This window comes from Estrella lausannensis, from assembly GCF_900000175.1.
Classification (GTDB): domain Bacteria; phylum Chlamydiota; class Chlamydiia; order Chlamydiales; family Criblamydiaceae; genus Estrella; species Estrella lausannensis.
In genome coordinates this window covers 1-115,343 of record NZ_CWGJ01000026.1, presented here as the reverse complement: position 1 = coordinate 115,343, position 115,343 = coordinate 1, and the positions used below count along the sequence as shown (strand labels likewise).

The 115,343-nt window shown below is 48.2% G+C and carries 84 protein-coding genes and 1 other RNA gene (1 of these 85 running past the window's edge); 31 read left to right on the top strand and 54 right to left on the bottom strand.

The window, feature by feature from the left end; all coding sequences use genetic code 11:
* From asd to ELAC_RS09680, 5 genes are all read right to left on the bottom strand, one after another.
* Nucleotides 1-705 carry the 5' portion of an aspartate-semialdehyde dehydrogenase gene (gene asd, locus ELAC_RS09705; RefSeq protein ID WP_098039091.1) on the bottom strand. 336 nt of this gene lie to the left of the window's left edge, so 705 of the gene's 1,041 nt are visible here — the first part of the coding sequence; the start codon lies at nucleotides 703-705; the stop codon falls past the left edge of the window.
* A 149-nt stretch (nucleotides 706-854) separates the two neighbouring features.
* Nucleotides 855-2,351, bottom strand: a complete 1,497-nt coding sequence (locus ELAC_RS09700; RefSeq protein ID WP_098039090.1) for a leucyl aminopeptidase — start codon at nucleotides 2,349-2,351, stop codon at nucleotides 855-857.
* A 12-nt stretch (nucleotides 2,352-2,363) separates the two neighbouring features.
* Nucleotides 2,364-2,837, bottom strand: coding sequence for a single-stranded DNA-binding protein (ssb, locus tag ELAC_RS09695; protein WP_098039089.1), 474 nt, complete (start codon nucleotides 2,835-2,837; stop codon nucleotides 2,364-2,366).
* Nucleotides 2,838-3,558: 721 nt separating this feature from the next.
* On the bottom strand, nucleotides 3,559-4,083 hold the full coding sequence (locus ELAC_RS09685) for a CesT family type III secretion system chaperone (RefSeq protein WP_098039087.1): 525 nt from the start codon (nucleotides 4,081-4,083) through the stop codon (nucleotides 3,559-3,561).
* Between the two features lie 660 nt (nucleotides 4,084-4,743).
* Complete coding sequence (locus ELAC_RS09680; RefSeq protein WP_098039086.1) at nucleotides 4,744-5,448, bottom strand: hypothetical protein; 705 nt, start codon at nucleotides 5,446-5,448, stop codon at nucleotides 4,744-4,746.
* 379 nt (nucleotides 5,449-5,827) lie between these two features.
* Here ELAC_RS09680 and ELAC_RS09675 point away from each other — a divergent pair, with 379 nt between their 5' ends.
* Nucleotides 5,828-7,123, top strand: a complete 1,296-nt coding sequence (locus tag ELAC_RS09675; RefSeq protein ID WP_098039085.1) for a PhoH family protein — start codon at nucleotides 5,828-5,830, stop codon at nucleotides 7,121-7,123.
* 66 nt (nucleotides 7,124-7,189) lie between these two features.
* On the opposite strand, the gene ELAC_RS09670 is transcribed toward ELAC_RS09675, so the two are convergent.
* Entirely contained in the window at nucleotides 7,190-7,846 is a 657-nt protein-coding gene (locus tag ELAC_RS09670) for an F-box protein (protein WP_098039084.1), read from the bottom strand.
* A gap of 112 nt (nucleotides 7,847-7,958) precedes the next feature.
* On the opposite strand from ELAC_RS09670, the gene ELAC_RS09665 reads away from it, so the two are divergent.
* From ELAC_RS09665 to ELAC_RS09650, 4 genes are all read left to right on the top strand, one after another.
* Nucleotides 7,959-8,843: a LysR family transcriptional regulator gene (locus ELAC_RS09665; protein WP_098039083.1), complete on the top strand. Its 885-nt coding sequence runs from the start codon at nucleotides 7,959-7,961 to the stop codon at nucleotides 8,841-8,843.
* Nucleotides 8,844-8,914: 71 nt separating this feature from the next.
* Nucleotides 8,915-10,042 (top strand): HD domain-containing protein, encoded by a 1,128-nt coding sequence (locus tag ELAC_RS09660; RefSeq protein ID WP_098039082.1) that lies wholly within the window; start codon nucleotides 8,915-8,917, stop codon nucleotides 10,040-10,042.
* Between the two features lie 108 nt (nucleotides 10,043-10,150).
* Nucleotides 10,151-10,543: an SET domain-containing protein-lysine N-methyltransferase gene (locus ELAC_RS09655; protein WP_098039081.1), complete on the top strand. Its 393-nt coding sequence runs from the start codon at nucleotides 10,151-10,153 to the stop codon at nucleotides 10,541-10,543.
* Between the two features lie 4 nt (nucleotides 10,544-10,547).
* The gene (locus ELAC_RS09650) at nucleotides 10,548-10,931 is read left to right on the top strand and encodes an ACT domain-containing protein (RefSeq protein ID WP_098039080.1); all 384 of its coding nucleotides are present in this window, start codon (nucleotides 10,548-10,550) and stop codon (nucleotides 10,929-10,931) included.
* Between the two features lie 5 nt (nucleotides 10,932-10,936).
* Here ELAC_RS09650 and ELAC_RS09645 read toward each other — a convergent pair whose 3' ends face one another.
* On the bottom strand, nucleotides 10,937-12,352 hold the full coding sequence (locus tag ELAC_RS09645) for an FAD-binding oxidoreductase (RefSeq protein WP_098039079.1): 1,416 nt from the start codon (nucleotides 12,350-12,352) through the stop codon (nucleotides 10,937-10,939).
* A gap of 766 nt (nucleotides 12,353-13,118) precedes the next feature.
* Here ELAC_RS09645 and ELAC_RS09640 point away from each other — a divergent pair.
* Nucleotides 13,119-14,150, top strand: a complete 1,032-nt coding sequence (locus ELAC_RS09640; RefSeq protein ID WP_098039078.1) for a cupin domain-containing protein — start codon at nucleotides 13,119-13,121, stop codon at nucleotides 14,148-14,150.
* Nucleotides 14,151-14,157: 7 nt separating this feature from the next.
* Here the strand turns inward: ELAC_RS09640 and ELAC_RS09635 are convergent, their stop codons facing one another.
* The 4 genes from ELAC_RS09635 to ELAC_RS09620 all read right to left on the bottom strand — a co-directional run bounded on the left by ELAC_RS09635 (nucleotide 14,158) and on the right by ELAC_RS09620 (nucleotide 16,135).
* Nucleotides 14,158-14,550: a DUF488 domain-containing protein gene (locus ELAC_RS09635; protein ID WP_239414497.1), complete on the bottom strand. Its 393-nt coding sequence runs from the start codon at nucleotides 14,548-14,550 to the stop codon at nucleotides 14,158-14,160.
* A 250-nt stretch (nucleotides 14,551-14,800) separates the two neighbouring features.
* A complete protein-coding gene (locus tag ELAC_RS09630; protein WP_158227866.1) occupies nucleotides 14,801-15,184 on the bottom strand; it encodes a hypothetical protein in 384 nt (127 codons plus the stop codon).
* A 46-nt stretch (nucleotides 15,185-15,230) separates the two neighbouring features.
* Nucleotides 15,231-15,752 carry a hypothetical protein gene (locus ELAC_RS09625; RefSeq protein ID WP_098039076.1) on the bottom strand — a complete coding sequence of 174 codons (522 nt, stop codon included), beginning with the start codon at nucleotides 15,750-15,752 and terminating at the stop codon, nucleotides 15,231-15,233.
* A gap of 2 nt (nucleotides 15,753-15,754) precedes the next feature.
* Complete coding sequence (locus ELAC_RS09620; RefSeq protein ID WP_098039075.1) at nucleotides 15,755-16,135, bottom strand: hypothetical protein; 381 nt, start codon at nucleotides 16,133-16,135, stop codon at nucleotides 15,755-15,757.
* A gap of 532 nt (nucleotides 16,136-16,667) precedes the next feature.
* On the opposite strand from ELAC_RS09620, the gene ELAC_RS09615 reads away from it, so the two are divergent.
* The 3 genes from ELAC_RS09615 to ELAC_RS09605 all read left to right on the top strand — a co-directional run bounded on the left by ELAC_RS09615 (nucleotide 16,668) and on the right by ELAC_RS09605 (nucleotide 18,430).
* Nucleotides 16,668-17,543: a hypothetical protein gene (locus tag ELAC_RS09615; protein WP_098039074.1), complete on the top strand. Its 876-nt coding sequence runs from the start codon at nucleotides 16,668-16,670 to the stop codon at nucleotides 17,541-17,543.
* Between the two features lie 15 nt (nucleotides 17,544-17,558).
* Entirely contained in the window at nucleotides 17,559-17,981 is a 423-nt protein-coding gene (locus ELAC_RS09610) for a DUF7709 family protein (RefSeq protein WP_098039073.1), read from the top strand.
* A gap of 98 nt (nucleotides 17,982-18,079) precedes the next feature.
* Complete coding sequence (locus tag ELAC_RS09605; RefSeq protein WP_098039072.1) at nucleotides 18,080-18,430, top strand: zinc ribbon domain-containing protein YjdM; 351 nt, start codon at nucleotides 18,080-18,082, stop codon at nucleotides 18,428-18,430.
* A 372-nt stretch (nucleotides 18,431-18,802) separates the two neighbouring features.
* Here ELAC_RS09605 and ELAC_RS09595 read toward each other — a convergent pair whose 3' ends face one another.
* The 7 genes from ELAC_RS09595 to ELAC_RS09545 form a co-directional block, all read right to left on the bottom strand.
* A complete protein-coding gene (locus ELAC_RS09595; RefSeq protein WP_098039070.1) occupies nucleotides 18,803-19,465 on the bottom strand; it encodes a hypothetical protein in 663 nt (220 codons plus the stop codon).
* Nucleotides 19,466-19,480: 15 nt separating this feature from the next.
* Nucleotides 19,481-21,994, bottom strand: a complete 2,514-nt coding sequence (locus ELAC_RS11785; RefSeq protein WP_158227865.1) for a hypothetical protein — start codon at nucleotides 21,992-21,994, stop codon at nucleotides 19,481-19,483.
* A 47-nt stretch (nucleotides 21,995-22,041) separates the two neighbouring features.
* Nucleotides 22,042-22,917, bottom strand: a complete 876-nt coding sequence (locus ELAC_RS09570) for a hypothetical protein (RefSeq protein ID WP_098039066.1) — start codon at nucleotides 22,915-22,917, stop codon at nucleotides 22,042-22,044.
* Between the two features lie 304 nt (nucleotides 22,918-23,221).
* Complete coding sequence (locus ELAC_RS09560; protein WP_239414492.1) at nucleotides 23,222-24,208, bottom strand: class I SAM-dependent methyltransferase; 987 nt, start codon at nucleotides 24,206-24,208, stop codon at nucleotides 23,222-23,224.
* Between the two features lie 91 nt (nucleotides 24,209-24,299).
* On the bottom strand, nucleotides 24,300-24,566 hold the full coding sequence (locus tag ELAC_RS09555) for a TM2 domain-containing protein (protein WP_239414489.1): 267 nt from the start codon (nucleotides 24,564-24,566) through the stop codon (nucleotides 24,300-24,302).
* Between the two features lie 160 nt (nucleotides 24,567-24,726).
* Nucleotides 24,727-25,928, bottom strand: a protein-coding gene (locus ELAC_RS09550; RefSeq protein ID WP_420810333.1) for an IS3 family transposase whose coding sequence is annotated in 2 segments (ribosomal slippage) — nucleotides 24,727-25,604 and nucleotides 25,604-25,928 — 1,203 coding nt in all. Because the reading frame shifts where the segments join, the coding sequence is not laid out codon by codon here.
* A gap of 126 nt (nucleotides 25,929-26,054) precedes the next feature.
* Nucleotides 26,055-26,924, bottom strand: a complete 870-nt coding sequence (locus tag ELAC_RS09545; protein WP_098039063.1) for a hypothetical protein — start codon at nucleotides 26,922-26,924, stop codon at nucleotides 26,055-26,057.
* Nucleotides 26,925-27,174: 250 nt separating this feature from the next.
* On the opposite strand from ELAC_RS09545, the gene ELAC_RS09540 reads away from it, so the two are divergent.
* A complete protein-coding gene (locus ELAC_RS09540; RefSeq protein WP_158227864.1) occupies nucleotides 27,175-27,903 on the top strand; it encodes a DUF5677 domain-containing protein in 729 nt (242 codons plus the stop codon).
* Between the two features lie 74 nt (nucleotides 27,904-27,977).
* Here the strand turns inward: ELAC_RS09540 and ELAC_RS09535 are convergent, their stop codons facing one another.
* Nucleotides 27,978-28,787: a hypothetical protein gene (locus ELAC_RS09535; protein WP_098039061.1), complete on the bottom strand. Its 810-nt coding sequence runs from the start codon at nucleotides 28,785-28,787 to the stop codon at nucleotides 27,978-27,980.
* A 384-nt stretch (nucleotides 28,788-29,171) separates the two neighbouring features.
* On the opposite strand from ELAC_RS09535, the gene ELAC_RS09530 reads away from it, so the two are divergent.
* Nucleotides 29,172-30,395: an IS256 family transposase gene (locus ELAC_RS09530; RefSeq protein ID WP_098039060.1), complete on the top strand. Its 1,224-nt coding sequence runs from the start codon at nucleotides 29,172-29,174 to the stop codon at nucleotides 30,393-30,395.
* Nucleotides 30,396-30,430: 35 nt separating this feature from the next.
* Here ELAC_RS09530 and ELAC_RS09525 read toward each other — a convergent pair whose 3' ends face one another.
* The 8 genes from ELAC_RS09525 to ssrA form a co-directional block, all read right to left on the bottom strand.
* Nucleotides 30,431-31,249, bottom strand: a complete 819-nt coding sequence (locus ELAC_RS09525; protein WP_098039059.1) for an abortive infection family protein — start codon at nucleotides 31,247-31,249, stop codon at nucleotides 30,431-30,433.
* Nucleotides 31,250-31,458: 209 nt separating this feature from the next.
* Complete coding sequence (locus tag ELAC_RS09520; protein WP_098039058.1) at nucleotides 31,459-31,920, bottom strand: hypothetical protein; 462 nt, start codon at nucleotides 31,918-31,920, stop codon at nucleotides 31,459-31,461.
* 4 nt (nucleotides 31,921-31,924) lie between these two features.
* Nucleotides 31,925-32,245: a DUF4258 domain-containing protein gene (locus tag ELAC_RS09515; RefSeq protein WP_098039057.1), complete on the bottom strand. Its 321-nt coding sequence runs from the start codon at nucleotides 32,243-32,245 to the stop codon at nucleotides 31,925-31,927.
* Nucleotides 32,246-32,427: 182 nt separating this feature from the next.
* Nucleotides 32,428-33,360, bottom strand: coding sequence for a restriction endonuclease (locus ELAC_RS09510; RefSeq protein WP_098039056.1), 933 nt, complete (start codon nucleotides 33,358-33,360; stop codon nucleotides 32,428-32,430).
* Nucleotides 33,360-35,747, bottom strand: a complete 2,388-nt coding sequence (gene hsdR, locus ELAC_RS09505) for an EcoAI/FtnUII family type I restriction enzme subunit R (protein ID WP_098039155.1) — start codon at nucleotides 35,745-35,747, stop codon at nucleotides 33,360-33,362. Before hsdR ends, ELAC_RS09510 begins: the two co-directional genes overlap by 1 nt.
* An 8-nt stretch (nucleotides 35,748-35,755) precedes the next feature.
* Nucleotides 35,756-36,913, bottom strand: a complete 1,158-nt coding sequence (locus ELAC_RS09500; protein ID WP_098039055.1) for a restriction endonuclease subunit S — start codon at nucleotides 36,911-36,913, stop codon at nucleotides 35,756-35,758.
* The gene (locus ELAC_RS09495; RefSeq protein ID WP_098039054.1) at nucleotides 36,910-38,364 is read right to left on the bottom strand and encodes a class I SAM-dependent DNA methyltransferase; all 1,455 of its coding nucleotides are present in this window, start codon (nucleotides 38,362-38,364) and stop codon (nucleotides 36,910-36,912) included. The genes ELAC_RS09500 and ELAC_RS09495 overlap by 4 nt, the downstream gene beginning before the upstream one ends.
* 604 nt (nucleotides 38,365-38,968) lie before the next feature.
* Nucleotides 38,969-39,370, bottom strand: a transfer-messenger RNA (tmRNA) gene (gene ssrA, locus ELAC_RS09490).
* A 176-nt stretch (nucleotides 39,371-39,546) separates the two neighbouring features.
* Between ssrA and ELAC_RS09485 the strand changes: the two genes are divergently transcribed.
* Both ELAC_RS09485 and ileS read left to right on the top strand, forming a co-directional pair.
* Entirely contained in the window at nucleotides 39,547-40,407 is an 861-nt protein-coding gene (locus ELAC_RS09485) for an OTU domain-containing protein (protein WP_098039053.1), read from the top strand.
* A 302-nt stretch (nucleotides 40,408-40,709) separates the two neighbouring features.
* On the top strand, nucleotides 40,710-43,832 hold the full coding sequence (gene ileS / locus ELAC_RS09480) for an isoleucine--tRNA ligase (protein WP_098039052.1): 3,123 nt from the start codon (nucleotides 40,710-40,712) through the stop codon (nucleotides 43,830-43,832).
* Between the two features lie 51 nt (nucleotides 43,833-43,883).
* On the opposite strand, the gene ELAC_RS09475 is transcribed toward ileS, so the two are convergent.
* The 4 genes from ELAC_RS09475 to ELAC_RS09460 are packed head-to-tail and all read right to left on the bottom strand — an operon-like array spanning nucleotide 43,884 to nucleotide 57,839.
* Nucleotides 43,884-48,497 (bottom strand): hypothetical protein, encoded by a 4,614-nt coding sequence (locus tag ELAC_RS09475; RefSeq protein WP_098039051.1) that lies wholly within the window; start codon nucleotides 48,495-48,497, stop codon nucleotides 43,884-43,886.
* Between the two features lie 49 nt (nucleotides 48,498-48,546).
* Entirely contained in the window at nucleotides 48,547-52,914 is a 4,368-nt protein-coding gene (locus tag ELAC_RS09470) for a hypothetical protein (RefSeq protein WP_098039050.1), read from the bottom strand.
* A gap of 31 nt (nucleotides 52,915-52,945) precedes the next feature.
* On the bottom strand, nucleotides 52,946-53,692 hold the full coding sequence (locus tag ELAC_RS09465; RefSeq protein ID WP_098039049.1) for a hypothetical protein: 747 nt from the start codon (nucleotides 53,690-53,692) through the stop codon (nucleotides 52,946-52,948).
* On the bottom strand, nucleotides 53,679-57,839 hold the full coding sequence (locus ELAC_RS09460) for a hypothetical protein (protein WP_098039048.1): 4,161 nt from the start codon (nucleotides 57,837-57,839) through the stop codon (nucleotides 53,679-53,681). Before ELAC_RS09460 ends, ELAC_RS09465 begins: the two co-directional genes overlap by 14 nt.
* 770 nt (nucleotides 57,840-58,609) lie before the next feature.
* Between ELAC_RS09460 and typA the strand changes: the two genes are divergently transcribed.
* A complete protein-coding gene (gene typA / locus ELAC_RS09455) occupies nucleotides 58,610-60,436 on the top strand; it encodes a translational GTPase TypA (protein WP_098039047.1) in 1,827 nt (608 codons plus the stop codon).
* 106 nt (nucleotides 60,437-60,542) lie between these two features.
* Here the strand turns inward: typA and ELAC_RS09450 are convergent, their stop codons facing one another.
* Nucleotides 60,543-62,627, bottom strand: coding sequence for a tetratricopeptide repeat protein (locus ELAC_RS09450; RefSeq protein WP_098039046.1), 2,085 nt, complete (start codon nucleotides 62,625-62,627; stop codon nucleotides 60,543-60,545).
* 1,238 nt (nucleotides 62,628-63,865) lie between these two features.
* Here ELAC_RS09450 and ELAC_RS09440 point away from each other — a divergent pair.
* Nucleotides 63,866-65,128, top strand: coding sequence for an SH3 domain-containing protein (locus ELAC_RS09440; RefSeq protein WP_098039044.1), 1,263 nt, complete (start codon nucleotides 63,866-63,868; stop codon nucleotides 65,126-65,128).
* 79 nt (nucleotides 65,129-65,207) lie between these two features.
* Here ELAC_RS09440 and ELAC_RS09435 read toward each other — a convergent pair whose 3' ends face one another.
* Nucleotides 65,208-65,474 (bottom strand): hypothetical protein, encoded by a 267-nt coding sequence (locus tag ELAC_RS09435; protein WP_098039043.1) that lies wholly within the window; start codon nucleotides 65,472-65,474, stop codon nucleotides 65,208-65,210.
* A 332-nt stretch (nucleotides 65,475-65,806) separates the two neighbouring features.
* Nucleotides 65,807-67,675 carry a SulP family inorganic anion transporter gene (locus ELAC_RS09430; RefSeq protein ID WP_098039042.1) on the bottom strand — a complete coding sequence of 623 codons (1,869 nt, stop codon included), beginning with the start codon at nucleotides 67,673-67,675 and terminating at the stop codon, nucleotides 65,807-65,809.
* A gap of 643 nt (nucleotides 67,676-68,318) precedes the next feature.
* On the opposite strand from ELAC_RS09430, the gene ELAC_RS09425 reads away from it, so the two are divergent.
* The 4 genes from ELAC_RS09425 (at nucleotide 68,319) to ELAC_RS09410 (ending at nucleotide 72,970) form a co-directional block, all read left to right on the top strand.
* Nucleotides 68,319-69,512 carry an F-box protein gene (locus tag ELAC_RS09425; protein ID WP_098039041.1) on the top strand — a complete coding sequence of 398 codons (1,194 nt, stop codon included), beginning with the start codon at nucleotides 68,319-68,321 and terminating at the stop codon, nucleotides 69,510-69,512.
* A gap of 191 nt (nucleotides 69,513-69,703) precedes the next feature.
* Nucleotides 69,704-69,907: a GTPase gene (locus tag ELAC_RS11940; RefSeq protein WP_239414487.1), complete on the top strand. Its 204-nt coding sequence runs from the start codon at nucleotides 69,704-69,706 to the stop codon at nucleotides 69,905-69,907.
* Nucleotides 69,885-71,174, top strand: coding sequence for a ribosome biogenesis GTPase Der (der, locus tag ELAC_RS09420; RefSeq protein ID WP_239414485.1), 1,290 nt, complete (start codon nucleotides 69,885-69,887; stop codon nucleotides 71,172-71,174). Before ELAC_RS11940 ends, der begins: the two co-directional genes overlap by 23 nt.
* 398 nt (nucleotides 71,175-71,572) lie before the next feature.
* Nucleotides 71,573-72,970, top strand: a complete 1,398-nt coding sequence (locus tag ELAC_RS09410) for an MATE family efflux transporter (RefSeq protein ID WP_098039039.1) — start codon at nucleotides 71,573-71,575, stop codon at nucleotides 72,968-72,970.
* A gap of 184 nt (nucleotides 72,971-73,154) precedes the next feature.
* Here ELAC_RS09410 and ELAC_RS09400 read toward each other — a convergent pair whose 3' ends face one another.
* From ELAC_RS09400 to ELAC_RS09390, 3 genes are all read right to left on the bottom strand, one after another.
* Entirely contained in the window at nucleotides 73,155-73,571 is a 417-nt protein-coding gene (locus ELAC_RS09400) for a hypothetical protein (protein ID WP_098039037.1), read from the bottom strand.
* 70 nt (nucleotides 73,572-73,641) lie between these two features.
* Complete coding sequence (locus ELAC_RS09395; RefSeq protein ID WP_158227863.1) at nucleotides 73,642-77,340, bottom strand: DEAD/DEAH box helicase; 3,699 nt, start codon at nucleotides 77,338-77,340, stop codon at nucleotides 73,642-73,644.
* A complete protein-coding gene (locus ELAC_RS09390; RefSeq protein WP_143406491.1) occupies nucleotides 77,340-78,569 on the bottom strand; it encodes an Ig domain-containing protein in 1,230 nt (409 codons plus the stop codon). The genes ELAC_RS09395 and ELAC_RS09390 overlap by 1 nt, the downstream gene beginning before the upstream one ends.
* Nucleotides 78,570-78,875: 306 nt before the next feature.
* Here ELAC_RS09390 and ELAC_RS09385 point away from each other — a divergent pair, with 306 nt between their 5' ends.
* From ELAC_RS09385 to ELAC_RS09375, 3 genes are all read left to right on the top strand, one after another.
* Complete coding sequence (locus ELAC_RS09385; protein ID WP_098039034.1) at nucleotides 78,876-79,799, top strand: class I SAM-dependent methyltransferase; 924 nt, start codon at nucleotides 78,876-78,878, stop codon at nucleotides 79,797-79,799.
* Nucleotides 79,800-80,078: 279 nt separating this feature from the next.
* Entirely contained in the window at nucleotides 80,079-80,978 is a 900-nt protein-coding gene (locus tag ELAC_RS09380) for a class I SAM-dependent methyltransferase (RefSeq protein ID WP_098039033.1), read from the top strand.
* Nucleotides 80,979-81,176: 198 nt separating this feature from the next.
* Complete coding sequence (locus tag ELAC_RS09375; RefSeq protein ID WP_098039032.1) at nucleotides 81,177-81,488, top strand: hypothetical protein; 312 nt, start codon at nucleotides 81,177-81,179, stop codon at nucleotides 81,486-81,488.
* 190 nt (nucleotides 81,489-81,678) lie between these two features.
* Here ELAC_RS09375 and ELAC_RS09370 read toward each other — a convergent pair whose 3' ends face one another.
* The 5 genes from ELAC_RS09370 to ELAC_RS09350 form a co-directional block, all read right to left on the bottom strand.
* Nucleotides 81,679-84,369: a hsp70 family protein gene (locus ELAC_RS09370; RefSeq protein WP_098039031.1), complete on the bottom strand. Its 2,691-nt coding sequence runs from the start codon at nucleotides 84,367-84,369 to the stop codon at nucleotides 81,679-81,681.
* Nucleotides 84,366-85,487: an alanine dehydrogenase gene (gene ald, locus ELAC_RS09365; RefSeq protein WP_098039030.1), complete on the bottom strand. Its 1,122-nt coding sequence runs from the start codon at nucleotides 85,485-85,487 to the stop codon at nucleotides 84,366-84,368. Before ald ends, ELAC_RS09370 begins: the two co-directional genes overlap by 4 nt.
* Before the next feature lie 259 nt (nucleotides 85,488-85,746).
* Nucleotides 85,747-87,249, bottom strand: coding sequence for a shikimate dehydrogenase (aroE, locus tag ELAC_RS09360; protein ID WP_098039029.1), 1,503 nt, complete (start codon nucleotides 87,247-87,249; stop codon nucleotides 85,747-85,749).
* Nucleotides 87,250-87,433: 184 nt separating this feature from the next.
* Nucleotides 87,434-88,558, bottom strand: a complete 1,125-nt coding sequence (mnmA, locus tag ELAC_RS09355) for a tRNA 2-thiouridine(34) synthase MnmA (RefSeq protein WP_098039028.1) — start codon at nucleotides 88,556-88,558, stop codon at nucleotides 87,434-87,436.
* On the bottom strand, nucleotides 88,542-89,765 hold the full coding sequence (locus tag ELAC_RS09350; RefSeq protein WP_239414482.1) for a dicarboxylate/amino acid:cation symporter: 1,224 nt from the start codon (nucleotides 89,763-89,765) through the stop codon (nucleotides 88,542-88,544). The genes mnmA and ELAC_RS09350 overlap by 17 nt, the downstream gene beginning before the upstream one ends.
* Before the next feature lie 278 nt (nucleotides 89,766-90,043).
* On the opposite strand from ELAC_RS09350, the gene ELAC_RS09345 reads away from it, so the two are divergent.
* Entirely contained in the window at nucleotides 90,044-90,727 is a 684-nt protein-coding gene (locus ELAC_RS09345; RefSeq protein ID WP_098039026.1) for a CPBP family intramembrane glutamic endopeptidase, read from the top strand.
* A gap of 7 nt (nucleotides 90,728-90,734) precedes the next feature.
* Here ELAC_RS09345 and ELAC_RS09340 read toward each other — a convergent pair whose 3' ends face one another.
* Both ELAC_RS09340 and ELAC_RS09335 read right to left on the bottom strand, forming a co-directional pair.
* The gene (locus ELAC_RS09340; protein WP_098039025.1) at nucleotides 90,735-92,186 is read right to left on the bottom strand and encodes an FAD-binding oxidoreductase; all 1,452 of its coding nucleotides are present in this window, start codon (nucleotides 92,184-92,186) and stop codon (nucleotides 90,735-90,737) included.
* A complete protein-coding gene (locus ELAC_RS09335; RefSeq protein ID WP_158227861.1) occupies nucleotides 92,173-93,183 on the bottom strand; it encodes a dipeptidase in 1,011 nt (336 codons plus the stop codon). The genes ELAC_RS09340 and ELAC_RS09335 overlap by 14 nt, the downstream gene beginning before the upstream one ends.
* A 223-nt stretch (nucleotides 93,184-93,406) precedes the next feature.
* On the opposite strand from ELAC_RS09335, the gene ELAC_RS09330 reads away from it, so the two are divergent.
* From ELAC_RS09330 to ELAC_RS09320, 3 genes are read left to right on the top strand one after another with little or no spacing between them, the layout of a single operon-like run.
* Complete coding sequence (locus ELAC_RS09330; RefSeq protein WP_098039023.1) at nucleotides 93,407-94,684, top strand: M48 family metallopeptidase; 1,278 nt, start codon at nucleotides 93,407-93,409, stop codon at nucleotides 94,682-94,684.
* A gap of 26 nt (nucleotides 94,685-94,710) precedes the next feature.
* On the top strand, nucleotides 94,711-96,093 hold the full coding sequence (locus ELAC_RS09325) for a dipeptidase (protein ID WP_098039022.1): 1,383 nt from the start codon (nucleotides 94,711-94,713) through the stop codon (nucleotides 96,091-96,093).
* A gap of 22 nt (nucleotides 96,094-96,115) precedes the next feature.
* Nucleotides 96,116-97,522, top strand: coding sequence for a Do family serine endopeptidase (locus tag ELAC_RS09320; protein WP_098039021.1), 1,407 nt, complete (start codon nucleotides 96,116-96,118; stop codon nucleotides 97,520-97,522).
* A 79-nt stretch (nucleotides 97,523-97,601) separates the two neighbouring features.
* On the opposite strand, the gene ELAC_RS09315 is transcribed toward ELAC_RS09320, so the two are convergent.
* The 3 genes from ELAC_RS09315 to sucC are packed head-to-tail and all read right to left on the bottom strand — an operon-like array spanning nucleotide 97,602 to nucleotide 100,812.
* Nucleotides 97,602-98,750 (bottom strand): M50 family metallopeptidase, encoded by a 1,149-nt coding sequence (locus ELAC_RS09315; protein ID WP_098039020.1) that lies wholly within the window; start codon nucleotides 98,748-98,750, stop codon nucleotides 97,602-97,604.
* A 5-nt stretch (nucleotides 98,751-98,755) separates the two neighbouring features.
* Complete coding sequence (gene sucD / locus ELAC_RS09310; RefSeq protein WP_098039019.1) at nucleotides 98,756-99,640, bottom strand: succinate--CoA ligase subunit alpha; 885 nt, start codon at nucleotides 99,638-99,640, stop codon at nucleotides 98,756-98,758.
* A 2-nt stretch (nucleotides 99,641-99,642) separates the two neighbouring features.
* Nucleotides 99,643-100,812, bottom strand: a complete 1,170-nt coding sequence (gene sucC / locus ELAC_RS09305; RefSeq protein ID WP_098039018.1) for an ADP-forming succinate--CoA ligase subunit beta — start codon at nucleotides 100,810-100,812, stop codon at nucleotides 99,643-99,645.
* Between the two features lie 273 nt (nucleotides 100,813-101,085).
* Between sucC and ftsY the strand changes: the two genes are divergently transcribed.
* Nucleotides 101,086-102,018 carry a signal recognition particle-docking protein FtsY gene (ftsY, locus tag ELAC_RS09300; RefSeq protein WP_098039017.1) on the top strand — a complete coding sequence of 311 codons (933 nt, stop codon included), beginning with the start codon at nucleotides 101,086-101,088 and terminating at the stop codon, nucleotides 102,016-102,018.
* Between the two features lie 79 nt (nucleotides 102,019-102,097).
* The gene (locus tag ELAC_RS09295) at nucleotides 102,098-102,373 is read left to right on the top strand and encodes a hypothetical protein (protein ID WP_098039016.1); all 276 of its coding nucleotides are present in this window, start codon (nucleotides 102,098-102,100) and stop codon (nucleotides 102,371-102,373) included.
* 862 nt (nucleotides 102,374-103,235) lie between these two features.
* Here ELAC_RS09295 and ELAC_RS09285 read toward each other — a convergent pair.
* The 4 genes from ELAC_RS09285 to glmM all read right to left on the bottom strand — a co-directional run bounded on the left by ELAC_RS09285 (nucleotide 103,236) and on the right by glmM (nucleotide 108,552).
* Nucleotides 103,236-103,736 carry a CAP domain-containing protein gene (locus tag ELAC_RS09285; RefSeq protein ID WP_098039014.1) on the bottom strand — a complete coding sequence of 167 codons (501 nt, stop codon included), beginning with the start codon at nucleotides 103,734-103,736 and terminating at the stop codon, nucleotides 103,236-103,238.
* 213 nt (nucleotides 103,737-103,949) lie between these two features.
* The gene (locus ELAC_RS09280; RefSeq protein WP_098039013.1) at nucleotides 103,950-105,170 is read right to left on the bottom strand and encodes an amino acid permease; all 1,221 of its coding nucleotides are present in this window, start codon (nucleotides 105,168-105,170) and stop codon (nucleotides 103,950-103,952) included.
* Nucleotides 105,171-105,340: 170 nt separating this feature from the next.
* A complete protein-coding gene (glmS, locus tag ELAC_RS09275; RefSeq protein WP_098039012.1) occupies nucleotides 105,341-107,170 on the bottom strand; it encodes a glutamine--fructose-6-phosphate transaminase (isomerizing) in 1,830 nt (609 codons plus the stop codon).
* An 11-nt stretch (nucleotides 107,171-107,181) separates the two neighbouring features.
* Complete coding sequence (gene glmM, locus ELAC_RS09270) at nucleotides 107,182-108,552, bottom strand: phosphoglucosamine mutase (protein WP_098039011.1); 1,371 nt, start codon at nucleotides 108,550-108,552, stop codon at nucleotides 107,182-107,184.
* 608 nt (nucleotides 108,553-109,160) lie between these two features.
* Between glmM and pcnB the strand changes: the two genes are divergently transcribed.
* Both pcnB and ELAC_RS09260 read left to right on the top strand, forming a co-directional pair.
* Nucleotides 109,161-110,441 carry a polynucleotide adenylyltransferase PcnB gene (gene pcnB / locus ELAC_RS09265; RefSeq protein ID WP_098039010.1) on the top strand — a complete coding sequence of 427 codons (1,281 nt, stop codon included), beginning with the start codon at nucleotides 109,161-109,163 and terminating at the stop codon, nucleotides 110,439-110,441.
* Entirely contained in the window at nucleotides 110,401-111,165 is a 765-nt protein-coding gene (locus ELAC_RS09260) for an alpha/beta hydrolase (RefSeq protein ID WP_098039009.1), read from the top strand. The genes pcnB and ELAC_RS09260 overlap by 41 nt, the downstream gene beginning before the upstream one ends.
* 145 nt (nucleotides 111,166-111,310) lie before the next feature.
* On the opposite strand, the gene ELAC_RS09255 is transcribed toward ELAC_RS09260, so the two are convergent.
* The 3 genes from ELAC_RS09255 to ELAC_RS09245 all read right to left on the bottom strand — a co-directional run bounded on the left by ELAC_RS09255 (nucleotide 111,311) and on the right by ELAC_RS09245 (nucleotide 114,670).
* Nucleotides 111,311-112,366, bottom strand: a complete 1,056-nt coding sequence (locus tag ELAC_RS09255) for an AAA family ATPase (protein WP_098039008.1) — start codon at nucleotides 112,364-112,366, stop codon at nucleotides 111,311-111,313.
* A gap of 146 nt (nucleotides 112,367-112,512) precedes the next feature.
* Nucleotides 112,513-113,124, bottom strand: a complete 612-nt coding sequence (locus ELAC_RS09250; RefSeq protein WP_098039007.1) for a hypothetical protein — start codon at nucleotides 113,122-113,124, stop codon at nucleotides 112,513-112,515.
* A gap of 253 nt (nucleotides 113,125-113,377) precedes the next feature.
* Entirely contained in the window at nucleotides 113,378-114,670 is a 1,293-nt protein-coding gene (locus ELAC_RS09245) for a hypothetical protein (RefSeq protein WP_098039006.1), read from the bottom strand.
* Nucleotides 114,671-114,967: 297 nt separating this feature from the next.
* Between ELAC_RS09245 and ELAC_RS09240 the strand changes: the two genes are divergently transcribed.
* A partial coding sequence (locus tag ELAC_RS09240; protein WP_143406490.1) for a hypothetical protein occupies nucleotides 114,968-115,343 on the top strand: 376 nt, incomplete at its 3' end.

The window sequence follows — 115,343 nt, the reverse complement described above, 5'->3', positions numbered from 1 at the left end:
TACTGCAACCCGGTTGGCTTGAGCGGCAATTTTGACCTCCAGTGGGATAATTTTTCCACTCTGAAGCGTTCCCAAGATTTTTTTAGGTTCTGTCTCAATCTTTTCCTCTTCACCAGAGATAAAGGGGATCAGGTTATCATCGATATTCATCGTTTTTTTTGCCTGAATGCCTGCGCCGGATATTGCCTGCATGGTGACAACATGCACTTCTTCCAAGAAAAACAGGTCGTGAATAGGTTTTAGGGCAAGGGCCAATCCCGCCACCACACAGTTGGGGTTCGTGACGATGGAACCGCCTTCTTTTCTCCCTTTCAGCAAGGAGAGATGGTCGCTGTTCACTTCAGGGATTAAGAGCGGCACATCGGCATCGAACCTATGCGTCCTGGCATTGGAGATGACATGATAGCCCTTATCCCGAAACTTACTTTCACACGAGGCGGCAGCCTCCGCATCCAAAGCAGAGAAAAGGACTCGGCATGGGAGATCGAAACGAACCGGATCGATCACTTTCCCGGCAAGGTTTTCAGGCATCGGCTTTCTTTCGCACCACTCGGCCGCTTCTGAATATTTCTTTCCCTGGGATCGATCCGATGCCACTAGAGAAACCACTTCAAACTGAGGATGGTTTGCAAGCATCAGCGCAAGCCGCTGACCGACTCCGCCGGTTGCACCGAGGATGCCAACCTGAATCTTACCTTTCTGCATAAAATACCTTTGAATCCAGAGTGATTGGGGCTTGTAATAGGAGACTGTCCACAAACTACAGTACACCGAAAGTGTCTCAAAATTTCGGATTTTAAGACACTTTCGATGCAAGCCTCGGGAGCTTTTCGGTTAAAAACCGAAAACCATCGCTACCTGGAACCGGAGTCCGCCTCATCTTGAAAAAAGCGGGTCAAGAGTCTCACCATCACTCCTGTTCCCTGTTTGGGAAGGTATTTCTGCTTTGAAGGCAGATAGGCCGTTCCGGCAATATCCAGATGTGCCCAGGGTGTGTCACCGATAAACTCTTGAAGGAAGAGAGCCGCTTTGATCGATCCTCCAGGCCTTCCTCCCGAATTTGCGATATCGGCGATATCGGAATCGAGACTTGAGCGATACTCTTTTGGGAGCGGCATCCGCCACACCCTCTCATAGGTCTTCTCGCCGGCATTGGTCAAAGCTGCCGCAAGAGCGTCATCGTTGGAAAAAAGTCCTGAGAGCTCATGACCGAGTGCTACGATGATCGCTCCCGTCAAGGTAGCGAGATCGATGATCTGCGCCGGCTTAAACTTCTCGATGGCATAGGAAATGGCGTCCGCCAAGATGAGCCTGCCTTCGGCGTCCGTGTTGGCGATCTCGACTGTTTTCCCGCTGTGGCTCCGGTAAACATCTCCCGGCTTGTAACTGGCGCTGTCGATGCCGTTTTCCGCCGATGGAATGACCACTGTGACATTGGTTTTGATCTTAAGCGACGCCAATGCCCGGATGAGGGCCAAAGCGGCAGCGGCGCCGGCCATATCACCTCTCTGGGTTTCTATGGATCCGGTCGGTTTAAGATTCAGCCCGCCGGTATCGAAAGTGATTCCTTTGCCGATGACAGCCGTCCGATGAGTACTTTTTTGATTACCCCGGTACTCCAAGACGATGAGTTTAGGCTCAAGCTTTGACCCTCTAGACACCGCCAAAAGAAGGTCCATCTTCTCGCGCTTGAGGGCACTCCTGCCTAAGACCTTCGCTGTAACGGACGCGAATTCGCGGGCGGTCTCGCGGGCTTTGGCTGCCAAGTAAGATGGAGTGACATCGTCGGCATTGCCGATCACAAGATCGCGGGCATAAAAAACCGCGCCCGTCAGCTTCTGGAGAGCATCGATCTCCTGCTTTGCAAGAACGCTCCTGATCAGGGCTATCTCACTTAGTTGATCGGCATCGCCGCGCGACCGGCCCGTTTTATGGGACTTTAAAGGATATGCGGCAAGCAGCATCCCTTCTAAAAAGGCCTCTTCGACTTGATTGTGGGGAATCTTATGATGTACGGGAGGCAAAAGAGAGAGGCTTTGGATTTTTAGCCCTTTTACCTTTTCATAGGCGGAAGCTGCAGCCCTCCTGAAAGTTTCAGCAGTGGCATCCTGCTCTTTACCCAGGCCGACCAGCAGCAGGCGTTTTTCTTTGAAGCCATGGTCATAGTAGAGGACAGCCTCTCCCTCTTTAGCCTTGAAATCCCGGAGTACTCCCCAGTCGTTCCACCGAACCCCTTTGACATCGCGGAAAGCCGCTTGAGCCTCGCTGCCCTTATTCCAAAAGGGAACAAGCAGGAGATCCCTGGCTTTTCTTTTAGCGAAAGAAGGTTCAGAGGTAACGTGCCTGATCATCTGCTTTATCCTTTAGAATGGGATGGGATCTTCGTCATGGATTTCCATTTCTTCACTTCGACCCTGATGCGGCTTTGCCTGATAGGCAGGCGCTTCCTGACCGTATGAGGAGGATGAACCATAGCGTCCGGACTGCTGTTGCGTCCCCTGAGCCTGTTGTTCATTGTCATTACGATCGTTAAAGGGTGGGAAGTGAAGGCTTCTTGCAGTAGCCTCATAGGAGATCTGGGGCTGACCGGATTTGTCCTGATAGATCTCAAGCTTGTTCATTTCGGCGACGATGTAGATCGCTTTTCCTTTTTTGAAATAGGTCAGCATCTTGTCGAACTGATCACCCCATACAGTCACTCGCCACCAGATAGTCTCTTCCTGGCCGCCTTTGCGCACTTTGGTCGCAACACGCAGGGTCGTTACCTTTTGTCCGCCAGGAGTATAGCGCATCTCAGGATCGGCTCCGAGGTAGCCCATGATATGCAACAGATTCATATGTCAAACTCCACGTTTGTTTTTTGTACTACCGTCATTTTTACCATACAACGGCTAAAAAAGACAGCATCAAAGAATCCTTGAAGCAAGGGCTAACAAATCAGATATAAAGCAAACTAAATGAAACTATGGCGAAAGCGTCTCAAAATTTGGATTTTGGCTTTGAGAAAGCCTCGGGATTGAATGATCGCAAGCCACCTCATATTTCTAATATTAGGTGGCTTGCGATCATTCAATCGCGAGAGCTTTCTCTTTGCCAAAATCCAAATTTTGAGACAATTTCGGTATACTTAAGAATTTTCGTTCTCACTCGCGCCTTGCCTCTCGGCAATGGTCGCTCGCTCCGGACAAAAATTCTTAAGGCCCTTCTGGCCAAATTTCCAACTCTCCAAGCTGTTTCGGTATAGGTCACCTAAGACTAGAAACATGAAGCAACTTACAACTTTTCAATCTCGAGGTTTTCGCTAAATTAAAATCCCCCATTTCAAAGCCTTTCAGTATTAATTTTTCTGCATAACAACGCTTGATATGGCCCCATCACGCTTAAAAATTTCGAGCAAACCTTCGCTACGGGCACACCCGTTCAAAACAATATTTTGAAATTTGTTTTAGCTAGGATGTCTCTCTGGAGTAAATCAAAAGGGAGTGAATGTTGGGTGAGTTGAAAGTAAAGATAGTGCTGGCGCTCCTGAGAACGCCAACACGCCATGAAAGGAGAAATTTAGATCTTGATAAAACCTTCACCGGGTTTTCCGCTGCCTGGTCTAAGCGAGGGGCCAGCACCACCGGCTGCTCCTGCTGTCGCAGGCTTCGTGTCGCCGGGTTCACGGCCTTCAGAAACGTCTTGGCAGATCTTGCGCCATTTTTCAACAGTCTCAACATAGAGAGGGGCAAAAGCTCTCAAGGCAGAAGAAACAGCATGCTCCATATCGATAGTGCAATGCATCAAGATCAGTTCTTCCTTGGTCGCTACGCCGCATCCGCCGCCAGCCATCTGACCGCCCAGCATGGAGCCTTCCAGAAGCTTCTCGTACAATTTGAGCTTGGTTTTGTCATCTCTGGGAAGCCCGTCGAGGAGAGGAGAATAAAGATACATCCTCTTTGAGTTTGGTTCATATGTAATATGAAGCGAAAACTCATCGTCAATACCAAGGATACAGGTATTGTTTTCATCGAACTCAAGCCCTTCGAGGCCCAGTTCTTTGCCGAATTCTTTTAAATTTTGCTTGGCATTTTCAAAGGACATACTAAAGCCTCCCCTAAATTGATATCGCTCGCGTACGGCCTAAAAGGCGCGAGCATTTATTGAGTTTGTTATTACTTTAATTATACAGAATGCCTAATTTAAAGCACTATCCAGATTTCGGCCCTGATTGAAAGTCCCCTCTCTAGACCTCCTGTAAACGCTTTAACGGTTTAAAGGTCAACACTATACCAAAACAACTTAATAAGCAGTGCCTACATTAAATAGGACAATCTTTGGAGAGCTGCTTCAAAAACGTTTAACGAAATGAGAAGCAAAGACAATGCCAAATCGATTAAATCGGCCTCTATACCGAAAGTTTCTCATAAATTGGTTTTTGGCAAAGAGAAAGCTCTCGCGATTGAAAGATTACAAGTTACCTAATATTAGAAATATGAGGTAACTTGTAATCTTTCAATCCCGAGGCTTTCTCAAAGCCAAAATCCCAACTTTTGAGATACTTTCGGTATACACCGAAAGCATCTCAAAATTTAAGATGTGGCTTTTGGACCTTTTCGGTGAGAGGCTGCTGAGAAACCCAAGTCAGCAGGCTTTGCCGCCGATTGCCGCTAGCGGAAAAAAATTCATGTGTCTTTCCACCAGGCAAAACGAGGAGCTGTGCCGATGGCTCCTCAAAATTGGGTATTGAGCGCTTTCGATGCGTTAGCTTCTCAGCACCGCAAGTACATGTTCGCAACCCGACTTGCCGCAAGTGCAGCCGACAGGGTCTCCGAGATACACGCTATAGCGTTCATTGCCATCGATCCTGTTGATCACGGAGTAGAGCTGTTCTCCGGTTTGTTCAATGCGCCACTCCTGGAAGACAAGCTCTTCCGCGGCCACTTCCTCTTCTTCAACTTGATGCGGAGTGACATCGGGCTGCGCTCCAAGCCCTCTTTGAATGGCTCTCGCAATCTGGCAATGCGGACAATTGCAATGCGGCTCCGCCTTAGGCAGATCCACCTTCATCTCCGGGGCGATGGCTTTCGAGACAGCCTCGACTTTACTGAGAATCTCAGGCGGGAGAAGGGGCGAGTTTCTCATTGCAAAGTTGTGCTGCATCGCATTGCCTAAAGACTCCATTCCCATCATGCCAAAGCGAATAGCCTGTTCCGCTTCCTTGGCGAACCCTTCCGGAAAAGGGGCGGAAGACGCCTTCTCTTTTGTTTGCTCTTTTGCATCGAGCGCTTTTTGATGAAAGGAGAAAATCATCTCGATCTGCTCTCTGGAAAGGCCGGGCACCTTGGCCTGAAAGCCATCGGAAAGAGAGACGATCAAGAGATCACCGTCCATGCGGAGCATCCTGACGTGCGCCCAGGTTGTGGAAAGATAAGGGGGGATGCTTAAAATTGTTTCATTAATTTTCATCGCGAGACCTCCGGGAGGTTGTATGCAAGACAGCTAAAGACATGATAGTCAACCTGGCCTTTAGCTAACCGCTAGCTTGACTGATATCCCTATTATACTAAAAAAGGGAATAGCCTTCAACTGATTTAGCACTCGAATCACTAGACTGCTACTTCCACATCTATTTTTCCCCCTTGCCCAAATACCTTATTATCCCGTTTATTGAGTATGCCGAAAGTGTCTCAAAATTTGAGTTCGTGGACAGCCTCTTACAGCCCCGCTACCCAATTTTAAGACTCTGTCGGTATACCCAGCGGAAAAGAAAAATTAGGGCGGGATGCCGGGATTTCACATTCCTACTAGCAAACATACTCAACCATATTAAAATCAGAGACCTAACGTGAGCAAAACATTCATTCTCGACACCAACGTTCTGTTACATGATCCCGAATCAATTCTCAAGTTCCCCAAATCGCACATTGCCATCCCAATCACTGTGATCGAAGAGCTTGACAAGATGAAGAGGCTCCAAAATGAGCTCGGCCGAAACTCAAGAGCCGTCTTCCGGCTGCTCGTCTCTTTAAGTCAAACAGGGCAAGGCACTTTTCACTCCGGGATCAAGCTGGATAATCATTCCCAACTGCGCATCGAGCTGGAAGACTCCTCCGATCTGGTAAGTAAACTTCCCGGTTCATCAAGCGACAACCGCATCATCGCTTCAGCTCTCCGGCTTCACTATAATGGAGTCAAGGTGGTGTTTGTATCCAAAGACTTCGCCGCAAGAATCAAAGCCGAGGCGCTAGGGATCGAAACGGAAGATTACGAAAATCTGAAATTTTCCTATGACACACTCTATAAAGGAATCAGGGATCTGCCCACGACCAAAACCAATATAGACCACTTTTTTAAAGACGGACATGTAACAATAGAGGGATTGGAAGCCAGACCCAACGAATATTTCATCCTTACCTCGCCGGAAAACTCCTCGGCAGTGGCAAAATATGACCTGAGAGAGGATCGCCTTCGCCATCTCATCCGGTCACAAAACATTTGGGGAATCCACCCACGCAACGTCGAACAGCGCTGCGCTATCGATCTGCTTTTACGCGACGACATCAAACTTGTTACCATGCTCGGTCCGGCCGGTACAGGAAAGACCCTTCTAGCTCTTGCCTGCGGCCTCCGCAAAGTATTTGACGAGGGAACCTACAGTAAAATTCTGATCAGCCGCCCGATCATTCCCCTCGGTCGGGATATCGGATACCTTCCCGGAACCAAGGAAGAGAAGCTCTTCCACTGGATGCAACCGATTTATGACAACCTGGAAATTCTCTGCACCTCCTCAGGTAACGAGCCGCGCGAAACGCTCGAATGGGTGCTCCAGAGCAAAAAAATCGAGATGGAAGCGGTTACCTACATCCGGGGAAGATCGCTGCCGAAAATGTATATCATTGTCGACGAAGCACAGAACTTGACGCCCCATGAAGTCAAAACCATCGTCTCCCGCGCCGGCGAAGGGACCAAAGTGATCTTGACCGGGGATCCAACCCAGATTGACAACCCCTATCTGGACAAGGATTCCAACGCTTTGACCTACGTCATCGGCCGCTTCGCCGATCAACCCATCTACGGCAACATCTTCATGAACAAGACCGAAAGATCAGAGCTTGCGGCCATCGCAACGGAAGTTCTTTAGGAAAACTTGAATTTGAGACTGTTCTCAAACTTAAAATCGTATGATTTTAAGTTTGTGAACTGTCTATTAAGCGCCAAAAGCAGAGGGTTGTTGATAGATTTGCACGTCCAGATCTTCACCGCCCTCGCGCAAAATTCCCCTTGAATTGCCCTGAATTAGGGATCTCACATAGCCGGCCACGAAATTCTTCGCTGGAAATGTGGAGTGCTTGCCCACTTTTGTCTTTCCTAGCCGATCCAAAATCGGGTTCAGGCGCGCATAGCATATATCGACCTCTTCGTGGTTTTTGGACGCCAGTACCTTCAGTGTAAACGCTTGCTGATAAACTGCGTCGACGCACTGAATCGTAAGCGCCTGGTTGCGGTAGAATTTGGCAGAACTCTCTTCTCCTTGCAGTATGGCAAGAGTGTGCCCGGCACCTAAAAGCTTGGCCACGCTCAAGACAAAGGGGGCTTGATGGCTTAGAAGAGTGATTTGCCGTATCCTCATCAACTCCCCTTGAGGATCAAGCCCCTCTTCGATCCAAACCCCCTTCTTCTCGGCGATGGTTCGCCACACCCTCCTATCAGTTGAAAGTGTGTAAAACTCTTTGGAGACTGATTTCAACTGCAGCAAATCCTCAATATCGAGGTTTTCGCAGATGTTTAACAGAAGCTCGCGGGGAAGAGATAGTAAAAAACTATTATCAACATAAGTATTATTTAAACAAATTTCAAAAGACATATGGTCCACCAATTTAATTAATGATGCACCAATAATAACAAGGCGCAAAGCTTTTGACAATAACACCAAAAGTTAACTATTATTAACTTTTTGTTATCAATCAGGAATTCTTATGCACTCGCTCCAGCAACTGACGACATTCATTACGGTTGTGGAAGAAAACGGCTTTACCCAGGCAGGAAGGAAACTGGGTCTGACCAACGCCGCTGTCAGCAAGCAGATCGCCAAACTGGAGAGCACCCTGAAGGCGGAGTTATTGAAAAGAACGACAAGGCATATTTCCCTGACGGAGAGCGGCCTGATTTTTCTCGAGCACGCCAAAAAGATCGCACAAGAGTTGCGTGAGCTTGAAAATGCTTTTTCCGGAATGAGAAAGGCCCCTTCAGGGCACTTGCGGGTAGGTAGCTCGACTTACTTTTCAAACTACTTCCTAATTCCCCATCTTCCCGAATTTTTCCGCCTCTACCCTAATGTCACTGTGGACATATTAACGATCGAGCGCATCCTGGACCTCTTCAAAGAAGGCGTCGATATCAACATGGGACACTCCTATGTCGGCGGCCCCGATGATATCCACCGCAAGTTGGGTGAAACAAGGTACGCCTACCTGGCTTCTCCTGCCTACCTGAAACAATTCGGAACGCCTGAAAAGCCCTCTGACCTCCTCAAGCATCGTTACATTACCCATTCCGCAAGACGGCAAGAAAAAATACTCACTTTTAAAAACAATGTGAAAATCACTTTAGATCCCTTCATGCGTATCAATGACAGCAAAGTGATGATCGAATGCGCCCTGCAAGGCCTGGGCATCGTCAAGCTGCACCGCTATATTGTCAAAGATGATCTAGATAATGGTAAACTGGTGGAGGTGTTGAAAGGGTATGACGAGTCTGTTCAGCCGATCTACCTGTGCTATCAACCGCACAGAATACTCCCGCCAAAAATCCGCTGTTTTGTCGACTTCATCTGTTCAAAGATCAACAAAGAGGTTTTTTGACACGGCTCCTTGAAGAGAATGCTCCACTGCAAATCACATTTTACAACAAATCATTTTACTGAAATTTTTATATGACACATTTGAAAGCCAAACTAGCTCAGATAACTCTCTCTTTTTTACTATTCCATCACACCTTAAGTTCTGAGATTGTCAACACCTTTTACGGTGCCCTGGACGTGCAGGAACCGGTCCTTTTAGAGCTGATCGAAAGTCCAAGTTTTACAAGGCTGAAATCAGTCCGCCAATATGGTGTCGTCTACTACACCGAATTTCCCGAAGAGTACACCCGCTATGATCACTCGTTGGGTGTGTTTCACATTCTGCGCGTCAAAGGAGCGTCCCTAAAAGAGCAGATCGCCGGGCTTCTCCACGATGCATCCCACACTGCCTTTTCACATGTCGGCGACTGGATCTTTGATAAGATTGGCGCAGAGAAGGACTATCAAAATTCGATCCACGTAGAATATCTGGAACGATCCGGGCTGGCGACAATCTTGGGTAAATACGGATACACCGCTGAGGAAATGCAGCCTGTCTCTGAGCTCTATCCAATGCTGGAGCAAAAGGGCCCTGCTCTCTGCGCCGACCGCATTGAGTACAACATCCAGGGAGCCTATCATCAGGGGTTCATCACCCGCGAAGAAGCGGCGGAAATCCTTGACGATTTCCGCTACATCGACGGCGACTGGATCGCGACAGATCTTAAGCGCATGAAAAAACTAGTCTCCTTCTCCCTTTACATGACCGAACACTGCTGGGGCGGCGTCAACAACTACCTGGCCTCCCGATGGCTTGCCGAGTCCATCCTACGAGCTGTCGAACTCGGGATTCTGACATGGGACGCTATTCATTTTGGAGTCGATGAGGCGATCTGGCTAACTCTCTTCGAAAGCCCCGATCCTGAAATTCAGGCAAGAATGCGCAAAATCCTGGATGTGCCAAGCTACTTCATCCTAACCGATGAGGCGGATGCCGACTTGAAGTTCAACTCCAAATTCAGGGGGATCAACCCCTGGGTACTCGTAAATGGGAAAAAGGTGCGTCTGCTTGAAACGGATTTTCTTCTGCACAAAGCCTGGACGGAGGTACAAGAGCGGGTGCAGAAGGGATGGTCGGTGAAACTGATCGATCCGCTAGCGGAGAAAACGCCAAACACGACAGCTCTTCAGGAAACTTCTTCTTTTGGAGAGCAGAGATGAGATCCTCTCTCCTTTCAATTCAGACTACTTTCCCTTGGGAAATAAATAATCTGCTAACCTATAATATTGACTCCGTGTTACTTCAAACACCTGACCCGCTGAGGCGCAATGAACAAAAGTTCTGAATTCTCTTTTATGCTGAAGCCCTCTTCCATTGGAGGAGTCGGAGTCTTCGCAACCCATGACCTGAGCGAAGGAGCCGAGGTTTTTACCGGCACTTTTTCTCCCAAAAAAATGAAGCTAGAGGATGTCCCCGGCCCCCTTCGGCAATATTGCATCTATATTAACGACGAGGAGTGCCTTTGCCCCGAGAAGTTCGACCGAATGGAGATCGACTGGTTTGTCAACCACTCCAATACCCCCAATGTCGCCAAAACTCCCGAAGGGAAGGTCTTTACCCTAAGGAAAATCAAGGCTGGGGAAGAAATTGTGTGCGATTACAACTTGCTCAATGAGCCCGACCACTTAAAAGAAGAGTACTACCGACCATCCAAGAGGTAATAACATGCCGAAGCTGACTCTTTCTTGTATGCCCGATCTGTTTGCCATAGCGCGCCTCAACCCGTTAGACAATATCCCTGCCTGGTCCTTACAAGGCAGTTTTTTTGCGATCACGAAAACTGAGGATGAGCTCTCTATTGTATGTCAGGACAAATTTGTTCCTAACGGTGTGAAGGTGGAAAGAGGATGGCGGGGATTTAAGGTGGAAGGCCCGCTCGACTTTGGACTGACAGGGATTCTATCCTCTCTTACAAAGCCTCTGGCTGAAGCAAAAATTAGCATTTTCGCCCTATCGACGTTTGATACGGATTATCTCCTTGTCAAACAGGAAAATCTCGAAAAAGCCGCCACTACCCTCGCTACCTTCTGCACGATCATTCGCGGCTGAACTTGCTACCTGGGAACGATATTGAGGTTAAACCTCAAAATGTTTTCCGGGTCATAAGCCAATTTCAGCTCGCGAAGCCTCCTGGCGTTCTGGAGATAGGCTCCCTGCACGTTATCATCTCCCTCGCTGACAAAATTGACATAGACCCCGCCTGACGAGAAGGGTTTGGCTTCCTCATACAAAAGACGCGCCCATTGGATGCAAGGCTCGTCGTCAACCTTATCAATCCACCTTGTATGGACGTTCATGATAAAATTCACATCACGATGAGGATAGGCGGTAGAGTCTTTTTCAACCGCATTCGTTTTGCCGCCCATCTGGCCAATGAAGATTTCCGAAGCTTTAGAAGGAAGTGTTGCCGCGTATTGCAGAAGGGTATCGATCAAGTCATCGGATAACTCAATGAAATTGTGTGATTTCCAATAATTGCGAGCCCCGGGTGTCAGCATGGGGTCGAACGCTTTTTGAAAAAATTCAAAAGGAGCAGGCCCGAGACCATCTCCAAGAGCAGTTCCGAAACTTTTTAAGCGGACAAGGCACTCCTCTCCCTGATCCACAGGACCATTGTAGACTCCCACCAAGATAATGACGGGATTTCCGTGGTTTTTTGCATCGATGAAAGGAAAGGGAGGTGCATGCCTCAGTACTGCCCACACAGTCAATTCTTCAGGACACTCTTTGCAAAAATCGCGATATTTTTGAAGGACCTCTTTTCCCTCCTTCATGCTAAAGACGACGGGTCCACAAAAAAGCATAGGCCCGACAGAGTGCAGCCTGAACTTGAACGAGGTGACGATACCGAAGTTGCCTCCTCCTCCAGAAAGCCCCCAGAAAAGATCCGGATGATTCTCGCTATCGCACACGATGCGTTCACCCTCGACAGTGACAACCTCGGCCGACAAAAGATTATCAGATGTCAAACCAAGAGAGCGGCTGAGCCACCCAAAGCCCCCGCCGAGAGCCAGTCCTGAAATACCGGTCGTCGAATTAATTCCTAAAGGGAGAGCCAGGCCGTACACTTGTGTTTCATGGTCGATGTCGGCCAGCGTCGCGCCCGGGGAAGCGATGAGCGTTTTGGAAACCGGATCGACGAAAACCGCCCGCATTTCGCTCAAGTCAATGAGCAGCGCGTCATCATGCAGCGCCCTGCCTGCGATGTTGTGCCCTGCACCCCGGACGGATATCAACAGATTAAATTTTTTGGCAAACCGCACAGCGTAGATCACATCGGCAACTCCCGCCGAGCGGATGATCAAGGCCGGCTTTTGATCGATCATGCCATTCCAGACTTTACGCACTTCATCATAGTCTAGATCGACCGGCAGAATCACCTTTCCCTTGAGCTGCATGCGCAGTTCATTGAGAGCCGCATCCGAAATTTCTGCGAGCTCACCGTGGACATTGATCGCCCTAGCACCCATAAAGCCCCTCCTTCCTCTTTGTCGAAATGAGTTCAAAACCGACAACAGAGGATACTGATTTGAGTTTGCGGACAGTCTCTAGGATCTCTCACTTTCCATTATATACCCCTTTCAGTTCCTGTGCATCTTTTGGATTAAGGCACGTTATATCGAGAGCATCTCAAAACTGGTGATCTGAAACACTTTCGATATAATAGACTTAAATTCAAGGACTTTCCCAAAGAATCCCGCCGTTGATTCTATGCAAACATGTCAGATAAGTCCTGTGCCCTCCCCGATCCTTCGAGAAAACTAAAATGACATCCGGCTACACACTGATGGAATGGATCTTAGCTGAAAATCGAACCTCCCAAAGCCTTTGACCATTAAAGTTATATACACTTACCCCGTCCCGACTTTCAAATGCGGAGACCAGATAGACCTCGCCGCAGTCGACGATCATCTTCTCTTGGTTATACCGACAGTATCTCAAAATTTGGCATGAGAGCTTTAAGAAAGCCTCGGGATTGAATAATCGCAAAGAAAACAAGCGACTGGGCTGCCAACGCATTTTTCATTACTTTCACTCCCGGCATAGTTTTTAAACCGTTAAAAGTAAGAAGACAATGAATTACCACCTTCTATTATTTCAACAACAAGCCGCCCCAAGATAATTAAAAATGGTTTACAAATGGGACGATTTTAAGCAAATGTAAAGAGACACACCGAAACTGTCTCAAAATCTCAAATTTGAGACAGTTTGGTATAGCGTGAAAGAAGGATCGTCATGAGTTCAGAACACCTCTTGAAATTCAGTAAAATTCCACCCGATGAGCATACGGAAGGCGGCATGCGTATCAAGGCCAGCAAGAGTAATTTTCCAATACTCCGCGGGATGTCTCTCTACAAGCTAATTCTGGAGGTGAACGGGATTCGTGAACCCCACTGGCATGCCAATGCCGATGAGCTGGGATATTGCTTAAAAGGCAAAGTTTTAATCACGCTCTATCACACGGGCGATGCTAAAGCGACCTTTCTGGTGCAGCCAGGAGAGGTATTTTTAATCCCCTCCGGGGCTTTGCATCATATCGAAAACGTCGGCGATGAGAGAGCTGAACTGATTTTAAACTTTTCAAGCGAAGACACAGAGGATTTTCCTCTCTCCAGCTCTCTCGGAATGTTTACGGATGCTGTCTTAGGCAATACATGGAATGTCGATAAACAGGTCTTTCAGCCCCTGAAACGATCCCTGAACAGCGTGTTTGCCACGCTGCGCAAAAACCCCGTATCGGTTCCGGAGGACGCGCGCTACTCAACGCCTTATCGCTACGCTGTCGAAGCGTCAAAGCCCCTTGTTATCAATGAAGGAGGCACAGCCCGCATGGCTCGGCAAAATACCTGGCCGATCGCAAAAAACCAAGCCCTCTATTCCCTCACCCTGACAGGACAGGGAATGCGCGAGCCGCATTGGCACCCCGAAACTGCCGAGCTGGGATATGTGGCAGAGGGCAGAGGCCGCATGTCCATTCAAAGCCCCTCCGGCCAAGTAGACACCTATGTGATGGAAAAGGGGGATATCTACTTTATTCCCAAAGCGTATCCGCACCATATTGAAAATCTCGAATCGACGCCCCTGCACCTGTTGATCTTTTTCGACCAGGGAATGCCGCGGGATATCGGGTTTACAGCGAGTGTCCGTGCCTATTCCGATGAAGTTTTAGCTTCCGTTTTAGACACTAGCCCCGATCTTTTTGAAAAGCTGCCCAAATACTATGCCGATTTGTTTATCGTCGAGAAAGTCAATCCACTCGACACATGATAGGATTTTAATTGGATTTCAGGTGATAGTACCTCTCCAGAAATTGCTTCAGGCAAAGGGCGTTGTTGTGCTCTTGATCCCGCGCGCCATAGACAAGAGTCACCGCTCCCATCTTCAGGGCATCGACGATGGGATTTAGCTCCTCTCGATTAGCCTCTAATTCGCTTAAATACTTCCGCTGGAACTCAGCCCACTTCTCCGGGTCATGAGAAAACCATTTCCTTAGATCTAGGCTGGGGGCGACGCTTTTAAGCCATAAATCGAGCTGCATCTCTTCCTTGGTTTTTCCTCTCGGCCACAACCCATCCACTAAAATGCGAACGCCGTCATCCACAGACGGAGGATCATAAGCTCTTTTTATCTTCAATTTCCCCATCTTAGCTGACGATTTGCTTTTCATAGCCCCCCACTTAAGCACCCTAGCGCTCTGCTTACTGAATTGGGATTTATCGCGAATGTCTCAAAATTCGGATTTGGCAGATAGAGAGAGCTCCCATGCCGAATCTTGAAACCCTTTCGGTATGCTTGAGCCCACCATAAGAAGATTGGTTGAAAAATGTAAATTATTTATTCAACCCATAACTGTATCGGAAATTTTAGCTTGAGAGACGCGTCATCGGAAAAGGGATTACTCTAATCTAGCGAAAATCTCAATCCACTTGGTTTTTCACTAGAAATAGCGACTTATCCAGCAAGGCGAAAAAGTCCTGATAGACAACAGGATCATCAACAGTTCTTTCTCCATACGTTGTGTTCGCTCTGACAGTGACTAGATTGGGCGCTTTTTCCCTAATAGTCACAGTCACTTTGACACTGATGCCCGTACTGAATTTTGATGCCGATATCGCACCCAAGTCCGCATCCACCTTATCAAGAATGAAATTGAGATCCTGAAGCGTTGCAATGGATGCTCTCATCGCCTGCTTTTTCGAGACCTGTTCATACTCGCGGGTTTGAGCCTGGCGAATCATGAGTTGCGACTCTGTGGATGTGATGGCGGCAGTTGGCGCCGGGCGGCAGTTGGCGCCGCCCAACCGGTCAAAACCAACGGAATTAAAATGAGGGCGAATTGAACGCTCTTCATAAGTTATTGACCTCTAAAAATAGAGCTTTATCCAGTTTTTCATAAAATTCTCTGTAGACATTGGCGTCTGTCAGCATCTCAGCATATTGCGTGTTGTCCGTCCTGACGATGACTCGTTGAAAAGTCGTCCGTGCGGTAGCCTGACCGTTTTCGCTTTTATCTAAAATAACCATCGTAACAGTAATAAACTGCGTTTTGTCGATGGGTGTAGCTGTACCGCACAGTATTGCAACGGCGATAGCGCCCGCAACTTGTCCTGCCGACACGGCATTTGCCTCTTTCACTGCCGTAAGCACACCATATTCATATGAGGATTCCCTGATGGTGTACCCCATGTCTTGCAAAACCGACACAGACGCTTGAAGCAGCTGTTTGTCGGACGTGACATTGAATGCATGCGACTGCTGAGTCCGAATCTTGAAAGTTTCAGCGCACGGCTTCATCAGGTCGTTCGGCGGTTTGGCGCAGCTCGTGAGAATAAACGCAGTCGCGATGAGGATTAATAAAGTTTTTTTCATGTTTAGAAACTGGACGAGTGATAAGTGAAATCTTTGACTTGCTTGTCTTTATTGAATTTGACGATGATCGTCAATGTGCGCTGACTTTTACGCTGATAGCCTGACTCTGATCCACCTCCAGCGATCAACAGCCACACTCCCCCGCGCTGGGCACTGTACTCCACTTGGCTTGAGATTTTATCATAAACCCACACCTCATCTCTCATTTCATCAAGCGATACGATATTTGGAGCGCCAAGGGCAGCTGCCACGTCGGAAGCGGGCATCCCCAGATAAATTTCTCGTTGAACAGTGCCGGTCGTCAGCTTGTCGGCAGGTTCACAGTGGTGCACGGTGGCACAGGCAGTGAAACAACCTAAAAGGGCGAGTAATAGATATTTCATGGTAAGGGTCTCCTAAATAAAAGTGCGACAATTATAGTAAAAAACCAATTTCAAGCAACAAATTATTCTAGCATAACTAAAAACCCAGACTAACTAAAAAACAAACTACTTGCTTTTACATTACCACTCCGCGATGCCCAGGAACCTTCCACTAACGCCCCTTCCTAAGAACAAAGAAAGAGTTTCGTTTCCTGTCGTGATACACCCCTTCACCCAAGATCATGCCCTGATTGTTACTTTTGATGGCATTAACCAGTCTGTTCGACTGGAGTTTTTGGAAAAATTGATCTAAAGGGCTCACTCAGGAAGCGCTATTCAACTTGGCAAGACGAAATGTTATAGATGTAGCTGTTGACCTGATAAGTTTCCGTGCCCCAGCAATCGAGCAGCAATTGAAATGAAGTAATATTACGCATAAAAACCTTAATTTAATAATTCATCATCACATTACACTATTTAACCGAGAGAATGTCACCATAGCACACTAGAGAACAAAGCACGTTTCTGTTATTGTCTTTCGAAAAAGTGTCTTATGAAAATAATTTTATTTTTGTTCACAGTTTGCTGCTCGCTCCTTCTTTCTTGCGCAGAACCCGCTGCGGAAGCGCAAACAGTCTTTGAATACCTCCTGTTTGAAATCGAGCAAGATGCCGTTTTATCCACTGAAGAGCGACTTGAGAAAATTAAAGAATTCAAGCTGCGTATCGGCAGCCTCCCTAAAAACGAAGCCTCGTGGCTCACCAGGCTTCTTTTACAAGAGACCAGGTCGCGAATAACGGATATCTTAAAGCACGCCTCTCTTGAGGAGGCAGAAATTGAGACACACCTTGCCGAATACGAGCAAACAACCCAAAATGTGCATTTCATGACCCCAGAACTGGCAAGGCAAAGGCTCTTCTTTGTTGCCGACCTAAAAATTCACCGGCAGTATGTTTATGAATTTGGCATCGCCCTCGGCTGTGAGGAGAGACAGCTTCTCCGCCACGACTTGTGTAAACTCAGTGCAAAGCATTTCGAAGGCGGGTGGGAAGATGAGGAGCGTTTAACCTATCTTGCTGCCCGAGGGGAACATCAGAACGAAGAGGCCTATCACGACTCCTTCGGTCTTAACTGTGACGATTTTGATAGCTTTTCAGAGGAGAGCCTTCGCACTACTGCACTCGAGTCTGTCGCCGATTGGCTTGCCGTCACAAAACAACGGGGAGGAAGTACAATATCCTGCTCACTGATCAGTAACTTTACCAAAAACAATCCTCACCCTCGCTTGATTCCATTTCTGAAAGAGGCGCTGATCAAAGCACATGTCCACTATCTCGATAGCAAGCAAAATCCGGACACTGCTAATATTTTTGCCAACCTCCCTTGCTGGAGTAAAGAAGTAGAAGAATTTTTTGAGAGTCTGAAATGACATTGTGTGTAGGTAATGAATAAGGTTTCGACCCCTGAAGACATTTTACCGGATGGCGACGATCACACGGTAGCCACTAACCCTTTCACCGGCTTTCAAGGTAAAGCCCGTAAAGGCACAGTCGCGGCGACCTTAAACAATATCGCCTTGCTGGACGGGCTCCTTCAAGAGGATGCGGGGCAGGATCAAATTGCGGAAATCAAAAGAGCGATTACCGAACTACTCCCCTCGCTCAAAGCGACCGGCATTTTTGACCTATTCACACCGGGTGAGTGGATCTGCAGTCAAAACCATCCGGGCAGGGTCTATGTTGCTCTCCTCTATCTTCAACACTATCCCGAAGAGATCAGCGAAGAAATTGCGCATCAGCTCCGGGAGCTGCAAAGAAAAGTGCAAAACCCCTATTTCCAAACCGAACTGCAGGGCCTTTGCAAGTAGAGGCCAAAGATCCTTGGTGGCTGCATTGAAACTTTTCATTAGACTGCTGTGCCGATCATAACGTACAGTGATAATTTATACAGAAAGGCGATTGAATTATGACAAATTTACCTAAATGCCCCCAGTGCAGTTCCGATTACACCTACGAAGATGGGGCCCTTTATATCTGCCCGGAATGTGGCCATGAATGGGCGATCGAGGCCAAGGAAGAGAGTGAACCCACACCAACGGTTGTGAAAGATGCGCATGGAAATATCCTCCAAGATGGCGACAGTGTGACAATTGTCAAAGACATCAAGGTCAAAGGCTCTTCAACCGCTTTGAAAGCAGGTGTAAAAGTGAAGAACATACGCCTCGTCGACGAGGTCAACGGCCACAACATAGAAGCGAAGGTTCCCGGCTTTGGCTCGATGATGCTCAAATCCGAGATTGTGAAGAAAAGCAATTAAACAGCCTCCCTGTAGACTGCCCTAAAACTCTTGGAGATATCTCTCTGTCGTCAACAGGACCTAGGATATGCCTTCAATGAATGAATGGCTTAATTGGAAGGAATTTTCTCTCAAGGAAGAAGTGTCGGTTGAAACTAAACAGAGCAGGCACAAAACCTGAAAGGTTTTTACTAACCTGTTCCCGGCCTCCGCTACTTCTTCTATAGAGAAGATCAAAAAAGTGGAACCCTCTCCCATTGGGGCGCATTCGCTAACTTTTCCCTTTCCTATGAGCATTTCCAAATTGCAAAGTTGGGAGGACTGCCCCTTCCATGAAAACAACCGATGTTATGGCTGAACGATTTTCTCGAATGTCTGGCGAAGATCCTTCCTTTAAAATGAGTACCCAAGTCCTCCCCCGAAAGTAAAACCGCCCATTTGGACATTACTTGTGTAGACTTGAGAACTTCCCCCATGAAACCGCACTTTACCATAGGAGTACTCACCGAAAACATCGATCACAAAGTGCTCCCCCACTAAATAATTGAAACCCGTGTTCACAAAGAGGCCAAGACAGTTTCTTGAATTATTTCGAGGGACATAAGAAGAGCTGTTGTGCTGGTGAACATAGAAATAGCGAGGTCCGGCAGCGCAATAATAATACATGTTCGGACCTATCCTATAGGCGGGTTTAAGGCCGACACTGACAGGAACCGACCATAAAGCCGTTTTTTGATTTTCATTCATCGATTTGCCTGATCGATAAAAATATTCTACGGCACCGTATGCGCTGAGGGTCCATCTTCTCGTCAGGTTCCATAAGGGATAAGAAGCACAAAACTGAACATCCAACCCTCCCTTGTCATAGACCTTGCGTAGTTTGGAATCCAAAAAAAAGAAATAACCCGCTTTGAGCTCCACTGAGGGTTGCGGAGTGCAAAACGATGCGCCCTTTTGCGTCAGTTCGCCGCCAGATTGTTGGGTGGCCGATAGTGCTGATGAGATGACGACCAGAGACAAAAATAGCGTTTTGAACTTGCAGAGTGTATTCATCATGATTTGCAACTTAAGTTATGGTTTGATGACGATATGAATAGGAGAGCTTTCACTACCTTCTAAGTTAAATGCCGTGACCGCATAGAGGATGGAAACCCCCTTTTTCCTATTATGATCTTTGTAGCTGTGTGTGGAAGCATCAACCGTAGCGATTTTCTTTCCGTCCCGATAAATGCAATAACCGACGGTCTCGATTGACGGGCTCGGCTTCCATTTTATTTGATTAAACAGCTCATACTGGAATCCAAAGTTATTTTTCATTTGCTTGCCTTGAAGATTTGATGGTGGTTCCAAAGCGATTGGATATCCTAAGAAATTCAATTGCACATACGTAGGATCGTACGTGAGCGAATAATCCGGCGTGGATCCGGTGAATGTAACTAAATCAAAGGTTCCAGAAACGGCAGACGAAGTGAGAATTTTGTATGTCCCCGGCTGTGCGTTGGGATCGAGGTCAATCTCCAGCGTGCCCGCTAAGGATGCCGGTCCCGCAACATGAACCACAGAAGGGATGCTGCCCGAATCAATTTCAATATGCACCAAACTGCCGGCAACACCGCTAACTGGAACCGCTGGATTCAAAGACAAACTGCCAAGGGTGAGCGTTTTTCCCGCGTCCGGGGAGATCGTTCCGGAATTGGCAAAGACCGATCCTGACAGCACCCCGCATCCGCTTAGGGTACCTCGTTGCAAGCTAAAACTTTTATTTCTACAGACAAAAATTTGCGCTTCATCAATGCGTCCATTCACTTTAAAATTCGCATTAAAGATCATGACGGTTCCCTGATAATCTGTCGTTCCGTCGTAAACGACAGTTCCATCTCCTCGAACATACACATTAGTCCCTCCCACTCCGAAGGACGTATCATCAATAAACGCTACCTGCTCACCGAGAGTCAGGAGATCATTTGCATCGTGGGCCATGAAAGTGAGAGAGGAGCCGGTGCGCAGGAAGATGCTATTTCCCAGTGCATACCCGTCGTTGCCATCAGACCCTCCGGGGGCTCCGATTCCGTGGATTCCGGCTTGTACGCTATTGTTCGATGTGTTGAAAGTGGTAGGTATTCCCTGAAACGCTCTTATCGTGAAATTCAAATTGCTATCCACAAAGATAGCACCCCCAAGGCCGCTGCCGCCTCCTCCTCCGCCGCCTCCAGAGCCTTGTCCAACGGTGCTCGCTCCGAATCCTCCGGCCCCTCCACCGAGATTGCCAACATCTACCCCACCGGGGGCATTGAGGCCCTCGGAAGGACCTCCACCAGCGCCGCCACCCCCGCCAAGGGAATTGCCGCCATCAGCAAGGGTCAGACCGGATTGGTTGACCCCTCCGCCTCCTCCGCCGCCGCCGACTCCGCCTGAGCCCCCCTTGACAGTATAAGCGCTGTCATGGGCGCCAATGCCGGACCCGCCACCTCCGCCGCCGCCGTAGCCGCCGCTTCCTGCCTGTCCGTCAACTGCATTGGGAATAGAAGTGATGACGACCCCGCCACCGCCTCCTCCCCCGCCGTCTCCTCCATTACCTCCAGACGGTACAGTGCTGCCTCCTGGAGGTATCGCGCCCTGAGGCTGCGTGCCCTGAAAGCCTGAGCTTCCTCCACCGCCACCTCCTGAAATTACGGTCTCCCCGTCACCGCCGCCGCCACCTCCACCTCCGGCATTGGCTCCCCCACTCTTGCCGCCACCGCCATACCCAGCGGTGATCGTGAGACCATAGCCATTTCCATCCTGGCCAAGATCCTGATCGGAGCCGCCATTTCCAAGATTTGTGAGCAACCCGATCGTGGCGCGGGATCCCAAGCCGCCTCCACCGCCTCCGCCGCCGCCTGAGCTATCGGTTGAAAGGGTGACATTCCCGCCATCTCCTCCAAATCCACCACCACCACCTCCTCCGGTACTGCCAGTGGTTGTAATTGAACCTCCATTTCCGCTAAACCCGCCGCCGCCGCCGCCACCCTCGTTGCCTGTAGACGAAAGACCTAAATAACTTCCCCCATTTCCACCTATAGCGGAACAGTTATTGACCAGCACATTGATCAAGGTGATGGAAGGATTGGAACCGTTTAAAAAGAATTGAGGGGCATAAATGGCTCCGCCGGCACCCATGCCTCCGCCACCGCCCGAGATTCCATCCCCGCCATCGCCTCCTTTGGCAGCCAGGTTTTGAAAGATCATATTTTGGATCGTCACGTTCCCGATGGGGATGAAAAATCCGCTGTAAGCGCCGCTGTTGCCATCAATGGTGACTGTGGGGGTTGACCCTGGGTTACCAATGGTGATATTCACCGGATTTGAGGGATTGTTAATAATCGGCAAAATTCCATTGAGTTGAATGGTCATCGGATAGTCGAAGACAATCGCATAATCATCCGGTGTCGTGTTCAAATCTTGATTCATGGAATTCAAGCAGTATCTCAGGTCGCCAATCTCTCCTATGCCCCCGGGATTGTTATCTGAGCTGAGGGTGACGCTGAGAGTCGTCAGAGCGGATAAGGAATGCGCGGAGAACAAAAAAATCAAATATCTAAACATGAAAATACCAATATTTTTTTGAATCGTAACTCTTAAGAAAGAATTATTCAATCGATGTCAAAGCGCGGAAGGGAGGAAAATTCGCATTTCTGAGGAGTGTAGTTGGGCCTCATCGCGAACGCGACTGCAGCATAGCGACTTTTTTCACTTTGCAAGACAATATGAGGGGTCGGGTAGATGAAGAAGTCTGTTAAAAGGGCTCCCGGAATAAGTAGGATCGAGTTTTGATCCTCTTGCCGAGAAAACTCTCGCGGTGGGGAGGCAAAATCTTCGACTGTGAATGAGGATTGATAAGGAGCAAGCAGGAGCGATTGACTATCGGTGCTATCGAGAAAAAGGGAAAATGCGCTGCCATCGTAGTGAGGCTTTGTGGCGATGTAAGAGGATAGATATTTAACGACCTTGAAAAGGAGCGGAGGAGAGCCATATTTCGAGGCAAAAATCGTTTCAACCCCCAGCTCAGCCGCCGCCTCTTCAAACACATCTCCATAGGGTTGTTGTATCGTACGACAAGCTTCCAGAAAGCGGACGATTTCCGGAACCTGGCTGAACTCCGGATAGTAAGAATCTATAAACTCGTGAAAGTGGATTGAGTAATAAAAGGAGATTTGTCTTCTTCCTTCTCTTTTTGACTCATCGTAAAAGCCAAAAAAATCGGTGGAGTAGTAATTTCTTGCTTTAGAGCGAATAAAACGCTCTTTAACGCTTTGTAATTTTTGCGCCCACACGGGATTTGACTGAAGAAAGGCGATAAGCTCATCGAATTGAGCATAGAGGGAGTTAAACGCTGCCGCTCCCTGCCTTTTATCGCAAAACTCTGCATACCCCGCGTGCTTAAATTGCTCTATGAGGGGTGCTGAAAAAAGCGATTGGAATGCAATACTTAAAAAGAAACAAAGAGACAGCGTCTTTTGAAACCCCATGAATTGATCGTATATCCCCCGTTTTGGATTTGGAAAATGATTTAGGCCCCTTCCCTCCTGCTGCCTCCGCAGCCCGACGAAGATGGCACCGACCGTATGACGAAAGTGTCTTAAAATTTGTTTTTTGGGAAAAGAAAAAGCTCCCGCAGCTTGAGAAACTGAAGCGCGCTTTATTTCATGATATAAGCAGGTTGGGCGGGCTTACCCTGCAGCATTTAATGCGAAACCGGTGCAAAAACAAGATGAGCTGGAAATTCCTTCCGGGAACATGCGAACTTTTCTCACAAGCACCGCCGGCCTCTTGCTAACGGGCTGTCAACTTCCAGCAGCGATGAATTTTTTTCTGGTGAAAATCAAGCGGAATCGTCTTTTGCGATATCTCCTGGATCGAACAATCAGGAAAATACGAGGAGTCAAAGACAAACCTGCGCGAATTGGTGCTAAATAATATAACCCCTCCCGGTAAAAGGAGCTTCAATGCACATTCGATAAGATAAGCATAGTCGCGCTGGACATCAAACATCTGCTCCATTTTTTTTGAACGGGAGATCGTTGGGGGATCAATGACAATGACGTCGTAACGATTGTTGGAGCACACCTCGTCCTCCAAAAACCTTAGGCAGTCGGCGCGCACGATATGGTGGTTTTTCGTGCTGATGGAATTCAAAGCGAAATTATTTTGAGTCCATTGTGTGTAGGTATTGGAGAGGTCTACACTCTTGGTGAAAGCCGCTCCGGCAAGAGCCGCGTGAACGCTAAAGGAACCGGTGTAGGCAAACAGATTCAACAGACGCTTGCCTTTGGCAAGAGCGGCCGCCATCTGTCTTGTTTCACGATGGTCAAGAAATAGTCCGGTATCCAGATAATCCTGAAGATTCACACTGAATTTCACCCCATACTCGAGGACGGTGAAAAAGTCCTGTTCCTCAGCCTGCTTTTCGTACTGTTCCAGCTTTTTGCGCCTGATTCGCGATCGCCAGTAGATGATAGCGGGGGTTGCACCAAAAATGGAGGCAAGCACACCGTTAATTTCCCCTACCAGCTCCTCAGGAGCTTCATCCTCATCGCGGTTGAAGGAGAAATATTGGACGCAAAAACGGCCGTCATAGTAGTCGATTGCCAGCGGATACTCTTTGATATCGCGGTCATAAATCCGAAAACAGTTCGTCTTTGTCCGGTTGGCCCATTTGCGCACATGGCGGTAATTTTTGCGAATCCGATTTTTGAGGGCGGAGCTTTTGTCCTCGTGGTCGGCAATCAGGGGAAGGGATATAAAATCGTGACTCATCATGGTGTGGCTAAAATTTAAAGAGGGATGATACATCTGCTTGGCAATTTCTAGGAAGCCTCAATCGGTGAAGGGGGTGCCCTCACTTCAGAAATTAGCAAAAAGAGTGACGCTCAAACCAATAAAAAACCGCACGTCCCTGCTTATCCCGAAAAGATCCTACAAGGATCAAAATCAAATCGATAAAGCTCCAGACGCCCAGCCCGCCAAGCGTTAAAATCATAAGTATCGCCGTACCCACCTTTCCTACGTAAAAGCGATGTGCGCCGAGCCATCCTAAAAACCAACAAAGCAGCAGTGCAACAAAGCGCGCTTTAGGTGAGATATGTGCCCCACAAAAATCATTATGTGCAGTTTTCAATTGCCAATATCCTATTTTAGTAAGATTGAAGTGTAGAACTTTACCATAAAAAAACTTCCCTACTCAATCCTAATAAATTTATTAACAACTAAAAAACAAAAAGACAGAACCTGTAAGGTCTGTCTTTGAGGCTTGGAGTTGCCCCTATAAAACCGGACCACTAACTTGCAAGTTTTCGTTCCTTTAAAAACTCTCGTGGTGAGAGCATATTTAGCGCCTTATGGGGTGCTTTCTCATTATAATCATGGATCCAGCTTGGGAGCTGATCCATTACGGCCTTGGCATCCGATAGATTGCCAAACCAAACGCAATCCCTCTTAAAGGTCTTAACGAATGCTTCCGCCATTCCATTGCTTTCAGGACTATATGTCGGAGTTGTTCTGATATCCAGCCCCAAACTTCTTCCAAAAGAAACAGTTTCTTTAGCCGTGTAACAGCTTCCATTATCTGTAAGCCATTGCACCGGTCTTGAAACCCTAGCTATGTCAAACCTGTATTCGACGGTCTCCAGCATCAAATCCCTTATCGCTTGCCCATCGATTCCTATGGTAGATGCAATATAGCGCATCACTTCTCGGTCGCAAGTATCAAGCGAGAAAGCCACATGGACTTGATCCCCATTTTTGCATTGAATGGAGAAGCTGTCAGAGCACCATCGAGTATTGCTGTGAAGAGTTTCTACTTTTCCGGTATGAGCTCTTTTCGGTCTTCTGGGAGCTCTCTGCAGAAGAAGACCATTTTGCTTCATCAAGCGGTAAACTCGCTTATGATTGACAAATGCCTTGTTTTGCTTTGAGAGCTCCTTGTTCATTAATGCCAAAACCCTACGATAACCATAGGTCGGTCTTTCCTTGATGATCTTTTGAATCAAAGGAATCAACTCTTCGTCCTGAGCAATTTTGTATTTCCTTGGTCTCTTGTTCTGACCATTCAAATTTTGAATCAAATTAGAGCGGGACACTTGCATAACCTCCGCTATCTGTCTGATTCTAAATCTTCCAGTCCTGGCAATGGCTGCCGCGAGATCAGTTTTTTTTCCCGACCTATTCTTACGGCTTCCTTCAAAATTTCATTTTCAAGGGTCTTACGACCTAAAATCCTTTCTAATTCCCTGATTCTTTTTTCTAACTCTTTGACCTGAGCTTTAGGTAAAAGCTCGTCTTGGCAACTGATTCCTTTTAAAGCTCCGTCTTCCATCCGGGTCCTCCACTGAAATAGCTGACTGGGAGTTATACCATATTTCCTAGCGACTTGGGAAACAGAGTTACCGGATTGGTAGGTTTCCTGGATGATTTGGCGCTTCTCTTCGAGAGTCCATCGCCTTCTTCTTTCTACCGAGGTAATAAGTTTAAATTCAGTCATACGCCTAGTCTTACTCCTATGTCTTAAGAGCAAGTTAGGTGGTCCGGTCTAAATGGGGAGCACTCCAAGGCTGGGGGAGCTGAAGAGAAACTTTCAAAATGTTTGATCTAATTTTTACTTCGTCTCTTATTTTTTTGAGTCGTAAACGATATTAATTTCAGGCTTCTTTTTAGCTAACTGAACTAACATCTCAGGAACAACTCCATCCTTAAATTCACTGATATCGTGCTTTTTCATCTTTGTATAAGGATTATCCTCTTGTGAATCATACTTTTCGCAAACTCCTGTACGCACGTCAAGTTTGATGCTTCCGCTCACCACAGGCAACCCCACGCCCGGTTTGATAGGCTCTTGCAAAGTATCCTCAGAGGCTATAATGCTATGCAAATCTTCGGCTGCAATCCAGCTTTTGACCGCGGATAATGTAGATTCGGACCACCCTCTGACTCCTCCTCGTAGGTGAATTAGCAGCGGAGCCGCCGTATTCTCCCTGTATGCACGTATGCGCCCCAGCAACGTTTCCCCGCTGGCTTTGACTTCATCCTCGCCAGTGAAGTGAATGACGAATCCAAAATTATTTACAGGATCATAGCCTGCAAGACCAATGCAAGTAGCCAGGGATTCAGTAGCCAGAATCGGATGATAGTCCTCTTTATGACTAAATACGGCTTCGGATAACCCTGCTTCGCGAATAAGATCGGGTTCTTGGTTACTCATTGTCTCGGCAATCGACTCAATGACACCGAGAAGTTTTTGTTTGATCATTGATTTTACTTTTTCATCCACCAACGACAATTCGTCCAAATTTCCAAAGGTGAGTTCGGCTTCTTCTGCTATTTTTTTAAGAGTTTTGGGAATGGAATCGGCCTGCTCAGCGGTTAATCCTCCTTGCTTGAGCACCTCGATTACCTTTGGATCTATTGTTTCGATAATTTCTTTAGAAATCTGCTCACTGTAATTCCTCACTACAGAGTCTGCGCCTACTGGAAAAAACATAAAACACCATTAAAAATACATTATAAACAAAACAGCAGCTAATTATAGTGCGTTAGAGTATTAGCGAACAAGAACAACCTTTTTTAATGCAAAATCCGTCTTAAGGCGCTAGATTCCTATTATTGAAAAAGATGTGGTTTTTTACAAAAACCTAGTTCACACTTGTTTATTTATACCAATTGAAAATAATAATCATTTCATGACAGATCTATCTTCTTTAGGCTCTCTTTTAGATTTTGGGGTAAAATGCATGGAGCAGCAAAAAATCAAAATCACTAAATTAAGGGGGGTAAAAAAGGTGTTTTTCCCAATGCTTGTAGCTGCACATAGCTATACAGAAGGAATTTTCCGATTATGCGAGGAAAACCGATCTCCTCCCGCCAATGCTCTATTACGACCACTTTGCGAGAACCTCATAAATGCAAGATTCTTGTTTTGTAACAGGAGAAAACATGTGCACGTCTTCTACCTGGATAGTCTATTGGAAAGGAAAAAACAGCTTGAGCATGCACTAAGATTTATAAGGCACAATCCTCAACGTGCATCCGAAACCAATGTGTCCATAAAAGACGTAGAAAAAACTCTGAAAAAGATAGCCACCCAAGAGAAGAAAGTAAGAAAAAAAATCGAAAAATTTCCTGGGGCTTTGATCTTGGATACACAAGGACGGGCGCATCATGTAGACAAACACAATACCGATAACCAGATCGAATCGATTTCACTAGAATGGCTCTACATTCTTATATTCAGAAATTTAAGCGCATCCACACACATAAAATTCCTCGACTTTAGACGATATTTCAAGAAAGAGGGATCTGAAATTGTGGTGTTTTTAAGTGGAAATTCTGAAGAGACTGAAGGAGTGGTGGCACTCGCCGGTTATTTCTATAAAGAACTTCTTGGGACATTTCTGAAACTGTTCAAAAGTTCTTTGCTTGCAAAATTTGAGAAATCGTACCACCAAACCCCTGTTTCTTAGCAGTTGTTTTAATTCGGGTCGCACGAATTGGCATATTAGGAATAAGGGGGTATATTTGGAAATTTTGATTGGATTTATCGCGTCGCCACTACTTCTTTTAGGGGAATAATCCCATCCCAAATTTCCAAGTCAAGATTTGAATCACAAAGTTTATTTGCCGAGATCTCTAAATATCCATGCGCAGCTAGAAATAATTGTGCTCCAAGCAAAGATGGAGCTGCGATTATGCCACCATCGCCCGCAGTTTTGAATCGCTTCGCAAGAAATTCTTTCCCACCATACGCATAAGCTTGGTTTATTAGATCGCGAGTTCCCAAGCCTGGAAGAGCGTGTTCGAGGATAGTATTTATGTCTTCCCCCGGTTCAAGGGCAAACGAATCAATAAATTGGCTAATTGGAACAAATAATTCACAGTTGATTGATTTATTTATATCTGTAACATTAAATTTACCGGAACTTAAAAAGGCTTCACGAAAAGCGCTATAGAGAATATAATGTAATCGTATTTCATAGTTTGACATGCTAGATAAGAGTTTTAAGATGGTCAAAGCACGATCATCGCGTGATCGGTCAGATTTTGAGGCCGCCAGTGCTCCAGAAAAATATTCAGCAGCAAGTTCATTGTCGACATAGCTCCCTTCATCCAAGATGTTCTTGAGAATCCTCGGAGGCACTGATCCCGTCAAGATACCTCGTTTATCGATTTTTTCTGAGGTTCGCTTGAAAATTCTATTTAAGTTTTGAACTCGTTTTTCAGTAAATGCTTTTATACCATCTCCAATATAATCAGCAGTAGGACCTAGAACTTTAATAACTAAAGGGTTATTCGAACAGATAGTAAAAGTTAAAGCTGTAATTACATCCATTATTTCATTAATCTCCATAGAAAATCTCTTTAAAAGATAGATCTAAAGCGAAATTTCCTCAATTCTATTCACAGAAAAATATCCTGTTTTAAGCGAGAACAGATGTACAGACTTTTGGACGGTTATTGTTGAGATAGAGATTCACAACAAAACACTCTATGAGATGAGATCGGTGTCATTTTTAAAATTTTAGAACAAACCTAATCAGCCGAAAATCATATTACCGTCTCTTCTCAAAAAGTACATTATACAGTGGTTTTGGAACAACTAGGGTCTGTCAAAAAAAATGTGTAAATAACTTTGACTAGGTAGAGTGTTTTACTCTCCCTCTTCAAGAGAAAATTGCCACAGCGAAACGAAGTGTAGCTATGGTTTAATGTACTTACACTAGGAGACAGACAAATGAATCTACCTGCTAACTTTGACCTTCAAGCCGAATTGTCAAAATGTAAAACCGCCGACGATCTTACCGGCAAAAACGGCCTTATTCAGCGTCTTATAGGTAAAATGTTGGAGCAAATGCTCCAAAAAGAAATGGATGAACACCTCGGGTATGAAAAGCATTCCCATGAGGGGCACCTATCGGGAAACACCCGTAACGGACGATCCAAAAAAACAGTCAAAAGCAATTACGGCCAAATTGATCTGGAAATACCCAGAGATCGCAATGCTGAATTCGAGCCTATCGCTGTAAAAAAACATCAAAGAAGCATCAGCTCTTTTGATGATAAGATCATTTCAATGTACGCCAAAGGAATGACTACGCGGGATATACAATCGCATATCCAAGAGCTTTATGGATTTGAGATATCTCCTGCGATGATCTCGAACATCACCGAAAAAGTTGTCGAGGTTGCAACTGATTGGCAAGGAAGGCCGCTTCAGCCTGTGTATCCCATTGTTTACTTCGATGCTATCCACTACAAAGTAAAAGAAGGCGGAAAGGTCGTTTCTAAAGCTGCCTATACTTGCCTTGGGATTGATACTGAAGGGAAAAAGGATGTTCTGGGCCTTTGGATCGGGGAATCGGAGGGGGCTAAATTCTGGTTGAAGGTCTGCACTGATTTACAGAACCGCGGAGTCAAAGATATTCTGATAGCGTGCATTGACGGGCTGAAAGCCTTGCCTGACGCTATAAGGGCGATTTTCCCTGATGTGAAAATCCAGCTATGCGTGATTCATATGATCAGAAATTCTATAAAATTTATTCCTACAAAGCACTCGAAACCATTTATGACGGGGCTTAAAGAGGTATATGGAGCAAGTACCCTTGAACTTGCGGAGCAGAATCTTGAAAAGCTGCGGATGCGCTGGGAGGCGGATTATCCACTAGCAGTCAAGCCATGGATTACGCACTGGGAAAACGTGAAGACATTTTTCGAGTTTTCTGCCCCTATTCGGCGTATGATTTATACCACAAATTGCGTAGAATCGCTGCATAGGCAATTCCGGAAGGTGACAAAAAGCAAGGCTGTTTTCCCAACTGATGAGGCGTTGTTCAAAGCTCTGTATTTGGCGATCCGTGATGTAGCCAAAAAATGGACTATGCCGATACGTGAATGGAAAACAGTGATTTCCTATTTGGCGATTGCCTACGGTGACCGTCTTGGTTTGACAAACCAATGAAATGATTTACACAAAAAAATTGACAGACTCAACAACTATGGTATAAGACGATATTTTTTTCTTTCGAGTGAATCTAACAAGAAATCGCATAGAGTGAAGGACGCGTTAATTGCTAATTTTGCATGAAATAACAAGGGTTTATATTTTCTTGCATGTCGATCAGATAATTGATTGCTCAGCCCAGCTACACCAGCAACAATACTTGACAATCCAGTTGCAACCTGTTTTAAAGTATCTTCCATGTCTTTATGATAATCGAGATTCAGTTGTCTTTTCACTGCTTTATATAAAGAAATTAAATCTCCTTTACAATCGGGAACATCTACATCTAATTCTTTCAAAATGAATTCCATAATACTTTCTGCAAGTGATCTAGCATTTGTTATAGCTCCATCTATGTCAGGCTGTGGAAGAGTAAGCTTTTCTCGGCATTTATTAATTTGCTCATTTATAAATTCGTGTGAAATTGGAGCATTTTTTATATCTATTAATCCGCTGTCTGTGTGTTTGACTTTTCCACCTATACCTCGATCGGTTTCGACGATTTGAAGGATATAGCCATCTTTTACGAGAAACACGTTAAAATTTTGTGTAACTTCTTTTAATGAAGCCAAAAATGAATCAAAATGGCTGAGGTGAAATATTTCTTCAATTAGCATTCTTAGCTTTTCAGATCCATTCAATTCATCAATTTTACATTTGACATAGTCTTTACGTGAAGAAAATCCATGCCCATAAACGTCTTTATCTTCTCTAAAGTCATTAAACAAATCGACTAATTCTTTTCCTGTCCTGTAAGGGTTTTCTAGAATTATATCGGCTAATTTTTTTTTCGAAGCAGCTGAAATTTTCATGATTTTTTCAATGGATAATGCAATGATTTTGCAGGGATTTTTTAAAAAAAACACGCTTATATTTATCAATAAAAAAGGCTAGGATTTTACCTAGCTGTTTTGGTAATGGAGGTGGAAAGACGGATTCAGAACGTTTGATTGGACATCGTTTCACATTAAAGCCTTGTTTGAAACCTCAAAAAAGATTTATTTTTAACGGGTTAACATCTTTAAATAGCTACAAGGTCTTTAGGAACATCGAATTCAAGAGGTTCTATCGATTGAGAATAGTCAGTCATATGTATGATTTTAAAAGCTCTTCGAAAATCGTCGTCCTTGGATAGTAATTGATCAAGAAGCCAAAGTCTCAAATCTCTTTGCGTTGTCAGATTCATCTTGGAACTTTTATTTCCCGTCTTTTCCCATTTCACGACAGCAGGGTGGGTCACTCCAAAAAGTTTGCCAAACTCAGTCTGAGTTAGCTCAAGCCAATTGCGGACAAATCGTATTTGATTTCCAGTCATGTCGGATGGGTGATGGGCAAGAGCTAATAGAACAACCTTTTGTAAGATGTTGAGATTAACGTCTAGAGTCCAGACACCACGCAGTTCTACCATCGGAACGTTGCGTAAAATAATTGGAAACCCTAGTCCTTCATAAATAACTTCTTTTTCAACTTTCTGTTTTTTCATCTTTCTAGCGCCTCTGTTCAATATAAAAGGCTGTTATAATCAAAAGGTCTCTTTCGTCATCAAACGATATGATAACCCTTAAATCGAGACCGTCTACGGTTTCCCCCCTTAATGCATAGTTCCATGCTTTGAAAACCTCATCAAATTGGTCTTTGCTTTTTTCATGCCTTCCCGTTTTTAAAACATGGATGATTTCAGGCAGGGAGATGTTTCTCTCGTTCTTTCTCAGAGCAGCATGGAAAGTATCCCGATATGCACCCGAGGCAATACAGCTTTTGATACGTTCGGTGAGGTATTCAATTTTTTTCGGTCGTTTCGGTGGCAATGGGCGGAACCTGTCTTTTCTTTAAAAGTAACTAAGTTACATTTAATTTGTCAAGGGTAAATCTTTTGCAGTTTAAGACAAAAACAACCACAAGTGCGGTTTGCTTAGCCCTGAGTAGCTTTACCCATTTGATTTGCAAATCCTGAATAGTGGAATGAGCTGCCCTTAACGGCTGTTTACGACTAATTTTCACTTAAGTAGTCGAGATCAAGCTTTTTCAAGGAATAACTTTCTGTTGTGTATAGACCAAGGTCAACCTCCCACATCAAATCCAGGAGTTCCTTCCCGTCTATGAGAATAATTTTAGATGAAAGAGACGAAGCATAATCTCTTGCCTCTTTTGAGAAGGATGAAGTTGTAATAAATATGCCCTTCGGGGCATTTTTCCCTAAAAGAGCTCCTGCAAATTTCTGGATTTCAGGACGTCCAACAACAGAATCACTTTTCCATCGTTTTGCTTGAAGATAAATGACACTAAGGCCTAGGCGGTCTTCATTAATCACTCCGTCAAGGCCTTCATCACCAGATTTTCCTAAAGCCATCCCTGCATCTTCACGACTTCCACCATAGCCCAGCTTCAAAAGTAGATCTATAACCAATTGTTCAAAGAACGAGAATGAGCAAGAAAGAATTTTAGTGAGTAATTCGTCTAGAGTTGCGGCCTTACAAGTTCTGTAAATTTTGGCGAGAGATTCATCAGGGGTTTCAAACTCTTCATTACAAGGCGTAGCTTTCGAATCGCTTTGTGGACTTAGGTATTCTTTGGCGTTGGATCGCTTTTTAAATTGCTGAAATGAAGGGTATTGGCTCAGTAGCTCCAAGTTTAATTTCTCGGGTTGCTTAGCTAGTATCCTGAGTCCCTCTTCTGTTGGAGTGATAACACCTCGTTTAGGAGAGGTAAGAAGTCCTGCTTTCAGCAAATAAGTTTTCGCCCAGCCGATGCGATTTGCTATTACCCTTTGAGATCCTGAGGGGAGAAGTTGCTTTTTTTGTTCTTCAGATAATTTGAACTGGTCAGAAATGATATCGACAGCCTCACCCATCGACAACTCTTTCTTTTGAGCCGATAGCCTAAGAAGGGGTAGCATGCAAGTTTGATAATCTGGAATGCTCATTATCCTACCTCCGATTCCCTATAGAGATACTTCTGGAAACCTTCAAATACTTGGCTAATTTGACTAGGATCGCCGAGATCTGCTATGGCGTCATTATAGGCGTTGTACTTTAAAAGAAGGATTGGTCCTAGCTTTTCCCTATCCAGCTCATCCACTCCACTTCTCACATAGTGAGAGAGAACGAAACTGAGGAACATTTGCTGTTTGGTATTAAAATGTTCTGAAATGATAATTTTAGCTTTTAAGGCCCTCTGTTCCCTCGTCAAGGTTGGTGCTGCATAGGCAACATGTGCCAAAACATCAAAAAGATCGCATTTTTCGGCGTCAATGATGCGCTGCATTTCTAAAAGTTGCTCGCGGCCAAACCCTTTTTCTGCTAGGCCTTCTAGGAGCTTCCTTCTCGTACTTGGAACACTCCAAATCTCCCGCAGCTGCTCTTCATTTTTGAAAAAATCGGGAAGTTCGCCAAAGAGTAGTTCCATAAACTGCTGAGCAGACATGGGGGTCCCATTGGAGTGCCAAAAGGTCGTAGACATCATGTGCTGAATGTTGCGCGCTTTACCATCCGCTAATTTGACCTTAGTTTTGGTCTTTTTCTTACAAATGCAATTAATCCGCCCACAGTTCTCGCAAGGGTCTTTAGGACATTCACAAGGTCGTTTTCCACATTCAAAGCAAGGTTTTGGCTCAACTCTTTCACAAATACAGGGGCGTAACGCGCATTCTGGGCATGGGTCTTCTTCTTTAGGGGGACCGTCCCACTCTTCATCTTGAAAGTGCTGATGCGCCTTCACGAAGTCATAAATCGTGAAGTAATCTTTGCCGTCATATAGGCGCGTTCCCCTTCCAATGATTTGCTTAAACTCAACCATTGATTTGATAGGGCGCATTAGAACAATGTTGCGCACGTTTCGAGCATCAACACCAGTTGACAGCTTTTTCGAAGTAGTCAAAATGGTAGGAATTGTTTTTTCGTTGTCCTGGAAGTCTCGAAGAAACTGGTCACCTAACGTGCCATCGTGCGCCGTCACTCGCTGGCAGTAGCTGGGATGCTTACTTGATTTCTTCTGATTGATGAGGTCGCGAACAGCAAGAGCATGCTCCTGAGTGGCGCAGAAAACCAATGTCTTCTCATCCTGATTAATCTGTTCCATGAAGAGCTGAACGCGTTTGGCTTCTCTTTCCTTAATTTCGATATTTCTGTTGAAGTCCGACTCAACGTAGCGCTTCCCCTTTTCGATTTCCCCCTCTACCAGTTCGTCATCATCTGTATAGACATACTCATCGAGCGTTGTAGCAAATTGCTTTACCTTAAAGGGAGTAAGAAATCCATCATTGATACCCTCTTTCAATGAGTAGATAAAGACAGGTTCGCCAAAATACTCATAGGTGTCGACGTTGTCTTTTCGTCTAGGCGTCGCGGTCAAGCCAAGCTGAACTGCTGGTGAGAAATATTCCAAAATATCCCGCCAAGAGCTCTCATCATTTGCACCGCCTCGGTGACACTCATCGATGATGATAAAATCAAAAAAGTCGGAAGGATATTCTCCAAAGTAAGGAGAGGATTGCCCATTCTTTGGAGGTCCACTCATAAAGGTCTGAAAGATTGTGAAAAAGAGACTACCATTCTTAGGGACAATTCCTTTCTTCTTGATATCTTTGGGGTCTATTCTAACAAGTACATCTTCAGGAAAAGCAGAAAAGGCATTATAAGCTTGATCAGCTAGGATATTTCGATCGGCTAGAAAGAGAATGCGAGGACGTCTTGTCGGTTGGCGACTTAAATTCCATCGGCTCTGAAAGAGTTTCCATGCGATTTGGAAGGCGATAAAGGTCTTTCCTGTTCCTGTAGCAAGAGTTAGAAGGATTCTTTGCTTGTCGTGAGATACCGCTTCTATTACGCGATTAACAGCGATATCCTGGTAGTAGCGTGCCTGATGTGAACCGCCCTTATCCTCAAAGGGAATTTGAGAGAATCGCTCCCGCCATTCATTCACATCGGAAAATGTTTTGTTCCAGAGCTCTCCAGGAGAAGGGAAACAAACAAGCTCGCCCTCATCCCCTGTTTCCATATCAATTCCGTATATACCCTGACCATTTGTGGAGTAAGTGAAACGAATAGTCAGTTTGGCCGCGTAGTCTTTTGCTTGTCCCACACCCGCTGTAAGCTCTTCGTCCCAAGCCTTTGCTTCTACAACGGCTAGTTTCGTGTTCTTGTAGATGAGGACATAATCGGCTTTTAGACCTTTTCCGCGACGACCATACCCCTCCAACTTCCCTTGTGTAATGTGATACTCTCGCTGAATGGCGCTGCCAGCAACCACGCCCCATCCAGCCGCCTTGAGTGCAGGGTCGATATGCTCAGCTCTCGTATCTGCTTCATTCAATGGCCCTTTCATAACTCTCCATTGAATGCTTGATGTAAGAGCGACTTCTTGATTTCTTCTAGGGCAGAGAGTTTCTTTTGATAGATTGCCTCAAGTTTCAGAGTTTCTTGTGACATTTTTTCAAGATTTTTGACAATTTGGCGCTGATTATGAAGTTGAGAAGGAAGGCTAACTCGTAAATTACTCCACTTGGACTTGTTGATTATCGGTAAAGTAGTTTGCCCAGATTTAAGCCATACTTGATGTTGGAATTTTCTCGTTAATAACTGGAAGTAAATAAATTTATAATCGATTCCATCGTCAGGAGTAAATGAATTTATTTGCTGATTTGTAGTAACATCACGATCACAATACCCACACTTGCCTATAGTACCGATGCAAACCATAAGTACAGACCCTGCCTTAATTAGTCTAGCTAAAGCAAGACCGTCCATAGACAAGCCATAATCTGCATAGTTTAAAGTGCCATCTTTGTTAAAGTTTGCTGGTTTGATAAAAGGAATATAGTTCCCATAGTTATTTTTATCGGATGTTTTTGGCGTAGAGCCTGTCTGAATCACCCCAATTTTCCCTAGAGTAGTCTCATGCCATCCTTCTCCTTTTTGAGAAAAAATATCATTCAAGTAGCTCTCAAAGAGTGCGCGGGCATTTTGAAGATTCCTTTCAGTATTTGCTTTGGCGATGTCGATGGCTTCGAAGGACTCGTCGAGAATACTGACGATGCGTTTTTGTTCTTCAAAAGAAGGAAATGAGAACTGTATACCATGAATTTGTCTTGATGAGAGGTGCTTAACAGTTGTGTACCCTGTTCTCTCTTCAATTTTCTTAAGATAACTGTTAAGACCATAGAGCAAAAAGTTTGGATAGATTTCTCTTGAAAAACTATGAAGCTTACACACTCGCTGATTTAAGAGAGCGTCATCTCCTAGCCACTTATAGCAGCCAAATTCTCCGTCCATTCCTATTAGTAAATCATCTTTTTTCACCAAGTATTTTCTATCGTATTCTCCTATGTATTGAGTTTCTGTGTGGTAGCCATTTTTGAGGTCTCGTATTCTAATCAGCGGAATACCTTTTAATATATTGAAATTTTTGGAACTAAATGCATATCCGTTTTGTACCTCAAGAAGTTCATGGAGATTTTTGGTAATCCATTTTTCATTCATAGAATCTCCTCTATCTTGGCAAGAACTTCAGCGCTGCCAGCATCTAGCGAACGAATTTCTTCGATTATTTCGATGGGCGTTCTGTGAATAGTTTCTTCTTTCGCATTGGGGTTTTTGACTGAAAGGTCAAATGTGCTCTGGTCGATATCCTTGATATTGAGTGACCAGCTTTTCGCAGATTCTGCGAAAGTTTTTTGTAACTCGACAAACTCCACAAGGTCGGTATCATTCAGTGGATTTGTTTTTCCAAGGTTGCGACCTAGGTCAAGTTGATAGTACCAGGTCTTTTTAGTTGGTGCGCCCTTTTCAAAAAAGAGCACAACAGTTTTTACTCCAGCACCAAGAAAGGTACCACCAGGGCAATCCAGAATTGTGTGCAGGTTGCTGCTCTCAAGAAGAAGCTTACGCAGGCTAATGGAGGCATTGTCTGTATTGGAAAGGAAGGTGTTTTTAATGACGACCCCAGCTCGCCCCCCAGCTTTGAGCATTTTGATAAAGTGCTGCAAGAATAGAAATGCAGTCTCACTTGTGCGGATGGGGAAGTTCTGCTGCACTTCTTTTCGCTCTTTTCCTCCAAAAGGCGGATTAGCCAAGATGACATCGAATCTGTCTTTTTCCTGAACGTCGGCGAGGTTTTCGGAAAGGGTGTTCGTGTGGGTGATATTGGGAGCTTCAATGCCATGCAAAATCATGTTCATGATGGCAATGATGTAAGCAAGAGACTTTTTTTCTTTACCGTAGAAGGTACTCCTTTGGAGCGTTTGAAGGTCCCTAGTGGTAAGATTGCCCTTTGACTTTAGATAATCAAACGCTTCACATAAGAAGCCAGCAGAGCCTACGGCACCATCGTAGATTTTATCTCCGATTTTAGGCTGAACTACCTGGATAATGGCACGGATGAGCGCTCGCGGGGTATAGTACTCGCCCCCGTTACGCCCTGCGTTACCCATGTTTTTAATTTTAGTCTCGTAAAGATGGGATAACTCGTGTTTTTCGTCCTGAGAGCGAAATCGTAGCTTATCGATATGGTCTATGATTTCCCTTAGGCTGTAACCACTGGCGATTTTGTTTTTGATCTCCGAAAAGATTTCGCCGATTTTGTATTCGATGGTGTTGGGATCTGTAGCATTAGTCTTAAACCTCTGCAAATAAGGTAAAAGCTCTTTGTTGACGAAATTTAGGAGGTCATCTCCTGTCAATGCAACATTACGGTCCAGCAAGCCATTTTTATCTTTTGGAGCTGCCCAGCTTTCCCATCGATACGGTTTCTCTAAGATGTGGGAATAAGTTTTACCATGCAGCGTAGCTTCAAGAGCTTTATCTTGCTCAAGAGCATCAAGATACTTCAGGAAGAGAAGCCAAGATGTTTGCTCAGTGTAATCAAGTTCGCTGGTGCAGCCCGCATCCTTCCAAAGCACGTCATCGATATTTTTAAAGGTTTGTTCAAACATGCTGTTTCCCTTTTGTTGTCAACTTCGCGTTGTTCATTCGCTAGATAAATCGATCTTTGGTGGATTTATAAACGCTCAAATTAACGTACCCTGCCATTTTTGAAGTGCACTTTGTTTCCATATTAAAACTCATTGAGCACAACTTTGGACATGGTTGGCTTGATGCTTCGTAGGTAGGCACCCTTCTTACAAGTGATCCTTCTCAAAGCTCCTGTGATACTTTAACGATTGAGCAAATGTGGTGTTGAATAACATCCGTTACAAAACCACTTAAAATTCAAACTTTTTTAATTACCGAATGGCAATATCTACCAAGCTATCTCATGAAGCCCGATTACACTCCAAAATAGCAAAAAGCACTGCTATTTAAAACTCACTAAATAAATTTAACATTACCAAGGGACGTATACTACATTTTTTCATGTTTGATGTCCAGGGAGTTAACTATGAAAAAACTAATTTAATAATAGTTTTGATTTGGATGCGGCAGGAACATAAGTAGGTACTAACCCATGAACCATAGCGCTTCTTTGAAAATTAAATGATGATACATCTTCAAAAAGACGGCCGGGCCAAAAAGCCGGCCGGGCTTTTTGCCCGGCCTTAATGGAGGTGGAGAGAATCGAACTCTCGTCCTAAGCAAACTACGCACTGACCACTACATGCTTAGTGTCCTGAGATATGTGCCGTCTCCGATGCAAGACACCCCACTAGAGACGGACAGCTTCCTTTTATCTTAGAAGTGGAGCCCGGGAAACGTTAGGTCTCCAAATCAGTACCGAGGTCAATGACGGCGCATCCAGAACTCTCGGTCCGGTGCTGGTGAGCCGCGTTACGAAAGAGGGTTAGTCTTAAGCAACTTTTTGTTCGACTGCAGCAAAGTTCACTGCAATCACTTCTGCTTTCTTAGTAGCATTTATTCGTTTGCCGGTTTTTTAAAGAGGCCAACCGACTCCCTCTGCATGCAATCAATGTTTCACTTCCTAGTCGAAACCAAGTCACCCCCGATTTCGCCTTCATTATACCATGAATGAAGGATTTGCGACAATCCTCCCGAGAGAAAACTACATTGAAACAAAGTCCGGTGTTTCAAAAACAAGAGTAGACATTTTTGACAAAAAACAATATAAATGACAGAGATTAATAATTTTATAGTTTATTACCACCAAAACTTGGATCCTCATGAAAGTTTCATTATTTAACCCATTCTCTGCCGAATACACCGCTTTGAAAGAATTCCCCAAACTGACGCTTTCGCAAAAAATCGTCACATTAGCCCTTTCGGTGCTGGCCGGGTTGGCCACTTTCTTCATGCTGGGGCTCGGCGGAGTGGCCGTATTCCGCACCTTGGTAAGCAGATTTTCTGTAACTCCACCCGAACGATTCACCGCCCCGCCACTCCTTGAATCAAGTGAATTCAAAACCAACTGGGTGGGAAAATCGCGCGGCGAATTTTTCAAATACCACCTCAACAAAAGATTGGCTCCCCTGGGTAAAGGGATTGCTTACGCAGTGGACAATGGCGACTGCTTTTTTGACAGCGTGGCGCAAACACTGACCCTGGCAACTCAAAAAAGAGTCACCGTCCGGGATGTACGCGCCAAAGTAGCCGAGTTTGTCGAAAAACTGCATCAAGAGAGTCCGGACAACTGGGTGAAAGAAGGGGCAAGAGGCAGCCATGACGATGCCTACGACATTTTCTTAGAAAGAGTTGGGCTCACGGTGGATGAGTGCAAAGAACGAAACGTAGTTCCGGTCTGGGGTAATGCGTTGATCGCGAAAATTGTTGCCGAAGCCTACGGCATCCAAATCCGCGTTCACGGCCTGGGAACCTATGATGTCGATTTCGATACCTTGCTTGAGTTAAGAACTCAGCATCGGGATGATGAGATCTACATGGTTATTGAACGGGACATGGTCGCCGAAGTGCTCTTCGAGGATGATGAAAACAGTATGTTCGGAAAGGAGGGCGCCCCCCTGATCGAAATTGCCTGCTACACTGCCGGACCGACAGGACATTTCTACCCTGTATTCAACAGGTAACTCAATTCAAGATCTTGCGCAGCCGGTAAGTAGTTTTTAAGCTGCGCAAGACTCACTTCATCCGGTAACAGTCTCTTAAGGTGGACTTATTGCTCCATTTGGAGTAAACTTGCGTCCATAAAGTTCTTTTTGCCCCAAGTGCTCAACAGTCTCTGAGATTTTGCAGGATACCGCTTTCCTGAATTCGAAAATGCGCCCGCATCTTCAAGACGACATATACCGAAAGTGTCTCGATTTGGAGTGGGCGAGCGGCAGTGAAGAACAGCAAAACCCCAAAAAAAACAAGCCAAGAGTTTTAAGCCATGCTCGATGAAGTAGTTCACGACTCCTTTGATGAAAGAGAAAAAAAAGTCCTTGAATTTTGGAAGAAGAACCGCATTTTTGAGCGGTCGGTAGAACAAAACAAAGACAAACCTCCCTTTACGTTCTACGACGGCCCTCCCTTCGCCACCGGTCTTCCGCACTATGGCCATCTACTTGCCGGGACAATCAAAGACGTCGTTCCCCGCTATAAAACCATGAAAGGCTACCACGTCCCCAGAAGATTCGGTTGGGATTGCCATGGCTTGCCCATCGAAAACGAAATCGAGAAGAACTTCAACTTAAGCGGCAGCGCCTCCATCGAAGAATTCGGCATCGCCGAGTTCAACGAAGAGTGCCGTAAAATTGTACTCCGCTACACCGAGGAGTGGAAAAGCGTCGTTAGCCGCATGGGCCGTTTTGTCGACTTTGAAAACACCTATAAAACGATGGACTTGACGTTCATGGAGAGCGTTCTTTCGGTTTTCAAAAGTCTCTATGAAAAAGGGCTTGTGTATGAGGGCTATAAGGTAATGCCCTTCTCCGCAAAACTGGGAACCCCCCTTTCCAATTTTGAAGCGGGTGAAAACTACAAGGATGTCGACGATCCTTCGATCACCATCGCATTTCCTTTGGAAAAAGAGCCGGGCACCAGCCTCCTCATCTGGACGACGACCCCCTGGACTTTAATCTCCAACCTCGCCGTAATGGCAGGGCCCGAAATCGACTACGTCAAAATCGAAGTAAAAGGGAGCGGTGAACGCTACATCCTCGCAAAGTCACGTCTTGGAGAGTACTTCAAAGAAGAGGAAAGCTACACCATACTTTCCACCATGAAAGGAAAGGAGCTCGCAGGACTTACATACGAGCCTCTCTTCAACTATTTCCTAGGCAAAAAAGAAGAGGGGGCCTTCCGCGTCATCTTAGAACCCTCCGTCTCCACTGAAGATGGTACGGGCCTTGTGCACTCCGCCCCGGCCTTCGGAGAAGCGGACTTTTTTGCCTGTCAGAGAGAGAAAATCCCCCTCGTGTGCCCTGTCGACATCAACGGTAAATTCACGCAGGAAATTCCGGAGCACGCAGGCCTTTTTGTCAAAGACGCCGACAAGGCGATTATCCGCAGGGTCAAAGAGAGCGGCCGGCTCTTCCGCCAAGCCACCATTCACCACCGCTACCCCTTCTGCTGGAGATCGGACACTCCCCTCATCTACAAAGTGGTGGAAACCTGGTTTGTCGCCGTCGAAAAGATCAAAGATAAACTGCTCGAAGCCAACAGGCAGATCCACTGGATGCCGGAGCATATCAAAGAGGGCCGCTTTGGCAAGTGGCTGGAGGGTGCAAGGGATTGGGCGATCAGCCGCAACCGCTACTTTGGAACTCCCATCCCCATCTGGCGCGCCGAAGATGGCGAAATCCACGTCATCGGAAGCATCAAAGAGCTCGAGGAGTTGACAGAGACTAAAGTCACCGACCTTCACCGCCACTTCATCGACCACCTAACTTTTGAAAAGGGCGGTAAGGTATTCCGCAGAATCCCTGAGGTGTTTGACTGCTGGTTCGAGTCCGGATCGATGCCCTACGCGCAAAATCACTACCCCTTCGAAAACAAGGAAAACTTTGAGCGCACCTTCCCCGCAGATTTCATCGCCGAAGGTCTAGACCAGACAAGAGGCTGGTTCTACACGCTGACAATTCTGGCGGCAGCCCTCTATGACAAGCCCGCGTTCAAAAACGTGATCGTCAACGGCATCATCTTAGCCGAAGACGGCGCCAAGATGAGCAAACGCTTAAGGAACTACCCCGATCCGATGGAAGTAGTTAAACGCTATGGGGCCGATGCCGTCCGCCTTTACATGCTCCACAGCCCTGCCGTGCGTGCGGAAGACCTCTGCTTTAAAGAGAGCGGTGTCGAGCTGGTGCTAAGACAGATTCTGATCCCGCTCTGGAACGCCTACTCCTTCTTTGTCACCTATGCCCGCATCTCGGGATGGAGACCGGAAAAGCATCTGGAAGAGGGCGACTTCCCAAGGGAAGAGGTGCTAGACAGATGGATCCTCTCCAGGCTTAACCATCTGATCAAGGATGTGGAAGAGGGAATGGACCGCTATGATCTCTCAAGCGCCGTCGAGCCGTTTGTCGGGTTCGTCGATGACTTGACAAACTGGTACATCAGAAGGTCGAGGAGACGTTTTTGGTCCGACGAAAAGAGCGCCGGAAGAGACCAGGCTTTTGCCACTCTCTACTATGTGCTTTTAGAGCTGAGTAAAATCGCGGCACCCTTTGTCCCCTTTATCTCCGAGGCCATCTACGGAAACCTCAAAGGCGATCATTCCCCGGAATCGGTGCACCTCGCTGCATTTCCGGCCTATAAAGAGAATATGCGCGACTTACACCTGGAAGAGTCGATGGAAATGGTCAAAAGAGCTGTGAGCCTAGGGCACGCCCTCCGCAAGGAGAAGAAGCTGAAAGTGAGGCAGCCGCTCCCCCTCGCGACTTTAATCTCGGCAGAAGAAAAAGCGCTCTCATTCCTTGAAGAGCACAAGTTCCTGATCGAAGATGAGCTCAACGTCAAGGGAATCCATTTTGCCCGCGACGAAAGGGAGTTTGTGACCATATCGACAAAGCCCAACTTCAAAACGTTGGGGCGCCGTCTCGGCAAAAAAATGAAGGCCGGACAGGAAGTGATCGAGAAGCTAACGAATCAAGAACTCAGCACTCTCCTGGAAGGCAAATCGCTTCAGCTGACCCTTGAAGGAGAGCCCTTCGAACTCCTTCCCGAGGATATCGAGATCCGTCGCACTGTAAAAGAGGGCGTTGTCGCCGAGCACTCAGCCGGGCTCACTATCGCGTTAGAGACAACTCTAACCGATGAGCTGATCCGCGAAGGGCTCGCTCGAGAGATCGTCAATAAAATCAACACCATGCGCAGAGACTTAGGTTTCCACGTGACAGACAGAATCCATGTGACAGTGGAAACGACGGAAAAAGTCAAAGAAAGCTATCTCGGGCATGCCGAATGGATTAATGGCGAGGTGCTGGCTCTGACCTTTGAGTTTAAGAAAAGCGAGGGCACGTCCTGGGACTTAAACGGCGAGATGGCCACGATCGCCATCCGCAAAGGGTAGCCCTCTCACAGGGTGCGGAAGAAAGAGCCGCACCCTTAAAATTCTGTATCATTAGACGTGGATATCGATATCCCTCTTGTAGTTGGAGGGCTGATCTTGCGCGTACATGATCCCCGACCAGACAGAGTAGATAAGAGAGTTGCCCGGATCACGCAGTTTTTCCATAAAGGCGAATATTTCCCTTGTCGGCTTCGTCAGCTCCCTGATCTCAGTGACGAGGCTGCGGATCAGCTCTTCATTCTGTGTCTCTACCACTAAGGAAGCGCTCCTGTCGATAATGTGTCGCAGCGAATTATCATCCGTCAGCACAATACCCTTCAGACGATCGATTAACTCTTCCGTCTTTTCAACACTCAATCTGCCTCCAAGCAAAGCAACGATACGAGTCTCAAGAGCAATCAATATCTCGTTGACGGTCATGCTGCCCACACCGGGGTTGAATAGAGAGACCGGTTCTGCCGGGGGGATACCCAAATCCACTCCTGCAGCGATGAGCCCTGCCTGCTGCCGGTCAACACCAAACTTCTCAACCAGAATATCCCGGATGGCTGCCCTGACGTTGCTCCTCGCAGCAAAATTATCTCTGTCGCTTTGGAGGTTATCCATCACGATTTCCGCTCTCCTGATCGCCTCATCTTCCTGGATACCTCGCTGAATGAAAGACTGCTGGATGGAGTTTTTCAGAACTTCCTGATCCACGTAGGCCTGCTCCATGCGCAAGCTCAGCCTGTAGTCTTCCCTTAGCTGGTCAATGGTGTTCTGAGCGAGATCAAAGGCTCTCTTGATATCGTAATTCCTGTTGATCAATTCCTGGACCAGGGCATTGCGGATATCGCGCAAAACAAGATCGTTGCGGATCACGTTTTGAGTGATGATATCGCGAACGATAGAATCGCGAAGCACACCCTCTCCCAAGAGATTGGCTCTTAAAAGCCCCCGGGTCAGCTCGTCGCTGAAGCGGAAATCTTCCAAGATAGTGGAGACCAGGACCGATTTTTCAATCAGGTTTCTTTCATTCAAGGTCTTAAAGACAGCGGCAGCGATCTCTCCCGCATTGACAAACTCTCGTAAGAGCGCATCTTCGAGCATTTTCTGATCGATGACACCCGGCATGAGTGTCCTGTCCAGTTCACCCTGGGTAAAATTAGCCTGAGGAGATTGCTGGAGGACGAGAAGAGTGGCGTCCAGGGCCAATGATATCGCCTCAGAAGGTGCCACCCCGGCAGCTGCCAGGGCTTTTTGCAGCGCATTGAAGAAAGAGTTGGGATCGCTCGGGCCTGATGCCAGAGCGGCTCTCAATGCCTCCCCCGCGGCCGATTGGTCAAGACCTGATCCTATCAGCAGACTGCCGACTAAGGAGTTGGTAAATCCGTTGCCGACAAAATCCTGGAATATAGGAGGCGACAGAGAGTTAACGCCAAGCGCCTGGATGCCGGGCAGCAAGCTGAGCAACTGAGCTGCAAGGCCTGGGGTTCCCAGTGCGATGGAGATTTGGACTAGCGAGACAAGTCCAAGGGAAGTGGCAAGAGAGGCCGAGATCGATCCTACGATATTGGCGATCTGCTCCGGAGTTAAGTTGGCAAACGCAGGATCGCTAGCTAATAGGGCCTGTATCGTCTGCTGCGGAACATCGCTCAGCAAGACATTGCGCACCTGCCTTGCGTATTCCACGGCGAAAACGACGGAGACGGCCGCCTCGTCAATTCCCAGGTAGGGTAGGAGCGAAATACTGGGCAGAGCTCCCGCCAAGAAGGCTACGGAAGGCGCACCGGCAACTAATGAAACATCTTGCAAAAGCTGCAGCGTCGCTATTTTCATAGCCTCTATCGCCTCCGGTGAGTCGGGGAGTCCTTCAGCTTTATAGGCCGCTTCCAATAGGGCCGTCGAAAGAACCGCCTCGACGAAGACGTTGGATAAATCCAGCGCCGTTGATCCATATCCCATGCCGGCAACCCCGCCGCCAGACTCACTCTTTCCACCAAGGTCTGGGTCGAGAGCAAGCGGGTTCATCAGGTTGCCGCCCTGGTAAACAAACAGGGCATAGTCGATATCCACTTGGGATAAACTTAGCTGCTGCGACATCGTTCCTATAAAAAGAAGCGCTTCATCAAACTCTGCGTTAAAGGCATCCATTAATGAAGTATCGTTTTCTGTCGGCTCGGTGATCAGCGGAACCCGGGGGTACAAATCCCTTCCCGGCAGTAGTTGGCTGCCATCATAAATTGTAGGCGCCAGCGGCAGCAGATCCCTGTAATCGACCGGTTGCTGCTTGGTCAGGTTTTTCAGTTTCAACTTTCCTCTGGTGCCGTTGATCTCGTCAACCATTTCGTTGTTGGCAGCGATCGCGGCATTATACTGATCGATATAGTCGTTCAACAGTTCAATGTCCGCGTTGCGGTTTAATTCGTTCGGAGGATTGGTGTTGAGATAGGCCAGATAAGCCTGGATATCTGCCTCCAGGGCATCAATGTCGGCAGCCGGAGGATCGGTTTGATCCGGCAGATCGGGTTCTTCAATCCTGTCCGGCAAGGTAGAGCCGGCGAGAGGAGGAAAGCCCGAAGGCGGAGGAGGCAAGAGGACCCTTGGTGTGAAAGTAATCCAGTCTTTGATCGGCTGCTCTCCAATCAGAAGGTTATAGTAATTATACCACTCAGGCATTTCTGCGTTGAATTCAGTGATGGCGGCATTTCTGTTCAAATAGTTGGTTGGGCTGGCGCTAATCTGCGTTTGGTAGGTGGCAAGAGCTGAAGAGAGCTGCGAAAAGTTGATTGCGGTTTGCGCGGAATAGAGTAGAGGGTTGAGCGGCGCCGTGGTAGTTCCGGGAAGCGGTGCTCCGGCGTTAGTTCCGGCCGGAGGAAAAGGAGGAGGGATCGGCAAAGGACTTCTAACATAATTGAAAGGCTCTACCTGCGGCAAATGCTGCACATCATTGTTATAGGCGGTGATGCTGGTGTTTAAAGCAGCCGCTTCGGCATCCCTTGTCGCCTTGTAGGCATTGTATGTGTCATAAGCTGCCTGCAGATAAGCCTGGTTGTGGTAGTTGGGATTGGGGGCGGTCGGGATGATTCCAGGGTCATTGTAGCTCGCGATCGCATTGTTTAAAGCGGTAATCTGTGAGTTCTCGGTGGTGACTCCGGAGTTAAAGGTAGAAATCTGGCTTCGCATCTGCTGTGACAGAAACTTGTAATAGCCATAGACACTATTCAAAATATTGCTGGTGCCCGTTATGAAGGGATGGTATGCCCTGAGTATCGGATCGAGCGCCTGCACATCCTGGTAGCTTGGGCTGCCGCTGGTAAAAAAGGCCGATAGCGCTGTAGAGACATCAGCCAAAGTACCCTGTCTGTAGGCGTTATATTTGTTGATTGCCTCCTGAAGGGCATCTTCATCTGAATAATAGGGCGAAAGGGTGTTGTAGTATGCGGCAATCGAAGCTTCAAGGCTGTCTGTAACCGTCTGTTCCGCGAAAGTGCCGCCTGTCAGCGGGACAAGGGCGTTGTGGTTATCTATCATCGCCTGAATCTGCAAAGAAAGATCGTGGTCGTAGGCGTCAAGGCTTGCGATGATGTCGGGGGCTCCTTCAATATACCTGTGATAGGCTCGCAGAATCTCGTCTAAATTATCCAAGTCTTCCGGCGTTCTGTTGGTAATTGAGAAATAGGCGTTGATGGCGTTCTTGACATCATCCAAGGTGCCTTCACGATAGGCGCTGTACTGGGAATAAATCAGGGCGAGATAATCGGTGTCTTGGTAGTAGACACTCATCGGATCGTTGAAGTCCGCGATCGCCTGATTGACTCGTTCGGTCTCGGCCTGTTCGTTGATCTCTTTCGGGTCAGGCTCTACGATCAGGGTATAGCTGGGGTCGAGGAATGGCGCATACGCTTTGATGGCCGAATCGAGCGCGCCGAGATTACCGTAGAGAGCGCTATCAGGATTAAAGAAAGCCGCCCAAGTGTCGACGGCAGTTTGCTCATTGGCAGGCACAACGTAGTTGTCATATTGGAAGAAGTATTGCTGAAGAACGCCTCCCAAACGGATGAAATCATTATAGTAAGGGCTTTTCGGATCGTAAAACTCCGTCACCGCGGTCTTCAGGGTTTCCATCGGAGACCCCGTGAGAGAACCGTAGAGGTCGACCTGCTGATTCATATAGGTTTTGTTGAGATAGTTGGAGCTGCTCGGATCGATGAAGCTTAAGGTGGCGGCATAAAGATTGCGGAGAGCGTTCAGGTCTTCCCAGCTGCCCAGATACTGCGAAGTGACTCCTTCGTTGTAGAGATCGATCTGATCGTTGATCAATTTGATCTGCTCATTTCTTTCCTTGATCAACTGCTCTTGCAAGCTCGCCGCTTTCTTCACTTCGTAATAGAGCTGCTGCAAAAGCGTAGCCCTTTGAATGAGCGCACCAAAAAACTTCTTACTGACTTCCTGATCCTGTACAGCGCTTGCCCCCAGTTGTTCCTTCAGCTGGTCAATCGCTTCATTGATAGCTCTGGCGTACGCAATAATTGGAATGGAAGAGGAGGACTCCTCTAAGCTGTCTTGCGTAATCAAAAGCCCTGGTAATAAGACGGGATATGAAGGCCTTGCGTCGATGGCGGTAAAGCCCGACACCGGCGGCAGAGAAGAGCCTCCGCTGCCCCCACTAATTGGTATTGTCATACTCTTCCCTCTTTTATTTGCATCAGGCCTCTAAAGGGCCTGAAATAGATTAAACTACATTACCTAATGTCTTTTTTATCTCCGCTTCCTTCTCTTCCCTGGAATTTAAGGTAAGATGGGTCGAGGAGATGATCGCCTCGGCCGGTTTTGTCGCCTTGGTCAGCAAGATGAAATACTCGATGGTCGGGTGGGCGACAGAACGGGCAAATTCCGCTAAAACTTTTTTTAAACCGCTCTTAAGTTTATTCTCTTTTCGCGCTGAAATGATCAAGGACAAATTATCTTTGACAAGCTTCAGCAGCGAAGGATCCGAAGAGGTGTGTCTAATCTGCTCTCCCGCGGCCGCTGTCCCAAAAACGAGCAAAAGCAGCTCACGGACAAGCTCTTGAGATCCCCATTTTAAAAAACTATTCTCCTCGGCCGCCTGGGTTAAAAAACAGCCAATCAGCTCAGGAAGCGGAAGGTGTCCTGACTGTTCCAGCGTTCTAAGCGGCGAGCCATGGACGATCAGGCCAAAATCAATGGCTTTGACGGCTAAATCCGCTGCCGCCTCATCAATAAGTCCCCACGCAACCAGTGCATCCCTCACAGCTCCAGCAAAAACTTCTTCATTTTCAAAGAGTTGCGGAGATCTAAAGAGCGAGTCAGACAGATCCGCGGCAGTAAAAAAGGCCTTATCCGGTAGATAGAGCGCCCCCTCTAAAATCCTTTTCAGGTCTTCCTGCAATATCTCCCGGCGCATCAGTTCAGTCACCGCCAACTCCCTGACTATGCCAGCTGCGGCATCTGGTTTTTCAAAGAACGGGTCGCTGTCAACCGCTCTTCGAAACAGCGCCTGCAGGCTCAAAAACAGCACTTCCTTAAACACTCTTTCGTCCGAAAATTTCTCGGCTTGCTGCAGGGTTTCCCGGGCTGCCAATTGAGCGATTTTAGAGGCTATGCCGCCCTCCACCCCTTTTGCAATAAGCATGCCCTCGAGTCTTTTCTCCAAAACGCCGATCCTGGTGCGGATCACCTTATCGGTAGACAGAGCGATTTCACTCATCCCGAAAGCTTGCTGGAGGGGCATCTGCATTGCAAAAAGGTTAATCATCGCTTTGGAGGCAAGCAGATCCGCCTCCATCTCCCCCGCACCCTTTTTCCTGATCTGCTCTTCCATCATAGCCTTGAGCGCACCGCCTTTGACAACAGCATTAAGGCGAAGTCCCGCTAATACAGCCTCTTTCGAGGAGAGAACAATTCCCGTCAAAAAGAGGGCGATTTCCTCGACTTTGCGGATAAATTCCCTTTCATCGACAAAGGCGTCCATCGTCTCTAAGAGAAGTGAAGCTGCGGACTGGGCGACAGGTTCGGCGGCCTCCGAAGGAATCGACTTGGTAAAAAACGATCCAAAACCTTCCTTTAGGGCTTCTTGGGCGACCTTATCATCGAGGCTTGCCGCTACTATCTTTAGCGCCTGTTGCGGTGTGAAAAGGCCTGTGCCGAAAAGCAGCTTTGCAATCCCTGCCTTCCAGGGTTTAATTCCCTCTTTGCTTTCAATAAAGGGAATGAGCGCTATCAAGATGCCGGCAGCGGGCTTTGCGAAATCATAGGGAAATTTACTCCTGGCCAACGCGGCGGCGACTTCCTCTTTTAAGTTATCCTCAGGCACGCGAAGGTCTTTCATGGCGAAGTTAAGACTTGCGCCTTTAGCGACATCTCGTCCTTCACCCAGCAAAATCAGCGACAGATAAACAGCTTTCCTCAAATCGAACTCGCTCTTCCATGCATAAGGAAGCGCAACAGTAGTGGCGGCAACTTGGGATGCCCTGCTGTAATCAACACCCTGATTATTGAGGGTATCCGTAAGCCTTATCGTCGCCCTTGCCAATTTGTCTGAAAAGAGAGGCGGCAGCAAGTCGGCAGCTTCCTCTGCAACGGTCTCACTCGATGAGAACACAGTCTTAAGGAGGGTTTTAGATATCGAATGAAGAGTCTGTTCGGCCGATTTGTGATCTTCCTCCTCTGCCTCCCGGACTGCCTTTACCCACTCAAAAGGAATTTTAAGCTCCATGCTGATGAAAGCATGGGATGCGTCATCCCCTGAAGGGAGCGCCTTGGCAAGACGCAGACGGTCGACGATCTCCTGCGGATGCATAACGGATAGTTTGTCAGAGAGCAGGTAAGCAATCGGCAACTGAATCAAATCATCGTAGGTGTATCCCTCGAAGAGAGGGACTATCATACCGAAGAGAACTCCCACCTCTGCCGCCGACACTCCAAGGGAACCTCTTGCCTCAAGGTTCAATACCACCATTTCACCGACAGACTCCGCCATCTTCTTGGCAAGCTCCTTCTCGACTCCCTCCTTTTGAATTCTCTCCGTCAACCGCAATATTAGCTCGTTGAACAGGATTGTCTCACCCTCCTGATGAAGAGTCCTCAGCAATCCCCTGACTGCTTCCTTAACATTTTGTTTTGTCTCTTTGTCCACATCGGGATTGAATGTACCCCACGCTAAAAGACCGTCGTTGATAAGCCAGGCACTAATCGGCGCGCTATCCTCGCCCGAATCCATGTTCTCAGAAGGGATCACACCTAGAAGATCGCTATAAACCTGAAAGGCGATCGCTTTGGCAGCAGAGGCGTTGGTGAATCCGGCCCGCTCCATATTCAGTGCGATCAGGGGAATTAGGGCGTCCTTATCATGCTTCCAGAAAGCTTCTTTGGAAAGGTGTGTGAAAAGACTGGAGACCAAAGCATCCGCTTCAGCGCTTTCCCATTGATAATGCTGAACTAGCTTCTCCTTGATCGCTTTTGCGATCGCGATGTCAAAAGCCCCGTTCGAAAGCACTTCTTTTAATGTAAGGCGGGGATGGAAACCTTTGATGCCGGCATACTGCAGGGCCTCAGACAGCACTCTGGCAGCCAGACCGGGTAGTTTTAATGCGCTGGCGATCCGGTTGATCGCGGCAAAGGCAATCGTCAAATTGCAGACGGCGACCAGCTTAAGGTTGATCAGCTCCTTGTCGGGCGCCGCGCTGGGCTTGATTCCATTTTCGCTTAGGATGCGATCGACGCTCTCTTCGATCAGCGAAGAGGAGATGATTGACCGGATTGATTTAGAAAAAGCGGTGGCCACGATAAGATCCAGTTCGCCATGATCCAGCTCCTCCGGCGAGCGCTCGAGAGCCATCAAAAGCGCCGGGGTAGACGACATCACCCCTGCCTGCGCAATCAAATCAATAATCAGCAAACGCATATTCTCAGCGACAGGCCGGCATAAGTCCGGCAGCTTCAGCCTGAGCACATAATCGATCAAACCCGTTCCCAGATAAGGCATCATGGAAGAGTCGATAAGGTTCAGATAGGAGGGAAGCCCTCCTTCCTTTCTTAAAGTTTTAAGCACGTTCAAAGAGAGGTCGGGATAATAGGCCCGATCCCAGGGAAGGTGAAGCCAATTCATATAGGATGAAAAGTGGACTTCGATCTCGTCTTTTCCTTCTCGCGCAGAGAGAAACATTAAATCGCTCTTTAAATTGGGGATCCAATTTTGCAAGAGATCGTCTTTCAACTTACCTGTCTGATCGATGGCGTGAAGAGAAATCTCCCTTCGCGGAGGAAGGGCCACTTTGGCAAAATTGGATTCAACGGCGGAAAACACCTGCATCGGCTGTGGCAACTCGAGTTTAGGCAGAAGCGGCATCGAGCCAACGCCGATTTTTGACCTGGCTTCATTAAGCTCCTCGATGGCTAAATTTTTAGACGTCACCTCGATGTTGAAGCGATCGATATCTGCCGCCAACTGGGTTATCTGCCGGTTGCGCTCTTGCGCAAAAGCATTGTAAGTTTGAAGCGCCGAAAAGAACTCGCTTTGGCTAGCTGCCCCCTTTTGATAGTTTTTGAACGCTCGAATGAAGGAGCGCTGAGCTTTCGTCTCGGTAGCGTCCGCTCCGCTCTTCGATCCGACCTTACGGTTGAATTCCTGTATTCTGGGCAGAAGTGTCTTAGCCCCTTCTAAAAAAGACGAGCAGAGAGCATCGTATGCATCGCTGCCGTTTTTGAGCAGCAAAGCAAAGGCTCTCAGATAAACAGCTCTTTTCAGAAACGACTCTTTAAAGGCTTCGAATTGTGAGGCAGCATCTTCTTCTTTGCCGCCACCCTCTTTTAAGCTTTCAAGGGCATCCTTTATAAGATGCATCACATCGCTGGCAGTCGGAGCTTCTATCGCTCTCTCCAATTTCCATTGTCCATCCGTTTGGACTCGATCTGTCTCAATAGCTCCGCTTACGATCTCATCTACAGGTGTCTTTTCCCTTTGGACAGCCCCCGTCTCTACATCCGCTGGCGCAGTTTCGCTCGAAATTTGCGCACCATACTCTTCGGAAGCTTCCGCCCTATTAAAAGAGGGGTCGTTGCCTACTTTCCGATCACTCATGGCATCGATCTCCCTTAGGGTAAATTATTCGCTATATCTGCAGCGGCATACTGAATCCTTTTTCTCCTCCTCCCGCCGCTTTGGCAATCATCGCGTCATGCATCGTGGTCAACAGCTTTTTGCCGGGTGCGTTCAGAGCTTCGTTGAGAATAAAGGCGTCGAGGTCGCACTGGGCTCCTTCGCTGACCGACTTGATGATTGTATTTTTGATCAGATCCTGGGCTAGATCAGGATTCATCTTACCTTTAGTGACAACCATCAGTGCCTGGATCTGATCCGTTATTTGCTCAAGCAGCGACTTCCTCTTATCCTTGCCCTTCTTAAATCCGGGCTCTCCCAAAAGGAGAACGACGAACTCCCGGGCTTTGTCACGTGCTTTCTTTTCGCCGAATATCGGGTAGAATGACTCGATCGCCACCTCCATCAATTTTTCGCGCAGCACGTCAAGCTCCATGACCAGACCCTGCATCGGCTGCTTCAGAGGGTCTTTTGCTCCCCAAAGGGCAAGCCCTACTTCCACCTTATCGGCAAATTCTCGGCACTTATCTTTCGGAACCTTTCCCGTATCTTCCAAAGCCTTGGCCAAAGCTTCCCGGAACGCATCCTTGGAGACAAAAGCTTCCTTATTCCTGAAGACTTTGCTGGCAGCTTTCTTCGCTACTTCCGCAGCTAAAACTTCCTTCCCGGAGCGCTTGGCATGTGGATCTACGATCCCTTTCAAACCGGTTGGCTGTGGCCTTTCGCCGCTCTCCTTCGCGCCTTCTTTAGAAGAAACCATATGTAGCTCCCGCGTTAATGATGGCTTGCTGTAAAACATCCATTCTGAGGGCATCGGTGATCGCCAGTTGCGAGGCAATCGATGTAGCCGTCTGGATGTCCAGGGTCCCGATCGCTGATAGCAGCGCATCCCTCACGACATCCTGGAAGGCCCCAACACCTGAAAAGGCAGCGCTGTTGACCAGCACCTGTGCTGCGATCTGCTCTGACAGGTTCTGCCTCAGTGTCGGATCGGCAACAAGACCTCTGTCTAGAAGGGAGTTGGCAATCGAGTTGGCCATTTCCTGGAATCCGAAAGCGGATGACAAGGCAATTGCCTGGGCAACTCCCGCCAGTGTCGGCAGGTCGAGCGCCGGCGTATTGATCAAGAAGAATGTCTCGGCCGTTTTGATCGCGAGGATCTCCGCCTGAATGGGGCTGTATCCTGCAAGCACCAAACTTGCATACACCTCATTTTTGATCGCTTCACGATTAAATATTCCTTCCAAAGCAAGGCCTGAAGCGATCTGCGAAGACGTTCCAATATCGAGTCCCATATTGATGAAAAGGGTGTCTGCCACCACATCACGGAAGCTGACATCACTTTCGAAAGCGGAGGGATACGCAAGAACCAAGGTAATCAACTGCTCGGCAAGAGCGGCTGCCTGCGCATCGTTATAAAGCTTGGTGTTGACAAGAGCTGAAGAGATATCGCTTTGCAAAGCTCCCAAAACAAGCAGATTGCTGAGCTCGAAGTTCCTCGACAGTTCTACCGCCACACTCAAAGGAACGCCAATGGTCGACATGATGTGATTGCCGAAGGCATTCTGGAAGGCAGTCTGCGGAGTGTAGCCAAAAGAGTTTTGGATAATACCCTGAGCCGCCGCTGTCGCCATGAGGGTGGCGACTGCCAGATCCGGATAGCCATTGTTTTGGAATGCGACGGTCAGCTGCGCTATCAGAGCATCCCTTATCACGACATCGGCCGCGCCGAGTTGAGCAATGACATTTCTTGCCACGTCGAGATCGGTGTTCAAAGTAAGGGCGGTGGCGTTGATCAGAGCCATTTTGAACGCGATGTCATTGGAAAGGACATCGGGCACTCTCAGCGCGCTGCCCAAGACAACCGAGGCGATGGCGCTGGCTTCAAAGAGATTGCGGCCGAACCCTGCCGTAAGCAGCCCTTGTGCGAGGGTCGATTCCATCAAACCTAAATTCAGCACGTCATTCATCACGAGCGACTGGGCGATCACATTGGCAACGGCCGGGTCGATCCCTTGGTTAATGACGAGGGAGCTTGCAACTGCGCTTTTAAAGGCAGCGTCGAAAGTGGCATAGGCAAGCGCCCTTTCGGCAACACTCGCAGCAGCCGCACCCGCGATCGCGCCTGCAATGGCGGGATCAATTCCCTGACTGATCAAAGACTCTGTCAGGAGCGCTTTGGTAAACTCTTGCGCGAACAAGGCCGCTCCTACGGATCCGTTTGCAAATCCTGAGAAGACCGCGAGAGCTGCCAGGTCGTTGTTTAAGATGCTCGAATTGAGAATCAACACAGCAAGATCTTGCGCCTGCCCCGGGTTTAGTCCTAAGTTTTGCAAGAGCAGCGCATCGCGCAAGGACGCTGTCAGCGTCAGCGGATCAAGCAGCGGGTTGCTGAAGACGCTCGATGCGACGGCACTGGCGGCAAGGGCTGCCTGTGCTGGCGGCACACCTTGAGCGATCAGCTGGGAAGTAATGCCGTACTGCAGCAATCCCAGCCGCGCTCCTCCGGCCAGATCGAGAGCTCTGGCCAAATCGAGGGAGAAGTTTCCTGAGCTGAAGACCGAAGGGGCTCCAAAGGAAGCGACAACCATCGCGTTTGCAAGGGATGCTGCTTCGACGGGCGAAAAGCCGCGGTTCACGAGGGAAGCGGTCAGCTGCGACTGTAAAAAGCCGATCGCCAAAGGATTGATCTGGAACGCAAGAGCAAAGGGCTCGCCATTTCTCAGCACATCCACAAAATTGCTTGCGATCTGCCACGCAGATCCCGCATCCACACCCTGCGAGAGCAAGTTGGTGAACATCGAATCCCTGACTTGACCGAGAGTCGAGGGGGGCAAGTTATCTAAGATAGCCGCTGCACCGAGGCTGTTGTTGAAAGCGGCGGCAACCAAGGAAGGATCCGAGGCTGTCAAAAGTGCGAGTACCGCGGCCTGGTAGGAAGGTCCGAGGGCCGGATCCAGTCCCGACAAAACAGCGTTCATGACCGCGGCCGATAAAAAGACGTCCTGGCTGATCAAACCCAGCATAACGGCAGTGTCCAAGAAGTTGCCGGAGAGGAGCGCAGTCGGATTGGAGGCCATCATCGAGGCGGTGTAGTCGATTGCAAGGGAACGAGCAGTGCCAAAGTCAAGTCCCTGCCCTTGCAGCTGCCATGTTAAGCTGTTCATGAAGTCCGAAGTATTGGCATAAGGCCCAAACGCCAGAGCGTTCGCCACGGAATTACCCGCAACCTGTGCAGCAAACTCGGGCGAGAACCCTCTTGAAACTAAGGAATTGGCCATGAGTCCTTGGGCGAGGAGAGAGGCGGATCTGTTGCTCATGGCCGATGTTAAACTGAGAGAGGCGCTAACATCGCTAAATCCCGCGTTCCTCAGGGCATTGAACATCACTTGGTTGACAAGCCCGGGCGCTCCCAGGGAGATCGCCATGTTGACGACGGCAGTGTTCAAAAGTCCCAGCTGCAAACCGGCGCACACTTGTCTTGCCAGCGCCAGCTTATCGCCGAAAGGCAAGCCGGCAAGCTGAGGGTTTTGGTTGATAGCGTCTAAAACGTTTCTCCTCATCACCGCCCCTTCAACGGAGGAGCCGATCCTTCCGGCAAATCCGTACGACATGGCGAGCGCATAGGCTGAAGCCGAGAGGCTGAGCCTTGAGAACTGATCTCCCAAGAAGAGCATCGCCGGAGAGGAGGCGGCAAAGAGCGCCGCTTTCGACAGCGTCGCCATCATTGCATACTGCACTTGCATTCTCAAGGTCGGTGGAAGCTGGACGCCCATCTGAAGCGCTATCGAAGCCAGCACCGCTCTCTGTGCCATCCGGTTGATAAATGTGGAGGGGAACGGCAGGCCAAGAGGTAAGGACCGGCTGTTCATGTCTCCTGTCAGGATCGATGTCATCAACTGCAGCATCAGCGTGGACTGCGGCTTAAATCCGTTAAGGTTTCCCGCAAGCGCCGCATACGCTTCCAAGTTCGTGTGGAAGTCCAGTGCGCGAATCAAATCAATCATTTGCCCCAAGACAAATCCTTGTGCCGGCCCCCAGAACTGATCCATGAAATCATTCACATTAATGTTCGGAACATGGTTTAGGTAGGTGGGAGATCCTAGGGTGCCGCATGTGACCGGGTTATTACCACTGATGGGCTGTGGAGCTGTACCTTGATAATGAGAAAGAGGAGCTGGCTGATCAGGAAGCCTGGGGCCTTTTTCTGCCCATGCGTTCTGATTTAGATTGGAATTGAAATCTTCGATGGCACCGTTGTTTAGCTCCGCGTTCGCATTATAGGCGTCCACCATTGCGTTGTAGTTGTCGATCTCCGTCTGCCGGGTCGCGGCATAGGTATTATAATCATTTTTCGCCTGATTCAAGACAGTGTCGTTATGATAATCGGCATGATGGGGATCGTTGTAGTTGGCAAGTGCTGTATTGTAGGCGCTGACCGCCTGCTGGTCTGCTGTCTGACCCTGATAGACCGAATAGGTGCCATAGTTCATGGCATCAATTTCGGCATTCATGTTGCTGTAGAGCCCTTGAGCTTCCAGCCCCATGGCAAAGATATTATTCTGCAGAAGATTTAAGACGATAAACTCCTGCACAATCAGTTTGCTGAAATTGCGGTTGACCTCAGCGTCTTTGCTTGCCGCTTCACCCTCTGTCTGCTTGGCATCATTGAGGGCTACCTGGACAAGCTGAGAAAATTCGGCTATTGAGATGCGCCCGTCAGTGATCGCTGAAGAGAACGTCTGCGCAAACGCTTGGGAAGTACCTCCGCTTTCAATGCTGTCACTTGGTGCCTGCTGATTTGTCGAAGGTGTCTGACCTAGTGGAGCTGTCCCGCTTCCTTCGCCTCCGATCGGATACCCGCCTCCTAGTCCGGTATAGCTCCCAAAACTTAATTCGTCACCCATTAGAACACTCCTTGTTCGTAATAGAGGGAAATAACAATCCATGCTTTAAGTTATTTAAGGATCGTCATTCTTGTTTTTGTGGTAAGTCACTCCTTGTTGTTCTTAAGCACGGACGGATGGCCTTCTCTTTTCGGGACCATTCTATAAATATCCTCCGCTTTTCATTCTCCCGAGAGGAAAAGGCACAGAATTTCTTTAAACAGGGAGCAGAAAAGGCTCTCCCACTATTATTATTATACAAGATTTCTCCATATATCTCATTAAAAAATTTACTTACCTTAAGTCAAACAGTACTAAGCGCAGTCTCCCCTAACAAACCCATAGAGCTCGTGATAAGACGGAAATTAGATCCCTTGTTTGCTGGATTGAGTTTTAGCAGAAGCTCACAGGGGATGGAGCATTCTTCCGATTAGTGGGGTGGGAAGTTGGAAATTTAATAGATATCTATGTTTTGATTAGAAGGCCCTATTTTTCGGAATGGGCGGCAAACAAAAAAATCTCGACCAGAGCGGCGAAGGCAATTCATCTTGATAAAAAATAAAAAAATTTATAAAATATTTACAAAGTTTTCAAATTTTTAAATACACAAACACAATCTAAAGAAGTTCCGCTCATCGCCACGAGAGTGTTTACAAAACAGGATCAAGCAGCGAAGTCGCCTGATCCTGTCTTGTAAACACTCTCTAAGGCCCCGGGCCACCGAAGGGCCTTATAAGAGCTAAACCCCCTAAAACACTCCCTCTAACGAGGGTTGGGAAGAAAAGGATCATATGAAATACTCCGATAAAATCCGCAATATCGCCATCATCGCTCACATCGACCATGGCAAAACAACGCTTCTCGACAGTCTTCTAAGACAGTCAAAGCTATTCCGTGACAACCAAGATATCCCTGAGCGCGTCATGGACTCTTTCGATCAGGAAAAGGAACGCGGAATCACAATTTTTGCCAAGCACACGACAATCCCCTACGAAGACTACAAAATCAACGTCATCGACACGCCAGGCCACGCTGACTTTTCCGGAGAAGTGGAAAGAATCCTGGGGATGGTCGGTTCCGTTCTGTTGCTCGTCGATGCACAAGACGGCCCCATGCCGCAGACGCGATTCGTTCTCTCGAAATCTTTAGCCCTCGGCTTAAAGCCGATCGTTGTCATCAACAAAATCGACAGACCATCGGCCGATCCCGACAGAGTCCTCAACGAAACCTTCGACCTCTTTACCGAACTCGGAGCGACAGATGAACAGCTCGACTTCCGCTACATCTACGCCTCAGGCCTCTCCGGCTTTGCCAAGAAAACACTGGAAGATCCATCAACAGACATGACCCCTCTCTTCGACCTGATTCTGGAGGCAACTCCGGCACCCGGCGGCGAAGTCGAAGAACCATTCCTGATGCAGGCTGCAACGGTGTCTTACGATGACTTCTTAGGAAGGCAGGTGACCGGCAGGATTGTGCGCGGTGTTGTCAAAAAAGGACAAACGCTGATCCACATCAACGGCGATGGAAAAGCGACCAATTTCACCGTCTCCAAGCTCCAAGGGTACCTCGGCCTTAAAAAAGTCGATATTGATGAAGCACTGTCAGGCGATATCGTGATCATTTCCGGCCTTCCTGAGGAAGCAACCATCGGCGACACCATCACCGATCCGAGAAAACCGGAAGCTCTTCCTGCAATCAAGATCGGCGAACCCACCCTTTCGGTCGACATTTCCGTCAACTCGAGCCCTTTTGTCGGCAAGAGCGGCAAGCATGTCACCATGAATAAGATTAAAGATAGACTGCTGAGAGAAAAGAAAGCCAATATCTCGCTGCGCATTGAAATGAAAGACGAAGTCGATAAGGTAACAGTAGCCGGCCGCGGCGAGTTGCACCTGTCGGTTCTGATCGAGAGCATGCGCCGTGAAGGGTTTGAGTTTTCCGTCTCGAAACCGCGCGTTATCATCAAAGAAGAAGACGGCGTTAAGTGCGAACCGGTGGAAAGAGTCTACATCGAAACTCCGGAAGAGTACTCCGGCAAAATCATCGAAGAGATCTCGCTGCGCAAAGGAGAGATGCAACACCTTTCGACTAGCGAGCATGGCATCACCAAACTGGAATTCCTCGTTCCGACAAGAGGACTCATGGGACTCAGGGGAGACTTCCTCACCATGACGCGCGGCCTTGGCATTCTCACCGCGATCTTGGAAGGCTACACCCCTTGGAAAGGAAATATCGCAGGGCGTACAAAAGGGGTGATGATCTCCGGTTGCCCAGGAAAAACCAACGGTTTTGCCTGCTTCAACCTCCAAGACAGAGGCGTATTGTTTGTGAAGCCGGGCGACGAAGTGTATGAAGGGATGATCGTAGGCGAAAACAGCCGCGACAACGACCTCATCGTCAACGTGACAAAGGCAAAGCAGCTGACAAACGTAAGAGCTTCGGGAGCTGATGAAAACATCATCTTGATCCCTCCAAGGCAACTCTCGCTCGAACAGGCAATCAACTATATAGAAGATGATGAACTGGTAGAAATCACGCCCGCTCAAATCCGTCTGCGTAAGACGTTTCTGACCGAGAACGAAAGAAAACGCAAAGAGCGCGAAGTTAAAAACTAAATTAGTCTAGGCGCCCCTTGAGAGGGGCGCCCTCATTATGACAGCACACCGAAAGAATCTCAAAATTTAGGATTCTGAGATCCAGACGGTATCAATGGAGTGGCAACTACTCTTCGCCATCCCTGTGCAGTAAGCGGATAAAAGAACGGAATTCGTCGCTGGCACGCGTCTTTGTCAGCCATTCATCATGCATCATGTCATCGAGCGGAGGCAATGAGCCCTGCTGGCGCGCCTTCTCCAGGTAATACATGGAAGCGTGCAAATTCTCAGAGATAGAAAACAGACAAGCCAGACTATAGTAAGACTCAAGGCAACCTAGGGAAGCTGCCGCTAAGAGCTTCGTTTCTGCCAAATGCCGCATCGCCTCCACCTCGTCTTGATGCATGGGATCGTCGACCATTTCGGAGAGAGAGATCAGTGAAACACCCAGTCCGTTCCACGCCATATCATCTTCCGGATCCTCCTTGATCGCTTCCTCATACTGGTGAATCGACTCGCGCAAAATATCGGCATCAGCCACCATTTCCCCCAAGTGCTGCAGCGCCAGGGCGTAATGGAATCGCACAGATTCAAAGCTTTTGTCTTCCTGCAGAATCTGGTTGAAAATCTTAGCTGCCGCCTCGACATGTTGAGGATCGTCCGTGAGATCCCCGTACGCTGTCTTTGCCATGGCGTAGTGGCACAAGATATCGAGCAAAAGCGGAGTTGGCTTCCGTCCTTCAAACGGCTCAAGCGCTTTTTCGATTGCTAAGAGCGACTCGCGGACCTCATCGACATCTTTTGTCACTTCGCCGAGCCTCAAGTGCGCCACACCCATATCCAGCCAAAACTGCGGGGGCAAAGCCGCCGGAGTTGCCGCCACCTCTTTAAGATGCTCTAACGCATCCTCAAGAGGCTCGACCTCTGCTGTTGCCTCAAAAAGCTCTAAGGACACCAAGCCAAGACCATAGTGAAATGCGGTAAAATGGGGGTCGAGCTTCAGCCCTGCCAGGTATTTCTCCTTGGCTTCGGTCAAGATCCTTTCATCCTGAAAATAGCGGCCTAATTCCGCCAGTATTCTGCCGTGGAAATACCACGCTTCAGTTCTTTCAGGATCTTTCTGGATGCATTTCTTGATTTTTTCAAGGCCCTCTTTCAAGTGTTCGCAACTCTCGACGAGCCCCCCGAGGCACATTAAAGCCTCTCCCCATCTCAGGAGAATCGCAGGATGGTTCGGATCGCAGAGGTCGGCCACCTCAAATTTCTTCATGGCGCTTAAGAACATCTCTTCTTTTTCATCGACCGGACCCTGTTTTCTCTTGGCCAGCATCAGCTCCAACATACCCCAGAAAAGCCACAAAACTCCCTGATGCGGATCAATATCGGAAGAGGCTCTGAAAGCCTGGTCGCCTCTTGTGTAGTACTCCAGCTCGCCCGTGGCTTCAAAAAGCCTCATGTTAGCGCAGCCCAAGTTCAGATAGGCCGAAGTGTGCTTAGGATTTTTCAGGATACACTCTTCATATTCGGCTGCAGCTTTCATGAACAATTCAATCGAGCCCGTCAGGCTAGCCTGTTCGGCCACTAAGTTGCCGAAATCGTTTAAAAAATCGGGCTCGTCGATACCTGCTTCTTTGGCAAGGGTAAATTTTTTGATCGCTTCGTGATAATCGGATGGCTCGCCGCTGATCCTGGCAATGCGGTACCAAAGGCCACCCCAGCGCCAGCAAAGCGAGGAAGGATTGACCTGATCATTTTTCAGCAAGAGGTCATAAGCTGTCTGATATTTACGATCTGCCTGCATAAGTCCCTCGACATCCCGGGAAAGCTCTCCACAAAGCGTCTCGGTCAGAGCGTAGGCGGCCCATGCTTCATAATATTCAGGGTTGAGGTTGACAGCTTTGGCAAAAGACCGGCAAGCCGCCTTCAAAATTTTGGGGTTTTGCCCCATGCCGACGTACGCTTCACCGATTTTGAAAAAAACGTGTGCCGATGTGGGGGCGGCCTTGGCAGCAAGGCGCAGGCAGCGTATAGCGTCCTGACTTCCTTTCAGCGCCAGTTCGCTCCCATGCATGATGAAGAGATTGCCAAGTAACTCCCTCTCGGGCTTTGACATCTCTTTCCATTTCTCCGGGTCGGAGAAAGTGGATAGCTCACCATAGCTTTTTAAGGACAATATCTCTTCCAGCCGATTGTGGATTTCAGTCTTTTTCATACCGTCATGAGCCAATCTTAAAGTTTTTAACCAAACCTTCACTCTTGTGTACACATGGCCAATGAGTGATAACTTGATACCGAAAGGCCTAAATAAATGGGTTCTGCTCAGTGTTTTGCTCTCTTTAGTTTAATTACCTCTACTCTCATCGGCACCGCCTCGGAGGCAGTCTATGGGTGAGGTTTCTCTCTTTTCCGAAACTTGGGTGAACCCGTTTCCGATTTCATCTCCCGAACCACTGTCAGCTTCCGCCTCCGACCCGGCAAAAGAATCAAAAAGAGGTAATATCTATCCCCAAAGTCCGAATCCGTCAACAGGCTTTTAGAGCCTGCCTTAAAGCTGAAATCGCAGGAGCTATCTGCTCCATAGGGCTTTAAGCGTCCGAAAAAAAATTTCAGCATATTAATCCAATATTCTGAATTTTTTTTCGAGGCTTAAACCCCTTTGGAGCAGCACAGCTTACCGATTTGAGTTTTAAGGCAGGCTCCCAAACCCAAAAGAGCTATCCCATCAGCCTATACCGAAAGTATCTCATAATTTGGTTTTTGGCAAAGAGAAAGCTCTCCAAAATTGAAAGAATGTAAGTCACCTACTACTAGAAGCATGAGTCAACTTACAACCTTTCGGTCCCGAGCCTTTCGCAAAGACCCTGCCAAATATTGAGATACTCTCAGTAAAGCTGCATAGTACAAAGATCTTACCACAGTTTACCGTTTAATTAAATTATAACAATCCTTCCCGGCAAAAAGTTTCAGTCAAACACTTAGGAACTGTTAACGAATTCGAATTTCGTCGATCTGAGGATTATTTTGACCACTTTTTGACCGTTTTTCGGGGGACGCTATGCAAAAGTTGACAGTGATCCGCCAAAATACACCGACAGCCTATCAAAATTTGTTCAAATGAACTCTAAAATCGACAGCGACCAAACCTGCCAGCCATCTCTTACACCCCTTCAAAGATCAGCGTAAATTTTAATATTTAGTCACATATCACAGCTAAATACAAATTAACCGGTAATTATATAGCTAAAATTAATAATTAACCACAGGACATTGAAAAAACATTTTACTCACAACAAACCTGTTTACTTTGCAAAAGATTCTCTGCTGACCTTGAATTTTTTATAGTCAAACCCTAATATTATCGCTTTACGTTGACCACCATCTCGAACAGAAGGACAGTCTCACTCTCTGCCTTCATGATGAACTGTCCCCCATACATCCAAGGAGTCTCTCATGCTGAAATGGAACCACCTACTGCCCATCGCTGGATGCTTTGTGGCAAGCTGCCTGCAAGGCGCTCCCTCTGCATCAACCCCGTTGCCAAAAGAGTCGAGCACTCACCTCAAGGACATCAATACAACGCCCTCTACCGAAAAATCCGAAGCAAAAAAACCCCCTTTCACAGCGTTCACAGGGAAGATTTCTAAAAACAAGGTGAGAATGCGGGTTCTTCCCGGAACGGACAGCCCCATTGTAAAAGAGCTAACACAGGGCGATTTCCTGGTCATTGAAGGCGAAGAAGATGATTTCTACGCTGTCAAACCCCCTGAAGAGGTAAAAGGATATGTGTTCCGCACCTTTGTGCTGGAAGGGGTGATCGAAGGCAGCAAGGTCAACGTGCGGATGGAACCGAATACCGACAGCCCGGTGCTTACCCAGCTGAACTCCGGTGATAAGGTCAATGGACAGATCGCCGCATCCAACAGCAAGTGGATTGAAATTTCCCTGCCGCAGACCGTTCGCTTCTTTGTCAGCAAAGACTTTGTCAAGCGAGTCGGTGACAAAAATTACCTGACAATGCTGCAGAGAAAGAAAGCCGAAGTCAAAGACCTCATGGACGCTGCTGCAAGGGCATCCGAGAATCTGAACGACTTTCCGCAAATCAACTATGAATTCATCGTCAAGCATTATGAGAAGGTCCTCTCAGACTATCCAGAACTCGAAGAGGAAAAAGCAAAAGCCGAAACCCTCCTGAAGAGCTTTAAAGACGACTATATCAAGCGTAAAATGGCCTATCTCGAGGCGCAATCCGGAAAGATCATCCACGCCGAAAAACTCGAAGTGGAAAAACAAACTCTTGAGCAGAAGATGAAAGAACAGCAAAAGAGGCTGGCCCAGCTTGAGCAGCAGATCCATACCGAGCAGATGCCTGCCGCCCTGGCCAACTCTGCTGCACCCTACTGGATGAATCAGGAAAGAGAGCTCTATCTCAGCTGGATGGAGAAAGAAGGAACAAGACCGATTGAATCCTTCTACGATGAGCAGAGACTCGAAGGTGTGACTTTGAGAGGGACGATCGAACCCTATACGAAGAATGTCAAAAACAAACCCGGCGACTTTCTCCTTGTCAATCCTCAGGGAAGGCCGATCGCGTTCCTTTACAGCACGGTTGTCAACCTGCATGAACTCATCGGCAAAGATATGGTGCTGATCGGATCAACAAGGCCCAACAATAACTTTGCTTTCCCTGCCTACTTTGTCATCTCGGCAGAGTAATTCGACGAGTCTAGAATTTCCAAGATGCCCGCTCCTGGCGGGCATCTTCTTATCATGAGAGCCCTTTTACAGCAGCCCCTCACTCCTCGATTTGAAACTTGATGCCTCCAAAACGTTTGGCAACCCAATTATAAAGAAAGAACATCACGGCCCAGAGCAGGTACGTTAAGATGCCATAAAAGACAGGGATGACAAGCACCGATAAAAACTTAAACTGCACAGCGTCCCCCTCAAGCAACATGAGATACAGAAGCATCGGAATCACAAAAATGGCAGATGCCAGGGTCGCAATAAGGGCCAGAGTCTTTGCCGACTGACCGATTGCAAAATGCTTAATCTCTTTCATAGCGTCTCTCCTCATTAGAAGTTACATAATTTTCATACCGAACCGATCGCGGAACTTAAGGTTTAGCAACGTGAAAAGCTCCAGGCCAATTTCCGAGATATTTCGGTATAACTGATTATCCAATTTCAGTAACCATATCCCGAAATTGACTCGAAATGCGGTTTTGACAGAGAGACAGCACTCCAAAACCGACAGAATGCAAGTCTCCTAATATTAGAAATATGGGGTGGATCACAAGCGTTCAATACCTCGAAGTTCTCAAAGCCAAAAGCCAAATTTTGAGACACTTTCAGTTTATAACCAAACCCGGCATTGCAATTTTTGGAAAATCTCTATGAAGCCCCTTTGACTTTAGCTTCTTGTAAAACAACCGGGTTTTCTTCAGGAGTGATTTCCTCTTCAAGGCTTAAAGTGCCTTCGACAAATGCGTTTGCCCGCTCCCAGGCGAGCTGCATATGCCGGTTGGGATTGGCGGGATCGAACGGAAATAGATTGCCTCTGCCCATCTCGTCGGCGATGGCGGAGTCTAAAAACACCTGCCACACCTCAGCGGTCATCCCGCAAGCGAACAGGGCGTGCCCTTTTGACTTAAGGTGGCTGGCGAGCTGACGGAGCGCCAGGCAGGAGGTAGCATCCATATCCCGGGCGTTTTTCAGCTGCAAGATGATAGCCTTCCGCTCTCCTCCTTGCGCCAACCCTTTGAGTGTCGTGTGAAATAGCTCGGCGGCTCCAAAAAACAGCTCTCCCTCGACCTTGACGATCCGGATTCGGTTCTCTTTACGCTCCCTTTGCTGGATCTGCCTTAAGCTTCCCTTTTCATCGATGGTAAACTCGAGCAGTTCGGGAATCGCCGCCTTTTTAAGGTAGAGGGTGATGGAGAGCGCGATGCCGATATAAAAGGCGACGTTTAAGTCAAAGAAAAGGCAGGAGATGAATGTGATCCAAAGGACTGCGGCATCCGATCGCGTGGCGCGGAGGCACAACCTGAGCTGTGCCGGATCGACGATCCTGGGGGTTGAGACAATCAAAAGAGCTGCCAGAGCCGCAAGAGGAATATAACCGATGAGGCCGACAAAGAGCAGCATGATGGAGGCCACGATCAACGAGCACAGTATGGCCGCAAAGCGGCTTTTCGCCCCTGAGGAGTAATTCAGCGCGCTGCGTGTCGGACTGCCCGATATCGGCATCGCCCCGAACAGAGAGGAAACCAAGTTTCCCACAGAGAGCCCCAAAGTCTCCTGATTGATCGAGAGCCTTTGCCCCGACGATGCAGCGATCGATTTTGCAATTGAGGATGACTCTAAAATACCAATCAGCGCGATCGCGAACGCGAACGGCAGCAGCTGGTTTAACACCTTCAGGTTAAAATCCGGTAGGAACAGGTGGGGCGTCAGCTGCGTCAACATCGCAGTATCGGAGACGACAGCGATTTGAAAAAGGTCATCATCCATCCACTCCATATCCTCAGCGCTTAAAACAACGATCGTCTTTTCAAGAAACAGGAAGAGGCTGACAAACGCAATCATAATAGCGCCGGCAGGTAGTTTAGAATCCCATTTTTTAATCCCGACCAAGGTAAACAGGGACAGGCAGCCGATGAGCAGCGTTGAAAAATGGGTGTCTTTGAGACCCGAAACTAGCGCCCTTGCCTTCTCATAAACGGTTGCACCCCCCTCAGGAGAGGGTATTCCAAGCAGTACGTAGCCTTGCGTCACGATAACGGCAAAGGCCACTCCGAGCAGATAGCCGACAACGACGGAATGGCTCACAAAATTGGTCAGCCTGCCCAGCTTGAAAAATGCAAATCCCCCCTGCAAGAGAGCTACTAAAAAGGCAAGTTGCGCCAAAAGCTCCACTTGCAGCATTTCCCTTTCCCAGCCCGATGTGGCTCGCATATCTCCTTGCATCACATCGGCAAGACCTGCCTGGAGCATGATCGCGATCGCGTTGCTTGGGCCCACGACCAGATGCCTGGAGCACCCGAAAAAGGAGGCGATGGCTGCAGAAAAAATCGCCGAATAGATGGCGGTGGAAAGGGGAAGTCCAGCGACAAGGGCATAGGCCAGCGTTTGAGGGATAGTGAGGAGGGCAACAGTGAATGCCGCCATCAGATCGCTCCTCAATGACCCCTTAGAAACACCTTCAAGGTCTTCTCGTAAGGAAGTGAATGCAATGTCATCAAAATAGTGTCTGCTTGCCATGGCCTTCTTCAAATAGCCCTGTCATTGAAATCCATCTATTCATTTCGGGAATCAATCTTCCCTCGTCTTCAACAAATGCTTAAAAAATGCACCAAAAACTCTTTTACACCAAAAGTGTCTCAAAATTTGGTTTTTGGCAAAGAGAAAGCTCGCCAAGATTGAAAGATGACAAGTCACCTAATATTAGAAATATGAGGTGACTTGTCATCTTTCAATCCCGAGGTTTTCTCAAAGCTAAAATCCTAAATTTTGAAATACTTTCGATATATACCGAAAGTGTCTCACAAATTGGCTTTCTCAAAGCCAAAATCCCAATTTTTGAGATACTTTCGGTATAAGCTACTTCAAACCTTAATACGGAGTGGAGACGTTGAAACGACCGAAATGAGCAGGACTCTCTCTTGTCTCTAGATTTCAACAAAAGGAGCCCACTATTCTACCATGCCTGTCGATTTCTTTAAATCCTAGTAAATTAACCTGCACTGAATTCTATATACCGAAAGTGTCTCAAAATTTGGCATTGAGCCTTGAAAATGTCAATTGCGCGACACTTGCACATAAGCCGGCAGAAATTGATTTACATATATTAAATATCTTACAGTATATTGATATACTTTACAGTATTTGATAAGAAAGGAATCTCATGACAACAACTGCTATTCCGCCCGCTTTGCTGCATCCTGCTAGACCAGTATTCACCACTCCCATGAATTCCTTGCCGGGCTGCACACAAGATGAGCTGCAAGAGAAGATTGCCGCAATTGCCGCGCACATTCACGCTGGCAAAGAGTTTGTCGCAGAAATTCCCCCTGCGTCTCCCGAGCCACAACTCACCGCCCTCAATCGTCAAAGCAAGGCCCTCACTCTCCCGGTGCTCAGCGCTTTAACTCAGATCTTCAAGAGAGCACTCGCGAGCGGCATCTGCTCCGAGGAAAGGGACATGGCGGCCATCTCATCGCTCTGCGACAAGATCATCGAAGCGCACCCCCTATCCCAAGACCCCATGAAGCTACTGCCTACGGATATAGTCGTCCTTATTTTTGAGAGGATTCCCTTCCCAGACCTTGCCCTCCTCCGATGCGTCACAACTCTCTGGAACGAAACTGCCGCCAAAGCACAAATCAACGCAATCAACACTCAGTCGAGAATGCTGGGCAGGGCGAAGCCGAGCCACAATCGCAAAGCGGCGCAAGCAGTCGACTGGCTCAGCAACCATCCCCACCGATCCGATCTCCGCTATGCCAACTTCACCGGCTTCCCGGATTTTGACAACGACTGCTTGGAACGAGTGACGAAAAACTGCCCCCATCTCCTTGAATTAGTGATTGCAAGTCAAAAAATCCAAGGCGATGCACTGAAGAATCTTGCCCACATCCCGTATCTTCAGAAGCTAAGCATAACCAGCTTCTTTTCAATCGAAAAAGACGCCCTTAAAAACCTCGCGCACATAACAGCTCTTCAGCACCTGAGCATTAGCCACTGTTTCTCGCTTGAGGGAGATGCGTTGAAAAATCTCGCACATGTGACAGGTCTTAAGAGCTTAACTCTTGACCGCTGCGCCAGAATCGGAGAGGACTCGCTGAGACACCTTGTGCATGTACCAAAGCTCGAAATCCTGGCCATTGCCAAAACCTCACTGGAAAAGGATGCCCTGAAACACCTTGTGTACACACCGCGTCTTGTGAAGCTAACCCTCGAGGAGTGTAATTCGCTTGAGAGAGATGAGTTAAAAAACTTAGCGCATGTGCCAGCTCTTCAAATCCTGGATATCCCCCTGTCCTATCTAGATGTGACAAAAATCCCCCTTTCGCTTCAGGGAATCACAATCTTGCGTTAATGCCGCATCGATAGGTGCCGAAAGTGTCTCGGAGCTTGGCATTTGGCAAAGAGGAAGCCCAAATTTTTAGATACTTTCGGTATAACCGCGGCTATAAATTTATAGCACCACAGAAATACATTTATAAAAAACAGGTGTTTTGCTAAACTAAAAAAAATATTAACAAATTTTCACCTAAAACATCAATTCTCATGCGCAAAATCCCCAAAATTGCCGTAGTCGGCAGACCTAACGTTGGTAAATCCAGACTATTCAACGCCATCTTAAAAAAACGTAAATCGATCGTCGATGAACAAGAGGGCGTAACCCGGGATCTGATCTATGCGGACACGGACTGCTTTGGAAGCGTATTTACTCTGATCGATACCGGCGGTGTCGAAAGCTCCCTTCAATGAAGAAGTGAAAAGACAAGCCAAGGCCGCCATCGTAGAAGCCGATAGCCTGATCATGGTTGTCGACGGAAAAATCGGCGCGACGGAACTCGATTTGGAACTGGCAGACCTTCTTTTGCAAACAGGAAAACCTGTTTGCCTCGCTGTCAACAAAGTTGACGACCCTTCGCAGACGTTCATGCTCGGCGACTTCTACAAGCTGGGTATCAGCAAAGTAGTGGCAGTGTCCGCAGCTCAAAACTGGCAGATTGCCGAACTACTCGAAGCCGCCCTTGCAGAACTACCAGAAGAAAAAGCGGAAGAGTGCGCTGAGGTAAACAAACCAACGCTGCCCGTCGAGATTGCCATCGTGGGAAGGCCCAACGTCGGCAAATCCTCGCTGATCAATAAGATCATCAAAGAAGACCGCATGATCGTGAGCCCGATCCCGGGAACGACAAGAGACAGCATCGATATACCGGTTGTCCGGAACGGCCGCGAATATCTCTTCATCGACACCGCAGGTATCCGCAAAAAGAATAAAGAACATGAAGTTGTGGATAAGTTTGCCTTTATCCGCACCAAAGAATCCATCGACCGCTGCTCACTGGCTCTGCTTTTAATCGATGCAACCGAAGGAATGACATTTCAGGAAAAACGCATCGCCAACATGATAGAAGAGGCAGGCAAGGGTTGCATCATTCTGATCAATAAGTGGGACCTCGTCAAAGAAGTGCGCATGGAGCACTTCCGCCGAAATTTGGAAGAGCTGGTGCCCTTTTTAAGGCACTGCCCGATGCTCTTCATTTCAGCGAAAAGCGGAAGAAACCTGGAGCAAATTTTCCCTCTGATCGAGCAAGTTGCCACCCAGTTAAACGAGCGCATCTCGACCCACCGTCTGAACACATTCCTCCAAAAGGCGATGCAGCTTAACCACCCCCCTCTCATCACAGGCAAGAGGCTGCGTATCTACTACCTGACTCAGGTGGAGACAGCTCCGCCCCGTTTCGTCCTTTTTGTAAACTATGCCGACCTTTTGACCCAATCCTATAAAAAATACATTTTCAACCAATTCCGCAAGGAGTTTGGATTCCAGGGAGTACCGCTGATTATCCACATTAAAGACCGGTTGAAGCAAAAGGGAGCGCAAAGACTCCAAAACGAAGTGCAGGCATCCCACCCGCAACACTCCGTCCAGGACGACTCATCCGGGCTTGAATTGGATGATGATTTTGAGGCGGAAGATTATGATCTCGACGAGGAGCTTGAGCAAGAAGACAGCAATCGATAGAATTGACTTAATATTGTATCTTTTGCAATCTCAAGTCGTTGAAAATTGAAGGAGTCATGCGATTACGCTGAAAACACAGCCTATTGCAGCCTCTTGAATTCAAAAATCCATTTAGAATTCCTACGAGACTTTCCACGCACTGAAATCGTATCCTTTGAGGTGGTGGCAGCCTCTAGTAATGGAGTTCCATACCGAAAGTGTCTCAAAATTTGGTTTTTAGCAAAGAGAACGCCCTCCGGGATTGAAAGATTGATAACCACCCCATAATGAAGTATGGATGACTTACCGGCTTTCAATCCCGAGGCTTTCTCAAGGCCAAAACCCCAAATTTTGATAGGCTTTCGGTATAATGCCAGTCCAATCAATCAGACAGGATCCTCTTAACGAGCAGACAAAGCATGAGCCGACCTCATTATCAGCTGACACGCCATCCGGTAGGTTCCATCAGCGAAATATGGAACGTCTCGTGGCCGCTCATCGTAGGTCTCATGTCGGCCAGCGTGATGCTGTTTGTCGACCGGCTGCTTCTCTCACGCTATTCCGTTGACTCACTCAATGCTGCGACCAGTTCAGGCACCGCCGCCTATGCGGTTATTCTGCTCTTTATGGCCATTGCCGCGATCTCTGAAGTGTTTGTCGGCAGGTTTCACGGTGAAAGCAGGTTGACGGAGCTTGGCAAGCCCGTCTGGCAAATGATCTGGTTTTCAATATTGACTACCCCCTTTTTCCTCGCAGCAGGATTTTTTCTCCCCCCTTTAATTTTCCAGGGATCGCCGCTTTATCATGAGGAATCTTCCTATTTTTGGATGCTGATGGTCTATTCGCCCCTGTTCTGCCTCAACGTTGCTTTAGCCGGATTCTTTGTCGGATCGGGAAAGATGAAAGTGGTTACCCTCTTTTGCCTCATCGCCAATGTGCTGAATGTCTTGTTGGATTTTATTTTGATATTCGGCGCAGGCCCCATCCCCCCTCTTGGAATCAAAGGCGCAGCCATCGCCACCGGAACTGCCGAAGCGGTCAATATTTTAGGACTCTCCCTTCTTTTTTTCCGGCGTGATATGCGGGAAAAGTATGGGACAGCGCCTCAGCCAGTCGATCTTCCGCTGATGCTGCAGTGCATCAATGTGGGACTTCCATCGGCTATCCTGCTCACGGTGGAAGTAGCGGCCCATTTTAGTTTTTTTAAAATTCTCTCGTTTTCAGGCGCTCTCGAATGGACTGTGGCCTCCATGGTACAGAGTTTCTACTTCCTGATCATGTTCTTAATTGACGGACTCTCAAGGGGCGTTTCCACCGTCTCAGCCAACTTGCTTGGAGCTAAAGAGCCCAATTATATCCCGAAAGTGCTAAGAGCGGCAGTCACTCTGCAGGTGCTATTTTCCGCCCTGTTGCTCCTCTTCGTCTGTCTTTTCTCGGACACGATCGTCGATCTATTTTTCAATGAACGAGACGAAACCCTCCTCAGCAACACTCATTTTCTTACCATGGCAGGAAATTGCTTTTTACTGATGAGTCTCTTTTTTCTGTTTTTTGGGATTTCACGTATTCTGACCGGGCATCTAACCGCGGCGCTCGACACCAGGTTTTTGATGAAGGCCGGTGTTGGACTTATCGCCGGAGCGTATATTCTGCCTGTGTTCGGCATTGTGGTCTTCATGCAGGGAGGCGTTGAACAGGCCTACCTGGCGCTACTGCTGTACAGCATCATCTGCCTTATCACCTACTCCATCCGCTACAAATCAAAGTTCGGGGTCGCCCTGCAGCGCCGGCATGAAGTGCATAGACAGGCTCCTTAGACCGAAAGCGCCTCAAAATTTGTTTTTTTGGCTATGAGAAAGTCTCGGGATTGAGACATTGCAAGCCGGCTCATATACCGAAAGTGTGTCAAAATTTGTTTTTTGGCTTTGAGATACTTTCGGTATAGTGTACTAAAACTGAAATCACATGATTTGTTTGCTGAATTGAGTTTTATTACAACCATTACATGGTCTTTAGATTTTCCACTTTGAAATTCTTATAGTACATAACAGGGCGGTTATACCTGTCGACATGGGCCGGACGGTAGGGGTTTAAGTGCTTTGCGATCACCGGATCCAGCCTGAGATAAACGTCCAGCGACTGCTTGAATGACTCAACATCCCCTGTCAGGAAAGTGGAGTTAGGCCCGCTTCCTCCGATCTGATAGGACACTATTTTCCCCTTAGGCGTGTCCATGAGAAAATGATTTGTCTGGATGCACTTTTTAATCCTTTTCATCGTCAACTCAACTATCTTTCGGTCCGTGGTATCGAGGTTGGCCAGAGTCAAATGGTGCGGTTTTTGGCCCCCGCTGCAACAATGTTTTGATGAACAGACAGGGATATAAATCGCTGTGCCGGTAGTGGAATGAATACTCATAGTTAACCCCTTTGTTTAAATTAATTATAAACAAATGGTATTAACTATATTTAAAGAGTAGTTTAAGCTTTTATAGAGTACTGGAATAATCGAGCAGAGCGCGCAGCTCGCTTCGTGAGAAAAGCCGGAGCACACCCTCTTCACTGGCGACTATTTCGTCAGCCAGGCGCCCCTTTTTGCTGATGATCTCATCGATCCGCTCTTCGAACGTGTTTTTCGTCACCAGCTTGAAAACCTGAACGCCGCGTGTTTGACCTATCCGGTGCACCCTGTCGGTAGCCTGGTTCTCCCGGGCGGCATTCCACCATCTGTCGTAGTGAATGACGACGGAGGCTGCCGTCAAATCAATCCCCAAGCCGCCGGCCAGAAGGGAGCTCAAGAAAACGCGGCACCCCTCGTCTTCGTTGAACCTGCGGATCTCCTCGCCCCGGTTTTTGGTCGTTCCCTTGATCATGGCAAAGCCGATATTGCTTGCAGTCAGATAGTTTTTCATAATGTCCAGCATCCCGAGATACTGCGAGAAGACAACAACTTTTTGGCCGCTTTCAAAAGCTTCGGTCATCAGCTCAACGAAAAGATCCCACTTACCCGAAGAGTGCTTTTCGTAGTCATCCATAGATTTTAAGAAAAGGGCAGGGTGGTCGCAAATTCTCTTCAACTGAGTCAGCAGCGCAAAAATATGGAAATAGGGGATATCGGAAGAGTCGTCGGACAGCGATTTCAAAAGAACTTCTCTGGAACCGGCCATCACCCCGTTATAGAGCTCAACTTGTTCGTTCGACAGATCGCAATGAGAGACCTCCTCGGTTTTCTCAGGCAGCTCCAGCAGCACTTCATTCTTTTTCCTTCGTAAGACAAAGGGTCTGATCAGCCTCTTCAAGGCGGTCTTGGCTTCCGTTTTATTCTCTTTGCTGATCGGTTTGATGTAACGCTCCCGAAAGTCGGACTCTCCTGGCATATACCCTGGAAGCACAATATCGAAAAGAGCCTTCAATTCGTTGAGATTGTTTTCGACCGGCGTGCCCGTCAAACCTACTTTCATTCCCGCATCAATTTTCTTCAGCGTGGAATTGATACGGCTCTCTTTATTTTTTGCGATTTGAATCTCATCGAAGATGGCTATTAAAAAGGGCGTTTCCGAAAGCAATGCGATATCTTTTCTGACGACACCATACGTTGTGATGATGAGGTCTGCAGAACCGATTACCGCTTCATAAGAGCGCTCGATCCCATGGTAGATGGCCGCATTCAGAGCGGGCATGAAAGCTTTGAGCTTATCTTCCCAGTGGTGAATCACTGAGGCCGGGCATATGATCAGCACTTTGGGAGGTGCTGAACCGGCTTCGTTTTTCGTTAAGGAAATGGCGGAAGAGATCAGTGCCATCGCCTGATGCGTTTTACCGAGTCCCATATCATCGCAGAGCAGGCCCGAAAGGCCATATATATAAAGGAACCAGAGCCACTCCACTCCCGTCTGCTGGTAGGGCCTAAGCTCGGATGAGAGATAGGAAAGATCCAGTTTCTCGGTCACCTTGAACTGCCTCAGCTGGTTGATCGCTTCTTCGGAGCTTTTCGTATCCTCGCTATCCAAAAGGCTGCACTCAATTTCCTCCAACGCATCGAGCCGGTAGAAGTCGAGAGCCGACAAGATGATGGCGCCGCTTTTCTTTTCAAAGTGGGATGCTTTAAATGCGTTGAGAAACCGAAATCTGGAATCTTCCAAATCGATCATCCCAGCCTTGGTGAAAAGAAACCTGTCCCCAGTTTTTTTGGCCTTCCAGAGCAAATATAGCGGCACTTTTCCGTACTCGGAACCAAAGATAATCTGCAGCAGGTACCAGCCTCTACCCCTCTTTTCATCAATTTGCGCTTTGGTAATGAACAATTTCAGCAGGCTCGGCTTCTTTAGGGAAGCATCCAGTATAGGAATGAAACGTCGCAGCTTTTCGAAATCATCGTTGAAGAGGGAGGCTATCTCTTGTTTATTTAAGATCTTCTCTGTTCGATACTCATCAGGTAACCTTAGATGCGGAGGCAATTCAAAAAATCCCTCATCTTCCACATAGACGGCATCCTCAAAAAAGCGGACACGCTTCCCGGAGAAGGACGCGCCAAAAACAAATTGGGGGCGGACCATCAGTCTGTCATTGCCCTCCGGCTTTAACTCCAAAGTAACTTCTTCGATGGGACAGTCCGCTAAAAAAAATCCCCTGATCATCTTCAGTTCGTCTCTCTTCTCCCGGATAAAAAGAGGAATATGTTCTTTAGTCACCATCGAATCGGGCCTGATCGAAAACGTTTGGACTCCCGGCTCCTTGGAAAAAAATCCCAAACCCTCCACATAAACCCAGGGGCCGAATTCCTTGATCCTCCTTCCTTTCTCCGCCTTGGTTCGTGGGCGGAACATCAAATTACCCTCATCCGTGAGAGAATAATCCAGCTCGCTCTCAAAGGCTCCAGGATGTAACTCAAACCCTTTAATCTGACTTAGCCAACTGCGCCTTTCATGAATGAATGAGATCACATGGTCTTGAGAAATCTGAAAACGGGCTTTGGTGAATACCCTTTCTTTTGTAAAAACGAACCCCATTCCCTGGATATATGCCAAGTCATTGAGCAGCCACGATGCCGGAAGCTGCAAGTCTCCCTTTTCAAAGATGTAAGCTGATATGGAGAGGCTCCACTCTTCGGTAAAAGCCAGCTTATATTTGACTTGTTTTGGAGTTGAGGAGATTGAAAAGTTTTTGGGACGCGACTCAATTTCATTTTGATATTTCTTGAGTGTATCGGGAATGGCGCCCTTCAAAGCTATTCTTGAAGAGTCGAAAAGAAACTCCTCTTTGATAAACCCCGTTCCCTTGATGAAGAGCCATCCCGGAATGTGAATGCCCTCTTTCCCTTGAAAGGAAAGCGGCCGCTCATCGTGATCGGGAATCAACTCCAGGATTGAGCTATTTTCGTGGTAGACTGAGCGGATCAGCTTCTCCCCGGCAAGATCTTTGACCGGATAGTCTTCGCTAAATTCAGGTAAGTAGGGGACCAGCTGCGGCAGATCCTTTTTTGCGACATCCACCTCGAGCTTGACATCCTTGAGCATTAAAAAAAGCCGGCGGGGAAGTCCGCTCTTTTCACACTCGCACCCTTCACTGCCTCCACCGCATCGTTTTAGAAAAAAAAGCTTTTTCCCGAATTCATTCCAATGAGACTGCTCAAACTGCAGCTCCAATTCGCTGCCGGGCAAAAAAAGATCTTCTCCTTCATCGAGTGACAGTCCCCAAAGCCCGCCCTCCGCCGCGCCCTCTTCGCGCTCAAACACTTCTTTGAAATACCGCCTGCCGTCGTCGCTGATCAGTGTAATATGGGCAATTTTAGCTCCCGACGAAGAGCGGACAGGTACTAGAGTGCGCCTTGTGATTTTGGGAACGCCGGCATTTTTCTCAAATAGAAGCCGGGAAATGGCACGGTAGATGGAGCGGCTGTAAGCCTCATGCAGGGGAACTCCATTATCATCCATGATCAACTGATACAAAGCAGCAACATGGACGCAACTGTCTTCCGAATCACTTTCACTGCAGGTGCAGAAAAAATCTTTCAGCTCCCTTGATTTACCGATCTGGACGAAGCTGAAAATGGAATGAGGCGAGCCCTCCACACTAAATTCTGCCTGATATGACCCCAGGGAAAAGAACAGGTCCTTGAGAGCCCCGTCTTCAAGGAGGCTCCTGGCCAGTGCCGCAAATTCTCTGATCCTCTCCGTTGGTTCCTTCATCAGCCTACACGTACGATCACAAGAAACACAGGAGTGGTGGCGCTCCCGCATTGGTTAACACCTCTCAGGGTGAAGTTATATTCTCCAGCCTCGAGCGTGGGTGGAACGATCATCACGCCGGTCGTTTGATCCACGGTGACTCCGGAAGGGACAGATCCTGTCAGAGAAAAGGAAAGGTTTGATCCCATCAAAGCTTCATACCCCTCGAACGTATTGATCTCACCCTCGATACCCAGAATGTCGAATGTTGTGCCGACAGCTTGAGGGGCAACGCAAGTAATGACGCAGTCTTGATCTTTGACAGCAAGAACCTTCGGTCGATAGACCGCCGGTGTCATTACCCAATTGTTGAAATCCAGCGCCCTGCCGATCACCGATCTTCCTGAACCATTGCCGCAACTTGCCGCTCTCTCCCTGCAGTTTGTCGAACCCAGATTTACCGCGATCTGAACACCCAGCCTGCCATCGTTGCAAAGCCCTCCCTTACCTTGGGTATAAGCTCCGAAAAGACCCAGAGTGTAATCATAGCAGAAAAGCTCCGAGACCCAGTTCAGCTCGGCGTTATAGTAATTATAAGGCTGCCGCACTTCAGCTCCCACAACAAGATCGACGCAAGGAATAACGGGCTGCACCAGCTTTACGCCTCCCCCGAATCCCTTCTCTTCTTTATCCTCAAAATATTTCTTCTTATACTCCACTTTGTCGTAAGTGGCAAACAGGGAAAGAACCCCGTCGCAGAATGAAAAAAATGTAGCCCCCAAAGTAGCGTCAAAAGCTTTAGCCCCTGCGATATAGCGCTTCACATCCGATTGCGTTGAACAGGCTTTTGTTCCGAGAGACCTGCCAAACGCATGGGAATAGCAAACCCCTGCGTCGAACGAGAGGATATACGGATTGCAAAAAAGATGCTGATAGGCAAAACCGGCGGCCCACTGATGAATCCACCTTTTTTTAGTTCCAGAGCAGAAGTTAAAACTACTGTTTTGACTTAACCACTCCCCTGTCACTTTCATCCTGTCGTCTGCACTCAAATCAAGCCCGATTGTACCGCTTCCACGGAAGAGATCTTGTGATCCCTCTAATAAAAAGGACGTGGCGCAAAACCGATTGATGTTCTCCGGCTGGAGAACGACTCTTCCCACTAAAAATTTGTCCGTGCTGTCACTGTTATGACATCTGCAGCCGAGACATTCCACTTCCCATGCGGGAAGGGAGGCAGTGATTATCATGAGAGCTATTGTAAAGAAACATTTCATCATCGCTTGTGAACTTCCATTGTCGAATAAAATTTTGTGCTCAAAATCTGCTCGATATCTGTTAAAAATTCAATCGCATTCTTCCAATTTAATATACAGACAGCGTTTCTATCGATTTGCACCTAAAAATAACAACGGCCGCCGACCTGAAAATACTCCTTTACAACTCCAAAAACGATCAATTATAACGTTTAATTCGAAAGATTAAGTAATCACAGCACAACTTATTAAAATAATTTCTTATATTCATAAAAATTCATAATAATCCCCGCGAAAATCATGACTGTTTCTATGTCAACTCTTTCAACATCATCCTACAGCTCGCGCCTCATATCCCAGACCGAATTGCACGTACGGTTCGAAGAAGCCGAAAAGAGCAAAAAATTGGAACTTCAAGGCTACTCGTTCGATCCGGACCGATTTCAGGCCCTCCTCCGTTTTCTGACAACCGCGACACAGCTGACAAAGCTCAAAGTTACCAAAGCGCTGCTGGATTCCGAGCAGGAGGCAAAAATCCTCTCGACCACCAACCGCAATCTGATGAAAGGAATAAAGATCGAAGATGAACAAGGCAGGCGGTTCGGAAATGCCTACACCGACTGGCATGAATACAATATGGCCAAAATGACCCTCTGCAAGTTACACGACACCACCGAGGCAGCTCTACAAAAATTCGATTCGCTCCCTGGCCATGTGATCGACTTCGGCTCCGGAACCGGACAGGAGACTATGGCCCTACTCGAGATGGGATGCCCTTCTGTTGTTGCAATCGACGGCGATCGGGAGGCAATCGAAATCCTGAAAAAAAAGGCGACCTCCTATTTAAACGAAGGTACGCTGCAAACGTACAGAGGCCCCTTCATGGAATACAACTCTGAAAGGAAGGCAGACCTCTTCATCGCCAGCTTTACCTGGCCCTATAGGCCGCCTCAGGATTTCGCCGAATGCTGGGGTCAGTGCTTGGCAAATCTAAAACCCGGTGGGTGGATCGCCGGGCACTTCTTCGGCTCTCCGGCAATGCCCGATGCAGGGATGACCTACCATTCCGAGGATGAGCTCATTAATTTGCTCAATATGGACTTCGAGGAGATTTCCATCCGGGTAAAGGAAAAAGAGAACCAAGCGGTTTTTGGAGGATCTAATCCCCCTTGGGGAGCACTCTACCACGTTGTCGCGAAAAAGAGAGAGAGAAACTTGATGTAGAATCTGTTGAACAGGCCGTGTCCCAAATTTATGAGGGAGTCTAAAAGACCACCCACAAACTCAAGTCGTACAATTTCAGTTTGTGAGAAGTCTCTTGGACAGACCTGTTAATTGATGGCACCCCTAAGAGTTCAAAAAATGAGCCCCATACTCTGTTTGATGAGTTTTAGCCCCTTGAAGCTTTGACTTGGCTCCCATGAGCTAAAACATAACGAACAAAGGGGTAAACGTACGTTTAAAAATTTTGAAAGACAAAAGAAACATATTGGACTATAGCCGATGCTCCCAATCCAACTTCCGCGACTGATCTCTAGATTCGAACTGCAAAAAGTCATTGAACAAGCCAAATACACCCATAAGGTGGAGGCTCAAGGTTTTTATTTTAACCAGGAACATTTTCAATCCTTGATCTGCTTTGTTAGCAGCCACAATGATTTGTCACATGTCAAACTGTCCAAAGATCTGCTTAGCCCTGAGCAAGTCAAAAAGATCCTTCAGGTGACGAACAGTAACTTGGCAAAAGGGATTAAGCTGCTCGATGAAAATGAAGAGCGTTTCGGCAATATTTACACCGATTGGCATCACTACAACATGGATAAAAAAGATCTTTGCAAGCTCAACAAAACGACGCTGAGCGCTTTGGAGAAATTCCCCTCCCCGCCAGAACGCATCATTGATTTCGGAGCAGGAACAGGCCAGGAGACGATTGCCCTTTTGCAGCAAGGATACCCATCCGTCGTCGCTATCGACGGAGACAAAGAGGCCATAGCGATCTTAGAGTCAAGAGCGCAAGAGTTCATCGAGGGGGGAGCCCTTGAGACATACACGGGCCCCTTTTTAAAATATCAGCCGCCCGTCAAGGCAGACCTCTTCATTTCCAGTTACACCTGGCCCTACAGACCCCACGATGAATTTAACGCCTGCTGGGATAAGACAATTGCCTGTGTAAAACCGGGCGGATGGATCGCAGGTCAGTTTTTTGGGAGCCCGCTTAAGGCCGATCCCGCCATGACCTACCACACCGAAGAAGAGATCAGGCAACTGCTAAAAACCGACTTTGAGTGCATCACCATCCACAGAGAGAGTGCTGAATCCTCTGTCATTTATGGCGGCACAAGCGCTCCCTGGGGGTCATTGTTCCATGTCGTAGCGCAAAAAAATAGGAGTTTTCCTGATTAGTCCATGACGGAGACATCTCAAATTTGACATGGAGAGCTTTCTCAAAGCCAAAATTCCAGCTTTTGAGATACTTTCGGTCTTCCAACCAGCCGCAGCAAACTACAAATAAAAATCATTTCAATTCATTTATTTATTCTTTAACATTCGCATGTTATTATTTATAAGACGCTAATTATCTATATTAACAAACGAGGTTTTATGAATAAAATAATCGGACTTTTAAGCTTCACATTCATGATAGTTGCCGGTCTTTTTTCACCACAAGACGCAGAGGCAGCGAAACTAAGAATCGAGCCCAGCATCACTTTCAGAAATTCGCATACCTATGCCCGCCCACGTCCCGTCTATGTGGCAAGGCCGAGGGAAGTGCGTCACTATACATACTACGACTCCTGCGGACCCTACTGCGAAGAGGTTCACTACTACAGCGAGCCCTATTACTATCCCGTATATCCTTCTCACACCCATTCTTGGGGGACAGACTATCAGATCCAATTCAACATCAGGTAAAGGCAGTCCAGCATTGGAATTACCCACGAACTCATGTTAAAGACTTAAACATGCAGCAAAAATCAAATAGGGATGCTTTAGTGCTGGATTTATCTACGTGCCGAATGAGTCTCAGAATTTAGGGTTTTCGCTTCGAAAAAAGCCAAAATCGCAATTGCTGAGACTCTCTCAAAATGCCCCTGAAACGGGATCATGACTCGAGAGAAACCAGTTTGAGCCCGAGCGGCATGGAATCTCCCAGTAACGTCTCTTCTAAAGGCGAGGAGGCATCCTCACCTCCTTCGATTAGGCCTATAAGATCAGTATCGCCGGACAAGCAGATTTTTACCTGTTCCCGCAGTTGACTGGAGATATCCAAATGGTCTGCAGCGGTTTTCCTTGAGAGTTGCGCCAGAAGCAATTTCCAATCCTTCGTGCCAGTAGGAAGGGCAAGAGCTTCCTTGAGCCACTCTTCGGCAACATTTTTACCCACCTGCGAGCTGACACTGGCGTAGAGAGGAACCCGTGCACCAACACGGCCTAGCGACCAAAGATAACTCTCTTTAACAGAACCGCTTTTCACTGTTTTCAGAAGGATATTGCCCAGCCTGATCTTATCTTTGATCTCAATCAGCTCAAACGATGCGAGGGTTCTGATGAGCTCTTCGACAATATATTGCTCCTGTCTCCCCTTGGGATTTATTGGTTTGTTCTCATTCATCTCCAGTCTGCGGAAAAGAGCCTTTTGAAGGTGAAGTTGCTGGCCTTTGACCATTCCGGGAGCCACGCGGCGCATGGCAATCCAGAATTGCAGTTCGGCATCCTTATCCTTAAACCGATCGGCGCCTTCCTTAAGGATAATTTTCCAGATCTTCTGCATCCTTTCCTTGTCCAGGGGGTGCCCAAACCCGGGCCTCATCAAAAAGCCCGCACAATTCCAAAAGCGGACGATCTTCTCGTCAGAAAGCTTGCCCGGCTCAAAAGAGTGGATCAGCTCATCGAAGAGGGTTCTTAAAAGCAAGAGAGGAAACTGATCGCGGGGCAGCGATACCGCATTTTCCAGGGCCCCGAAAAGCCCCGGCAGCAATTTTCCCTCTTGAAAAGCCTCTGAAAGCAGGTCTTTCGCTCTGGTAATGACTTCTCTGGAGACAGAAGCCGCGGGGCCACCTCTCACTCCCTCTTTCATAGGCTCTTTCAAAGAAAACTCAAACGACCACTGCTGCCCTCCTTTCAGGGCAAACGCGTTTAACTCCAGTATGCCGATTTCGCTGACTTGGGTTTCGAGCTGCACAGGCAACTCACTCTCCCCGCGCGCCTTAACAACGGTCTGTAGCTGCCCCTGAAAGCAGAATTTTTCGGGGTCCAGTGGAAGCAACTCTCCTACTTTACCCTGAAAAACACCCGGCAGGGAGTAGAGGTTAAAGACGACCGGTTGATTCGCTCTCAGACTAAAGGGAGTATCAATCCTGCACGGCCGTCCCCTCTCCGTTCCAGACGGCAGGGCGACAACGACAAGCTTCTCCCCCTCTTTGGCAGACTCCACTTCCAGCACAAAAGTCCGCGGACTGCCTCCCTTGATGAGATTGCCTTTCAGTCCTACCGAGGCCAGGCCAAAAAGGAGAGCTCCCTTCGCTACCGCCAAATCCGGATCCGGAGAGGGAATCCGCACAGCGTGGGGAGAGCCAAACCAGCCGCTCAAAGCTCCCTCGATCGCGTCAACGACAGCGGCTGATTTAGTCTGTCCGCCATTAAAAAGGACGTGTGTCACTCTTTCGCCCCGTTCGATGTAGGGTAAAAGGAACTTGGCCAAATGCCTTAGTATGTTGGGCTCCGCCTCATAGGGCAGGCCAAAGGCCTGAATTCCTTTGGGCCTCATGGAGACGCCCGCCTCGCTCCAAGGAAACATCTGCAAGAAACCGGAATGCGCCTCTTCTATATCCCCTCTTCCGACGACTACCTTCTTCGCCCCCTTCAGCAGGGATGAGGAACTGCCAAAAAGGACAATCTCTTTTTCAACCATGCCAGGATCCATCAGCAGCTCTTCCTTGCTAGCCTTGGCGGCCTGGATCAAGCTTAGCCACTCGCTCTCTGAAAGAGCCTCTCCCTTCTCCTCAAGCCTCTCCCTCAATCGATAGGCAATGGCCCTGTCAATGTTGTCTCCGCCAATCAAGAGATGGTCGCTGACAGCAACCCTTTCAAATCCTGAGCTCGAATCCTCTCCTTTATGCCTAATCAGGCTGAAGTCAGTAGTCCCTCCGCCGATGTCGACCACAAGAATGAGATCGCCGTCGCCGAACGAGGGACATCCCTCCGCTCCCAAGGAGTGATAGAAGGCAGCCTGTGGCTCCTCCAGAAAGACGATATTTCGCAATCCGGTCTTCAAAGCCGCTTCAAAAACAATTCTTCGCGCCTTATCGTCAAAAGAGGCAGGTACAGTCATGACAACAGACTGCTCTTCCATAGGGTGTTTTTTGAATTGATGGTTCCACGCTCTTTTAAGGTGATCCAAAAGACGTCTGATGGACTCAAGCGGGCTGATCTTGACAAGAGTCTCATCTGCGGAAGCCGGCAATATCGAGTCCCGCGATGCAGAATAGGGTATGGCCAGCCAACTTTTAGCAGAGAGAATAAGCCTCGAAGGTATTCGCTTGCCGAGGTGCAGAGCCATTTCACCAACGGCATAATGCGTCGTTCCCTCCCAAGGAAGATTGAGAGAGTTTTTTTCCGTCTCATGCCCTTGAATGAGGTAGATCGCCGAGGGAAGAGTAGGCCTCTCCTGAGGCCCCCTCTCTGTCAACTGCAAGATATTGAACTGCCTGGAAGGAACTCCCGCTTCATCCCTCCTCGCATAAAAGAGGGCCGTATTGGTTGTTCCCAGATCGATTCCGATAATATACTTCATAGTCTGGAAAGAGCCCTGTCGAAAGAGGCTAGCGTTAAGCCAAGGTCCATCGAGACCGGTTCGCAGGTGACTTCACCCAAACAGGTATTTAATCCATTAAGGAGATTGGCATCCTCCTTCAAAGCTCTCTTCACTCCCTTTTCCGCCAGCGTGATAATATAGGGCAGGGTTGCGTTGGTCAGCGCCTCCGTCGAAGTTCTGGCTACCGCGCCGGGCATGTTAGTCACACAGTAGTGAACTATGCCCTCCTCGATATAGGTCGGATTCTCGTGTGTTGTCGGACGGGAAGTTTCAAACACTCCTCCCTGGTCGATAGAGATATCAACGACCGCGGAGCCGGGTTCCATGGTTTTCAGCATCTGCCTTGATATCAGCCGGGGCGCTCTTTTGCCGAGTTTGGCGAGCACAGCCCCGATGACGAGGTCCGCTTCGGGAAGCAACTCTTCCAAAACAGCCTGTGTCGACAGCCGGGTCCGCAGTTTGGGCCCGAAAAGGAGATCGAGCTCCCGCAGTCTCTCGATTTTAGTATCGAGGACCGTCACATCAGCCCCAAGACCCAAAGCGGCCCGCAAAGCTTCAGTACCCGATACGCCTCCGCCAATCACCAATACCCTGGCAGGACGCACTCCGGCAATACCCGACAGAAGCATTCCTTTGCCGCCGTTATTAAGCTGCAGGCAGGCGGCCCCTGCCTGAATGGAAAAACGCCCGGCTATAGCGCTCATGGGTGTAAGAAGCGGCAGCTTTCCTTCTCTATCGGTCACGGTCTCATAAGCGATCGCCGTGACGTTTTTCTCGAGCAGCTCCCGTGTCAGCACAGGCTCTGCCGCAAGGTGCAAGTAGCAAAACAGGGTCTGACCCTTACGCAGATAGTTAAATTCTTCCGGTTGCGGCTCTTTAACCTTCACCACCAGGTCCGCTCTGTAAGCCTCATCCGCTTGTCTTCCAATCAAAGCTCCCGCCTCTTCGAACTTGGCATCGGTAAATCCGATTTTTTCACCTGCCCCCTGCTCAACAATGACAGAGTGGCCATGAGCGGTCAGCTCCTTGACTATTGCAGGAGTCGCCCCTACTCGATATTCGTGTTTTTTGATTTCCTTGGGAATTCCAATCAGCATATGAGGCCTCCTCAAAAAGGGGTTCCGAACAATAAACAAATTTTGAGATACTTTCGCTATACCGAAAGTATCTCAAAACTTGGGATTTTGGCTTTGAGAAAGCCTCGGGATTGAATGATCGTAAGCCACCTCATATTTCTAATATTAGGTGGCTTACGATCATTCAATCCCGAGGCTTTCTCAAAGCCAAAATCCCAAGTTTTGAGATACTTTCGGTATAGCGAAAGTATCTCAAAATTTGGAACACTTTCAGTATAAATTATGGCAAAGCGCCAAATGCAATCTCAAAAGCATCTTCGAGATTAAGTTTCCTGTGGCTATCTTCCGTCCAGATTCTGAACTGGGATATGGCCTGCTTTTTAAGCATCGCATATCCGCCGATAACTTGGCATCCCCTTAACCGGGCTTGTTTCATCAGCGCCGTCTCTTCTTTCGATACGACAATATCCATCAGACACTTGCCCTCGTCAATCAGCTCCTCCACAAGGGAAGAGTCCATACCGAACATACCGAGCGGTGTGCAATGAATCATGGCATCGTAGGATTGCCGGCTCAATTTCCAACCGTCAAACGAGTAGCCTCTGCCGCCGGCAAGGTTTGCTGCCTCCAGCGCTTTGGACTCGGTCCTGTTAACTAAAGAGACTTCCGCTCCCCTTCTGCTTGCCTCACAGGCGATTGCCCTGGCGGAGCCTCCCGCTCCCACAATGACCAGGCGCTTTCCTCTAACCGGCATCCACTCCTCGAGAGCGTCCAACGCTCCTCTCCCGTCCGTGTTATACCCAAGGATTCGCCCTTCATTAAAGTGCAGAGTGTTGACTGCCCCGCAGTCCTTGGCATCACCCTCCAGCGAATCAACCAGCTTAACAAGCTCTTCTTTCAAAGGCATTGTGACGCTTAAACCTTGGATGCCAAAGGAAGCGGCAGCTCTCAAACAGAGGGAAAGCTCTTCTTTTCTCACCGGAATTTTCACGTACACGGCATCGAGGGCAAGCTTTTCGATAACACTGTTGTGGGTGATGTCGCTTGGACTTTTAGTTACAGGATCACCGATCAGCCCAAACACCCGAGTTGCTTCCGTCATCTGAGGAACTCGGTAGCCATCAAGCATCTGCCTGAGAGGTATCTGACCGGGAGCCGACCTCTTTCCCGCCGAGGAGCAGGCATATACAATCCTTGACCCCGCAAGGGCAGCAAGAACCCTTGTAAACTCACCGCACGGCCCCATACAAAGAGCGATCAACCCGGCATGTCTGTGGCTTTTTAAAAACTGCAACATCCGCAGCCCGTCAAGAGATGAGTTGGCCATCGTGGCGATTTTATAAAGAGCGGCCTTTCTCGATTGCATCCTTCGGAGCAGCTCAGGCAGATTGGGGATGGTTTGCCTGAAATCATGGTGGGAAAGAATAAGGGCTGCGTTTGGAAAATGGTGCCTGATCGTTTCAAGAAAGCTGTCCTCGACCGAGGATTCCACGTCAACGTATGCGGGGTTCAGTGCGCTTAGGGCAACCCACCTTTTAAGACGCTCTGCCTCCGTTCCGGCAAAATCGCCCCCCTCATCTTGCCTCCTTACGCACAAGATAAAAGGCTTTCCCATGGACGAGACAAGCTCTTTTACTTGCTCATCAGAGACGCCTCTCAAACAGTCGATGCGCAGCTCAAAGAGATCGGTCTCATTCCTCGTTTCAACAATTTGCTCCAGCGCCTCCGGAAAAGATCTTCCAATGACAGGCACGCAAATCAGAGACCGGGCACTTCTCTTCATGTCTACTGAACTCCTGTTATACCGAAATTGTCTCAAAATTTGGGATGTGGGCTTTGAGAAAAGCCTCGGGATTGAATGATCACAAGTCACCTCATATTTCTAATATTAGGTGGCTTGTATCTTTCAATCGCGAGAGCGTTCTCTTTGCCAAAAAACAAATTTTGAGACAATTTCGGTATAGATTTTAAAGAGCACGAACCGGCTTCCGCATCTCAAAATAGCTGGGTCCGGCTTTTTCGATGAAAGCTCCTCCCAAGCACTTATCCCCCTGATAGAAAACAATCGACTGCCTGGGTGTGATGGCGCGCTGAGGTCTTTTGAACCTAACTGTCAGCTTGCCCTCTTCCATTTTTTCAATGATGCACTCCTGGTCATTTTGCCGGTAGCGGATCTTGGCATGGCAGGCGAAAGGCAGCGTCGGGCACCCCTCGGGGGTGATCCAGTTGGCACCCTCGGCTGTCAGAGTATCGGCAAATAGGGCCGGGTGCTCGCTTCCCTGCGCAACAATCAGTTGATTGTTCTCGGGATTTTTCCCGACAACGAACCATGCCTCTCCTTCGCCGCCGATGCCGAGGCCATGTCGTTGACCGATCGTGTAGTAGGCAATCCCCTGGTGCTCACCCATGATTTTTCCTTCCGGACTGATCATGGTTCCCTTGGAATAGGCGAGGTACTTGGAGACAAAAGGCTTGAACTTGCGCTTTCCGATAAAGCAAATCCCGGTCGAGTCTTTTTTGCGGGCTGTGGCAAGGCCTGCCTCTTCGGCTATCTTGCGCACCTCTGCCTTCGGCAAGTGCCCAACCGGAAACAGCACCTTGGCGAATGCCCTGTAATCAACCGCAGAGAGAAAGTAACTTTGATCTTTGCCGGGATCGAGGCCCTTGGCCAAATAGCGGAAACCCTCCTCGTCAATCAACCTGGCGTAGTGACCGGTCGCTAAGAAACCGGCTCCCAGCTCTTCGGCTTTAGCGAGCAGCACCTTGAATTTGATCTCCCGGTTGCACAAGATATCGGGATTAGGAGTCAGCCCGTTTTTCAAGTCTTCTAAAAAACTCTCGAACACAGAGTCTTGATAGTTTTTTGCGAAGTTGGCGACATGATAGGGTATTCCTATCTGATCGGAGATGCGAACCACATCCTCGAAATCTTCAGCCGACCGGCAAACACCCGATTCATCCTCTTCGACCCAGTTTTTCATGTAGAGGCCGATCACCTCGTACCCTTCTTTCTTCAGAAGATATGCCGAAACCGAAGAGTCAACGCCTCCGCTCAGGCCGACGACCACGCGTCCTTTAGTGGGAGAGGACATGACGTTCTCCTTCGCTCCTCGCGACAATCACCGCAGAGCATGTGTTTCCAAGGACGTTGACCACCGTTCTGAACATGTCGAGTATCCTCTCGACCGCTAAAATCAGAGCCACGCCATCCCCTGGAAGGCCGGCTGAGTTAAGTATCATGACGATGGCCACCAAGCTGGCCGATGGGATGCCCGCCATGCCGAAAGAGGTCAAAACGGACATGATAATGACAAGCATCTGCAGACCGAAGGTTAACTCCACTCCATAGGCCTGACAGATAAAAAACGACGCGACGCATACATAAAGAGCTGTTCCGGACAAGTTGAGAGTCGTCGCAAGCGGGAGCGTGAAACTGGTGATCCTGTTGGAGACCCCTGCCCTTTTTTCTACGCACTCGATCGTGATCGGCAGCGTTGCAGCGGACGAACTGGTTGAAAATGCGGCAAGGAGCGCCGGTCCCATCGCTTTAAAATGCCTCAAGGGGTTGACCCTCCCTACGAAGCTAAGTAGAACCGGTAGAAACAAGAAAGAATAGACCGCAAGCCCGACAAGGACCGTTCCAAAAAATGCGCCGATGGATTTGATTGCCTCCGTCCCCGTTGTGGCAACCACTTTCGCGACAAGGCCAAAAACGCCATAGGGCAAAGCCTGCATCACGACATGAGTCATGCACATCATCACCTGAAATAGCCCCTTCCAAAACCCCAGAACGATTTCTCCGGGCCCCTTTTCGATTTTAGGGAGAAAAAAACCAAACAGGAGGGTGAAGAAAATAAGCCCGAGCATCTGTCCCTGAGAGGCTACAGCCAATATGTTGGACGGGATTAATTTAAAGAATATAGCCTGCAGTGTAGAGAAAGCCCCTTTCTCATCCAGATCAATCACTGCCTGTTGCACTCCCTGACCCAAAGGCTCCATGCCGGCATCAAGGAATTGTCCGGGGGAAATCATCATGGCGACAATCCAACCTATGATGACAGCTGCAGTGACTGTGCCGATGAAAAGCGAGAAAGTTTTAGCTCCAAGGGACCCGAAGGAGTGGTCTCCGCTCATTTTGGCGGTGCCGGTAATGATCGATGCAGCGACAAGAGGCACGACGACTAATGTCAAAGCATTCAAAAAGAGCTGCCCGATGAACCCGAAAATGTCCACATAGAGTATTCCAAGGATAGTCGCTTTGGGTCCTGTGAGCACGCCGGCAGCCAAGGCCAAGGCCATGCTCAAAAACACCTTAAACAGCATATTATTTTTCATTTAGAGGGTTCCCCATCAATAAAATAAAGAGTAGTATACATCCCCCCGGCTTTATTTTGAAGCTCTACGCCAGGAATCTGCCTAGATAAATGAGATAACTCGCACGAGTCTCAAAATTATGAGACACTTTCGGTAATAACGTCCCCAAAACCAAACTTTTGCCAATATTCATGTATTTATATTCGGAGTACTTCTAAACTACTCGCTCTCAGTTTAATAATTCATCCCCAAAAGGACATAATATGGGTGCCATCACACGGACGGATAAAGATATTATTTACATCGATTCAACCTACCAGCCAAACCACCCCCCTGCCGCTGAAAGCGAGGGCACTATCACCGAGATAAAAACAGAAAAAGCGTGGCACTCCTGGGCCCTTTCAGCTGCAGCGGCCGCTGGAACATGCGCTTTATCCTACCTGGATTTTTATGTGTCGTCGAAAATCGAGCGGATCGCTTCCCAGAAGTTAGGCATTTGCCTCGGCAATTTCGTTTCAAAATCGGGTATCGAGAAATTCGCCGAGATCATGACCCCCTTGATAAAGACAAACAAGAAAATCGTGGAATTCATCGGAGACGACCCTATCGGAAAGTCCATGTTCTCCGGGGCACTGGAGGAGATCGAGTTTCGCTGGTTTGTCCAGGGTGTTTTACTAAAGCGCATTCCGGCCAAGATCCTTAAAGTCATTTCGCCCGGTCTCGAGAAGTGGATCGACTCGATCCCGGCCAAAATAACAAGAATCGCCGCAGTTGCCTTGCTGTTTGGCTTTGCGCATTTAGGCAACCTGGATTGCAAACAGGGAGGAGCGATATCGCCTCTCATCGGCGGGGTGCTCTATGGAACCCTTTATGAGACGGCGGAGAACCCCCTTATTCTCTGCATGAACATGCATATGCTCTACAATTTATACTGTGAGCTCTCTTAAAAGGGCTTCAGCCGTTTAGCACCTTGTCGGTGATCGAAGAAAATGCGGAACTCGCGTTGAAACGCTCCCTTAGCGATTCATAGAGATCTTGCCGATAGTTTCTCCAGAACTCTTGTTTGCTCTGAAAGGTGTACCCGTAAAACATTTTCTTTCCCTTAAGCGCATAGGCAAGGTCGTCCAGCTCACGGACGACCTCCTCGCCTAACTTTCTGGCCGGCATGCCATAAACCCCCACGTCGAAAAGAAGTCGGTTTTCGAGGCTGTGATGGGGTGATAGAATCTGAGGGGTATCGGTCGCCAATATGGGGCATAGCCACAGCGGGCTGATGCCGCACTCGTCAAAAACTCGGCCCGTAAAAGCCTCAACACTCCCGCCGGGCAGGTAGTAGTCCTGAATACAGAAATTATTTGAAAACCACTTCTCTGTCCCCGAGTGCAAAAAGCGGTAGAGCCTCTTTGAGCCCATCAGCCACCCAAAGAGCAAGCGGAAAAGAGGGGAAGACTCTTTCGGAACGCCAATCTTCGCCCTCTCCTCTAAAAAAAGTTTTCTATCCAGCTCCCGCCCCTTAAATCCAAGCACCTCCAGCACGTAGCGGATAAGAAGTTTAGGGTGCAAAGCAAAGCCCCCCAGCCAGAAGGCGGCCCGGTCGTGGCGGAAGAGGTAGTCCTGAAGCGGCAGCAGCTCTTCGTAGACCTTTGACTCATAGGATTTGATGACACGCTGATAAAACCAGGGGCTATAGCTTCTGGAAAGGTCCATTCGGGCGACCTCCGCTGGCGCGGAGCCCGTCATTTTGCCCGAGATAATCAAGCAGCTATCCTTGGCATACGCGATCGCTTCTAAAAAATCGATTGCAGGATCGCCGGCCAGTTTCTCCATTTTTTGCACAGCTTCCTTGCAAGAAGATACCAAAGAGTACTCCAGAAGCACAAACGGGAGTGCTTGATTCAAGGCGATTTTAGCCGCTGTGATAATTCCGAGTGTGCCATAGGAGCCTGAAAGACCATAGAACAGATCAATGTTTTCCTCCCTGGAGGCCGTCACGACCCTGCCGTCTCCTAAAAGCACCTCGAACTCAAGGCAGGTGTCGTTGAACTGGCCGTAGCGGAAAGAGGAGCTCTCAAGAGCTGCTCCATTGATCGCCCCGCCCACAGTGATCCCTTTAAACTCAGGAAGCACTTTAGGCATTAGACCAAACGCCTCCGTTTCAGAGAAAAGCTTTTCCATAGTTGCTTTAGGCTCTACCAGAACCGTCCGGTCATGGATATTGACTTCGACTATCGCATCAAAATTTCGCATATCCACTCTCAAGGAGTCCTTCTTATAAGTCCCTTCCCTTGTCGTGTTTGGCGAGGTCTTACCAGGAGAGAGACAAAAACGCCTGGAATCGCTCTTTCGTGAAAGGAGCGACTGCCTCAGCGTTTCCACCTTTTGCCGATGGCTTTCAGCGTTTCCCATGCATATGCCTCGTGATGAACGCCTGTACGTTGGAGTGAGCAATACGTTTTTTCAAATCGGCACTGAACCCTTCGGTGATGGCTTCCAAAGCCCCCGGCATCGACTCGGCGGTATCGAAGTCGTCGAAATACCAGCTGGCGTGCAGCCGGTAGCGCTCCGGCGGCAGATCTTCTGCGGCAAAAAAGTCCGCCCCGAACGAAAGAGCCTCTTCTCCTCCCAAATTCAGAATATGGAGGGCATGCTCCCTGATTTTTTCAAACCGGTTATCATCGATGAAATGCCTGACAAAATTAAGGCCGATAAGCCCCTTACCCCGGATCACCTCTTTGATTAACTCATCAGGGAGGTTGCGCGCCTGGTTGTGGACTAACCGGGTATTGGAGTGGGAAGCGATGACAGGAAGCGTTAACTTCTCTTTCTCGATGAATGAGAAGATATCGCTGGCTAGGGCGTCAGAGGCGTGGCTGATGTCAGCGGCAATGCCTCTCTGACTCATCAAGCGCAAAAGCTCTTGGCCGTCTTCTTTAAGTCCTATTCCTTCGGCAAAAGCACCTCCCCCGAAACGGTTTTCTCCATTCCAGGTCAGGCTGATGTAGAAAAGAGGGCCGAGCTCCTTTTCCAAAGAGTCTAAATTTTCCTCTAAATTTTCCCTACCCTCCCCCTCTCTGAGGAGTGGCGCCGCGTTCTCCAGTGCCGCGACGGCAGAGATTTTTCCTCCTCCCTCCAGATGACCTTCCTCGTGAAAGGGAAACAATGCTATCTCTTTCTGATGGGTGCTCATCAGAGAGCGGAAGGCTCTTGCCTGAGCTCTAGCTTCATGATAGGCTTGCTTTGAATCCTCGGTAAAAACCGCCATAACCTGAAACCCCACCTTTCCTTTTTTGAGCTGCGGGATCGAGCAGCGAGCCGCTCGGTCTTCCGGGGTTCTTGCAGGGGTTTTGGCGAGGTAAGTCAGCAAATCGCAGTGGAGGTCTCGGGGGGGGGGGGGGGGAGCCACAAAGAGGATTCTTGCATATATATCTGTCCTTGATTAAGCAACAATATTTTATACCTAAAGTGTCTCAAAATTTGGTTTTTGGCAAAGAGAAAGCTCTCCAAGATTGAAAGAGTGCAAGTCGCCTCATATTTCTAAAATGAGGCGACTTGCAATCCGGAGGCTTTCTCAAAATCCCGATGCCAAATTTTGAGACAATTTCGGTATAAATCACTATCGGGCAACTATGTTCTCTTCGCTATTTTACCTCTTCTTGGCACTAACTCTGCTGACGCTGTGGCCTGCGGGACTGGGAGAGCCTTTGCTCTCTAATGCACCCTCTAACTTGATCGGCGCTCTACTGGTATTTCCCCTTATTCCCGCTGGAGTTCTCCTCATTTTACTTCTGCTTAAGAGCAAAAAAAAGATGAGACCTCTCTTTTCCCACTTCTACCAGATCGCTCTCCTGCTGTCGCTTTGCATCAGTCTCGAGATGGGTGCCGAAAACTCTCTCCAGGCGCATATTTCTCCCGAATTAGTCCCCCTCGCCCTCTCTGTGATTTTTATGACGCTCTATTTGACGGCGCTTTTCATATTTCACTATGCGACCTACTATCCAAGAACTCTCTATCCCGAGTCTCTCGTGACATCAGCAACAGAGTTCAGCACTCGCGAGATAAGAACGATTATCCCGTTTGTATTCCCCTATTTTTTCCTACTGCTTTTGATCACATTCCTCCCCGAACTGCCTCCTCTTTGGTCTAGCCTGATCCTCTTGGCGGCGCTGATCCTGTTCGTGCTGTTTTTCCCCATCGTGGTCGTCGCCCTCTGGCGCATGGAGCCGATTGAGGACCCTCAGCTTGTCAGACAAATGGAATCGATATGCCTTCACGCCAAGTTTCGCTACCGCGCGCTCGGCACATGGACTGTCATGGATCATTCCCTGACAGCCGCCATCTTGGGAATTTTACCAAAATTTCGCTACATCCTCTTCACCCGAAGGCTTTTAAGAGAGCTTCCCTCTTCCCAGGTCATGGCGGTGCTGGCGCACGAGATCGGACACGCCAAAAGAGGACACCTCTATAAAATCCCCTTTGTTTTACTCGGCATGCCCCTGATCGCCTATTTGATTTTACTTAAAGTCGACCCCTGGCTTCGCCTCCATACCGAAGAATCGGCAGATCTTTTGATTTTTGTCCTTCTGCTCTTCAGCCTTAGCCTCTATTTTCGCTTTCTGTTCGGCTTTTACTTGCGGATGTTCGAGAGGGAAGCTGACCTTTTCAGCTTGGAAGCTGCCGGTGACAGCAGGGCTCTCATCGAGGCTCTTGATACAATTGGAATCTTGTCGGGAGGCACTCATGACAAGCCATCGTGGCACCACTACAGCATCCGCCAAAGGATGGACTTTTTAGCCAAGGTCAACGATAATGCGGCTCTTATAGACAAACATCAACGCAAGGTCAGGATCTGCCTGGCGGCCTACGCGCTTTTTCTTTTTTTGCTCACCGCCGCCCTCTGGATCTGATTTTTTCCCATAAAGGAATGTACCCTATGCACCAAACAGCCAATCTTGAAGAGTCTTACAGAACCATCGAAGAGAGCGCCATTAAAGACTGGGAGACTTTCTTAAGGTTCGAAAGCATCAGTTCCGAAAAGGAAAAAGAAAGCGACATGCTGAAAACCGCCGATTGGCTCTCCGATTACCTGAATAAAATCGGCTTCACCACTTCTATCTTAAAAACAGAAGGGCATCCGGCGGTTTTTGCCGAAAACAAAGAGGCCGGACCCAGCAAACCGACCGTGCTCATCTATGGACACTACGATGTCCAGCCCACCGATCCGCTTGAACTTTGGAAAAACCCTCCATTTCAGCCGACGATAGTGGGTAAAACAATGTATGCACGCGGGGCCCAAGACAACAAAGGGCAAATATTCTACTGCATCCAGGCAATGCGCGCCCTTAAGCTGAGCGGTCCGCTGCCAGTCAACATCAAATTTCTGATCGAGGGAGAGGAGGAGACAGGCAGCCCAAGCCTACCCAAGCTCCTTGATGAAAAAAAAGATCTTTTCAAGAGTGACTATTTCATCGTTGCCGATTGCGGCATACCCGATATGGAACACCCGGCAATTGCGTTAAGCCTAAGGGGAATCCTCTCCATGGATGTCCACTTCAGGGGTTCCAAGGGTGATCTCCACTCAGGAATGCATGGCGGGCTGGCGTTCAATCCCAACCACGCCCTTATTCAGGCGCTCTCTGCCTTGCGGGGCAAAGACGGTAAGATTTTAGTTCCCGGCTTCTACGATGACGTCGTGCCCCCTTCTGCTTCGATCACGAAAGAGATCTTTTCCGGTCTGGCAGAGCAGGAATATCTTGCAACCGTCGGCTGTCTGCCTACCGGTGGCGAGAGAGGTTTAAGCATGCTGGAGAGAGGCTCCCTGCGTCCCACTCTGGAAGTGAATGGGATCCACGGTGGTTATGCGGGCAGTGGATTTAAGACAGTGATCCCCGCCGAGGCAGTCGCTAAAGTGTCATGCCGCCTCGTACCCAACCAAGATCCCCACAAAATTGCTTCCTCGGTCCGTAATTTCCTGCTCTCAAACTGCCCGGAAGGAATCGAGATTCATGTCGACATCCATAAAGGCGTTGGAGAGCCCGTCAGGGCAGATTCCAACTCACCCATAGTCCAGGCCGTCAAAAAGGGGTATGAGGAGGTTTTTAAAAAACCATGTCGTTACATCATGGAAGGCGCCTCCATTCCGATTGTCGCCAAAATGAAAAGCACCATCTCCAAAGAGTTTGTCTTAATGGGTCTGGGCATGCCAAGTGACGCTATCCATGCACCCAACGAACACTTCGGCCTCGACCGCTTCAAGATGGGGGCTTTGATCATAGCCAAAACGTTGAGCCATCTTGGCAACAGCTCACACAACTAATCCAGGCGGAGGAAAACAAACGATGACACTACGTTCAATGCTATTGATGTTTATAACCTCGCTTACCTTAGTGCACGGGACACCGGCAGCAGAGCGTTCAGAGTCCTATCGGGACTTCACCTTTGTCGCGGAAAAAGCAATTCCAGCCGTGGTTTCCATACAGGTTAAGTCTACCGGCGGATCAAAGGGAAGAGCTCTAGCAGAGGATACAGACCCGTTTTCAGACTTATATCAAGATGAGCTCTTCAGCAAATTGTTTGGAGGGAGGAGGCTTCTGCCCAAAGAACCCCAAGAGAGCACAGCGCAAGCTTCGGGGTTTCTCATTTCCAAAGAGGGGCTGATCCTAACCAATAACCATGTAGTCACAGGCGCAAAAGCGATTACAGTCACCTTAAATGACGGAAGGGAGCTCAATGCAAAGCTTGTCGGACAAGACCCCAATACAGATCTTGCCATCATCAAAATCGACGCCGAGAACCTTCCCTACCTCGAAATGGGTAACAGCGACGAGCTTCGCGTAGGCCAATGGGTCATCGCTATCGGCAACCCTCTTGGACTTCAAGCCTCCCTCACTGTCGGTGTTGTGAGCGCAAAAGGACGTAGTAACCTGGATTTGGCGCGTATCGAAGACTTCATCCAGACCGATGCTGCAATCAACAGGGGCAACTCCGGCGGCCCGCTCCTGAACATGTCAGGAGAAGTCGTAGGGATCAATACAGCGATTGTCAGTAATTTGGCATCCGGAGGGTATATGGGAATAGGATTTGCCATTCCGAGCAACATTGCCCACTATGTCGTCAGCGAGATAGAAAAGAGCGGAGAGGTGTCACGTGGATTTCTTGGAGTCGCCCTGCAACCACTTGACAAGGACCTTGCCAACGCTTTCGGACTTGAAAAGGCAGATGGAGCCCTCATCGCAGAGGTACAAAGAAACGGGGCGGCCTTCTCCGCAGGAATTAGGCAAGGAGACATTATTCTCGGTATCAACAAAAAAAAGATCGCTGGAATCGGCCAGCTAAGAAACGCGGTGGCGATGATGAAACCGGGCGACAAAGTCACCCTTGAGATCATGCGAGAGGGCAAAAAAATGGATGTTCCGGTGACTTTGGGAACTTTGGCAAAAGTGGGTCAAAAGCCCGCTGTCCACGTATCAAAGATCGGAATCGAAGTGGCAGCTTTGAACGACGAAATCAAGGAAAAACTTAAAATCGAGAGCGCTGGTGTGATGGTCAAAAAAGTGGATTCGGAATCTTTGGCTTACATAGCAGGAATAAGAGAGGGTGCACTGATTCTTTCCGTGAACCAGAAGAAGGTAGAAACTCCTGAGGAGTTCGATCGGATCGTTGCGGAAACCGAATCGGGCAAACCGCTTCTCTTTCTCATCAGGCAAGGGGAATCGATGCGTTTTGTCTCCATCCGCGAGAGGTAACAGCGCCGCTCAATGCACTCCACAATGAACTCAAAGCCAAAAACTCAAGCTTTGAGTTCATTGTGGAACTTTTCCAAGGCTATCTTTCGTCTTTGGACGCTTTCTCAATCAACCGGGTAATCTCCTGAAATTCTGGGCTTCTGCGGATCGAATCAAATACCGACTCGCTTATCGCCTTTTCCATTCCGGGCTCCCCTTCCAAGAGGGCAGACTTAAGCCAGCCACAGGCGGGCAAAATATCTCCCAGCTTAGCATGGCTTCTGGCATTGAAAAGAGCGACGTTCGGATCGGGAGTATCGCGATAGATCCTACTGCCCGCGTCCAAAGCTTCCTCGTAATGCCCTGTCTTAAAAGCCACCTCCTGAAGGATTTTGAGATGCTCAAGCGAGAGATGTTCCTTCACTTTCTGAAACATAGAATAGGATTCGTCGAGCTTGCCCTTATAGCGTAAGATCGAGGCTATCGCCTCTGTTGCCGCCACGAAGATGACGCCGGCGCCCGCCCTCTTGGCCACATCTTCAAACCGCACATGGGCCTGATCGACTTCCCCTCGGTTCACAAGGTCTTGCGCTGCCTTTAACTCCTCCCAAAGCTCCTGATTCTGATCGGAGTCGCTCATCGAGCTGGTATTTCTGTACGAGATAAAATTCTCAAAAGCCAAAATAAAGAAAATGACTCCCGCCAGAAAGGCGTTGATCGAAAAGAAGAAAAGGCCGGCGGCTACGGAAAAAATCAGGCTGAAAAAGAAGCTGATCCTTAAACCTTTTAGGCCAAAAAAAGCTTCCAAAGGAATTGCCAAGAGCTTCCCGCCGTCGAGCGGCTGTGTCGGCAGAAGGTTGATCATCGTCCAAAACAAGTTGGCAACAGCTGTAATGCTCAGGAGATAGTAGAGGGACGGCTGCTCCTTTTCATCGACCAGGCCGAGAAGCATATATGCCGAGAAGGCTAGCACTGTGCCAAAGAAAGGACCTGCCAGAACTATCAGAAACTCTTTCATACGCGAAAGTGCTTTTCCGCTCCTGTAAGTCACTCCTCCAAAGCCTGTCAGCTGAATCTCAACCTTCTGCCCAAAGCTTAAGCCCGCTGCCGCATGCCCAAACTCATGAAACAGGACCGAGAAAAAAATCACCCCGATCCAGATGAGTGTCAAAGCGAAATCTTGCGTACTCAGCCAGCCGATGACGGCAGCTATAATGAAGAAATAAGGACTGATGCGGATAGGAATCATGGGGACTATTTCCTCACCTGTTCAAACAACGACAAAACGGCATGGCCCATTTCATGCGGTGTCTTAGCAATCGTGGCGCCCGCTTTTTTCAGCGCGTCTATCTTACCACGGGCTGTCCCTTTTCCCTGAGAAATAATCGCACCTGCATGTCCCATTCTCCGCCCTTCCGGCGCGGTTTTTCCGGCAATGAAGGCCGCCACCGGTTTTCTTCCGAATTCACGGATCCAGTCGGCAGCTTCCTCCTCCGCCTCTCCGCCAATTTCTCCGATCATCAAAATTGCCTCTGTCTCCGGGTCGTCGTTAAACAACTTGAGCACATCGATAAAATTGGTACCGTTCAAAGGGTCTCCGCCGATGCCAACGCACGTTGATTGCCCCAGCTTCAGGTTGCTTGTCTGGAATACAGCCTCATAGGTCAGGGTGCCTGAGCGGGAGACAATGCCCACTTTTCCCTTCTGATGAATATATCCCGGCATAATCCCTATCTTGCACTCGCCGGGGGTAATCACACCGGGGCAGTTAGGACCGATCAGCCTGCTCTTTTTGCTTTGGCGCATCACCTGGCTTACTTCCAGCATGTCGATTACGGGAATCCCCTCCGTGATGCAGATTATGAGAGGAACTTCGGCCGCTTCGGCCTCCAAAATAGCATCCGCTGCAAAAGGGGCCGGAACGAAAATCATGGTCGCGTCGAAAGGGTCTGCCTTCATCGCCTCGGACACCGTATCATAGACAGGCAGATCGAAAACACGCTGTCCGCCTTTGCCGGGCGTGACGCCGCCAATAAACCGGCTGCCATATTCCAGACATTGTTCCGTGTGAAATTTGCCTGCTTTGCCTGTAATCCCTTGGGTGATAACCCGGGTGTTCTTGTTCACTAAAATTGCCATCGCTATCTCCCTTTACCTGCATGTGCCAGTTCAGTCACCTTTTTGGCGGCGCTTTCCATATCTTCCAAAACCAAAATATTGAGCCCGGAGCTTCTCAAAACCGCTTTCCCCTTTTCCACATTGGTTCCCTCCATCCTGACCACCAGAGGCACTTTCAACTTGATCTCCTTGGCCGCCTCGACAACGCCTAGAGAAAGCGTCTCGCAGTTCATGATGCCGCCGAAAATATTGACGAATATCGCCTTCACGCTCGGGTCGTGAAGGATGATTTTAAATCCTTCTGCGACCTTCTCTTTTGAGGCGCCGCCACCGACGTCCAAAAAATTGGCAGGCTTGCCGCCAAAATGCTGAATGATGTCCATGGTCGCCATCGCAAGCCCTGCTCCATTGACCATGCAGCCGATTTCCCCTTCCAGGGCGATGTAGGACAGATCATGTTTTTTCGCTTCTGCTTCCTGTTCGGGAATTTGGCTTGGATCATAGTAGAGGCTGGCATCTTTTTGCCTGTAGAGGGCATTGTCATCGAGCGCCATTTTCGCATCAAGCGCCAGAAACTCTCCTTGCTTTGTCTTGACAAGGGGATTGATCTCGATCATCGCCGCATCTTCTTTTATGAATGCGTCGATCAACTGCTGAAGCAATACAACGGCGGAATTAGAGAGTGGCCAGCCCATGAACTTGGAAATCTCGATTTTTTGGTACTCGCGGATTTTTCCCGAGGCAGATATCGGAATGTTCATCACTTTCCCCGGATCTTTCTCTGCAACCTCTTCAATCTCCACCCCACCTTCCCGGGAGATGATCAAGCTGAGCCCCGCTCGTTTTCTGTCAATGATCACGCTCGCGTAATATTCCTCTTCAATATCGATCAGTTCCGAGAGCATCACCAGCTCCACCGGAACACCTTGGGAACCGGTTTGCTTAGTGACAAGCTTTTTTGAAAGCATGTTTTTAACGAACTGTAGGATCTCTTCGGGTGTTTTAGCGAGCAGAACCCCTCCTGCCTTACCGCGCCCTCCAGCATGTACCTGGGCTTTAACGACAGCTTTTTGCCAGCCCGATTTTTTTAAAAATGCCTCCGCCTCCGCCTCCGATTTGACAATATGGCAAGCGGGAGAGTGAATTCCAAAACGTTTAAGCACCTCTTTAGCCTGAAACTCATGTAAATTCATCGGCAATTTCCTTTTACTGAAGTTGAAGAAGGCTGAATGATAAAACAGCTCTTTTTAGCGGCAAAACCGGTTTATGACGAAAGTGTCTCAAACTCCCGGGGCCCCCTCCTTCATGCTTGGGCTTTTTTTAAAAAGTTGATATGCTAGGAGGTTCATCTAGTATCCAACCCATCCGATTCCGTCTCGTTGGCTACTAGTATAGGGACCCGCATTTTTACTCTGGAATCAATGCGATCCTGCCTTTTTTGCAAAATAGCCTAAACTGGGGAAAGCATGGTACTAAATTTTCTGAAAGCCGGTTATGAAAAGGTCAAAGAAGTCCTATCCCGGGGCCAAGCATTTCTTGGTCTGAAACTTAGAGAGCTCTTTGGCAAGCCGATCAGCGAAGAGACACTAGACGAGATCGAAAAGGTGCTCTACGAAGCCGATATAGGTCCCTCCCTAGCCGGCTCTTTGACCGAATTGGTGCGCAAGGAGCACATCCGCAATCCCCAGGCAACGCCGGACGATTACCTCAACTTGATCAAGAAGGCTGTCACCGCGCTGCTCGGCGCCTCTTCCTCCTCATTCAAAGAGTCTGCCGATCCCACACTCCCTACGGTAATTTTGGTTGTCGGAATCAACGGCAGCGGTAAAACAACGACCATTGCAAAGCTAAGCCACTACTTAAAATCCCAGGGCAAGACGGTCATGCTGGGGGCGTGCGACACCTTCAGGGCAGCGGCACAAGAACAGCTTGACATCTGGGCAGAGAGGACGGGTGTGAGCATCGTCAAAGGGAAGCCGGGCAGCGATCCGGCAGCAGTCGCCTTCGATGCCTACCAGGCCGCCAAATCCAGGGGGTGTCAATATCTGATCATCGACACCGCCGGCCGCCTGCAGAATAAAACTCACCTGATGCAAGAGCTTGAAAAAATTAAGCGCATCCTGGGGAAAAATGCAGCCGAAGCGCCCCATGAAACACTGCTTGTCATCGATGCAAATCTAGGCCAGAACGGGATCGATCAAGCACGTGTCTTCCATCAATTCACCCCCCTCACCGGGATCGTCCTGACTAAACTGGACGGCTCCGCGAAGGGCGGCATCGTTCTCGCTGCCCGTCAGGAAATCGGCGTACCGGTCAAATTTATCGGTGTTGGCGAGGGCATGGACGATCTCAAACCCTTCGATCCTGAATCTTTCGCTGAGGCGCTCCTTGGACAATAAGAGAGTCGTTTATTTTTAAAAAAATAGTTTATAATGTAGGTAGTCGAACCTGTAAAACCTGATACAAACAGAGGTTTTTATGATTATTTACCGCATAACTATTGTGGCATTTTTGCTGGCACTGCCGCTGATATCTCCAGCGTCTCTTGCAGCCAAGCCCCATGCCATGCACCAAAGCTCTCTCTCAATTGATCAAAAAGGCAAGCAGGCCCCAGCGGCCGAGCACCCGGCCCCGAAAAAGCATACCTTCAGCAAACATGGCTCAAAACATATCAAGAAGCATACTCCCCATCATTTGGCCAAGCACACTCTGACTTCCGCCAAGCACACGCAGCACGTTAAAAAGCTCTCCTAACAGAGGGAGAATCGATCTTAACAAAAAATTAATTCAAATTTTAATTGACATACCGGTTCAGTAATTATATAATGAAGATGTGTGGGAGAGCTCTTATTAGCCTTCCCACCATAAGAAGTACGAAAGTACTTTTGGGTAAGAGAATGTAGAAGGTAATCAAAGCCCGCCTTGTTAAATGGGAGAAGATTACTGGTCTTCTTTAGTTTAGTTTTGCTTCGCGTGAAAGGAAGGTGGACTTAAGGTTTCCTTTCTCTCTCGCGAAGCAAGACAGATAACTGGGTCCTAATGGACTTAAGACACCTCATTCTCTTGCCCTTTTTCTTTCTTAGTAAAGAAAGGGAGGATTTATGTATCCATGGAAGTGGTTTACCCTCGGCATCGCTTTACTGTCTGTAATTTCTTTCGTTCCTTCCCTAAACTCGACAGAACCAGCGAGCACCAGCCAGGAGTTAATTGCTGACAGAGGACATCATGGCGGACGGCATGGACATCATAGCGGCCGCAATTACCGTCATTATGACAATTGGGGTTCTAGATACTATTTCCACAGCACCCCAACCTATTATTATCGTAGGACTTATTACTACCCTAACGATTACTATTACTACTACTCAGACCCTTATTATTACTACTACCCCGAAAGACGCTCAGGCGTCTATTTTCGTTTCGGCTGGTAATAGGTTATAATATAAGTAGTCTGCAGTAGAAACAAGAGGCCTATCCGCAAGATAGGCCTTTTTTTTATACCCCATTATGACGAAAAACTTAAAAATTGAGGATCTGAAAGCATCTCGATATTCGTTTCAATTCTCATCCGACTTCTCCCCCCTTACAAAAAAACTAGTGAAGTTTGGCGAAGGCCCTAGACTTTGGCAAAGAGCTGGGTGAAGTAGTACTGTCCGTGCGGGCCTGCAGCAACAGCAATCGCCGTACGATTGTAGTCTCCGACAATGTTCTGATGGTGTCCGGCACTTTTGATCCACCCTTGAACGGCGGTGCGACTGGGTGACTTGGCGTTTTGATTGAACGCGACATTCTCCGCAAAACTTTTGACCTTTTCCTGCGATTTAACCGCTTTAAAGCGCTGCTTAAAACCGTCATGGCTGAAAGCAACCGTTCCTGACGCCATGTTTTTGGAATGAATAGAAGCCTGTGTATAAAGGACATGAGAAAAGATTAGGGGCTTCAAGCCTTTGCTTTGACGGTATGCATTGATCTCTTGGGCAGCAGCTTTTTCAAGAGCGTGCGTGCTGATGTTTCGATGGAGGGCGTGCGCTGATTTTTTGGGCTTTACAGACGATGAGTGTTGATTCGTACTAGGAAGGTGGGCAGAGGGTTTTACCACGGTCAAATGAACAGACATACAACTCCTTTTGTGTCTTTTTCATTTATTGTACCCGTCTATTTATTTATAAATATTAATCACAGTTAAAGGTTTTAAATTTAGTTTACATTCAAAATCAATAATTGAGTGTACACAGGAAAACACCATAAGGAGAGGCGCGGCCCCACTCAAAGGGTTAGCTTGGACTGCAAAAATCTCCCAAGAGGATACTCACTCGCCCAAGCTGGCCGATCAAGCCGGAGACATCCAATTGGTCAGCCCCAGCTGAGCCACTATCTGAAGGAGGAGCTCGACAACCACAAAGACGGCAAGAGCAATCAATAGGGGCTTGCCCCCAAAAAACTGGTAAGGCCCCTTGATACCCAGACGATAACGCCCCGAAAAAACCATCAGGACCGGTAGCAGGCCGAGAAGCAAGGCGCAGCCAACTCCTCCCGCTAAACTCAAGGCGATCAGGAACATATTAGGATCGTACAGGGTTACTAAAAGAGGCGGGATGAAGATTGCGAGGCAAAGGAAAAATCGGCCTTTGGCTGTCTTTTTCACTTTCAGACCGTCCGCCAGAAAATCCTGAAGACCGATAGCCACGCCAAAAAATGAGGTGATCAGGGCGAAAAAAGAGAAAAACTGGCCGACGACATAGATTCTGCCATCATGCAAGAAATTCTTGAGGGGAACTACAGCGTTCTGCCCTTTAAGCATCGCCTCATGCAGTCCGCCGGCACCGTCCACCGGGATAATTCCCATAATCAGCGCCTGCCATACTACATAAGCAAAAAATGGCAGCCCGCTGCCGATCAAAATTGCGAACCGCGCAGGGCGTGGTTCGTATTTGAAGTAGTGGGCGATCGTGGGGACAATCCCTTGATAGGCAAAAGCTGTAAAAGCGACAGGCAGACCTATCAGCGAAAGACGCCAGTCCATGCGGGTGAGCAGTGCGGGCTGAATCTGCGATGCCCCCAGCCAGACAAACAGAAAGTAGAAAAAGAACAGACCGGCCATCATGAAAAGGTTCAGACGGCTGACAAGACGCGCTCCTGCAAAGACAAACGGACCGAAAAAGAACACAAACGCAAACGGCGCCATTGCCTCAGACACAAGTTCCGGAAATGCCGAGCGCAAAAGCCCACCGCATCCGGTTACATAAGCCAGTGTCAACATGTAAAAAAGAAACAGATAGAGCGCCCAGGCAGCGACCTTGCCAAACGTTCCTAGGGTCTTTTCCGCCATCGTCACTAAGTTAGCTTCGCCTTTAAACCAGATAGACACTTCCAGCAGCAGCAGCCCTGTTGAGGCCATCAGCCACCAGGTAAGAAAGTAGATGAAAATGGAAGGGACAAAGCCTCCGAGCGCCATCTCTACCGGAAGGGCGAGCATCCCTCCTCCGATCGATGTGCCGGCAATGAGGAGAGCTCCTTTAATCAGTCGTCCAAAATGTTCTTTTTGATACATGTCAATACAAGTAATGGGTTATCCGCACGAAAAGGATAGAGGCTGGAAATTAAAGATTCCAGCATTTATGGCGATTGGGCATATTCAGATAAAAATATGCCTACAGTATTTCAAAATTTGACATTGGGGCACCTTCGGTATATGCGACCATGCCCCGTCACAAAAAAAAATTATTCGACCGTAACTGATTTGGCGAGATTTCTGGGCTTATCAATATCACAGCCGCGCTCTTTAGCCACAAAGTAGGCGAAAAGCTGCGTGACAACCGTGGACAAAACGGGCGAGAGCTCATCGATCGTTTGAGGAACCTCGATGAAATCCTGCGTAATTTTTGATATCTCCTTGACGAATCCCTCCTCGGTAATGGCAATCACTTCGCCTTTTCGTGCCCGAACCTCCATCAGGTTGCTGAGCATCTTGTCAAAGGTCTTTTTATTGCCGAGAAGCGCAACGGTCGGGCAATCCGGACTGATAAGGGCTATGGGACCATGCTTCATCTCTCCGGCGGGATAGCCATTGGCATTGATATAGGAGATTTCCTTTAGTTTCAGCGCCCCTTCAAGAGCGGTCGGATACATGTACTGCCGCCCCAGAAAGAAGAAGTTCTCGAACTTGGCGTATTTCTTGGCGAGCCTCTCGATCTCCCCGCTCTTATTCAAAATCGATTTGATAGCGTCAGGCAAGGACGTGAGGGCTGCAAGCACTCTTTTCCCCTCGTCGCGGCTCATATGCCTTCTTCTGGCCAGGAAGAGAGAGAGGAGGAACAAGACAACAATCTGGCTGGTGAAAGCCTTCGTCGAGCAGACTCCCACTTCAGGCCCGGCATTTAAAAACAGGGTGTGATCCGACTCTCTTGCGAGCGTCGAACCCTGAACGTTGCAGATTGAAAGCAGGCGCGCTCCCTTGGCTTTAAGTTCCCTGACAGCGGCGATGGTGTCGGCTGTCTCTCCTGATTGACTGATAGCAACAACTAACGTGTTGGGCGCAACGATCGGATTCTTATAGCGGAACTCCGACGAGATTTCCACTTCGACCGGGATCTGGGCCATCTCCTCGAAAAAGTAGCTTGCTACATAGCCTGCGTGCCACGATGTGCCGCACGCTAAAATGAGAATGCGTGACGTCGATCCGAGGTTCGGGAGATGATCTTCAATGCCGTTCAAAAGGGCTGTGCCCAGGTCGGTGCTGAACCGGCCGCTCATGGCGTTGGCAACTGTGACAGGCTGCTCAAAAATTTCCTTCAAGGTGTAGTGTTCAAAATGGCCTTTGGAAATATCTGTCGCCGAGATCTCAAGTTCGGTCTCTTCCTTGGAAATTTTTTGCAGTTCAACGTTATAGACGGCGAGCTTTTCCCTTTCCACAACAGCGATCTCCGACTTGGAGAGAAAGACTACTTTCTTGGTGAAGGCGGCAAATGCATTCGGGTCCGAGGAGACAAAAGCTTCCTGGCCACCCACTCCAATCACCATGGGCGACTCATGGGCAACAGCAATGATTCTGTCGGGAAAATCGCGGTGGACAATGGCGAGGGCGTAGGCTCCCTTAAGCCTCTTGACCGACTCTTGCACGGCTGCGATAATATCCCCTTTGTAGTTTTTCGCGATGAGGTGAGCAACAACTTCGGTGTCAGTCTCTGAACTGAATCGCACCCCTTCAGCGGAAAGAGCCTCTTTGATCTCGGAATAATTTTCTATGATACCATTGTGAACAACGGCCAAGGAACCCATCATATCGACGTGTGGATGTGCATTGGGAACCGTTGGCTCTCCATGGGTCGCCCAGCGGGTGTGAGCAATGGCGATATCTAAAGAAAATTGCTGTTTTTCAACCTCTTTCTCCAGCTGAGCGACCTTGCCAACCTCCTTGCAAAAAAGGATCTTCCCATCTTTTACTCCGGCGATACCGGCAGAGTCGTAACCCCTGTACTCCAGGCGCTTCAGCCCGTCAATCGCCGTTTTGACAGGGTCTTTCTTCCCGATATATCCAAAAATCCCGCACATGACTCCTCCCGTCACTTATCTCCAATCGATTTTGCCACTGAATCTGCGATCATGTCCGCAATTTCTCTGACAGTCGTCTCCTCTTGCCCCTCTACCATGACACGGCAGATTTTCTCCGTTCCAGAATACCTCACCAACACTCTTCCCCGGTCTTTCAACTTCTGCTTCCCCTGCTCGATCATGTCCTGGACATGCGAAAGCGTTTTCAGGTCGGGTTTTGCCTTCACTTTGACGTTGACGCACACTTGCGGATACCTCTCAACGAAAGAAGCCAGCTCGCTGAGCGGCTTGCCCTTCTCGATCATAATTCTTAGAACCTGCAGGGCCGATACCAGGCCATCGCCTGTCGTGTTGTAGTCGGCAAAAATCATATGTCCGCTCTGCTCTCCGCCCAAATTCGACCCGAGCCTGACCATCTCCTGGATGACGTGACGATCGCCTACCTGCGCCTGGGCTACCCTTACGCCTATCGACTCAAGAGCTTTGATCATTCCAAGATTGGCCATAACTGTCGACACAACAGTGTTGCCATGCAAGTTACCGCTCTCTTTCAAATCCCTGGCGCAGATCGCCAAAATAGTGTCACCGTCAACTACTGCCCCCTTCTCGTCAACCAAAATGACTCTGTCGGCATCGCCATCAAGGGCAATGCCGATGTGAGCCTGGTGCCTCTTGACGGCCTCCTGGATTAGCGCAGGATGCAGGGAACCGCACGATTCGTTGATATTAAGTCCGTTAGGGTTGATGCTATAGCTGTAGAGCTCTGCATCCAGTTCTTTGAAAATCAGGGGGGCTACTCTGTGTGCCGCACCATTGGCACAGTCGAGAGCCACTTTCAACCCATTTAAGTTCTGCTTTCTTGGGAATGTTCCTTTAGCAAATTCTATGTAACGGCCGTCGGCGTCATTAACCTTAAAGTTTTTACCAATCTCGTTTTCCAGAGGGATGAAGTCGTCAAATTTATCATCCCTGATCAACTTTTCGATTTCCTCCTCCATCTCGTCGGGAAGCTTAAAACCGTCCCCATTGAAAAATTTGATTCCGTTATCTTGGAAAGAGTTGTGCGAGGCTGAGATAACAACGCCGGCGTCGGCACGATAGGCTCGGGTAATAAAGGCCACCCCCGGAGTTGGCAAGGGGCCTACCATCAAGGTATCCACTCCCATCGAGCAGAGACCTGAAATCAGGGCGTTTTCAAACATGTAGCAAGAGAGGCGGGTATCTTTTCCGATGACGACGCGGCTTTTTTTAGCCTTTTTTCTGAAAACATAGCCTGCCGCCCTTCCCAGAGCGAGCGCTATTTCGACTGTCATAGGGAAATGGTTTGCCCTTCCGCGAACGCCATCCGTTCCAAATATTTTCTTTCCCGCTTCCAAAAGCATGATTCCCCTTCTCGCTGAACGATCACTACTGCCGATTTATGAGACAATCTCCGAATTGTTCCGAAGTAAAAAAGGTAAAAAAATCCAAAAAACCGACTGAAATTGGATCAGAGACACCTATAAGGTAAATGAACCCTCGTCCAAGATCAAGAAAAAGTGATAAAAACATACTCCCGATTCAATTTATTGAATTGAGAGACTGTTCTTGAAATCTTCAAAGCCCTCCACCAAATCATAAGCCACAGACAATCTGGGGTTTTCAACAAAAAAAACCTATTTAGAGCTCATGTCGGCATCGGCTCAAAAGGATAAAACCGTCAGGCGATGGGGCAAAACTTGAGAAGCCGCTATACCGAAAGTGTCTCAAAATTTGGTTTTTGGCAAAGAGAAATCCTCGCAATAGAAAGATCACAAGTCACCCAATATTAGCAATATGAGGTGACTTAAGATCTTTCAATCCCGAGGATTTCTCAAAGCCCCCATGCCAAATTTTGATAGGCTTTCGGTATAAAAGCAAAACCCCTTTCCTTGACACCAAAAGCAAGAGACTCTATTCTGATAGTGAATAAAAATATCAACTTTGAACATCAATAATTTACATTAGTTCCGTGCTGCCAAAGACATACCTTGCTTCAGACCATGACATCGACTCCCGGCTCATCGACGAAGACGCTCTTTATGTGATCGAGACGTTGAGAAACGCCGGACATAAGGCCTACTTGGTCGGGGGCAGCGTACGCGATCTGCTCACAAAAAAAACCCCAAAAGACTTCGACATCTCCACTTCCGCCAAGCCCGAGGAGATCAAAGCGCTGTTTCAAAGACGCTGCCTTCTGATCGGCAGACGTTTCCGCCTGGCGCACATCCGCTTTGGGCATAAGGTAATTGAAGTAGCCACTTTCAGATCAGGAGATACCGACAGCCAGGATCTCATCACCCACGACAACCGCTGGGGAACCGAAGAAGAAGACGTCATGCGCCGCGATTTTACGATCAACGGCCTGTTCTACGATCCTTCCAGCCACATCGTGATCGATTATGTGGGAGGATGGGAAGACACACGCAAAGGCATATTACGCTCCATTGGCGACCCCTTAAACCGCTTCCGCCAAGATCCTGTCCGCATGATTCGCATCCTGAAATTTATCGCGCGGCTCGGTTTTAAGATGTCCAAGGATTGCGCAGATGCCCTGCAGGCGTGTAAGACAGAGATTGTCAAAAGCTCCCCTTCCAGGTTGCTCGAAGAAGTGCTGAAAATGATGGAGTCAGGTTTCTCCTTCGAGTTCTTCAAGCTTCTCTCCGCCTTTGGCATTCTGGAGCTGATCTTTCCCGACCTTTACCGTTTCCTCAAAACAAAAAAGGGAGACGAGGTTTATCATTACCTGAGAATCATCGATCAGGTGCATCGGAAACATCCAAAAGCCCCTCTTGACCGCTCCATTTTGGTCAGCTGCCTGCTGTACCCGGCGCTCGAACAGGAAATTGAAAACGAGTATATCGCCAAAGGCACCAAGCCCCATCTCGGCCAGATTATCTTCGCTTCAACAGACGTGATCAAAAACCTGATTACCCACTCGTTTTCCCACTTCCCCAGAAGGCTGACACACCTTGCCTCCTATATCCTCTCGACGCAGTACCGGTTCACCCCGTTAACGGGAAAAAGGCATGCGAAACCCAAATTCACCTCCCACAAAGAGTTCCCGCTGGCGCTCACCTTCTTTAAACTAAGGGCTGTATTCAATCCCACCCTCACTGAAACCTATGAGTCGTGGAAGAAGTTCCATCAGCAGAAAACAAGACCCGCAAGAGGCGCCCACCACCCTCCCCCCAAAAGAAGGCAGGCAACCGATGAAGAGTCTACCGTTCCTGAAAAAGAGGCCATCTCTTAGCAACCTTGAGATCTTGGAGCTGTCATCTGATGCAGCAGACAAAAGTGTTCCTGTCGTTGTCTATTTCGCTCTGTCCGCAGAAAGCAGTTTAACTCTCGATCCGTTCAACCAGCCGGTGCTCGAACTTGCCGAGAACAAAGTGCGCTGCCTCTCTTTTACATTGCCCCATCACTTACGAGGGGATAACCCGCAGGACGCAATGCATAAATGGGCAGAAAGCCTGCTTCAAAACCCTCATTTCCTCGACAATTATGTACAAGCGGTTATACGCGACTTAGAGTATCTCGAAAGAGAAGGAGTCTTGAATTTAAATAAAACCGCTTTGATGGGACTTTCCAGGGGAGGTTATATCGCTCTTCGAGTCGCCGCAGAACTTAGCGAGATCGGAGCGACGCTCGCCTTTGCGCCCCTGACCGGTTTTCCACAATTAGCAGAGTTTCAAGAGCGCTTCCCTAGCGCGCTGATGCAGGCCCAGTCACTCACGAACTTCATCCCGAAGCTTGCGGGCAAAACCATCAAGATTCTGATTGGCAACAGGGACACAAGAGTTGGAACGAGAGCTTCTTTTGAATTTATGGAAGCCCTCGTTGAAGAGTGCTTTAGCAAAGGCATCCGCACACCTCCCGTCGAGATGACGGTAACTCCATCCATAGGACACAAAGGCCACGGCACATCCCCGGATTCATTCAAAGAGGGGGCCCGCTGGCTCAAGAGCCTGTTCTAAAACTCCAATCAGCATGAGTTCAGTACAGCTTCTAAGAGCCTGTTAACCGATTCAGTATATACCGAAAGTATCTCAAAATTTTGGCTTGGCAACGAGAGAGCCTAAATCTCAAATTTGAGACACTTTCGGTATAAATCAGGGCCTTCTAGTGATTGTCGCTTGCAAAAACTTCTGACGCCAGCTGTTTGTCGATCACAAGCGGTACCTTCAGCTCCTTGGATTCCCTCTCCAGATAAGAGAAATATGCCGGCAGCAAAAAGCGTCTCATCAACGACAGGCGATTGATGTTTGCTCTTTCAGCCGACCCTATGGTGTTCCCGGCAAGAGGCCCGATCTTAAGTGCGGCTCGATAGAAATCATCTTTTAAAGCGATGAATTTTTCCTTTTCACGATAGAGCCTCTCTACGGCCCCCCTTTTCAGAGCCACTTTAGCCTCTCTTGCTTTAAGTTTCCTCTTCAGCTTTGCCAACTTGGCACGGCTCTCATCCAAAGAACCTGCCGCTACAAGCAACCGGGATCTGAGAGCCCTGATCTTCCTCGACAGGATTTCCATTTTCGCGTCATGATCGGGCATCTGCCCCTTTTCGACTTGGGTGATACACTTTTTCAGACGTTTCAAGGCAGTCGCCGGCTGCGGCACAACGGCATCCCGATCGGCATCGACGATAAAATCCAAAACGCCCTCTTGGAGTAGAGGATGAGCGGCGTTTGTCAGGGCCATATCCGCCAAAAGCTGTACCGTCTCTTCTTTCGAGGTGTTGGTAATGGGGATACAGTCAAAGCGCAGGGCAAAGGCGTTGTTTTCCCTGACATGGCGGTACTCATCCTCTGTCGTGATGCCAATCACATGGACAAAGTCGCCATTCTCATCTAAAAAAGGTTTAAGTTGATCTGCTAGTTTTTCCCCTTCTTTACAGGCCATATGCACTTCGTCCAATACCAGTATGATGTCGCCTCTAAAACGTCCCATCGCATCGCTGATTTTATTGAGGATAGTGTTTCCCCCTCCTAAGAAGGAGGCTTGATGGCCGACCAGGTCGGCGGTGTTGATGCGGAAAACGGTCTTTCCCGAAAGAAAGGGGTAGTCGCCTCTCTCGATCGCTTGCGCGAATGCCTTGGCGGTCAAACTCTTTCCCACCCTTGATGGTCCCACCAGCAGGGCATGACGCTTCATTTTGAGGATCTCCGCAATCGCATCCAAAGACTCTTTTCGCCCCTGAAATAGCGATTTGCTCTTTGAAATCTCCCGAGTCCAGTTTTCGGCATTACCCGGCAGAGATGTGGGTGAGGGTTTGATAAAGGGCCATACAATACTCAGCGCGATAATGGCCAGTAAAATACTGCCGATTACCGCAAAATACTGCCGATGACCGCCGCACCCTCGGCAGCGCCGGTCAAGGGAAGAACGACGGTGGCCAGCATCGAAAACATGCTGAGAAGCATCATAATTTTTTGCGACTTGATGCTCGCATGCATCTCGCTCTCGGCTGGATTGAAAAAATCACCGATCCCAAAAGCATTGATGAGGCTATCGATAATGGTAACTATCACCTCTAACACTCTTCGTAGAATCAGCTTTAGGGAAAAACCCTTTTCTTGACAGAGGCCGGCGTAGTACTCTGCCTCTTCAAACATACTCTTTGCCTCTTCAAGAAGAGGAATCATATCCTCCCTATCAAGCGCCTCAAGCGCCTCCTTGGGTATTGCAGCGATCAGCTTTTCCAAGGTTTCCAAGGGATTATCAAGAAGTTGAGCTTCCAGCCCTTCCGCGAATACTCTTTTGATCAGATTTAAGAGTTCCTCGGATGAGATAGTTCGTATGCGCTCTTTAAGGGAAGAGTCTCCCTCCAGAATGCAATTGAGTAACGGTTTTATCGCAAGGGAAGAGAGCGGAGTTGCCTCATCGATATCATCAAGCGCAATCCTTGAGGGATTGAACAACGAACTTATTTCCAACATAACCCATCCATTATTAGACGGGATAAACTATCAATAGAGGATATTAAAGTCAAATAAGCCTTAATTATTTAAAAACAGATAGGTGCTTTCGTATAGCGCAAGGCAAGACTTTTGAAAATTGCGACCCTATACCGAAAGTGTCTCAAAATCTGGTTTTTGGCACTTTTGGCATAACGGATGCGGTATCCATTCATTTCAAACTCCAGGCCTTCTCGTTTAAAAGAAGAAGGCCTTTGGGGTCTAAAGCAATTTCTTACGACTTTCGTCTTTTGTCGCCGAAATCATGATCGCTCTCCCGGCTCCTTTTGAGACTACGATTGACCGGGTTTAGGTTAACTAGTATGTGCATCGCTTGCACTACCTCAGCTTCCTCATCCTCAAATAGGGGTTGTGGACCGTCGAACAAAGGTTGCGGTTCATCGCCTTCATTCATGAAAGGATTGAATACCATGGGCTGGACCGGGTTGGGGCTATCGCCTGCAGTGCCCGATTCAAGCATCCAGTCAACCAGAAAATCCTCCGTAGATGAAACCACCCGGTTCTGCTCCCCGGCACCCTCCTTTTCTTCAACAACTGTCGCCAGAATTACCTGCATACCTTCCATGTTGTCGCCATCGGCAACCTGTACGGCCTTTTCCACGATAGCAACGTTCCACTCAATAAGCAGCCAGCGCTGATAATTCTCTTTTAGATCCTGAGGAATGGATTGATGGTTAAGAAGCTCCCTCATTCTCTCGGCCAGCTCCTGGCTAACATTCGGATGGCTGGCAGCCAAATTGCTAATGCACGCTGTCATGTTGTAAAGCACATCATCAATACAACCCTTAAAAGCCTCTACTCCAACCAGGATCGGATGTTCGAGATAAATCGCCAGCAAAGAGTCCCAGTGCTCAAAGGAAGCCTCGCATTGATCCTGCATTAGTTTTACCGCCAGCTCAAACACATCGTGAGCAAAAGTCGCAAAATGACTCTGGCGACACACACCATTAACCTCCTCCTTCAGATATTGATTGAGGCTATAGCGCGCCTGGTCAATCGCTGCAGCTTTTTCCTGAACCGACTCCGAGCCTTTCCAAATCTCCAAATGACTCAGATAAAGATCTCTGAACACCTGAATATGGGAGGCTTTGGCGAGATCGCGCCTCGCTTCCTTGTGATAGGCAACTTGTGAATAGAGCTCTGCTGCTTTTACAAACTGTTGATTTTCCCAGCATCTGTTCGCCTCTTTGAGAGTTTGTCTGACAAAAGAAAGGGTATTTTTTCCGCGATCGCCGGATTCTTTTAGCGGCTTGGAATGGGCTCTTTTTATATCCTTCATCCGCTTCATTTTATCGGTTAGAGTGTCCTCAAGCTCGGACACATTGATCAATTTTTGCTTTAAGCAGCGACGACCGACTTCTCCGACCCTCAAGTTTTGTTTCTCTTCTGTGTTCTCTTCGATTGAAACCGGCTCCTGCTTAAAAACAACTTCAGACTCGTCCTCTATCACGATGATTTCAGGGTATTGACACTGATTTGCCGCGTTCGCTCCGTTTAAGGGAATCATTAATTTTCTCCATTTAATTTTATTTCAATATTTAACACACATTTCTTCATTCAAAGCCGGATAATTTATATTATTAAGCTATTTAACAGCAATAAAATACTTACAATCGAGATTTACTTAATATTTGAAGCATCTCTAAATTGAGTCTCCGAATGCCTAAAAATCACCAATACCTTTTAAGGCATCATCACAAATTCCAATTGAAATCAATAAGTTTCTCGAAATTAATTTATAATATCTTTACAAAGATAAGTTATATTTAAATACATAAACAGAAAAAACCTTAAGGAGTGAGTTATGTCATTAAATCCAATCATTGCAAAGCCTGTTGATTTCATCGGCGATACTCTGGTTAAAGCCGATATTGTAACAGCGAGCGAAGTCAGCGCCTTAAAAGGCATTGCCGGCTACGCCAAGCGCGACGGATTCTTAGGCTCTATTGCTACCGTTCTGCACCGTGTATGGAACGCTTTCAAAGCAGTCTTTGGACAATCCGACTGGCAAAGAGCTCAACGCGCCACCATCTCCTTTTGCGATCGCAACTTCACGAAACTGGCTAAAAACAAATTTCAAAGAGAAGAAGTAAAAGAGTTGGTCGCTAAGATGAAAACCAACGAGGGACACCAAAAAATTGATGAGATGTTCGGAGAGATCATTGGGTTTATTGATGAGG

Coding starts and splice junctions, on each gene's coding strand:
- ELAC_RS09700 (WP_098039090.1), bottom strand. CDS start 2,351: ATGATCAGGCACGTTACCTCTGAACCTTCTTTCGCTAAAAGAAAAGCC.
- ssb (WP_098039089.1), bottom strand. CDS start 2,837: ATGAATCTGTTGCATATCATGGGCTACCTCGGAGCCGATCCTGAGATG.
- ELAC_RS09685 (WP_098039087.1), bottom strand. CDS start 4,083: ATGTCCTTTGAAAATGCCAAGCAAAATTTAAAAGAATTCGGCAAAGAA.
- ELAC_RS09680 (WP_098039086.1), bottom strand. CDS start 5,448: ATGAAAATTAATGAAACAATTTTAAGCATCCCCCCTTATCTTTCCACA.
- ELAC_RS09670 (WP_098039084.1), bottom strand. CDS start 7,846: ATGTCTTTTGAAATTTGTTTAAATAATACTTATGTTGATAATAGTTTT.
- ELAC_RS09665 (WP_098039083.1), top strand. CDS start 7,959: ATGCACTCGCTCCAGCAACTGACGACATTCATTACGGTTGTGGAAGAA.
- ELAC_RS09660 (WP_098039082.1), top strand. CDS start 8,915: ATGACACATTTGAAAGCCAAACTAGCTCAGATAACTCTCTCTTTTTTA.
- ELAC_RS09655 (WP_098039081.1), top strand. CDS start 10,151: ATGAACAAAAGTTCTGAATTCTCTTTTATGCTGAAGCCCTCTTCCATT.
- ELAC_RS09650 (WP_098039080.1), top strand. CDS start 10,548: ATGCCGAAGCTGACTCTTTCTTGTATGCCCGATCTGTTTGCCATAGCG.
- ELAC_RS09645 (WP_098039079.1), bottom strand. CDS start 12,352: ATGGGTGCTAGGGCGATCAATGTCCACGGTGAGCTCGCAGAAATTTCG.
- ELAC_RS09640 (WP_098039078.1), top strand. CDS start 13,119: ATGAGTTCAGAACACCTCTTGAAATTCAGTAAAATTCCACCCGATGAG.
- ELAC_RS09635 (WP_239414497.1), bottom strand. CDS start 14,550: ATGAAAAGCAAATCGTCAGCTAAGATGGGGAAATTGAAGATAAAAAGA.
- ELAC_RS09625 (WP_098039076.1), bottom strand. CDS start 15,752: ATGAAAAAAACTTTATTAATCCTCATCGCGACTGCGTTTATTCTCACG.
- ELAC_RS09620 (WP_098039075.1), bottom strand. CDS start 16,135: ATGAAATATCTATTACTCGCCCTTTTAGGTTGTTTCACTGCCTGTGCC.
- ELAC_RS09615 (WP_098039074.1), top strand. CDS start 16,668: ATGAAAATAATTTTATTTTTGTTCACAGTTTGCTGCTCGCTCCTTCTT.
- ELAC_RS09610 (WP_098039073.1), top strand. CDS start 17,559: ATGAATAAGGTTTCGACCCCTGAAGACATTTTACCGGATGGCGACGAT.
- ELAC_RS09605 (WP_098039072.1), top strand. CDS start 18,080: ATGACAAATTTACCTAAATGCCCCCAGTGCAGTTCCGATTACACCTAC.
- ELAC_RS09595 (WP_098039070.1), bottom strand. CDS start 19,465: ATGATGAATACACTCTGCAAGTTCAAAACGCTATTTTTGTCTCTGGTC.
- ELAC_RS11785 (WP_158227865.1), bottom strand. CDS start 21,994: ATGTTTAGATATTTGATTTTTTTGTTCTCCGCGCATTCCTTATCCGCT.
- ELAC_RS09570 (WP_098039066.1), bottom strand. CDS start 22,917: ATGGGGTTTCAAAAGACGCTGTCTCTTTGTTTCTTTTTAAGTATTGCA.
- ELAC_RS09560 (WP_239414492.1), bottom strand. CDS start 24,208: ATGATGAGTCACGATTTTATATCCCTTCCCCTGATTGCCGACCACGAG.
- ELAC_RS09545 (WP_098039063.1), bottom strand. CDS start 26,924: ATGTTTTTTCCAGTAGGCGCAGACTCTGTAGTGAGGAATTACAGTGAG.
- ELAC_RS09540 (WP_158227864.1), top strand. CDS start 27,175: ATGGAGCAGCAAAAAATCAAAATCACTAAATTAAGGGGGGTAAAAAAG.
- ELAC_RS09535 (WP_098039061.1), bottom strand. CDS start 28,787: ATGGAGATTAATGAAATAATGGATGTAATTACAGCTTTAACTTTTACT.
- ELAC_RS09530 (WP_098039060.1), top strand. CDS start 29,172: ATGAATCTACCTGCTAACTTTGACCTTCAAGCCGAATTGTCAAAATGT.
- ELAC_RS09525 (WP_098039059.1), bottom strand. CDS start 31,249: ATGAAAATTTCAGCTGCTTCGAAAAAAAAATTAGCCGATATAATTCTA.
- ELAC_RS09520 (WP_098039058.1), bottom strand. CDS start 31,920: ATGAAAAAACAGAAAGTTGAAAAAGAAGTTATTTATGAAGGACTAGGG.
- ELAC_RS09510 (WP_098039056.1), bottom strand. CDS start 33,360: ATGAGCATTCCAGATTATCAAACTTGCATGCTACCCCTTCTTAGGCTA.
- ELAC_RS09500 (WP_098039055.1), bottom strand. CDS start 36,913: ATGAATGAAAAATGGATTACCAAAAATCTCCATGAACTTCTTGAGGTA.
- ELAC_RS09495 (WP_098039054.1), bottom strand. CDS start 38,364: ATGTTTGAACAAACCTTTAAAAATATCGATGACGTGCTTTGGAAGGAT.
- ELAC_RS09485 (WP_098039053.1), top strand. CDS start 39,547: ATGAAAGTTTCATTATTTAACCCATTCTCTGCCGAATACACCGCTTTG.
- ileS (WP_098039052.1), top strand. CDS start 40,710: ATGCTCGATGAAGTAGTTCACGACTCCTTTGATGAAAGAGAAAAAAAA.
- ELAC_RS09475 (WP_098039051.1), bottom strand. CDS start 48,497: ATGACAATACCAATTAGTGGGGGCAGCGGAGGCTCTTCTCTGCCGCCG.
- ELAC_RS09470 (WP_098039050.1), bottom strand. CDS start 52,914: ATGAGTGATCGGAAAGTAGGCAACGACCCCTCTTTTAATAGGGCGGAA.
- ELAC_RS09465 (WP_098039049.1), bottom strand. CDS start 53,692: ATGGTTTCTTCTAAAGAAGGCGCGAAGGAGAGCGGCGAAAGGCCACAG.
- ELAC_RS09460 (WP_098039048.1), bottom strand. CDS start 57,839: ATGGGTGACGAATTAAGTTTTGGGAGCTATACCGGACTAGGAGGCGGG.
- typA (WP_098039047.1), top strand. CDS start 58,610: ATGAAATACTCCGATAAAATCCGCAATATCGCCATCATCGCTCACATC.
- ELAC_RS09450 (WP_098039046.1), bottom strand. CDS start 62,627: ATGAAAAAGACTGAAATCCACAATCGGCTGGAAGAGATATTGTCCTTA.
- ELAC_RS09440 (WP_098039044.1), top strand. CDS start 63,866: ATGCTGAAATGGAACCACCTACTGCCCATCGCTGGATGCTTTGTGGCA.
- ELAC_RS09435 (WP_098039043.1), bottom strand. CDS start 65,474: ATGAAAGAGATTAAGCATTTTGCAATCGGTCAGTCGGCAAAGACTCTG.
- ELAC_RS09430 (WP_098039042.1), bottom strand. CDS start 67,675: ATGGCAAGCAGACACTATTTTGATGACATTGCATTCACTTCCTTACGA.
- ELAC_RS09425 (WP_098039041.1), top strand. CDS start 68,319: ATGACAACAACTGCTATTCCGCCCGCTTTGCTGCATCCTGCTAGACCA.
- ELAC_RS11940 (WP_239414487.1), top strand. CDS start 69,704: ATGCGCAAAATCCCCAAAATTGCCGTAGTCGGCAGACCTAACGTTGGT.
- ELAC_RS09410 (WP_098039039.1), top strand. CDS start 71,573: ATGAGCCGACCTCATTATCAGCTGACACGCCATCCGGTAGGTTCCATC.
- ELAC_RS09400 (WP_098039037.1), bottom strand. CDS start 73,571: ATGAGTATTCATTCCACTACCGGCACAGCGATTTATATCCCTGTCTGT.
- ELAC_RS09395 (WP_158227863.1), bottom strand. CDS start 77,340: ATGAAGGAACCAACGGAGAGGATCAGAGAATTTGCGGCACTGGCCAGG.
- ELAC_RS09390 (WP_143406491.1), bottom strand. CDS start 78,569: ATGATAATCACTGCCTCCCTTCCCGCATGGGAAGTGGAATGTCTCGGC.
- ELAC_RS09385 (WP_098039034.1), top strand. CDS start 78,876: ATGACTGTTTCTATGTCAACTCTTTCAACATCATCCTACAGCTCGCGC.
- ELAC_RS09380 (WP_098039033.1), top strand. CDS start 80,079: ATGCTCCCAATCCAACTTCCGCGACTGATCTCTAGATTCGAACTGCAA.
- ELAC_RS09375 (WP_098039032.1), top strand. CDS start 81,177: ATGAATAAAATAATCGGACTTTTAAGCTTCACATTCATGATAGTTGCC.
- ELAC_RS09370 (WP_098039031.1), bottom strand. CDS start 84,369: ATGAAGTATATTATCGGAATCGATCTGGGAACAACCAATACGGCCCTC.
- ald (WP_098039030.1), bottom strand. CDS start 85,487: ATGCTGATTGGAATTCCCAAGGAAATCAAAAAACACGAATATCGAGTA.
- aroE (WP_098039029.1), bottom strand. CDS start 87,249: ATGAAGAGAAGTGCCCGGTCTCTGATTTGCGTGCCTGTCATTGGAAGA.
- mnmA (WP_098039028.1), bottom strand. CDS start 88,558: ATGTCCTCTCCCACTAAAGGACGCGTGGTCGTCGGCCTGAGCGGAGGC.
- ELAC_RS09350 (WP_239414482.1), bottom strand. CDS start 89,765: ATGGCCTTGGCCTTGGCTGCCGGCGTGCTCACAGGACCCAAAGCGACT.
- ELAC_RS09345 (WP_098039026.1), top strand. CDS start 90,044: ATGGGTGCCATCACACGGACGGATAAAGATATTATTTACATCGATTCA.
- ELAC_RS09340 (WP_098039025.1), bottom strand. CDS start 92,186: ATGGGAAACGCTGAAAGCCATCGGCAAAAGGTGGAAACGCTGAGGCAG.
- ELAC_RS09330 (WP_098039023.1), top strand. CDS start 93,407: ATGTTCTCTTCGCTATTTTACCTCTTCTTGGCACTAACTCTGCTGACG.
- ELAC_RS09325 (WP_098039022.1), top strand. CDS start 94,711: ATGCACCAAACAGCCAATCTTGAAGAGTCTTACAGAACCATCGAAGAG.
- ELAC_RS09320 (WP_098039021.1), top strand. CDS start 96,116: ATGACACTACGTTCAATGCTATTGATGTTTATAACCTCGCTTACCTTA.
- ELAC_RS09315 (WP_098039020.1), bottom strand. CDS start 98,750: ATGATTCCTATCCGCATCAGTCCTTATTTCTTCATTATAGCTGCCGTC.
- sucD (WP_098039019.1), bottom strand. CDS start 99,640: ATGGCAATTTTAGTGAACAAGAACACCCGGGTTATCACCCAAGGGATT.
- sucC (WP_098039018.1), bottom strand. CDS start 100,812: ATGAATTTACATGAGTTTCAGGCTAAAGAGGTGCTTAAACGTTTTGGA.
- ftsY (WP_098039017.1), top strand. CDS start 101,086: ATGGTACTAAATTTTCTGAAAGCCGGTTATGAAAAGGTCAAAGAAGTC.
- ELAC_RS09295 (WP_098039016.1), top strand. CDS start 102,098: ATGATTATTTACCGCATAACTATTGTGGCATTTTTGCTGGCACTGCCG.
- ELAC_RS09285 (WP_098039014.1), bottom strand. CDS start 103,736: ATGTCTGTTCATTTGACCGTGGTAAAACCCTCTGCCCACCTTCCTAGT.
- ELAC_RS09280 (WP_098039013.1), bottom strand. CDS start 105,170: ATGTATCAAAAAGAACATTTTGGACGACTGATTAAAGGAGCTCTCCTC.
- glmS (WP_098039012.1), bottom strand. CDS start 107,170: ATGTGCGGGATTTTTGGATATATCGGGAAGAAAGACCCTGTCAAAACG.
- glmM (WP_098039011.1), bottom strand. CDS start 108,552: ATGCTTTTGGAAGCGGGAAAGAAAATATTTGGAACGGATGGCGTTCGC.
- ELAC_RS09260 (WP_098039009.1), top strand. CDS start 110,401: ATGAAGAGTCTACCGTTCCTGAAAAAGAGGCCATCTCTTAGCAACCTT.
- ELAC_RS09250 (WP_098039007.1), bottom strand. CDS start 113,124: ATGTTGGAAATAAGTTCGTTGTTCAATCCCTCAAGGATTGCGCTTGAT.
- ELAC_RS09245 (WP_098039006.1), bottom strand. CDS start 114,670: ATGATTCCCTTAAACGGAGCGAACGCGGCAAATCAGTGTCAATACCCT.